Origin of the sequence: Adhaeribacter terrigena (genome assembly GCF_016623615.1) — a bacterium.
Taxonomy (GTDB): domain Bacteria; phylum Bacteroidota; class Bacteroidia; order Cytophagales; family Hymenobacteraceae; genus Adhaeribacter_A; species Adhaeribacter_A terrigena.
The window spans coordinates 115,344-214,256 of sequence record NZ_JAEHFX010000009.1; the positions used below are offsets into that span (position 1 = coordinate 115,344).

Sequence of the window (98,913 nt, forward strand, 5' to 3'; positions counted from 1 at the left end):
GAACGCACTTTAAGGGAAATAATGCCGTCATGGAAATCAAATCGGATAACCCTGATAAGCCGGCTTTGCTTGCTACCGACGTGCACATGAACTACGACCTGAAAAAAGGCTATGCCGAATTCAGCCCGGAAAGGGTAGGTTTTGCAAGCACCGAACTCCCGAATGCGCAGTATAAAACCTCGCTCAGCGGTGGTAAATGGGATTTCAAGCAGAAGATCGTAACCATGAAAGAGCCGGAAGGCAAAGAAGATATTACGAGTTCATTCTTCTATTCTACCAACCCCGACCAGGATACGCTGAAGTTTTACGCCAAAAGTGCTTTCTACGACCTGAATACCAATACCCTGAAAGCGGGCGGTGTGCCCTACATCCGGGCGAACGACGCGCATATTTATCCGGGCGATGGCAACGTGGAAATTACCGAAGGCGCAGACGTGAAAGTGTTGCAGAATTCCAAAATTGTAATGGATACGCTGAACCGCTACCACGAACTGGTACAGGGCGAAATCGATATTATGTCGCGGCGGGAATTCCAGGGGTATGCTACATTGGAATATAAGAATTCGCAGGGCAAAGCCTTCCCGATCAAGTTTGGCAGCTTTACCCGCGATTCAGTATTAGTGGAAAAAGGCCAGCCTTACGAGTATGTTACCAAAGCGGTAGGCGAGGTGGCGGAAGAAACCCGCATGGAGCTATTGCCGAAAATTCTGTATAAAGGCGCTGTAAACCTTACTTCGAATAAACAACTGCTCGATTTTGACGGGGAAATGAAACTAGCCTTTGGCGATGAAGCCGCTTCGGCCTGGTTCCCTTATAAGAATACGGTAAACCCGGATTCGATCCGGGTAACGATCAAGAACATGAAAACCGTGGACGATGTGCCGCTGGTAACCGGTTTGCACGTTTCTGGCAATTCCTCTAAAATTTACAACACGTTTGTGTCGGAGAAAACCGATGAAACCGACCTGAGCGTTTTTGAAGTGGATGGCTTGCTTTCGTACGATAAATATAGCCGCGAATTTAAGCTCGGTGATGAATCGCGGGCGTACGCCGATTCTTATGAAGGCAACGTGATGCTTTATAACGATTCGTCTAAAGTAGCGAAGTACGAAGGGAAGTTCAACCTGATAAAATCGGAAAAGGACTTTAAATTGCTTACTTCGGGTAGCGCCCGCGCCAACCTGGATAGTAACCGCGTAAATATGGATGCTTTCATGGCTTTCGATATTAATTTACCGGCGCAGGCCTGGGCGCAGATGGGCACCATGCTCGTAGATAATACCAGTGGTGCACCGGAGGCGGTTAGCAGCGGCAATTCAGCGTTGCTTTTCAAGTTAGGCGAATTCCTGGGTAATAAAGGCGTGGAAAGTTACATCAACAGAACATCTGCCGGTTACGTGTCTTTTCCGAAAATTTCGCCTAAACTGATCCATAGCCTGGTGCTTAACGAAGTGCAGCTGCGCTGGAGCCCGAAAACGAGCGCCTGGTACAGCGTAGGTCCGATAAGCGTGGCCAACATAGATAAGACCGATGTAAACGTGCAGATGCCGGGCCACATCGAAATAAAACGGAACGGCGAATACGACGTGGTGAATATTTACCTGGAAGCCAACCCGACTACCTGGTACTACTTCAGCTACACCGAAAATACCCTGACCGTAGCTTCATCGGACGGAAAATTTAACCAGATACTGGCGCCGAAACTGAAACCGGCCGGAACGGTGGCTTCTACCTTTACCCCGATAGCCGGCGAAACCATGGACCGGAACCAGTTTGTAATGAATTTCCGGAATACGTATTTGGGCGGTAAAGGCGAAAAACTGGTGGATGCGCCAGCTGTTCAGATAAACGAAGACCCGGCTACGGAACCTGCTGAAGGAGATGGTACGGAAGTGGCAGCCGGAACTAAAAAGAAAAAAGCGAAAAAGAAAAAGCCGAAGCTGGATGAATTTGGCGAGCCGATAGAAGAAGAACCGGTAGCCGACGTGCCGGCGGAAGAGCCGGCAGCAGCCGCTCCAACCGATACGCCAACCGAAGAAGCCCCGGCCGAAGAAACCGAAGCTCCGGCTAAGAAAAAGAAAAAAGAGAAAGTAAAAGCGCAGGAAGAAGTACCGGCAGATGTACCGGTAGAGGAAGCCCCGGCCGAGCCAGCAGAAGAAAAGCCGGCGAAGAAAAAGAAAGAAAAAGTGAAAAAAGAAGCTCCGGCTGAAGAAGCTCCGGTGGATGAACCAGCCATAGAGGAGGCACCGGCAGAAGAGGCTCCGGTAAAAAAGAAGAAAAAAAGTAAAAAAGGAGAAGACGAAGATCCTGATGCAGACATGGCCCCGTAACTACGGGGCTATGCCTTTTTTACGGCCAAAGGTAAAAGTAAAAGCCTATGATCTGGCGGTAATTATTTAGGAGTTTTTCTGCCCGAAACCCTAGCGTTTTTCTGGCCGGGGAAACAAGATTGTACTCCTGCCGGGCTTTTTTTTTATCTTTGACTTTACTAACTTACTGAATTGGTTTTTACGGGTACTTTTATCGGCAGGTAACATACCGTTTTTTTTGAAATTCTGAATACATTATGGATTTTCTCCTGATTGGGATATTTGCGGTGGTTGCCTATTTAATAGGAGCTGTGCCTACCGCTTTATGGGTGGGCAAGGCTTATTTTGGGATCGATATCCGGGAACATGGCAGTGGCAATTCCGGGGCTACCAATACCTTCCGGGTGCTGGGTAAAAAACCGGGTTCCGTGGTAATGCTTGTCGATATTTTTAAAGGCTGGACCGCAACTTCGCTCGTAGGCTTCCTGGTGATCTTCAACGCTATCCCGGCCGAAAATGTGGTGCCGTTTCAGTTAGCTTATGGTTTTCTGGCGGTTTTAGGGCACGTTTTTCCGGTGTATGCCGGTTTTAAAGGCGGGAAAGGTGTGGCTACGTTGCTGGGCATGGTACTGGCCATTCAAACCGAAGCGGCTTTGGTTTGCCTGGGCATTTTTATTGTAGTGCTGCTGATTTCAAAATACGTATCGCTGGGCTCTATGCTGGCGGCGCTGGCTTTTCCGTTGCTGCTGCTGTTGCCCTGGTTCCGGCCTGAGCATTCTACCTGGCTGTTGATCGGGTTTGGTTTTGTGGTAGCGGTGCTGGTTATTTTTACGCACCGCAAAAATATATCCCGCCTGATTCAGGGTACTGAGAGTAGGGCAAATATCCGGTTCTGGTAGCTGGGCTCTGCTAACTGAAAAGTCTTTTAGATTATATAAGATCAGCCTTTCTCTGGTGCAGGGGAAGGCTTTTTTTATAGGTTTCAGGGCAAAAAAAAAGCCACCCCAGGCGGAGTGGTTCTTTTTGCGTAGTTGTTCGTTTAAAACGATTCGATAACGATTTGATGCCGGAAATGTTTTAGAAGATTTTAACTTGCAGGGCAGAAACATGTTTCGGGCTTAAAAACAGTATGTGCATTTGCAAATTCTGGAATAACCTCGTACTTTTAGAGGCGATAAACAGCTTATTTATTAATAATTCATCTTACTTATGAAAAAAATTTTTACTCTGCTGCTTGCCATGGTTGCAGCCAGTGGTACAATTATGGCCCAGAACTCGGGAGGACCGGATGCTTACGGTTATACCTGGAAAAATAACGCCGCTGCAGGTGGTCCGGCTTATAACTGGATCAACATTGTTGGTAAGCCCGGCACTACGCAGATCACGGGTTTAGGCGACGATAACTCGGTAGGTATGCTCCCATTAGGTTTCTCCATGAAATATTACTGGGTAGATGTGAACAGCATCAAGATCGGATCCAACGGCTGGATCTCTTTCAGCAATATTGGTAATATTGCCCACGGTTTCCCAAATATCCCGCAATCAGGTTCAGGGGCTAACTTTGTTGCTCCATTCCTGGCTGACCTTACTTTAGAGGCTGCTGCCGGCGCGACAAATCCGGGCAGCGTTTATATGTATACCAATAACGTAGATACGGCTATTGTTTCTTACGTGAACGTGCCTTTCTGGCAATCTGCTGCCCCGGAATATATTGGTTCAAATACATTCCAGGTAATTTTTACCAAAGCCGACAACGGTATTAAATTCCAGTACAATACCATGAACCCGGTAATTCCAAACCTGACTCCTAACTTTAACGATGCAGTAGTAGGTATTGAAAATATCACCGAAACCATTGGTATCCAGATCATGGCCGATCAGATGCCGGCCAGCAATACTGCTATCAAGTTTGACCGTCCGGTTAACTCACCTTACCAGGTTACCGATGTGAAAGCGAACTGGGTGAATAACAGCCAGAATGGTGCTTTTACTGCCTTAAAAGGCAAACCGATGAACCTGACTGCCAACGTAGCGAACGTGGGTAACGTAAATATTTCCACTCCGATCGCTTCCCGCCTTACCATTACCAAGCCAGGAAACGGTACCTACAATCAGACGGTGAACCTGCCTAAATTACGCGTAGGAACAGATACTGCGCATGTTTTTACTACCCCTTTCACTCCTAATGTTGATGGTGCTTATACCATTCAGCATAATGTTACTTTAACCGGCGACGTGAATGCTGCCAATAATTTAAATCTTACCGAACTTGTAGTAGTAGATACCGTTGGCAGACAGGAAGTTTCTCTGAGCTACAACAATGCATCGCCGGAAGGTTTAACCAGCTTTGGTGCTGCGGTATATTATCCGATGCCGTTCTATCCTACTGAAGTTCGCTCTGTAGATTTCGACGTGACTGGCGTACAAGGTTCTACGACAGCTGATAACGGCTTCATTGTGCGTGTTTATGGCGAGAACGCTACCGGCGGTTTAGGCGCTCTTTTATTCGATACTACTCTGGCAGCTGCTGATGTATTATTGAACACAAACAACCTGATCGAAATTCCGCAGAAAGAATATTACATGATCACCAGCGGTGGTGTATATGTAATGGTAATTCCTGACGTACCAACCGGAGTTGATCAAAATGCATACCTGTTAGTAGACGAAGATGGTCCATTCTCTTACCGTACTTTTGAAGTGCAGAACGGTGCCCTTACTCCATACCGTACTGCCGACACGGAAGACTTCATGATCAATATCAACATTGGTACTAAAATCCTGTCGCCAATGGGTGTGTCTAAAGACCGTAACAGCAATGTTGGTTTAACCAATATTTATCCAAACCCTGCTTCAAACAGCGCAACGTTGTTTTACGATCTGAAACAGCCGGTTGCTGTAGAGCTTACAATTACCAACATTATTGGTTCAAAAATTAAAACCCTTGATCTGGGTAAGAAAACAGTTGGCTCACACGAGGCGAAACTGAACATCAGCGATCTAAAAGCTGGTGTTTATATCTGCACCCTGAAAGCGGGCGAAACTGTGGTAACCAAACGTCTGGTTGTAACCAAGTAATTCCATTCTGAAATGCTTTTTAAAAAGCCGCTCCGAAATTGTTTCGGGCGGCTTTTTTCTTTTAATTTTAAGCCGTTAAAAAAACTGACCTATGAACGATTTCCTGACTCAGAATAAAGACCGTTTCCTGAATGAGCTGCTGGATCTGCTCCGCATGCCCAGTGTAAGTGCCGATCCGAAATTTAAAGACGATGTAAATGCCACGGCCCAATTCCTGAAAAAAAAACTGGAAGCGGCCGGCGCCGATAACGTAGAGCTTTGCCAGACGGCCGGCTACCCGATCGTGTACGGCGAGAAAATAATAGACCCGAGTCTGCCAACGGTACTGGTTTACGGCCACTACGATGTGCAACCCGCCGACCCGTATGAACTCTGGGATTCGCCGCCGTTTGAACCGGTAATTAAAAACGATAAGATCTACGCGCGCGGCGCCTGCGACGATAAAGGGCAGATGTACATGCACGTAAAAGCCTTCGAGATGATGATGCGGGAAAATAAAGTGGCCTGCAACGTAAAATTCATGATAGAAGGCGAGGAAGAAGTAGGTTCTGAAAACCTGGGCACGTTCGTTAAGAACAACAAAGAAAAACTGAAAGCCGACGTAATTTTAATTTCTGATACCGGCATTATTGCCAACGATACGCCGTCTATCACGTCTGGTTTGCGCGGTTTAAGTTACCTGGAAGTGGAAGTTACCGGCCCGAACCGCGATCTGCATTCCGGTTTGTACGGCGGCGCAGTGGCAAACCCGATCAATATTCTTTGTAAGATGATTGCCAGCCTGCACGACGATAATAACCACATTACCATTCCCGGGTTTTACGACAACGTAGACGAACTTTCGGCTGAAGAACGCGCTGAAATGGCCAAAGCGCCTTTCGATCTGGAAAAATACAAGAAAGCCTTAGACCTCGGCGATATTCACGGCGAAACGGGTTATTCAACCCTGGAAAGAACTTCTATCCGTCCGACCTTGGATGTGAACGGGATCTGGGGCGGTTACACCGGCGAAGGCGCCAAAACGGTAATTGCTTCCAAGGCGTTTGCTAAAATTTCTATGCGTTTGGTGCCGCACCAGACTTCGGAAGAAATAACCGAGAAATTTCAGAAACATTTTGAAAGCATTGCCCCGAAAAGCGTGAAGGTACTGGTGAAACCGCACCACGGCGGCGAGCCGGTGGTTACGCCAACCAATTCGGTAGCGTACCAGGCGGCCAGCAAAGCCTACGAAACTACGTTCGGCAAGAAACCAATTCCGGTGCGCAGCGGCGGCAGTATTCCCATTGTAGCCATGTTTAAATCGGAGCTGGGCATTGATTCGGTAATGATGGGTTTTGGGCTTGATTCGGATGCGATCCATTCGCCGAACGAAAGCTACGGGCTGTTCAATTATTTTAAAGGCATTGAAACGATTCCGTATTTTTACCAATATTATGCGGAAATGAGTGCCGGGAAATAAAAATTTTTCCTTCAGGTTTTTAAAAAGTCCTGCTATAATGGCAGGACTTTTTTGTGTTAATAGCATATTGTTTTTTCGGTCATCCCGACGATAGGAGGAATCTCTTTCAGTTGGTAGTTTTGTTTGATATTGACTTTTTCAGCCTTAATGTATACTGTTTTCCCTGCCGTTGTTGGTGTGTTTACCAACAACTTGCATTTCTGCTATATACCATACCGTTTTTCATATTAAGCTTTCTACCTTTGATCAATTGGCTGAACTAGCTTCTAACTCACTCCTCTGTTCTTTTTGTCTTGATACAAAAAGAACCAAAAAAATCAAGTCAACAAAAACTCGCTGACCGCTCAAACAGTTTGTTGACAAAAAGCCACCGTGATACTTTTCCTTATTCGTAGCGAACCGCACAGTGCCTATATAGTAAGCTTCAGAGGCTAGGCAAACGGTCAAATCTTTCGCTAGTAGCGAAGATTTGACTTATTTTCATCGCTTTCGTTGATCGTGCTCCGCTACGCGTTCGAAGGGGAATTATATAATTTTATTGAATTCTGACAATTCTCTAATTCTATAAATTCAGACAAATCACAAAAATCAAAGAAATCATAGTTCAGACAAAAATCCTGGCAAATCCTTTAATCCTGCAAATCCTGATCTAAAACTGCTTAAATCTTTCAACATCGTTTAGCGTATGGCATAAAAACTATATTTGTTTGCTTTCCAAATAGTTATTCATGCGAATGAAAAAAGCTACTGTTTTAATTACCGGCGCTTCCGGCGGGATCGGGGAAGAATTTGCCCGTATCTTTGCCCGGAATGGTTTTGATCTGGTGTTGGTAGCACGGCAGGGAGATAAATTACAGGAACTGGCCCGGAAGTTTTCGGACCAATTTAAAACGGAAACCTTTGTTTTGCCCGTCGATCTGGTGCAGCGCGCTTCGCCGGAACATATTTTTGAAACCCTGAAAACTAAAAATATTCAGGTGGAGGTATTGGTAAATAATGCCGGTTTTGGCGAATACGGTCATTTTGAAGAAATTAGCTTGCAGCGGCAACTCGATATGATGCAACTGAATATGACGGCCGTGGTGCATTTAAGCAAACTTTTTCTGGAGCAGCTGTCACCAACTGCGGAGGGCAAAATACTGAATGTAGCCTCTACGGCAGCTTTTCAGCCGGGGCCTTTAATGGCCGTTTATTTTGCCACCAAAGCGTTTGTACTGTCCTTTTCCGAAGCCATTGCCAACGAACTGAAGGCGCGCCGCGTAACTGTAACGGCATTATGCCCAGGACCTACTGCAACTGATTTCGAAAAGCAGGCCAATTTAGGCGGCTCCGATCTTTTTGCGGGTAAAATTGCTACGCCGCAGGAAGTGGCAGAGGCTGGTTACGAAGGCCTGATGGCCGGAAAAACAGTAGTAATTCCCGGAATAAAAAATAAAGTATTAGCGCTGAGCAGCCGCTTTGCGCCCCGAGATCTGGTAACCAGAATAGTGCGCTTTATGCAGGAAAAAAGATGAAACCATACCTACAAACCGAAACCTCTAATATAACCCTGGAAGATATTAATTATCGCATTTCCAGCTTTATAAATACGTTTACTACCATTTTGTACGTGGCCCTGGCCATGGCAGTAGGCGGCGTGATCATGAAATTTCTGCAGATTAACGGCGGTAATTACGTATTCATATTTTCGATCATTGTCCTCACGCTTATTTTTCTGGTGCAGATCGGGCTGTCGTTCTTTTTTATTGTGAGCCACGTAAAACTGGCCCTGCTGGGAGCTTTTGGCAGTCTGGCGCTGGGCCTGGGCTTTCTGGCAATTTTGTTTCGTTACCAGGGCTGGATGGGTTGGCAGATCATGTATTTTATTGCGCTGCCAATTTTTCTGATCACCGCATTTTTGCTCGGGAAATACCGCTCCAGGCACGAAAAACTACATCATAACCAGTTAAGGTTCCTGAACCGGAATTTGCTTTATCCTTATATTCTGGCGTTTGTGCTGGGGGTTGCTTCGTTTGTGATCGATTTCCAGGACCGGAAACCCAGCCGCAACATTATCCTGGAAAATGCGCCTCCGGAAGCCCTCGATTCTGTAAGATAATAAAATTCAGTTACAGCTTTGATCCGATAAGACCAGCCGGGAAACATCGAAGCCTTTTGCCTGTATGCGGGCTACTATTTTTTGATAAAGGGCTTGGTCCATTTGTTTTTGCCGGCTCAGGATCCACAAATATTCGCGGTTGGGTGCGCCTACCACGGCGTAGCTGTAATCTTCGGCCAGGTCTATGATCCAGTAATCGCCTTTAAAAGGCCAGAAGAATTGCACTTTTAACTTCGCGTTGGTTTTTTTGTCTTTTATAGTTGCTTTGCCGGTAGCAGTGTCTAATTTTCCGGTCGCGCTATTTTTGCGGCAGCTGTTTTTAACTTCTACGTAGCCTTCGGGGTGCATTTTATATTCCGCTTTGGTGCAGTGGCAACCTTTTTGAAAGCGCTGCGGAAAAGCTGCAATTTCGTACCAGGTACCCATATATTTTTGCAGATCTACGTAAGCCACCGTTTCCAGCGGTTCGTTTTGGGGCCGGAAAGCCATAAATGCCAGTCCGCCGGCCAGCGCAGTCACGCCCAAAAGTATTTTCGTTGGGTTCTTCATAGTTTTCAGTGCTAAAAACATAGCGTTTTTTATATTAATCCGGGGACTTTACAATTGTTTTTCCATCTGGTAGTGCTGGATGCTGCCAAAAAGCAGGTGCGTTTTTTTTATTACTTTATAGCCGTGCTTTTTGTAGAAATTTACGGCCAGTTCGCGGGCTTGCAGGGTGAGGTATTTGCAGCCGGCAGCGCGGGCTTTTTCTTCCAGATAATGCATTAAATATTTGCCTAAACCCTGGCCCTGAAGATCTTCCCTTATAGCCATAAACCGTAATTGCCCTTCCGCGGCGCTTTCGAAATGCAAACGGCAAACGCCGGCAGCCTGGCTTTCGGCATCCAGCAGCATGGCGTGAATGGCGCTTTCATCATCGGGTGCGCGTTCGGTGCCCGGCGGTTGTTGCCAGGGCGCGCGTAAAACCTGCCAGCGCAAGTGGTAATATTGTTCAAACTCTGCTTCCGAAATCGGTTCTGTAACTCTCATGAAAAACGCAATGCTTTTATGACGAAAAACGAAATTGTTGACCTAAAATACTAACTTTACCGCTTCATATACGTGTAAGTTTTTTTGTTAGCCAAATACTTAAAAATATGCCTTCTTTCGACATTGTAAGCAAAGTAGATCCGCAAACCCTCGATAACGCCCTGAACACCGTAAACAAGGAAATTCAGAACCGCTACGATTTCCGCGACACCAAAGGCAGCATCGATTTCGATAAGAAAACGAACGTGATTTTGGTTACAACCGAAAATACCATGCGCCTGGGCCAGATCGAAGACATCATCATCAGTAAATTCGTGAAGCAGAATATTGACGCTACTGCCCTCGATTTTACCAGCGAAGACTATGCTTCCGGGCCGATGATCAAGAAAGAAATCAAGGTACGCGCCGGCCTCGATAAAGAGGTTTCCAAAAAGATCGTGAAGATCATTAAAGATCAGAAACTGAAAGTGCAGCCCGCCATCATGGACGATCAGATCCGGGTTACCGGCAAAAAGATCGACGACCTTCAGGAAGCCATTGCCGCGCTCCGCAAAGCCGATATCGGCCAGCCGCTGCAGTTCGTAAACATGAAGAGCTAGCGCTTAATTAAAAATTAGAAATTAAAAATTGGTAAGATTTCTTTCACTTCAAATCTGGATTATTCCGATGTAAACCGTTTTTCTGATTTTCCGTTTTCAATTTCTAATTCCTGATTTCTAATTTTTAATTAAAACAAACATGTTTGAAATTTTTGCCGAACCGGGCACCTGGATCAGCCTTTTCACGCTAACGCTGATGGAGATCGTGCTGGGTATTGATAATATTATTTTTATTTCCATTGTAGCCGGTAAACTGCCCCCCGAGCAGCAAGGCAAAGCCCGCACCATTGGTTTGATGTGCGCGTTGGTTTTCCGGGTAATTCTGCTTTTGTTCATCTCGCACATTGTGGCCATGAAAGATCCGCTCTTTACGCTCGACCTGCCTTTCGGCATTGAAGATTTCGGGGTAACGGGCCGCGACCTGATCTTATTTGCCGGCGGGTTGTTCCTGATCGCTAAAAGTACCACCGAAATTCACGGGAAACTGGAAGGCGTGGAAGACGATCATACTATTAAGAAAGTGGCTCACAGCCTTAGCAAGGTTATTTTCCAGATCATCCTGATCGATATTGTTTTCTCTTTCGATTCTATTTTAACTGCCGTTGGCCTAGTAGAACACGTTACCATCATGATTATTGCCGTAGTGCTTTCTATGGGCGTAATGCTGGCGTTCTCCAAAGCCATTTCCGATTTCGTGAACAACCGCCCAACCATCAAGATCCTGGCGCTCGCTTTCCTGATCATGATCGGGTTTATGCTTGTATTAGAAGCGCTGCACCAGCACGTTCCGAAAGGTTATATTTATTTCGCCATGGCCTTCTCTTTAGCGGTAGAACTCCTGAACCAGCGCATTCGCAAGAAAGCAGAACCGGTACAATTGCGCGATTCAATCGACTTAGATTAAACCGCCATTTTATAAAAGTAAAAACCCGGTTCAGGATCCTGAACCGGGTTTTTTTGTCCGTCAGCTAAAGCAGCTGGCAATGAAATTTAATAAAACGCTATCCTTTTCAGCTCAAAAAGTCGACTGTATCGCAGTTCGCTTTCCGCTCATAGCTTTATCTGGCGCAAGTGTTAAGTGCTAACGCCAGGCATGAGGTTTAATTAAAAACCCTATCGGTTCAGGCTTGAAAAGTCAACTCCTCAATCGTAAATCTAAGATCGTAAATCAATCCATTTTACTTACCAGATCCCAAACCACAATCCCCAGCGCTACCGAAATGTTGAGCGAATGTTTCGTGCCGAACTGCGGAATTTCCAAAACCGTATCGGCCAAGGCCAGCGCCTTTTCTTCCACGCCAAAAACCTCGTTACCAAACACCAGCGCATATTTCTGGTCTTTTTCCGGTTGAAATTCCTTTAACGAAAGGCTGTTAGAAACCTGCTCCACGGCCAGGATTTTAAACCCTTCGGCCTTCAATTTCTGCAATAATTCCGGCGTTTCCCGGGCATGATCCCAGTCCACCGATTCCGTTGCACCCAAAGCCGTTTTGTTTATTTCCTTGTTAGGCGGCGTGCCGGTGATCCCGCATAAATAGATCTTTTCCACTGCAAACGCATCGCCGGTTCTAAACGCTGAGCCCACGTTATTCAGGCTGCGCACGTTATCCAGCACCAGCACGATCGGCGTTTTAGGCTTTTGCTTAAACTCCTCCACCGAATCGCGATTCAGTTCTTCCATCGAAAGTTTGCGCCCAGGTTCTTCAGTCATATCGTTAATCGCTGCTTTTTAATTGTTAATTGTAAATGCGCATTCCCAAGACCTCCCAGGTCTCCGAGACCTGGGAGGTCTTTTCCTCTACAGGATTTTCTTCTTTTAGAAATTCCTTTTTCCGCCTTAAAATTACCTGAAATGCCCGTATCTTGCATCTCCATTTACAAAAACGCTATGCTTTTGATCATAAAAAGTCAAAAAAGTGTTTTCTATAAAAATAAGTTCAGGTACCAATAATGAATAACGTCCTGATACTTGTGTCTTAATACTTAAGTCTGAAGAAATGAAAGTTGCCGCCGCCGAAGCCACCGTTACCCCTTTAATGAAGCAGTACAACGCCATCAAGGAGCAACACCCGGGCGCGCTGCTGCTGTTCCGGGTCGGCGATTTCTACGAAACCTTCGGCGAAGACGCGGTAAAAGCCAGCAAGATCTTAGACATCGTGCTTACCAAACGCGGTGCCGGTTCGGCTTCGGAAACGGCTCTGGCCGGTTTTCCGCACCACAGTCTGGATAATTATCTGCCCAAACTCGTGCGCGCCGGCGAGCGTGTAGCCATCTGCGACCAATTAGAAGACCCGAAAGGCGTAAAAGGTATCGTAAAGCGCGGCATCACCGAACTCGTTACGCCCGGCGTTTCGTTTAACGATCAGGTTTTAGAGCGGAGAAGCAACAATTATCTGGCGGCTTTACACTTCGGAAAAAACGAGAACGGCATTTCTTTCCTCGATATTTCCACCGGCGAATTCATTACCGCGCAAGGCGATCTGAACTACATCGGTAAACTCATTTCCAGCTTTTCGCCCGCCGAAATTCTCTATTGTAAGCAAGCCAAAGCTGATTATATCGATAATTTCAGCAACGATTATTGCTCTTACGCTTTGGATGAATGGGTTTTCAGCTTCGATTACGCCTACGAAACCCTGACCCGCCACTTCGGCACCACCAGCTTAAAAGGTTTCGGCATTGAAACGCTAAAGGAAGGCATCATTGCGGCCGGCGCGGTTTTGCATTATTTAGCCGAAACCAAGCATTCCGAGATCCGCCACGTGGCCACCATTTCGCGCCTGGAAGAAGATAAATACGTCTGGCTCGACCGCTTTACGGTTCGGAATTTAGAACTCATTCAGCCGCAGCATACCGAAGGCGTGCCGTTCATCCAGGTTTTAGACCAGACCGTAACGCCGATGGGAGCGAGGCTATTGAAAAAATGGGTAGTACTGCCATTAAAAGAATCTGCCCAGATCAGAAGACGTTTAGATACCGTAGAAGCGCTCACGCAGAATCCGGACTTGTTGCAGGAGATCGTGCAGAACCTGAAACAGATCAACGACCTGGAGCGCCTCATTTCCAAAGTAGCCGTAAAGCGCATCAATCCACGGGAAATGCTGCAACTGGCCCGCGCGTTAGAAGCACTCTTGCCAATAAAACAAGCGCTGGTGGAAAGCAACATTCCGGCCTTAACCAAACTTGGCGGACAGTTAATTGAGTGCGAAGAGATCCGTGAGGAAATCAAAAATAAGCTGAAGCCCGAAGCGCCAATGCTCACGAACCAGGGCAACATGATCCAGAACGGCATTCACGCCGAGCTCGACGAACTGCGCGCCATAGCGTTTTCCGGCAAAGATTATCTGCTCCAGTTGCAGCAGCGCGAAGTGAAAAATACCGGCATTTCTTCGCTTAAAATTGCCTACAACAAGGTTTTTGGGTATTACCTGGAAGTTTCGAACGCGCACAAGGATAAAGTCCCGCAGGAATGGATCCGGAAACAGACCTTGGTGAACGCCGAGCGTTACATTACCGAAGAACTCAAAACCTACGAAGAAAAAATTCTGAACGCCGAAGACCGCATTTTTGCCATCGAATTTCAGCTCTACAATGAGATTGTTTTAACGGCCCAGGATTACGTGATGCAGATCCAGCAAAACGCCAAGGCCCTTGCCGTGATCGACTGTTTAAGCTCATTCGCGCAAACAGCATTAAGGCAGAATTACGTAAAGCCGGAAGTGAACGACAGCAAAGTGCTGAACATTAAAAAAGGCCGTCACCCGGTTATTGAAAAGCAGTTGCCGCCCGGCGAAAGCTACATTCCCAACGATATTTACCTCGACACCGAAGAGCAGCAGATCATCATCATTACCGGCCCGAACATGGCTGGTAAAAGTGCTTTGCTGCGCCAAACCGCGCTTATCGTACTGATGGCCCAGATCGGTTCATTCGTGCCCGCCGACGCCGCTGAAGTAGGCATCATCGATAAAATTTTCACCCGCGTAGGCGCTTCCGATAACCTGAGCAAAGGCGAAAGTACGTTCATGGTAGAAATGACCGAAACGGCAAGCATCCTGAATAATTTATCGGACCGGAGCCTGGTTCTGATGGACGAAATTGGCCGCGGCACAAGTACGTATGACGGCATTTCCATTGCCTGGGCCATTGTAGAACATTTGCACAACAACCCCAAAGCCAAAGGCAAAACGCTTTTTGCTACGCACTATCATGAACTCAACCAATTGGCCGAAGACCTGCCGCGCGTGAAGAATTTCAACGTAAGCGTGCGCGAAGCCGGCGGCAAAATTCTGTTCATGCGCAAGCTGGTAGAAGGCGGTAGCGCGCACAGTTTCGGGATTCACGTGGCGCAAATGGCCGGCATGCCAAACAGCGTGGTGTTGCGTGCCAACGAAATAATGCACCACCTGGAGCAGGAAAAAGTAGCGCATCCGGAAGAAAACGAAAAACTGCAAAGCGTACCCAAAGCCAGCATCCAGCTCAGTATGTTCGAACCCGCCGATCCGGCCCTGGAACGCATAAAATCGCAGTTAGAGCAAATAGACGTAAACGGTTTAACGCCGGTAGAAGCCCTGCTGAAACTAAACGAACTGCAATTGCTGTTGAAAAGTAAAAAGCAGCCGGTAAGTTAAAAAACGCTATCATTTTCGAGCTGAAAAGTCTGATCGGATGCAGGAGTAAGCGCCGGAAAGCGGCAGGATTTTGGTAATAAGCAGCTTGAAAACGCTATGCTTTTATCCGGAAAAAGTCTGCAGGTATAAGCTTATCCAGTTTAAAACGTAACCGATTAAAATTTCTATCCTGAATATCAGGGTTTAATGATTTAGGGGAAAGAAATTTTTGGGTAGGGCTTGACAAGTGTAATAAATTTGTATTACCTTTGTATCACAATTGGCCGGAAGGCTTGTTGAAACGCGAAAGTAGCTCAGTTGGTAGAGCGCGACCTTGCCAAGGTCGAGGTCGCGGGTTCGAACCCCGTCTTTCGCTCCAAAGAAACGTTCTTTTAAAATTTTAACTTACCAAAGTTAAACAAATGCGAAAGTAGCTCAGTTGGTAGAGCGCGACCTTGCCAAGGTCGAGGTCGCGGGTTCGAACCCCGTCTTTCGCTCCAGGAAATGAGGCGTTGCGCAAGTAACGTCTTTATTTTTTGATGTAGTCTGAGGGCTTCCACCTTCGACTATAGGCCGGGATGGTGAAACTGGTAGACACGCAAGACTTAAAATCTTGTGTACGCAAGTACGTGCGGGTTCAAGTCCCGCTCCTGGTACCAAACAAAAAGCCCCTTAAACAGCTCGTTTAAGGGGCTTTTTTATGTCTAAAAGGTTTTCAATAGTAATTAAGAAATCAATTGCTAAATCAGGTAAAGCGATAAGTTACCGATAAGTTACATAGAATATGGGTTTCTCAGTTCTGGCAGCATTCAGTTTCACCGGTTTGCACAAAAAGAAAAACAGGTGCTTCGGTTAAAGCCCGCTGCTTTTTTCGATCTGCTTTTTCAACTTTTTAGAATGGCGTTATGCTGTGGTAGCCGGCACTTTTTATTTTCCGGAAAAGCAATAGTTGCCTGCAGATCAGATTTCGCCAATTGACAGCCTATAGCATGAATATGCTGATTCTTTTAATTTTAATTGTGTTTTAAAGAAAGTGCAAAAAGCAGGTTCTGTTTCATTTAACGGGCTGTTTTTCACTGATAAATGGCAATGTTTTTGTCGGCAGCACTGGTAAAAACTGTAGAATTAATTTGTAAATTACGCCTGCATATTAGTTCTCCTTTCCGGAATAAATGGAGCAATCTTTCGAAAATCTACTTTCCTTAAAAACAATCCCCGAAGAAGCGGCTTCGCGGGAACACACCTTATTTTTTGACGAGATACATGATTGCGTAATTTCGGAATGGCGGGGTTTTGTTTCAAAACAGCTTTTAATTACCGGCGCTATTCAGGGCCTTCGGTTGCTTAAACAACATAACTGTGGCAACCTGCTCATCGATCAGCGGCAGGTGCATGGTACCTGGGCCGATCTCAGCGACTGGCAACAACATATCTGGCTGCCCAATGCCTTGCAGGTAGGTTTAAAGAAATATGCTTTGGTTGCTACTTTCGGCAGCTATTCGGCACTTACCATGGAAGGCTCTTTTGAACGCTTCGGCGATCAGCTGGAAATAATGCTTTTTTCTGATCTGTCAGAAGCTAAAAGCTGGCTCGCCGGTTTCTGATCTTTCCTTTCCTGACAACAGTTTTTATTCTTAAAAGCCTACCGTTTTTTTGAACTTCGGGTTAAAATTCCGGCAAAAGTAAGCTCTTGCTTAAGACTTAGCTTTCGCCAATGCAGCAATCAGCAGAATAACGGGTAACGGCGAAATGATCAGCTCAATCAGGTGACGGCAAAGTTTATAGGCCCATTCAGCATCAGCCAGCAGTTTGCCGGTTAAGATCAGGGTGGCGCAGGCCAGGAAAATAAAGAAATAAAATCCTGCCGCGATCAGCGATTTCCAGTTCCGGTTAAAATACACGTGCAAGAACAGGAAACTCAGCGTTATATAAAGCAGGCCGTAAGTGATCATGGTTGGCCAGCTGCGCATGGTTAACAGCGAAGAAACTTCGGCCTGCGACTGATTCAGAAAAGAAAACCAACCCAAGCTTGTGAAAACGTAATAGTAAAGCCTATCTAAATACAAATAGATATAATCGGTGAAAACCCCGGTAAAAAACAGGAGGGTAAACAAGCCGAAAAGTAAACCCTTGCGCAAAGCGTTGCCGGGAACGGCAAAGCTGCGGGCCTCAGGCTGAAACAGTAGCAGGATCCGGTTTCGCATATCGTTTTATCCAAAGCATCCAAAGTCCGAAGATAAATAGATAGACTATAAATGTGAAAGTGTATTTATGGTTAAATTCTAAAGTTTCACGATTATGAAAACTGTTTAGTGCTAGTGCTAATATTCGGAAAATATTTAAGATAGCGATTAAAAATATGCTTGGAATCATGTAAAGTAATTTTGCTTTCCAAGGGCCGGGATAAGCTATGATAAAGCCTGCAAAAAGGATAAAGAGTGTCATGCCATTACAACCGTTAGCTACAAGCACTACTGGATGATTGTTAATTAGAAGACTGTTTTCTATGTAGCTGGCTTTGTAATTTAATAAATTCAGTCCAGCGGAACATATTCGTACTTCTTGCATAGTTATCCACGTGTCTAAACTCGTGAATGGATTAAACCAATGATCATAATAAAGATCGTAGCAGATATACCAAACTGCATAAAGTGCCAGGGCTGTGCCCAGGAACCGGATAATTTGCCGCGAATTGTCCATAAATTAAGATTGCCGGTTTTACCGGAGTACTTTCGGAATACTGAACATATTTGATAGGTTGCTGTTTAAGCATGAAAAAGCAACCGGTTAAAATTGCTTTTTCATGCTTCCAGCTATTTCAGAATTTAACGGGCTTTGCGGCGGTCGCGGAGCTTTTTAAGGCCATATGCTACCCCGCCTGCTACAAGCAGACTAGCGCCACCGTCTATCGGAATTTCGGCCGGAGGCGGATCTTCCGGGGTTGGGCCGCCATCGTCTGGCGGACCCTGGGCATATACTTTTACCATGCCGGTGCATAAGCATATCCCCGTAATCAGGGTAATCTTTTTAAACAGTTTCAGCGAGTTTTTCATCTGTTTTACCTATCGTTTTTATTCAATTACAATTTTTCTGGTTACAGGTCCCGCGCCGGTTTCCAAGCGAAGCGTGTAAACACCGGCGGCCAGTTTGTTGAGCCTGATGGTTTCCTGAATGTGCGGTTTATTGTCTGCTTTCAGGTTTTGCTGCCACACCTGCTGCCCGATCGCGTTAAACAGTTTCGCTTCAGTAACAGACTCGTTAAAGGCCGGCATGCTGATGGTAAATATACCCTTATTCGGGTTAGGATAAACCAATACTTCGGTAGCCAGATCTATAGCTGTTATGCCGGTAGTGGTTGCCGGGCCGAAGCGCAGGAAGAAGCGGCCGGTAAGATCGGTTTGGGTGGTAGTGAACGAATAGCTGCCTTGCTGACGCAGGTTATGCAACGTGCCGGTGGTGCGGTCTTCCAGGAAAATATCTTGTTTTGCCTTGAAGTTGATAATCTGGTCGGCAGTAATGGTATAGCTGCCAGCCTGCGGCACCCGGCCACCCAACGGAATTAGCGTACCCGGAATACTTACTGGTAAACCGTTTATCGAAAGCATGTCGTTTCCGGCTACAGAGTAGAAACTGGCTACATTTCCGGAGTTCGGCAGTTTGAAAGCATCAAATTCGCTATCGAAGGTGGCTGTTGCGCCCTGCTGGAAATATACGTGCAGCTGATCGCCTTTTCCGGTATTATCCTGTACCGAAAGCGAAACGATCGGCCGTGTTTCAGGCTGCGACTGGCGGTATACGGCTGGGTTATCATACGTGGTTAAGCGGGCGCTGTTATTGAAGGTAAAGGTTGGCGCACCAGAATTTACCCGCACAAAGAATGCCTGCATGACTGCAATAAGTTCAGTACCCGGCGTTCCAACGCCATTTACATAGCTGGTATAGCTTCCGGAATACTGGCCGGTAGAACGGAAAACGTAGACCGCATTATCCAGGCCGGCCGGAACAGTAACCTGATCCCAGTCTATTGGTGCCGGATACGGGTTACCCAGCAAATGCCAGCCCGATTTAGCCGTACTGCCGCGCGTAAGCGGTCCTACCGATATATTGCCATTGTTCAGCGTGCCGCTTACATCTAACGTGGTTGGTAACATGTTTATGGTAAAGCCTATACCCGGTGTCATCGGATCGCCTAAAGAACTCGGAGATTCCCAGCCAAAAGTAAAGTCCGGATTCGTTGCCGTTAAGCGGGTTTCGTTGTAGCGGAAAACCGTTGGGAATGGTCTGGTAGTGCCCGGTGTAGGGTTTGTGTTGTAAGCCGGATTTACCACCATGTTTACCCCCGGATCATTGAGCTGGCCAATGGTTGCATTGGTAACCGGCGAGGATAAATGACGGTAGCCAGGGCCCTGATTTATACCCGGATTAATATAGCGTTGCACGGTGGTGGTGCCATTTACTACGCCACTGTTATTTACAACCATAGCATGGTTGCCGGTTTGGGAAAGCAGCGTAAAAGTCTGGCCGTTGGTGTTCAGGTTGGCGTTCAGGGTAAGCAATTCTTTTATGCTAACTGGTCCGCCCAAAGAAACTGCTCCGCCGCCCGTGGTCAGGTTCCGGAAAATGGTGGTAACACCTGGTTTGCCAACTGTTTGCCCGTTAGGGTTGCTGGTAGGGAAAGCCAGGGAGCCATCGCCGTTACTATTGAACGAGCCGTTGTTGGTGAAAATGCCGTTGACGGTTAAAACGCCTGAAGTTAAAGTAAGCGTTGCGCCGTTATCAATGGTCAGGTTTCGCGTATTGGCGGCCGCTGTAATTTCCGGCTGGAATAAGGTGAACGCCGGGATGGTTACGTCGGTTGTGCTGGTTGGGATGGTATTGTTGCACCAGTTCGAAGGCGTATGCCAGTCTGTGGAAGTGATGCCTAACCAGGTACCTGTAGCGCATGGCAGAACTGTGGTGGTAAAACTGGCCGGCCCAGCAGTAGAACTATTGCTTCCGGTACAATTCTTCGTTACATAGAACTGGTACGTTACGCCCGGCAGCAGATTGCTGGCATTATAAGGTGAAGACGTTAAACCGCTTACAACGGTACCATTTCCCGGGGTAAAACCCGAAGGGCCGTATTCGAGTGTGTAGGTACCGGTATCTCCGCTAAAGCTAGGCGTAAAATTCAAGCTGGCGGTTGTGTTGCCAATATTCGTAGCGTTCAGATTGGTTGGCGCATTGCAAACTAAAGGCTGGGTATTGGTAGTAGTGAAACTTGCCGGGCCAACGCGGTTGCTGGTAACGCCGCTGCCGCAGTTTTTGGTTACATAGAACTGGTAAGTTGTATTGGCAGTAAGGTTGCTTACCGAAGCCGGCGAAGTGCTCACGTTAACGATCGTTCCGGTGCCCGGAGTAAAGCCGGTTACCCCATATTCCACTATATAAGTACCGGTTCCGGCGCTTGGTGAAAAAGCGAGATCGGCGGTGGTATTCGTAATATTTGTGGCATTCAGGTTGGTTGGATCGTTACAGGTAACCGGTGCAGCGGTAGTACTGAAAGCGGCTGGTCCGGCGGTAGTGCTGTTGCCAATGCTTCCGCCGCAATTCTTTGTAACGTAGAATTGATAAGCAGTGCTCGGATTTAGTCCACTCACATTTCTTGGCGAAGTACTTACCCCAGAAATAACGGTACCTGTTCCGAGTGTAAAACCGGAAGGACCATATTCAATAGTATACGTTCCGGTTCCACCGGTAGTGCTAGGCGTAAAATTCAGGTCAGCCGAAGTAGAAGTAATATTGGAAGCTGTTAAATTGGTTGGAGCGTCGCAGGTTTGGGCAGCGGGTGAGGTGGTGAATTGGGCCCGCACGAAGCTGCTGGTGCCATTGGCGCCGCAATTCTTCTGCACCGTAAATTCATACGACGTGTTCGGGCTCAGGCCGCTTACGTTATACGGCGGTCCGGAAACCGTCGTGCCGCTTCCGTTTGCAAAGCCAGCCGGGCCATATTGTACGGTATAGGTTCCGGTTGCCCCGGTGGAGCTTCCGGTAAAGTTAAGCGTAGCGGAACTGGCGGTAATGTTGGTAGCCGTTAAGTTGGTAGGAGCATCGCAGGTTTGGGCAGCTGGTGAAGTGGCAAATGTTCCGCTCGGGCTGTTAACGCTGGTTACCCCGTTGCTGCAAAGCGTTCTTACTACAAATGTATAATTGGTGCCTGCCGTTAAACCGGTTAAGTTGGCCGGAGAACTGCTGGCAGTGGTAGTTGTGGTTCCGTTCGGGAAAGTTGAGCTGGGGCCGTATTCAATGGTGTAAGAGGTGCCGGCATCGCCGCCGCTGAAAGTAACTTGGGCCGTAGTCTGACCGGTGCCGGTGCCGCTAACGGAAGTAGGCGCTGCGCAGGTGGCTGCTGCCGTTGTTGTAAACTGACTACGCACAAAGGTGCTGGTGCCGCTGGCGCTGCAGTTTTTCTGTACCGTAAAATCATATGTGGTGCCTGGAGTCAGACCGCTTACGTTATATGGCGGCCCGGATACGGTGGTGCCGCTGCCGTTAGCAAACCCAACAGGGCCGTATTGCACCGTGTAGGTGCCGGTTGCCCCGGTAGTGCTGCCGGTAAAGTTCAGGGTAGCCGAAGTTGCAGTAATATTCGAGGCGGTCAGGTTAGTAGGAGCATCGCAGGTTTGCGGGGCCGCTGTAGTGGTAAAGGCCACCGGACCGGTGGTAGTACTGTTGCCAACCGTTCCGCCGCAATTTTTAGTAACGTAGAACTGGTAAGCAGTATTAGGACTCAATCCGCTTACGTTTCGAGGCGAAGTAGTTACCCCTGAAATAACGGTACCTGTTCCAGGCGTAAAACCGGAAGGACCGTATTCAATGGTGTACGTGCCGGCAGCGCCGGTAGTGCTGGCTGTAAAATTCAGATCGGCCGAAGTAGCAGTTATATTGGTTGCCGATAATCCAGTGGGAGCATTACAGGTTTGTGTCGCACCGCTAAACGTTAGCTGAATGTTGGGGCGGTAATTGGAAGTAAATGGTAAGTTATTAAAGTTTGTTCCGTCGGTACCTGGAGGGGCATCATCGCGTTGCCAGTAAGCAAAACGGGTAACGCCTAAGTTCGTAACCCGGAAGTCTTTGGCATTGGAATTTGATTCAAGTCTCGTTGGAGTGCCGCCACCACTAATGTTATTGGTGTTAGTTGCAACAATTACTTCCAGGTTAGAGGCATTGCTGTATACAAATGGCGTAGTGAGGTTAATGGTGATCCAGGTGCCGGGCACGAGTTGGCCTGATGTGATATTTCCGCTCCAAACCAAGGTAGCGCCACTAAGTTCGGTCGGGGCGAACTCGTTGCCGGTAAAAGTAGTTTTCGCGGTTTGTTTTAAATAGATCTCGGTGGGTACAGAAGCCGCCGGGCTGTTGGTGGCTTCTAAAAACCAGGCAATTGAAGAAATAGTACCCGAGGTGCCGATCTCAGTACCCAGGTAAATGCCAGCCGATCTTTCGTAGCTGAAAAAATTGCCAAATGGCTGGTGCGTTAGATTTGGATCATTAGGCTCATCATCGCCGGCTCCTACCGTTACAGTCTGCGCCTGCAACGAGAAAGCAAAAGCCAGATTCAGGAACAAAAAGCATAGCGTTTTTACAACCAGACCATTTTTGCAGAAGTGATTGCGTAGTAATTTTGCCATAAATGCATTTAAAACTTGTATTTGGGTTAATATTTAGAGTTGGCTTTTGGCCTTTCGAGTACTGCCTGTTAAATAACGGCCACCGTAAGTATAGTAAAATTTAAATATTTATAAACCTTTCAGACCTTTTTATACCTAAAATGCTACGCTTAGTTGCATAAAATCCAAAACCTTTTTTCAGAAACGTAAAATTTAGCCCTGTCAGCGGTTTTTTCCATAGAATATATACCTTTGAGAATTGACCTTAATTTTGCCGGAACCTATGAAAGGGCTGACTTCTATTTTGTTATTAATACTTTCTAACCTGTTTATGACCTTTGCCTGGTACGGGCATTTGCAGTTCAAAAAAATAAGCTGGCTGCAGGGCGTGGGCTTAATTGGCGTGATCCTGATCAGTTGGGGCCTGGCTTTTTTCGAATACATTTTCCAGGTGCCGGCCAACAAGATCGGTTTTCGCGAGAACGGCGGGCCTTTTTCGCTTTTCGAGCTTAAAATTATTCAGGAAGTGATCTCGCTTACGGTTTTTACGCTGGTAGTGGTTTATGTTTTCCGCACCGAGAAACTAGCCTGGAATCATCTGGTCGGTTTCCTGTTCATGACGCTGGCCGTGTTCTTCATCTTTAAAAAATGGTAGGGTTTCAGCAGAAAAAAGTATCTTTAGCGTTTAGATGACGGGAAAATCGCCTGGAAATTCACAGCGTTTCAACTTTGCAGAATCGTCTTAGAAGCACGCATCCGGCAATTGATCATCGAAAATACGAATCTCGAAAATACGAACATCGAATTAATGGAAACCGAAGAAATATCGTACGAAGAACGCATCCGCGAACACCAGCTTAAAATAAAACAGGTTTTTAGCGAAGTTGGCAAAGTGGTGGTAGGGCAGCAATACATGGTGAACCGTTTGCTCATCGGGCTTTTTACCGGCGGCCATATTCTGCTCGAAGGCGTGCCCGGTCTGGCCAAAACGCTCACCGTAAATACGCTTTCGCGGGTGCTCGATCTTAATTTCCAGCGCATCCAGTTCACGCCCGATCTGCTGCCTTCCGATTTGATCGGGACCATGATCTATAACCAGGCTTCTTCGGCATTCGAAGTAAAAAAAGGCCCCATCTTTTCCAACATTATCCTGGCCGATGAAATTAACCGTTCGCCCGCCAAAGTGCAAAGCGCCCTGCTGGAAGCCATGCAGGAAAAACAGGTTACCATCGGCGAAACCACCTACCGCTTAGACCTGCCTTTTCTGGTGCTGGCCACGCAAAACCCGGTAGAGCAGGAGGGAACCTATCCGCTGCCGGAAGCCCAGGTGGACCGCTTTATGATGAAAGTGTATATCGATTACCTGAAAAAATCGGATGAGCTGGAAGTGATGCGGCGCATGAGTAATATGGGTTACAAAAGCCAGGTGAATACGGTGCTGACCAAAGATGATATTTTTGCGATCCGCAACGAAATTAACCAGGTGCAGATCTCTGAAATGCTGGAGAAATACATCATCGAGCTGGTTTTTGCCAGCCGCCGGCCCGGAGAATACGACCTGAACGAATTTGCCAATTACATCCAGTTCGGGGTTTCGCCGCGCGCCAGCATCGCCCTGAATTTAGCCGCCAAAGCTGTAGCCTTTTTCGACGAACGCGATTACGTATTGCCCGAAGATATTAAGGAAGTGGCCGCCGACGTGATGAACCACCGCATTATCTTAAACTACGAAGCGGAAGCCGACGGCGTAAAAACCAAGGATTTTGTGGAAGCCATTTTGCGCAAAGTTCCGATCAGTTAGGTTGATATCTGGTAGCAGGTTTCTGAACTTTTTCTTTTGCCGTTGTTGGTGTTTTTAATTCTAAAACTTCCTGAATTTACTCTTGCTGAAACGCTATACCAAAAGCCTGCTAAACTCCGTTTCCGGAGCCATTCCTTTACCGCAGCTGATTCATGCAAGCGGCCAAAACCTGTTTCTGCCGGTGTATCATTTGGTTTGCAACCAAACGCCGCCGCACATCAGACATCTCTACCAGACCCGAAACGAAAAACTGTTCCGCCAGGACCTCGATTATCTCTTAAAACATTTCCAACCCCTGACTTTTGAAGCCTTAAACGCTACCGTTTTGGAAGGAAAAAGTCTTAAAAAGCCTGGTTTCTTTCTCACGTTTGACGATGGTTTGCGGGAAATTTACGAGGTAGTAGCGCCGATTTTAAAAGAAAAAGGCGTACCGGCGGCATTCTTTCTAAATTCTGCCTTTCACGATAACCAGGCGCTTTTTTACCGGTATCAGGCAAGCGTGTTAATTGAAAAACTAGAGCAAAAAACGGTATCCGATTCCCCTAAAAAACTCGTAGCAAAGCTGCTGCTGGAAAAACAATTATTAAAGGAAGGCGAGATGAAAAACAGTTTGCTGGCCATTAATTTCAATTCCAGAGAAGTATTGCCGGAGCTTGCTGCAATTTTAGAAGTCGATTTTTCGGAATATTTGCAAACGCAACAGCCTTACCTCTCCACTGCGCAAACTCAAGAACTTATTAGGCAGGGTTTTTACATCGGTGCGCATTCCCATTCCCACCCCGAATACCGCACTGTTCCGTTAGAGGAACAATTACAGCAAACTTTCAAAAGCGTAGATTTTATCACCGACAAATTCAACTTGCCTTACCGCTGGTTTGCATTCCCGTTTACCGACGAAGGCGTTTCCCGTAAGTTTTTTGAAGAAATTTATAAAGAAGATAAAGTACAGTTAAGTTTTGGTTCCGCCGGCTTAAAGCACGATAGTTTTGTGCAGCATTTGCAACGTTTCCCGATGGAAGGTACGCAGCAAAGCGCCGAAGAACTCATCAAAACCGAATACTTATATTATCTTGCCAAAGCGCCGTTCGGGAAAAACGACCTAACGCGATTCTGATATGGAATTACGCGAATTTACGCCCCAGACTTTACGCCCGTTTTTAGATTCGGAAGAGTACCAAGCTATGCCGGTGGTGCCTATTTCGCGGCACCGGGCGCTTTCTCACATCAACAATCCGCGCGTTTCCGGGAACGACTTAATTCTGGTGCTGGCGATGGTGGAAGGGAAAATGGCGGGCTACCTGGGCGTTTTCGCCGACTATATTTTCCTGAAAGACCAGAAAGAAAAAGCCGGCTGGCTCAGCTGCATGTGGGTAGACCCCGAAGTGCGTGGACAAGGCATTGCCAAAAAACTCCTGAACCGGGTACTGGAACGCTGGGACAACCGCATTTTAGTAACTGAATTCACGCCCGCCGCCAAAGGTTTATACGATCGTTCCGGCCAGTTCCAGGACCTGAAAATCAGCGAAGGCTTGCGCGGGTTTTTACGTTTCAATTTAGATGAACTCTTGCCGAAGAAATTTCCGGCTTTAGAGAAATTTAAACCGATCATCAGTTTGAAGAATTGGGCTTTGAATGTGCCGAACGAACTGCGCCTGAACTTCTGGAAACCGAGTGTCGAGACACAAAAATACCGCGTAGAAACGGTAGGGAAAATCGACGAAAAACTCGCAGCCTTCATTTCCGCCAGACAACAAAGCCAGCTCGAAAAACGCAGTGCTGAAGACCTGAACTGGCTTTTGCAAAACCCCTGGCTTTTACCTGTTTCCGAAGACGACGGAACGGGCAAAAAATACCATTTCTCGGCCTTCGATCAGCGCTTCGAATTCCGGCCGTTGCAGATCTTTAATCCGGAAAATAAACTGATGGCTTTCGTGATCTTGGCTATTCGCGGCAACGACCTAAAAGTACCTTATCTGTACGCCGAAGCCGGACATATAAAAGCCGTAGCCGAAATAATTGTGCAGCAAATGTTGAAAGAAGATCTGCGCACCATCACGGTTTTTCACCCGGAACTGGTAGCGTTTTTCAAACAAAATCCGAAGCCGTTTCTTTACCTGCACCCGCTTAAACGTCACTACATCATCTCGAAGAAATTTGCGAAATTATTAAATCAGCAACCCGAAGTTAAGATTCAGGATGGCGATGCGGATTGCGCGTTTACGTAAATCTTTAGAATAATTTTTTAGGTTTCCTGGCTTCATTCTGGTCCCCCGGCACAAGTGACACTTTCGCTTAACACTTGCGCCAGGATAGGGGCGAAAGTTCAGATCATTTTCTGCGCAACAGCTTTTTCAACTCCTGAAAGTCTTCCCGGCCCGGCAAAAGTTGCGCTAACGTAAATCCGGTTTCGCGGCGAAATTTCCAGTACAAAAATGCAAATGCCACCAGATAAGAAAACGTGGAAGCCAGCGCGGCCCCCACAAATCCGAATTTCGGAATAAGCAGCCAGCAGGCGGGAACGGTTAACAGCAAACCCGAAAAGGATGCCCAGTTATTAACGTTGTATTTCCCGCGACCCGCAAAATAATGGCTGAAAATGGTGCTCGTGCCAATGGCAATAATGCCTAAACCCAGCGACCAGATCACCGTGTTTACGCTGCCAAATTCCTGCCCGAAAATAAGCTGGAAAACCACCGGCGGGAGCAAGGCTAAAACCAGAACGGCCAAAGCAGTAACCATAAAACTCAGGCGCGCCAACTTAATGGTAAGTTGTTTGGCCGCTTCCGGGTCTTCGGTGTTTACGAGCTTGGCGTATTGCACCAAAGCCAGGCTTCGGCCCACCATCCAGATCGCTTCCGACAAAGAAACCCCCACCGAAAAAATGCCCACCGCTTTGGAATCGGTTAAGGTATTCAGGAAATAATAGCCCAACCGGTAATTCAGAAACGTGATAATGTTAGAAAGCTGCGCCGTACTGCCGAACCGGAGTAAATGCAACAGGTTTTGCTGAAATCCGGAAAAATCGGGTCGGTCCGGAAGCAATAAAACGGCCACCAGACTCAGCGCAAACGTGATGCCATACGCCCAGTACAAAGCCGTGAAGTAGAACGCTATGGTCTGGAGCTTAAAAACTAAAAAGCCCGCAGCTAAAACTCCAATCAAAAGCAAGGTTTGCAGGAAACTCAGGTAGTTGAACACTTTTACTTTTTCCTTGCCCACCAGCACCGTAGTATTCACAGTAAACAAGGCTAGCAACAGCGAAAGCCCGAATAAATGACCGGCGTATTCCGGCGGCACCTGGTCTAAAAAATACAGCAAACCCGTTACCAAACCGGAAACCAGAACCGACCACAAATAAGCCGGTAAAAGCAGCTGGTAAATGTTGGTTCGCGGCGTTAAATAAGCTAAACCAGTACCACCCAGAATGCCCGTAAACAAAATAACCAGCGTCAGGTTTGCCCCGAAAATCCCGATCTCGCCGCGGCCGGAAGCGCCTAAAATCTGCGCCGTAAGCATCACGATCAGGAAATTCAGGCCGGCAATACCCACCCGCGACGTAAATGTATGCAGGATCTTAGCGAGCATTGGGCAGTTTTTCAGTAGAAAATAATACCGTTTCGTAAAGTGCGGCGAACTGCTTTCCCACGGCCTCAAAACTGTAGTATTTCTCAGCAAACTCGCGGAGTTCCCCTTTCGGAAATGCTTCCGGATTTTGCAGCACGAACCGCAACGCAGTAAGTAGTTCGTCTTCGTTTCCGGGTTCAATTAAAATGCCGTGTTCCTTGCCAAAAACCTCCGGTACGCCGCCCACTTTACTCGCAATTACGGGCGTGCCGCTGGCCAGGGCTTCAATTAAAACCACCCCGAAGGTTTCGTAAAAACTAGGCAAAACAAACACATCGGCGCGGCGCATAAAGGCTGCAACTTCTGCTGCCTCTTTTTTGCCTTCAAAGAATACCGTTTTGTTCAGCAAACCAAGTTCCTGGGCTAAATTTTTCAACGCTTTTTCCGAAGGGCCGAAACCGATGATGCGCAGTTCCAGGTCCGGGAATTCCGGCAGAAGTTTATGAAAGGCTTTGATCAGGCCGCTTTGGTTTTTAGCCCGGTCGTTCAGAATGGCCACGTTCAGCAATTGCCTTTTCGGCTTCAAAACGGTAGCGTTTTCGGGGTAAAAAGTCGCGGTATTTACCACGTTCGGAATAACGGTGTAGTTTCGGTTCTGAAAACCAAGTCCCTGCATGGCGTGTTTCAGATCTTGCGAAACGGTGTGAACGGCGGCGGCTTTTTTTACGACCATTTTACTGAGCCATTTCCGCAGGAAACTTATTTTAGAAGCATTATGCGGCAGGTACAAGGTCCAGTGTTCAGTAATGATATAAGGCAAACCAGCTGCGAAACTTTTGAACCAGGCAAACAGGCCGGTTCGCAAAAGTACGTGCACGTGCAACAGGTCGGGGCGGCCGTAAAGCCTTTCAATGATGCGGTAACCCCGGAACAGGCAGCTAAAATACAGGATGAGCTTGAGTGGTTTGTCTATGAAATTAAGGCCGGTAATGCGCTGCTTATAATAGAAATAGAAAGTAGGAATGCCGTCGTCTTTCTTAAAATCGAATTCTGTCAGGTTAGGCCCGGAAAAATCGTCGTGATTTGCGAAAAGCACCACAACATCGGCAAATTTCGAAACCGCGTACGCGTGCTGCTGGATGAAATTGCCGTTCTGGTCCTGTTTCCGGTCCGGATACCATTTGGGCAGGAATAAAATTTTACGGCGCGGCGTTTGGGGCATTTCAGATTTTCAGCAACACTTTCGGAACGTTCAAAGATACGGTTTTCGCGTAGTTTTCCGGAACTGAAAAAAACGGTAGGGTTTTGGCCCCCAAAAGTCTGAACCGCAGATGAAACGGATTTTAAGATCTCACGGATTTATTTCTGCCATTATAAACCGGGCCAGTATAAAAATCTGCGAAATCCAGGAATCCGTAAAATCCGCGATTCAGATTACCTCAAAAAGTAAAAAGCCCCGCCTTGCAGCGGAGCTTTTACCAGATGCGCAGGAGACTAAGCTACGCGGCCGGAATCTGTACACTAAAGTTTTCACCCTGTTTTAATGTACAATGTTTTAAAGTTAGTAATCGGTATTTTGCGGATCGAAGTTCGCCCAGCCGGAGGTCCAGTCGGTAGTACCGAAAGCGCCTTTATATGCAACATTCTCGAAGAAAGCATCCATACCGGTAAACGAAGCGCCGCTCAGTAAAGAAGAACCGCTACCCGGACGGAAATCAGGATTTTGCTGATTAAAGGCGCTGCTCAGTTTCAGGTCGGCTGCTTCGGCCACTATGCTGTTACCTTTGCCGGTAGCGTTATACCAGGAGCTCACATCGAAGGTGCTACCAGCTTCTACCGTCAACGCTTTGCCTGACTGCGAACCTGCAATTACCGAATTCTCGATTTTCAACGTATTGGCCGTAGCGTTTGCCTGCGATTTAGAACCGTCTAACAATAAACCGGTTGGCCAACCCGCAATAACGGCGTTGTGTACCTGGATGTTGCTGTTCCGGCGAATGTGCATGCCACGCTTAAAGTTGCTGTTAAAGCCGGTTGCCGTAGAAGAAGCCATCGGGCCGAACAAGCTTACATTCGAGAAAATAGCCGAAGTTTTAGGCGTAGCATCCGAGCCCTGCGAGTCGCCATCCGATTCAAAACCGTTGGAACCCGATACGTCAGCCACCGCCGGGTTGCTAAGACCAACCACAAACTGCAGTTTGCCGGAGTAACCATTATCGGTATCGAACATATCATCCACGGTTTTGTAAGCGATCAAATGTTTCATATTTACCGTGCCGCCAAACATCTCGAAAGAGTCGTCTCCGTTATATGAAACCTGCACGTAATCTATGGTTGTACCAGCGCCCACGCCACCCAAAGTCAGACCGTTAATTTCGTTATCCGGCTGGAAAGCAATACCGCTGAACTCGATGCGCACGTAACGGATAATGCCGGAATTGTCATTGGCATTCGTTCCACCGTATTCCCGGTCTACGCCGCCTTCAATTTTCGCTTTTTCGCTCGGAAGGTTGGTTGGCGCGGCACCCAACACAATCAAACCACCCCAGTCACCGGCTGCACGGCTGCCTTTGGCTTGCGAAGAAGTGAACACGATCGGTTTCTGAGCCGTACCATCGGCCATAATTTTACCGCCTCTTTCTATTACCAGCGTACCTTTGGTGGTTTTATCGCCCAAAATAATAGTGCCCGGTTCAATGGTAAGCGTTAAGCCCGAAGGAATGTAAACAAACCCTTTCAGGAGATATTTTGTACCTGCTTTCAGGATCACGTTTTTGGTAGCGGTTCCTTGTAAAACTACCCGGCCATTTTCAGTGTTTCCGTTCAGGCCCGCTTCGTTCGGTGCTACCGCTGCACCATTCGGATCAACTACAACCGGTGGTTTCGGATTATCGTCGTTGTCGTTGCAGCTTACCGTAAAGCCCATTACACAGGCCAGTACCATTACATTCAGTAATTTTTTCATTGTTGTTTTTGGTTAAAATGGTTTTGAGTAGATGATTTTATTGTTTTAAGTTTTTTCGTGTTGTCCCCCTTTGGAGGGGGTAGGGGGAGGATTTTCACGTTTTGCGATTTTTTTTCAGGAATGTATTTATCAGATAATGTGGTCCTCCCCAACCCCCTCCGAAGGGGGACTTTGATCGGGAATGCATAAATCTCTTCCCGACATGGTTTTTAGAATTTATAACTCATGCCTAACGTGGTGTAAGGACCGCGTTTGTAGTTCAGAATAGATTTGTCGAAAGCGGTGATCTTGCTGTTCTGATCCCAGTCCTGCACCAGGTTGTATTGCTGGTTCAGCAGATCCTGCACACCGGCCGTAACCTGGAATCTTTCGCCGAAGCCTTTGGTAACCGTAAAGTCGATCTGGTGGCGTGGCATTTCGAATACCGTTGGGTTGGCGTAATTTCCTACAATGTAAATGCGCTTGCCCATCACGTTGTAAAGCAGGTTCGCCTGAAATTTCTGCTCGTCGTTCTGATAATAAAGGCCGGTATTCACAATGTAAGGCGATTGTCCCATCATCGGGCGGTCTTTCGCTTGGCCGTCGGCTTCTTCGCCTAAAGTAACCTGACTCTTGATCAGGGAAGCATTCAGTACCAGACTCAGGTTTTGCACAAATTTATTTTCGGAAAGGTCGAAGAACGACTTGCGAACTTCCGCTTCCAGGCCGTAGCTGATCGCGCTTTCGGCATTTTTAAAGGTGTAAGAGTTGGCCCCGCTGCTTACGATAAAGAAGTTCTCGATCGGGTTCTGGAAATGCTTGAAGAAGGTTCCCACCGAAAGCACTTCCGTAGGGCTGGCGTAGTATTCGTAGCGCACATCGGCGTTATAAATGGTAGGCGTTTCGAGTTCCGGGTTGCCGGTTACTTCAAAGTTGGTGTTGAAATCATAGTATGTAAACGGCGCCAGTTCCCGGAATTCCGGACGGTTCAAACTGATGCTGGTTCCGGCTCTTAATAGTTGATTTTCAGTTAAATTATAAGAAAGGTTCAGGCTTGGCAGCAAACGCGTGATCGGGTTATCTACTTCCACGGCGCCGCTGCTGGTGGCGGTGCTTAAGCGCTGGCGGTTGTATTCTAAACGCGCGCCACCGGCTAACAATAATCTTGCTCCTACCGGCACCGAAGCACTCAGGTAACCGGCAGCCAAATCGTTAGAAGCTGTGTAAGCATCGCTGGGGTTGGTACCTTCTTCCAGAATAAAACCGTTGTTTGGTTTAATGTTTTCCGGGGCAAAGATCTGGCTTAGCGGCAGGTCTAACACGCTCAGGTCCGGGTTGTTGTTGTCGGGGCGGAAGGCGTAGGAAAAGTAGCGGGAAGCAAAGTCGCGGTTCTTTTTCTCGGCGTAAAAACCGGTGCGCAGTTTTATGCGACGATCATCGGCTGCCAGGGTATCTTTCTGGCCTAAGCGGTGCTCGGCATCGCCGCTGACCATGTAGGTTTCTTCGTTTAGTTTCGAGAAAAAGCGGCTGGCATCTTTGGGTGTAGGGCCGTTTGGAACCACTACTTTAAAAGCATCGGTGGTGCCCATGGCGCGCTGGGTGCGCACGCGGCGGTAATCGGGTTCGTTGCGGTTGGTAGAGGCAAAACCAGTGGTCCAGGTAAGTGTGGTGTTTTCGTTGTTCAGATCGTGGGTGCCTTGCAGCTGACCGGAATAAATGCGGCGGCTCTCGTAGCGAAGCGCGTAATTTTCCTGGTCCTGCTGGTTACTGCGGTCGTAGCCTCTGCGCACGGTAGTTTGGTTGGCGCCCAGCTGGTTAAATAAATTCCGGAATTCGAGTTTATGGTTGTTGCTTAATCGCGCCGACCAGTTATGGATCACGCCCAGGCGTACGCTCTCCGTGCTTTGTAAGTCTTTAAAAGAGTATTCCTGCGGGTGGGTTTGGGTTGCTTCGTCGTAGTTTAAATATTTGTCGCGGTTGGCTTCCAGCATGGTGCGGCTGTTGCTGTACGAAACGGCGGTCAGGTTGCTGATCTTGGCCGAACCGATGTTGAAACGGCGCGTCATGCCCAACGAAGCCCGCAGGTCCGGAGCCGCTTTTCCTTGTTCAGGCACCCAGGTGTTTTCCAGGGCTTTGCCGGCATCGGCGCGCTGCGCGTTGGTCGCATCGGCTAACGATTCCGGAAACTGGCCCGGCAACGCTCTTTTTCCGTTATCGAAACCCAGGAAATCGGTTTTGCTGCCCTGGTAAGAGTTGAAGTTTTTGAAGGTAGTACCGGCGCGGTAAGAACCCGAAAGACTAAACGTATTGGTGTTTTCGTCGGCGAAATTCTTGGTGTAGACTTTAATTACCCCGCCTGCAAATTCACCCGGCAATTCCGGCGATCCGCCTTTAAAAACCATGATCCGGTCAATTACGCTGGTAGGCAGAATATCGAAAGAAAAGGCTTTGGCATCGGTTTCGGTACTCGGCGTGAGCGCATCGTTGAGCATTACCGTGTTGTAGCGTTCGTTCATGCCCCGGATCACGATAAAGCGGTTATCCATAATGGAAATGCCGGGGATCCGTTTCACCGTTTCCGCCGCATCGCGGTCTAAAGATTTGGCAATTTGCTCACCTGAAACCCCATTCGCCACGATCTCCGATTTTTTCATTTCGGTGATCAGGCTCATTTCGGTGTTGGTTTGCCGCGTGCCGACTATGGTTACCGCGTTCAGCATTTTGCTGTCTTCTTCTATTTTAATGTTGAGCGTGGTGGTTTTGCCGGTTTCAATTTTTATGTTTTCGAGGTTGGTTTGCTTATAAGACACGTAAGTAACCGCGATCTTATAAATGCCGGGTTCAACTTTTATGGAGAAATTACCATTATGATCGGTAGAAGCGCCTTTGCTAGAACCGGTTATGAAAACCACCGCGCCAATTACCGGCTCCTGGGTGTTTTTATCGGTAACCCGGCCGGTGAGGGTGCCGGTGCTTTGCGCAAAACCAGGAAAAGTGATAGTAGTGAAAGCGAGAAAGAGTAACAGGTAAAATTTCATAACGGGTATTGTTTAGTCTCGATACAAATGTACGGCGACCCAATTATGGCACTGTTACCCCATTATTATGAAACTGTTAAAGAAAAGCATAAATATTATTGAAATGTTAAATGCTCCTTAAATGCCTGAAAAGTACAACTTTTGGCGGTTTGGGTTGTTGAAGCGGGGAGTTTTTATGATGAAAAGCATAGCTTTTTTTTCTGGCCATCCCGACGACAGGAGGGATCTATTTAAGTGAATAAGAAAGTTTGTTATTGAGTTTTTATGCCTAAAAGTATACCGTTTTCATAGCTGGTTTCTGCTTTCAACCTCTAACTTTTAACTTTTGAAAGAGCTTTCTCCCTCCAGCCGGGTGGCTTCGTTTCTGCGTTCGCGGCTGCAACCCTTCCTGCCCTTGCGGGCTGCCTCCTGCGTCGGCACCGGAAGTCTTGGAGGCCGCTCTCACAGAAACTGGTATCATGCTCCTTCGAAGCTGGCTTTCTTTTAGTTTAGTTATCTGGATAACGTGATTTTCAAGGTACGCTGCGCTGGCGATAGACGTGAAATGATCAAGTGAGAGGGCACCCACAAGAAGTGCCCCTAGAAAGAAATCCTAATTCCTGATTCTGATAATTTTCAAAATTCAGTAAATCCTGATTCAGAAAAGAATCCTTAAATCCCCTAATCTGATAAATCCCAATTCAGACAAATAATCCTGCTCATCTCATAAATCCCTGAAATCGTGTTCAACTTTAACAGACGGTTTCAAAGCTCCCCTCCTTACCAAGGAGGGGTAGGGGGGCACGATCCGATAAAAGGAGCTGAATCAGTTGTTTAGACGAGTTCAATTCTGAGAATTCACTGATCTTGAAAATCCTGATCCATACAGTTAAATCTGAATCCTGACAAACCCATCATGTTAATTGAAAAGCAAAAGGAAGGACATTGGTTGTTGCCCAATTGGACTTAAAAACAACTGGCACTGATAATTGTCATGCCGGAATAAAACCGTTTTTACTGTTTTCGAAACTTTTCTGTTGTACCTTTGCAACAAAGTTGTAAACCGTGCTGCTGAAAGAGGTTATTTATTTGGTACAGAAAGATTTCATTCTGGAGTGGAGACAGAAATATGCCTTCAATGGAATGCTATTGTATGTAGGCAGCACTGTTTTCATCTGTTACCTCAGCTTCAGCCTGCGTTTCAGCGGCCTGCAGGTACCAGTCTGGAATGCGCTGTACTGGATCATTCTGCTCTTTACGGCCGTGAACGCCATCTCCAAAAGCTTTACCCAGGAAAACCGCGGACGCTTGCTTTACTTTTATAGTCTGGTAAGTCCGCAGGGGGTAATTCTGGCCAAAATTGCTTACAACGCAGCTTTAATGCTGGTTTTGGGTTTGCTTTGCTTCTTTTTCTACGCGGTAATTATTGGCAATCCGGTACAAGATATTCCCATGTTCCTCGTTTCGATTTTGCTGGGAGCTTTGGGTTTTGCCACTTCGCTTACGCTGGTTTCCGGCATTGCGGCGAAGGCGGCGAACAGCTCGGCCTTAATGGCAGTGCTGAGTTTTCCGGTAATTGCGCCCATGCTTTTAATGCTCATGAAACTTTCCAAAAACGCCATCGATGGCCTGGACCGTTCGACCAATTTAGATGAACTCGCCATTTTGGGAGCTATAAATGTAATTGTAATTGCTACATCTTATATCCTGTTCCCATTCCTGTGGCGGACCTGATTTTGAATGATTAGTGATTAATGAATAATGATTAATTATTCGCAGATAAGAATTTGAATAAAATAAAATGAAGGTCGAAGATTCGAAGATTCAAATCTCAAAAATACGAACATTCGAACATCGGAAAATCGAAAATACGAAAATGAAAAACTGGTGGAAATTTGTAACGGTGGCGCTGCTGCTTTATTCGGTTACCATGGGGTTCCTGGGCGAAGTTCCCCGCCTGGCGATCCTGAACGAAAGCATCCGTAACCTGTATTTTCACGTGCCGATGTGGTTTGGCATGCTGGCTATTCTGGCGGTTTCGGTGGTTTATTCTATTAAATACCTGAACAACCCAACGCTGCGCAACGATATTATTGCCAAAGAGGCCGCCAACGTAGGCATTCTGTACGGCATTTTAGGCTTGCTTACCGGCATGGTTTGGGCGCGTTTTACCTGGGGCGCCTGGTGGGTGAACGACCCGAAACTGAACGGTGCGGCCATCGGCATGCTCATTTATTTTGCCTACCTGGTGCTGCGTAGTTCCTTTGCCGAACAACAACAAAGAGCCCGCATCAGCGCTGTTTATAACATTTTTGCCTTCGTAACTTTGGTGCCTTTATTATTCATTCTGCCGCGCCTTACCGATTCTTTGCATCCCGGCAACGGCGGCAACCCTGGCTTTGGCGCTTACGACCTGGACAGCAACATGCGCCTGATCTTTTATCCGGCTGTTTTAGGCTGGATCGGGCTGGGTATCTGGATCTTAAACCTGCGCGTGCGCCTCGAAAATCTTAAATTCCGCTTTTATGAAAATGCTTAAAAAATACGCTGCCAGTTTATTAGCCTTTTTCTGGCTTCTGCTCAGCATTCCGGCTTTTGCCCAGAATCTGGCCGAAATTGAAATGGCCGATCAGCTTCGCGCCGACGGTAAAATTTACGTGGTAGTAGCCGTGTTAACTGTTATTTTAGCTGGCATCCTGGTTTTCCTGTTCATGCTGGATCGCAAACTTAGCCGGTTGGAAAAAGAATTGAAAGCTTAATAAGACATAAGACACTGGACATAAGATTTAAGATTAATAAAACGGTATGATAAACGTTCTAAAAAGTCCTTCATCTTTTCTCCTTTATCTTTTATCTCAGGAATAAATAAGAGTAAAAAAGTGCCGTAGCTGAATTAAATGCCTGTTTCGGGTGTTCTGAGCGAAAGCACGAATAAGTGTAAACCAATATGAAAAAGACGCACATAATCGGGATCATTATCATTGCCTTGGCCATTGGTATTATCATGACTACCGCCGGCGATGCCAGTACTTACGTTTCTTTTTCCGAAGCTATTGAATTAGCGGAAGATGGAAATAATAAAAAAGTGCACGTGGTAGGTCGCCTGAAAAAAGACGAACAGGGCCACATTCTGGGTATGCAATACGACCCGTTGAAAGACCCGAATTACTTCAGCTTCATTCTTTCCGATACCAATAAACTGGAACAGCGCGTGGTTTATTTTAACCCCAAACCGCAGGATTTTGAGCGTTCCGAACAGGTAGTAATTACCGGTAACATGAAAAACGACGTCTTCATTGCCGATAAAATCCTTCTGAAATGCCCTTCCAAATACACCGAAAACGAAATTAAAGCCGGCGAAGGAAAACCAAAAACGGCAAGCCTTTAAATAATTAATAATTGATAATTAATAATTAATAGTGTTTTTAAAGCCTGTTAATTCCTGATTTTCAATTTCTAATTATTAATTCTTAATTATTAATTAAAAAGTAATGATCAATACATTTATCGGCGATCTGGGGCATTTAAGCGTAATCCTGGCGTTTGTGGCCGCAATCGTATCGGCGCTGGCTTATTTTATGGCGTCTTACAAGCAGCCGCTCGGGCAGGATAAGCTCGATTGGAAACTGATGGGCCGCGGCGCTTTTATTGTGCACGTAATTGCGGTTTTAGGCATCATCGGCAGCTTATTCGAAATCATTTACAGCCACCGCTACGAATACCATTACGCCTGGAGCCACTCTTCCAACCATTTGCCAACCCACTACATGATCTCGTGTTTCTGGGAAGGCCAGGAGGGAAGTTTCCTGCTCTGGATCTTCTGGCACACCATTCTGGGCCTGATGCTGATAAAATTTAACCGCAAATGGGAAGCGCCAACCATGGCCGTTTTCGCGTTCGTGCAGTTGTTTTTAACGTCCATGATCCTGGGCGTGGTGATCGGCGACCTGAAAATTGGTTCATCGCCGTTTATTCTGCTCCGCGATTTCATGCCCGATGCGCCGGTTTTTAAACTCGATCCGAACTTTATTCCCAAAGATGGCAACGGCCTGAACCCTTTATTGCAGAACTACTGGATGGTAATTCACCCGCCAACCTTGTTCCTGGGTTTTGCGGCTGCTTTGGTACCGTTTGCGTTTGCCATTGCCGGCCTCTGGAAAGGCGAATACACCGCCTGGCTGAAACCGGCTTTCCCATGGACCTCCTTTGCGGCCATGATCATGGGCGTAGGTATTATTATGGGTGCTTACTGGGCTTACGAAACCCTGAACTTTGGTGGTTACTGGAACTGGGACCCGGTAGAAAATGCGGTGTACATTCCGTGGCTGACGTTGATCGCGGCGGTGCATACCATGGTTATTTACAAGCGCAGCAAATCAGCTTTACGTACCACGTATCTGTTGGTAATTGTGTCGTTTTTGCTGGTGCTTTATGCTACTTTCCTTACCCGTAGCGGTATTTTAGGCAATGCTTCGGTACACTCTTTCACTGACTTAGGCTTGTCCGGACAGCTGTTTACTTACATGGCGGCGTTCTTTATCCTGGCAATCGGGATGATGGTGTGGCGCTGGAAAAAGATTCCGGCTACGCAGAAAGAACTGACCACGTATAGCGCCGAACTTTGGGTTTTCATTGGCGCAGCCGTATTGTGCCTGGGTGCTTTCCAGGTTTTAGCTACTACTTCCATTCCGGTTTACAACTCGTTTATGGGTTTTATCGGCCTGAAAACCAACGCTGCTTTACCAGCCGATCAGATCGGGCATTATACCAAGTTCCAGCTTTGGGTGGGTGTGGCTATTGCAGCGCTTTCGGGTTATGCCCAGATCATGTGGTACCGCAAAAACGAAAAAGAGAATATTTCCAACGCCTTAGCCATTCCCCTCATTCTTACCTTCCTGTTCAGCGCTTTATTCCTGTTACTGGGTAAAATTGGCTGGATGCCGGCCGTAGACATTACCAAGGAATGGATGTACGTAATTCTGTTGCTGACTTCCTTGTTTGCCATTTTCTCGAACCTGAGCATGATGTTCACGCTCATGCAGAAAAAGATCGCGCTTTCCGGCGGCGCCATTGCGCACATTGGTATGGCCATGATCCTTTTCGGTATTCTGTACTCGGCGGGCTATTCCAAAGTGGTTTCCGAAAACATGTCGGGTTTGCTTTATTCCCGCGAATTTCCAGATGAAATGAACCGCGACAACGTGCTTTTATGGCGCAACCAGACTACCGAAATGAATGGCTATAAGGTTACTTATAAAGGCCAGTTCATGGAAGTAAAAGGTGTGCCGGAATATGTGAACAAGCAGATCCTTTTCCCGTTGGTAGATCCTTACAAAGCTTTGGCGCGGGCTGATATAAAGCAAAACGGGAAAACGTATTTTAAAACCGGCGATACGCTGGAAATAATTCCGGAGAATACGTATTACGAAGTTGAATATAAGAAGGACGGCGAAACGTTTACGCTCTGGCCGCGTGCACAGGTAAACGAAGAAATGGGCTTGCTGGCTTCTCCGGATATTAAAATGTTTGCCAACCGCGACCTTTACACCCACGTTTCCTCTATTCCGCAGCCCGACGAAGAAAAAGAATGGAGCGAAGTTAAAGAACACCTTATCGGGATTAAAGACACGATCTTTATTAACGATTACGTGGCCGTGCTTTACGGACTGGAAAAAACCACCGCGGTGCAGGGTATCGATCTGAATTTAGCCGAAGGCGACGTAGCCGTACAAGCTGATATGAAAGTTTTCGGGGAAAATAAGGAATACCACATTCACCCGGTTTTTGTGATCAAAGACAAACTGATGGGCCGTATTCCGGATGAAGTAGAAGACCTGGGCATCCGGATCACGTTCAACAACATCGACCCGGTAATGAACAAATTCAGCTTTGGCGTGGAAACTACCCAGAAAGACTACATCATTATGAAAGCCATGGAAAAACCGTTCATCAGCATTATGTGGATCGGCGTTTTCGTAATGACGGGCGGCTTTATCATGGCCATTGTTCGCCGCAATAAAGAAAGCAAAGCAGATTCTTCTGATGGTAACGACCGTCCGAAAGTAATGGCGAAGCAACGCAAGAAGATTGTCGCGTAAAATTCTGATCTGAAATTAAAAAAGCCGTACCGAAGAAATTCGGTACGGCTTTTTTGTTTGCAGTTATGCTCCTCAGTTTTTCACCAGCCGTTTTCTGGATATTACTCCATCCCGGGAAATCAGATCAGCAAAGTAAAGCCCTTTGGGCAGATCGGCTACCGAAATTTCAGTTGAGTTTTGAGCACTAAAATCATAGCGTTTTATCAGCTTCCCGCGCAGGTCGTAAAGGTTTAATTGCGTAACTGCATTTCCTGAAATTTGAAGTATATTCTTTACCGGATTTGGGTGAAATGTAAGTTCCGGATTTTTGGGATTTGGTTTTACTCCCAGGAATTCACTTACCACAAAGGTTGCAGTCATAATATCGGTGTAAACCTGAATGCACTGGTTTTGATCGGATGATAAGATCGCTTTATAGTGCAGGGTGTAGTTTCCGGGCGGTATAAAGCCTACCTGTAAAGTATCCCGAACGTGGCCCATCATCGAAGCCGGGCCTTCATAATAACAGGCACTGATAAAGAGGATGTCGTTTATAAAAGCAGATGTATAATTAATTCTGAACGAAGGCTGATAATGCGCAATGATATGCGTAATAACTTCCATATTATTTCCGCCTTGGCTGCTTTGCCTAACAAAAACGGTATCGATTTGCATTGCAAAACTGGTTGCCGGGCTCAGCAAACCGGATAAAAGCAACAAGAGTAAGGCCTTTTTCATACTGCAGTTTTCGTTTAAAAGGGAAATAAACTAAATAGAGGTCGCAGGAAAAAGCGGAAGGGTTGCCTGTTGTTTTGAAAAATTAAAATGCAGCTTTCAGATAGAATTGTCAGTATTTAATAATGCAATGCTTGCCCTGAAAACGCCAGGGTTTAAACCGGAAAACTGCGGTATGATGCCTGGTTACTTCTTTGTTCTGAATAATTGTTCGAATGCTTTATAAACACCCAGGTGCAAGGCGTCGCCGTGATCCTGTTCGGCCAGGAAGGTGTAGTGCAACGGGGCTTTGTGCTGCGGTTTTAGTTTTTCGTAAAGTTCTTTGGCCGTTCTTTCCATTACTTCCCCTTCTTTACCCACGGCAATATAAATGGCTTTCCGGGTGGCTTGCGGATGCGGCTTCACTTTTAGCAGCGATTCGTTGTCCCACCAAAGGCTGGGGCTTACAATAATGTATTGATCGAATAGGTCGGGCCTTTTAAATAATATCTCGGTGGCCAGCAAGCCGCCTAATGACTGGCCGATAATGGTTTTGCTATTGTTAGTAAGATACTGCCGGTTGACGAAAGGTTGTAATTCCTGTTCTAAAAACCGGATGAACTTTTCAGAGCTACCGGTGGTCGGGAAGTCGGCTTTGTCTTTTACCACGGTAGTAGGAAAGGTATAATCCCGTTTGCGGTTTACGTTGCTTATGCCCACCACAATGGTTGGCGGGAGCATCTGGATCCAGGGAAAAGAGCCGAATTGTACGAGCCCGGCCACGTGAATGAAATCTTCATCGCGGGAGCCATCCAGTAAATAGATAACCGGATATTTTTCAGGACCATTTGCAGCATAGCCTTCCGGTAAATACACGTTTATTTCCCGGTCTTCATTCAGGATCGGCGACCGGAACGTAAGGGTTTCCCCAATGGTAAATCCTGCCTTTTTACTGATCTCCGGCAAATGCTGCGCCCGGAGTATGAAATTTGTGAAAAACAGAAGGATCAGGATGATGGCATTTCTTTTCATCGGAAGTTTTTAAGATTGCCTGCAAATTACTGTGAATATTTAATATACTTTACCGGCCTGCACTTTTTGCCTCGCTTCCGATAGCATTTTTGCTTCCGCAATCACCTCGGCCGGATAGTTATTCAGTTCCAGGATCCGGATGGCGTTGGTGGTTTTCAGGTTGCCGGTTTTAAGTTTATAGTCGAAATGAATGCCGCCGTTTTCTACCGTTTCGCTGAAATGATAGAGGTTATAGCCTTCCTGCAGGTAATCGGTGAGTTCAAGATCGTGGGTGGCAATAAAAACAAGGTTGCTTTTTTGGTTCAGGTAACGGAGCACGGCTTTGCCGGCCGCAATGCGTTCGGTAGTATTGGTGCCTTTAAACAGTTCGTCGAGCATGAATAAATTCGGATGTGGCTGCCGGCTGGCGTTGAGCATCTGTTTAATAGAAGCAACCTCTTCAAAATAGTAGCTTTTCTCGCTTAAAAGATCGTCCGAGATCCGGATGGCCGAATGAACGTGCAGGCGCGGCAGGCAAAAGCTCCGGGCACAGCAAAAATTCAGCGTCTGGCCCAGAATTGTATTAATGCCTATGGTACGAATAAAAGTGGTTTTGCCCGACATGTTGGAACCGGTAAGCAAAGCCGAACGGTTTTCCAGGTGAATAGAATTGGCCACCGCGCCGGGAATTAAGGGGTGGTAAATTTCGGCGGCTTGCAAGTGTTTTTCCGGCCCATCAAAAAATTCCGGATAACAGGAATAGGGCAGGCTGCTGCGGAAAGCATCGATGGTTAAAACGGTATCGATTTCGCCTACAAAAGTAAAAAGCTCCTCTAATTGCGGGCGGTGCTTTTCCAGCTTCTTCAGCACGTGGAACAACAGGATCGGCTCGAAGAGGAAAAGCGCTTTTATTATTTCAAGCACGGCTTCCCCCAACTGACTGAAATCTCCCTCCATTTTAGACTCTAAAGCGAAAAAGCGCATGTGTTTACCAAGCTTATCTATGCACAAAACCGCATCCTGAAGTTTATCGGTTTTGTTGAATGCATTGGTTTTCAGAAGCTTTTTGGTAACCTGTTGTAAGGTCAGCAGTTGCGGAATGGAAGCGGTATATTGAAAAAGATTATTCTTATTCCAGTAATGAATAATGAAATTGCCGGCCAGCAAAACCAGCAGCAGCACAATGAATGGCGGATAAAAAACGGTAAGCAAAACCGAAAGAAAACTCAACGCCGAGAGCACCGGAACCAGCCAGAACCACTTAGGTTTCTGAAGGTGCTTTTCCTGAAACAAGGAGGCAATGTAATAGGCTTCGGGTTTGCGCAGGCGGTAAAGCTCGTTTAAAACCGTTTGTTTCAGCGCCGCATCCTGCTTAAAAATGTTTATCAGCGCTTCCGTTTTTTTGCTTCGGTTTTCGTTAGCCGGAATGGTGCGGAAAGCATTGTACAAATACTGCTGGCCTACTTTGGAAACCGTGCGGTCCAGCATCATAAACACTTCATCCAGGTCCAGGTCGTGGTAGGTTTTATCGGAAATAACCTGGGTGGCGTTTTCAGGAGTACTTTTTGAAAAGTAACGCGCTATTTTACCGAAGTTGAAAGAATCTGTTTTGGGCAGGTGGCAGTTTTTAAGGAAAAGAGCTTTTTCTTTCGATCCGAACATGGAGCTTGCAATAAAATTTCAGAAAAAAACGCCGGGTAACTGCGCCGGAAGAAAAATCGTGAGCTTAGCTGCGTTCAGGTAAAATAAAACAAAAAAAGGTGTAACAAAAAATGCTACACCTGAATTATCTTTAAAAAGCGGTTGGTTTAAACCAGTTTCACGCGTACGGCAGTAGGTCCTTTCTGGCCCATTTCCACCTCAAAGGTAACCTTATCGTGCTCTTTAATAGGAGAAGTTAAGGCGTTTACGTGCACAAAAATGCTTTCCTGGGTTTCGTGGTCTTTAATAAAGCCGTAGCCCTTGGAATCGTTAAAGAACGTAACCGTTCCTTTCCGGATCACATCTACCGGCTCCATATCTTCCTGCTTCGAAACGCTGATGCGGATATCTTCCTGCTTGATCTCTTTCTTTTTCTTCGTCGGATCTGGCGGCGTAGACACAATGTTGCCATCTTCGTCCAGGTACGCCATCATGTCGTCCAGGCTTTTGCCTTTATCGGAGTTGGCTTTGCGTTCTTCTTTCTTAGCCTCTTTATCCTGCTTTTTCTTAGCCCGCTTTTTCTCTTGCTCTTTTTTGTTAAATGTTTCCTGCGATCTGCCCATATAATATCGTGTTCATTATCCGGTTCCGGCTACGTGCCGATTTCTTGTCTTACGTTCTGTTCCGGGTAATGCTATATAAATTTAAGATTTTTTTACGACATTATTGCTACAATTATTTGCCTGAAGCTAAATAAAAATGGCGAACCGACGTTTTACCAGATTTAACCGGCCAAAACCCGGAGTTTACGCATCGCGCCAGCCCGGAAATTTATTTTTTAAGCAGCCGCTGACGGGAAAGCTCGCCTTGGCGGGAAGTGGTTTCCAGCAGGTAAATTCCTTGGGGAAGATGCTGAAGATCCAGCGTAACCGCCGTTTCTCCCTGGAAAAATTCTGTCCGGATAAGTTTGCCCGTAAGCTCGCGCAGGGTTATTTGTTTTAACGGACTGCTTTCAACCAGAATAAAATCATTTACCGGGTTGGGGTAAAAGGTTGGTGCTGCAATCTTTGAAACATTTTTAGTCCCTAAAGGCGAACTAACTACAAATGCTGTAATTTTTTTATCAGTAATTGTAGAATCGCAGACATTTTGATTAATTGATCTGTACGTTTTGAAATGTAAACCGCGTACTGTAGAAGGCAAAGAGCCAACCTGAAGCGTATCCCTAATATAGCTATATCCTAGAAGCCGACCAGAGAAGTAACATGCATGGAGGTAAAGCGTATCGTTGGTGAAACTTGATGAATAGCCAATGCGCGCTGATGGAGAAGATCTGAGCTCCACGAAAGCAATAACTTCCAGATCGTTGTTTACACCAGGATTGCTGTTTTGAATTCTTAAGGAAAGAATCTCCTGACCAAAACCGGCCTTCGGACTTAATATAACGAGCAATAAAAAAAACAGTAGCGCTTTTCTCATAAAATATAATATGCAGAATGATCGGAAAATCTTTTGGTAAATATCATCTAAAAAATTTGAAAAGCTATCTGTTGTTTAAAACATTGTTTAACTTAATCTGAAAAACTGCATCAAAAAATCCTTCTTTAAAAAACGCTATCTTTCCGCATGGAAAAACCGGCTTATAAAATTGCGCTGCTGGGTGCCGGAAACGTAGCCTGGCATTTAGCGCCGGCTTTGGAAAAAGCCGGTCACGAAATTGTTTACGTGTACAGCCGCACCTTAGCAAACGCCGAAGCTTTAGCCCAAAACCTGAAAGCGGCGCAGGCCACTGATCAGCCCGATTTCTCACAAACGTCCGCCGACCTGTATATCATGGCCGTAAAAGATTCGGCTTTGCCGGAATTGCTGCAAGCGGCCGTTTTTCCGGAAAATAGTTTAGTGGCGCATACTTCCGGCACTTTGCCTTTAATGGTTTTCGAACCTTATAAAAATATTCGCGGTGCGGTTTTTTATCCTTTGCAAACCTTCAGCAAAAATACGCCGGTAAGTTTCCGTAATATTCCTTTCTGCCTCGAAACCACCGATGAAAACGCTATGCTTTTGCTGCAAAAAACTGCCGGAAGCTTAAGTGAACAGGTTTACAAAGTGAATTCGGAAGAAAGGAAAATCCTGCATCTGGCGGCGGTTTTTGCCTGTAATTTCACCAACCATTTATTCGGAATTAGCGCGGAAATTCTGCAGCAAAATCACCTCCGTTTCGAAATGCTGCAGCCGCTGGTAGAACAAACCGTGCAGAAAGCTTTCAGCCAGAATCCGTTCTCGGTGCAAACCGGTCCCGCCATCCGCCATGACGAAAATACCATTCAAACGCAACTGCAATTCCTGCAAACCAACCCCACTTACCAGCAGATCTACGAACTGCTTACGCGCAGTATTCAGCAAAAGAGTTGATTTTCACGTGGAAACGGTAGGGTTTTGGCCCGGAAAACTGCCCGCCAAAACCCGTTTTGATTAGGGCCACTTGTTGCCTACCTTTGCACCTGCATTATAGCTTGTGAAATGAAAGCAGTAAATATTACGTTTAAATTTTCCGACGGCCAACCCGACCAGACGCTCACCGGCGTGCAAGGCGAATCGGTGCTGGATGTAGCCCTCGATAATAATATACAATTGCAACACAATTGCGGCGGCGTGTGCGGTTGCAGTACCTGCCACATTTACGTAGAAGCCGGCATGGACGATCTTCCGGAAATTTCCGATAAAGAAGAAGATTTTATTGACCGGGCCATCGATCCGCGCCTCAATTCCCGTCTGGCCTGCCAGTGCGTGATCCAGGGCAACGAAGACGTGGTAGTAACCATTCCGGATCAGGATTTCCTGGGACACTAAAATTTAAATTGCTGAATGGTTTAATGGTTAAATTGTTTATCAGTTTTCCCGGAATTTATCTGAACCAACCATTTAGCCATTAAACCATTAAACAATTCAACTAGATGGAAAATAAGAATTTCGAACCGCCCATTCACTGGAACGATTACGAAGATATAGCGCAGGGACTTTACGAAAAATTCGGCGATGATTTTACCGAATCGAAGATTTACCGCATCCGCTTTACCGATCTGCTGGAGTGGGTTTTAAGTTTGCCGAATTTTGCCGGAACCCGCGAACAAGCCAACGAAGGCCACCTGGAGCAGATTCAATCGGCCTGGGTGTACGAATGGCGCGATAACCAGTAAGTTGATTTTCTCCGGGAATTGAATTTCTGTAATGGAAAAAGCAAGGCCAAAACTTAAGATCCCGTTAACCACCTCCGATAAAGTGCTCGAAGCATTTTGCTGGTGTGGTTTGGCGGCTATCTGGGTTGCGGTTTTTTTTGCTTTCGCCCAATTACCCGATACCATTCCGCTCCATTTTAATGCATTAGGTAAAGCTGACTATCTGGGTACCAAAACCAATATCTGGTTAATTCCGGTTTTTACTTCGGTTTTGGTTGCCGGGCTTGGTTTGCTGGGCCGCTATCCGCATACTTTTAATTATTTAGAAGAAATTACGCCCCAAAATCCCGCCCGTAATTACAAAATGGGGGTAAGGCTTATGCGCTACCTGCGGCTTTTTATGATCGTGCTGGGCGCAGCCGTTTTAACGGTTACGGTTAGATCTGCGGGGCAAGACCAGCTTGTGAGCCAAAGCAATCCGGCCGTAATTACAATCTTAATATTGGTAATGCTTTTGCCGGTTGCAATTCTTATTTACCTGGCGCGCCGGAGCGAAAATAATTTAACCCGAAAATGAGTAAATATCTTCCCGATTTCAGCGCCATTACCACCTTTGTTTTCGATGTGGACGGCGTGCTGACCGATGGCACCATGCTGGCCTTTGCCGATGGCGAACAGGTACGCGCTTTTAATATTAAAGACGGCTACGCCATAAAACATGCCCTGAAACGCGGCTACAAAGTGGCTATTATTTCCGGCCGCAACGAAGTGGGTGTGCGCCGCCGGCTGGAATCTTTAGACGTGGAAGATATTTTTCTGGGAATAGATAACAAGCTCGACGTTTTCGAAAATTACCTCTATATGCAGGAAGTGGACCCGGATAATGTGATCTACATGGGCGACGATATGCCGGACCTGGAAGTAATGCAGCACTGCGGCATTGCCGTTTGCCCCGCCGATGCCGCCACCGATATTCTGGCTATTTCTGACTATGTAACAAATGCTGGGGGCGGAAAAGGGGCTGTCCGGGAAATAATTGAACTGGTTATGAAGCAGCACCAGGAATGGTAACCTGCTAAAACGAACAGGTTACCCGGAATATTTTACTGTTTACCTAAAATAATGCGTAATTAAAAGAGGGAATTGTTGCATTTTTAGAAAAAGTCTATAAATTTACAATCATAACAATTCATCATTCACTTTTTTTTATTCATCATTCATTTTTTTTTAAGTTTATTTTTTATGAAAACAGGAACAGTAAAATTCTTTAATGAGTCAAAAGGTTACGGCTTCATTACAGACGACAACACCAAAGAAGATTTCTTCGTGCATGTAACGGGCTTAAACGGTGCCCAGATTCAGCAAAACGATAAAGTTGAGTTCGAAACGCAGGAAGGTAAAAAAGGCATCAATGCAATTAACGTGAAGCGCGTTTAATTGCCCCAGAATATAATCATCATCACTACTGCAGGAAGCCGCTCTAAAGAGTGGCTTTTTGTATTTTAAACCCGCAGCTTTTTTGTAGGTTTGCTATCGGAATTGCGGTTAAAACTTCCATCGTTTGAAGTGAGATTACGAATTCCAAAATTCAATCATTCTAAAATTCAATAGTTCCAGATTGCGCAACCTGCTTTCGCTCATCCGCTTTCCCAACCTGCTCATTATGGTGCTGAGTCAGAGCCTGGTGCAGGCTTGTTTGCTGTTTCCGGATCTGCCGCTTCTGGAAGCGCTACATTTTAAATTCTGGCTTTTAACGCTCTCTACCGCTTTTATTGGTGCTGCCGGCTATGTTATTAATGATTATTATGATATTAAGATAGATACCATTAACAAGCCCGATAAGATTATTGTGGGCCGCGAACTTAGCCGCCGGAAAGCCATGTTCGGGCATCTGGCTTTGTCGGCGGTTGGGGTGGTTATCGGCTTTTTACTTTCTTTAAAAGTAGGCTTGGTAAATCTGGGCGCCGTTTTATTGCTCTGGGGGTATTCTGCCGATCTGAAAAAACGGCCGCTTTCCGGCAACATTACCATTGCTTTTCTGGCGGCCAGCATGGTTTTAGTGGTTGCAGTGCTGGCCCGGGAAGATAACCTGGGCGTGTGGGCGTATGCAGCCTTTGCCTTCGTAAGCACCCTGATCCGGGAAATAATTAAAGACCTGGAAGATATGAAAGGCGATGCCGTGCACGGCTGCCGCACCTTGCCCATTGTAGCCGGCATTCAGCAAACCAGGATTGTTTTATACGCGTTGCTGATCTTGTTTTACACCCTGGTTTTAGCTGCGAGTTTTTACCGGCAAAACGATACCTTTTTTGGCGTGTACCTGGGTTTGGCGGTGTTAGCCCCCGGCCTGATGATCGGAGTGCAACTGCGACGTTCGGACCGTAAACGCCATTTTGCCCGCCTTAGCCTGCTTTGCAAATTCATGATGCTGGCCGGTACTATTTCCATGCTTTTCTTCCGGTTTTAGAACAGATGCCCGGTTTTAATTTTGCATTTTTCAGACTGCAGTAATTGGGTTTTATGTGTTGTAAGTGTCTGGAAATAAGGTTTTTGTATGTGATAATTAAAGACCTTTGAAGTTTTTGGGTTTCACTGCAATTATTTCGCAACCCGCGTAAAAACCATTACCTTTCAGAAGGCTGCCGGGAAAGAGAGCCGGTGGGTAAATTTATTTTTCATTCCTGATCTTTCAACTGAAACGCTATGCTTTTTACCCTGAAAACTGCTTTGCTTGTATTGTTTTTGAGTTGTTGTTTCGGGCTGGAAAGCCGGGCTGCTGCCGAAGATTCAATTCAAACCATCAAGCCCAAAAGGAAACTTAGTTTAACTCCATTTCCGGCCTTGTTTTCTTCGCCTGAAACTGGGTTTGGTTTCGGGGCTTTGGTGGTTCCGGTTTATAATTTCGGAAACGATTCGCTTACCCGCAGCTCTACGGGGCAATTATTGGTTTATTACACCACTAAAAAACAAACTTCCGCGCAGCTTTCCTACACCATTTACACCAACCGCGAGCGCTTTGCCATTCTGGGCGAAACCAATTATTTCGATGCGCCTATTTTTTACTACGGCACCGGCAACCGCAATTCCGAAGCCGATAAAAGCCTGATCTCCTATAAGCTCCTGCTCACGCAAAACCGGGTGCTGAAACAATTAAAAAAGAACGTTTTCCTAGGTGGCCAGTTTCAGGTTATAAACGTAGGCAAAGCCGAATTCAATGCCGAAGAAGGCTTGCTCGATGAACGCCCGGCAGACGAGCTGAACGGCTACACCGCCGTTGGTTTAGGTCCTGCTTTTCTGTTCGACAGCCGCGATAATTCCATAAATGCATACCAGGGAAGTTATGTAGAGATCGGTAGCTTTCTGAACGGGAAAAGTCTGGGCAGTGCGTTTAATTTTACCCGGCATACGGTAGATGTGCGCAAATATTACCCGCTGTCTGCTAACCAGGTTTTTGCCGTGCAGGCCAAAGGGATTTTCGAGACCGGCGATGTACCTTATCGCGAACTGGCTTATTTTGGCGGCCACCGTAACCTGCGCGGTTTTTACGAAGGCCGTTACCGCGATAAGCAACTGCTCCAAACCCAGGCCGAATACCGCCTGCATTTCGCCAAGCGGCACGGCGCGGTTTTGTTTGCCGGTCTCGGCGAAGTAGGTGAGAAGCTGCAGGATTTTGAGCTGGAAAACAGCAAATTCGGCTACGGCATCGGTTACCGTTTTATGCTGAATACTACCGATAAAGTAAATATCCGGATCGATTATGCCATAAAAGGTAGTTACCAGGCGTTTGCAGGCGGCATGAGTGGTTTGTATTTTGCCATCGGCGAAACGTTCTGAATCGCGGATTCAACGGATTCAGTGATTCCATAGATCTTTTTGAAAATCATGTCCATTATTGGATCCTGAAAAATCTGTCAATCCTGAAATCTGGATTCAGACAAAAATCCTGTTTATCGTTTCAATCCTAAAAATCCTGTTCAGACTTTTTTGCTTTAAAACCATAGCGTTTTTTACAGAAAAAGTACCGGTTCCATACAAAACCGCTATATTTGTGCTTGTCTTTTCATCCTATGGCAGACACGCAAGTAAAAAACATTGTCATTTTCGCCTCCGGCTCCGGAAGCAATGCCCAGCGCATTTTAGAATACTTCGAAAATCATCCGAACATCCGCGTAGCAGCTCTTTTTTCCAACAATCCTGAAGCATACGCTTTAAAACGTGCTGAAAATTTTGGCGTGCCGGCGTTTACCTTCACCCGCGCGGAATTTAAAGACGGAACGGTGCTGGAAAAAGTAAAAAGCTTCGATCCGCAATTAATTGTGCTGGCCGGTTTTCTGTGGCTCATGCCCGAAGGTTTCGTAAAGGAATTTCATAACAAGATCATTAATATTCACCCGGCTTTGCTGCCAAAATATGGGGGCAAAGGCATGTACGGTCATCATGTGCACGCCGCGGTGGTGGCCGCGCAGGAAGCTGAATCAGGCATTACGATCCACTACGTAAATGAGCATTTCGACGAAGGCGAGGCCATTTTGCAGGAACGCTGTGCTGTAAAACCAGGAGATTCGGCAGAAGAAGTGGCGGCGCGGGTTCTGGAACTGGAACACAAGCATTTTGCACCCACTATTGAAAGACTTTTGAATGGTTAAATTGTTGAATGGCTGAATGGTTGAAAAACCTTCGGCCATTTTTGTTTTATAGAATTTGAATAGAGATCGCTGATCATGATTTTTAAATCCGGAACTTTTCTGTAGCCGGTCTATTGCCCGCGGGTTTGGAATTACAGATCTGGGGGATTGATAAATCCCCGGCAGATGGCTTTCGGATGAAAACCTCCGGAAGAGCAGATTAATTTTCTGATTTCCATATTCGCTCATTTACACAATTTATAAATAGCACATTAAATTAGCCCATTAATAAAATGAATCATCCTGTTAAAATTAAGTCCGCGCTGGTTTCGGTTTATTACAAAGACAAACTCGAGCCACTTATTCAGTTTCTGAAAGCGCAGGGCGTGCAATTCTATTCTACCGGCGGCACCCAAACGTTCCTGGAAGAACAAGGCGCCAGCGTAACGGCCGTAGAAGACCTGACCGATTATCCGGCTATTTTTGGTGGTCGCGTAAAAACCCTGCACCCGAAAGTGTTCGGCGGCATCTTGCACCGTCGCGATAATGATTCCGATAAAGGCGAAGTTTCTAAATACGAAATTCCAACGTTTGATCTGGTGATTGTAGACCTGTATCCGTTCGAGGAAACCGTAGCTTCCGACGCTGCTGAACAGGATATCATCGAAAAAATTGACATCGGCGGTATTTCCCTGATCCGCGCGGCAGCCAAGAATTTTAACGACGTGGTGATTCTTTCTTCCAAAGACCAGTATTCCGAATTGCTAGGAATTCTGGAAAAACAAAACGGCGAAACCAGCCTGGAAGACCGGAAAAAATTTGCGGCTCAGGCCTTCAATACTTCTTCGCACTACGATACCCACATTTTTAACTACCTGAACGGCGCGGCTGCCAACGAACCGGCCTTCAAACAAAGCATCAAGCAAGCTACCCCGTTGCGTTACGGCGAAAACCCGCACCAAAGCGCTACGTTCTTCGGCGATCTGGAAGCCCTTTTTGAGCAACTGAACGGCAAACAATTATCCTACAACAACCTCGTGGACGTAGATGCCGCCGTAGCTATTATGGCTGAATTTACCGATAAACCGGCTTTCGCGATCCTGAAACACACCAATGCCTGCGGCGTAGCGGTAGCTGATTCACCAAAACAAGCTTACCTGAATGCGCTTTCGTGCGACCCGGTTTCGGCTTTTGGGGGCGTGATCATCTCCAACAAAGCTATTGACTTAGAAACGGCGGAAGAACTGAACAAGCTTTTCTTCGAAGTGCTGATCGCGCCGGAATTTGCGGCTGATGCGCTGGAAGTTTTGAAAAGCAAAAAGAACAGAATTCTATTGAAACAGAATGAGGTTGAGCTTTCCAAGAAACAATTCAAAACCTTGCTGAACGGCGTAATTGAGCAGGATAAAGACCTGAAAACCGAAACCGAAGCCGATTTCAAACCGGTAACCGAACGCCAGGCAACGGATGCTGAGAAACGCGCCTTGGTTTTCGCCGCAAAAGTTTGTAAGCACACCAAATCGAACACCATTGTACTGGCGAAAGAAAATCAGCTGTTGGCCAGCGGCGTGGGTCAGACTTCCCGCGTAGATGCCCTGCGCCAGGCCATTGAAAAAGCCAAAAGCTTCGGCTTCGATCTGAACGGCGCGGTAATGGCTTCCGATGCCTTCTTCCCCTTTCCGGATTGCGTGGAAATTGCGGATCAGGCCGGAATCGTAGCGGTAGTGCAGCCGGGCGGTTCTATTAAAGACCAGGATTCTATCGATTACTGCAACGCTCACAACATGGCCATGGTCATGACCGGCGTTCGCCACTTCAAACATTAAGATAACAGGAATTGTTTTATTTAAACCTCACCGGTCTTGAAGATCGGTGAGGTTTTTTGTTTTAAAACGCTATGGTTTTGGCCGGAAAAAGTCGAAGGCCGTTCTTTACTTTTTTAGTTGCTAGGCATACCGTTTTATTAGTTGTATCTTTCAGGAAATGAATAAATTATAGTAATATTTCGTTCGCGGCATTAAATTTGTTGGCCCCGTTTCCGCTTTGGCTGAAGCTTCCGGTTGTTTCGGATGCCGTTAACAAAAGATGGTGTGAGTTGGGTTTAAATTAGCCCTGCGATATTTCCTTTAATTTGTTTAATTTCGCGTTCGGATAAGTGCGGAGAATCGGTTCTATGCCGGAGCAGCCACTTTTAAAAACCACATTAAATGGGATTATTTAGTTTTCTTACCAGCGATATAGCCATTGATTTGGGTACGGCCAATACCCTGATCATTCATAACGATAAAATTGTTGTCGACGAGCCATCGATCATTGCCGTAGACCGCACCACCAATAAAGTGCTCGCCATCGGCCGTCAGGCCATGCAGATGCACGAAAAAACGCACGATAACATTAAAACCATCCGTCCGCTGAAAGATGGGGTAATTGCCGATTTCCACGCCGCCGAACACATGATCCGCGGCATGATCAAGATGATTGATACCGGCAGCCGTTTGTTTCAGCCTTCGCACCGCATGGTGGTTTGCATTCCGAGCGGCATTACCGAAGTGGAAAAACGCGCGGTTCGTGACTCTGCCGAACACGCCGGCGCCAAAGAGGTCTGGATGATCCAGGAGCCGATGGCCGCCGCGATTGGTATCGGTATTGACGTGGAACAACCCATTGGTTCCATGATCGTGGATATCGGGGGCGGAACGACGGAAATTGCGGTAATTGCCTTATCGGGCATTGTTTGCGATCAGTCGATCCGCGTAGCCGGCGATGTGTTCAACAAAGATATTCTGGACCACATGCGCCGCCAGCACAATTTATTGATCGGCGAGCGTTCGGCCGAAAAAATTAAAATTGAAGTTGGTGCAGCTATTACCGACCTCGAAAATCCTCCGGCCGACTACGAGATCCGCGGGCGTGACTTAATGACCGGTATTCCGAAAGTGATAAAAGTTACCTACCAGGAAATCGCCATTGCTTTGGATAAATCGGTTTCTAAGATCGAAGAAGCCGTACTGAAAGCCCTGGAAATTGCCCCACCGGAACTTTCGGCTGATATTTACGACAACGGTATTCACCTGACAGGTGGCGGTGCCTTGCTGCGCGGTTTCGATAAGCGCCTTTCCGCCAAAACCAAACTGCCGATCCACATTGCGGAAGATCCGTTGCGCGCGGTGGTGCGTGGTACGGGTACGGCCATTAAGAATATCGAAGGTTTCAGAAGCGTACTGCTGAACTAAGCGGCTTTAAATGCGGAATTTAATCCAGTTTATATACCGGTTCCGGGCTTTTCTGGTATTTCTGATCCTTGAGGCTGCGAGTATTTATTTGTTGGTGCAGAATAATTCGTACCAGAACGCGGCTTTTTATAATTCAGCGAATACCTACGTAGGCAAAGTGCTGGAAATGCAAAGCAACGTAACCGATTATTTCCGCTTAATTACGGTAAACGAATCTTTGGTGAAGGAAAACGCGCATTTGAAAGAAGCGCTTTTCCGCGAACGCAAAATTGCCGGCGATACCCTGCTGACCCGCATCGATAGTGTGATGACGCTGCGCGATACGTTGAACCGTCCGTTACCGGTACCATTCACCTTTACCGGGGCGAAGGTGATCAACAATTCGGTAAGACGCACCAATAACTACTTTACGCTGAACATTGGCAGTTTGCAGGGCGTTCAGCCGGGCATGGGCGTGGTGGCACCGGAAGGCGTAGCCGGGCGCGTAAAAGCGGTTTCTGCCAATTATGCTACGGTAACTTCGCTGCTGCATTCGCAAACCTTAATTTCCGGCAAGCTTACCCGCGACGGTACGTTTGGCACCGTGAAATGGGAAAGCGGCGATGATGCGCATACAGCTACTTTAAATTATATTCCACTGCACGTGAAAGTATTTAAAGGCGATACGGTGGTTTCTTCGGGTTACAACGCGTTGTTTCCGGAGGGCATCATGATCGGGAAAGTGCTTTCGGTTAAAAAAGAAGCCGATAAAAGTTTCTTTACCATTAAAGTTAGGCTGGCGGTAGATTTTACCAAGCTAGGTTTTGTGTACGTGGTGAAGAATCTGGACCAGGCCGAACGCGACTCGCTGGAATTACCGCTGCTCAAGAAAGGAGAAGAAGATGAATAAGCTGGGGCTAAGCCATCTGGTGCAGTTTTTTATTTTTATTGCCCTTCAGGTGTTTCTGGTAAAGTACCTGGTGCTCTTCGATACGGGTTTCTGCTATATTTACATAGCGTTTTTGCTATTTCTGCCCATTCAGCTGCCGCCGGTCATTTTACTACTCATGGGTTTTACCACCGGCATAACCGTAGATACTTTTTACGATACGGCGGGAATTCATGCGGGGGCTTGTGTGTTATTAGCGTATGTGCGGCCTTTTGTGCTGCGCTTTTTAACCCCACGAGACGAATACGACGCCAACGACTCGGTAAATGTGAGACTGATGGGATGGGGGTGGTTTGTAACTTATACGCTCGTTCTGATCTTCCTGCACCATTTGCTGCTCTTTTTCTTAGAACTGGGCGGCCTGAAAGTGGTAGGGTTTACGCTCTTAAAAGTACTGGTTAGTACGTTGTATACGTTTACGGTGGTGGTGATTGTGCAATTGTTATTTTTCTCTGCGCGCCGCGTGGCCCGATGAAGTACTTAGAAGACCGGAAATACGTTATCCAGGCCATTTTTATTATTGTGGCCACTATTTATGCCCTGAAGCTTTTTTACATTCAGGTAATCGACAATAAGTATAAGCTTGCTGCCGAAAACAATGCTATTCAGAAAAATATCCAGTACCCATTCCGGGGGCTGATCTACGACCGCGATGGCCGGCTGCTGGTGCAAAACATGCCGGTTTACGACCTGATGATCGTACCGAAAGAGGCAAAGAATCCCGATACGTTACATTTCTGCAAGGTTTTCAATATCCCGGTCGATGAATTCCGGGAGAAAATAAAAGCGGCCAAGGCCTATTCCTGGGTTAAACCGTCGCCGTTTTTAACCCGCCTTTCTACCCAGGAGTTTGCAGCTATTCAGGAATATCTCACCGACTTTCCGGGGTTTTTCATTAATGCGCGTACCGTGCGGGGTTATACGCACCAGAGTCTGGCGCACGCATTGGGTTATATCGGGGAAATTAGTCCGGCCAAGCTGGAGAAGCCCGAATATGCGGGTTATTTGCCCGGCGATTACTTAGGCATCAGCGGTATAGAATCGGAGTATGAAAAATACCTGATGGGCAAGCGCGGCGTGAAGTATAAAATGGTGAACGTGCGCGGCATCGACAAAGGCCCATTCCGCGACGGCGAATACGATACGCTTTCGGTAGCAGGCGAAAACCTGGTGAGCACCATAGACCTGGAACTGCAGCAGTACGGTGAGAAGCTGATGAAAGGCAAAATTGGTTCGGTAGTAGCTATTGAACCGGCTACCGGCGAAATCCTGGCTTACGTATCGGCGCCCGGCTACGATCCAAGCTTGCTTACGGGTAAAGAATTTGGAAGAAACTACACCAAACTGCAACGCGATTCCTTAAAAACGCTTTTCAACCGGCCCATCATGGCTACCTATCCACCGGGCTCGATCTTTAAACTGGTGCAGGCCTTAATTGCCATGCAGGACGGGATCATTACGCCCAATACCGGTTTCCCGTGTAATCAGAACCTGATAAAATGTTCGCACGGGCACGAAGCGCCAACCAATTTAAGAATTGCCATTAAGCACTCCTGCAACCCTTATTTCTACCAGGTTTTCCGGAACGAAATTAACCAGGGCAAATCGCGTAATATTTTTGTGGACAGCCGCATTGGCCTGGACCACTGGCGGGAACAGGTTTTATCGTTTGGTTTTGGCGATAAGCTGGGCATCGATCTTCCGAATGAGAAAAAAGGCATTATAGCTTCTACTAAACTCTACAATAAATACTACGGCGAAAACCGCTGGAAATTCTCGAACTTCTATTCGGTGAGCATCGGGCAGGGTGAGCTGGGAACTACGCCTTTGCAAATGGCTAATTTAATGGCCATTATGGCAAACCGGGGTTTTTATTATACGCCGCATATCATTCGTTCGGTAGGGGAAAACGGCAAGCCGCTGGCTAAATACTCTAAGAAACATTATACTTCGGTAGATCAGAAACACTTTGAACCCGTGATAGATGGGATGGAAGATGTGGTGGCCCGGGGTACGGGTAGCTTTGCCAAACTGGCGCATGTGGGCATTACGGTGCTGGGAAAAACCGGAACTTCAGAAAACCCGCACGGCGACGACCACGCAGTTTTTGTGGCTTTCGCGCCGCGTGAGAACCCCAAAATTGCCATTGCAGTTTACATCGAGAACGCCGGTTTCGGGGCAATTTCTTCGGCGCCGCTGGCTGGTCTGATGATCGAAAAATACCTGACCGATACGATTTCGGCACCGCGCAAGCGTTGGGAAGAATGGGTACTGGCCGGAAAATTCAAACCTAAAAAGAAACGCTAATGGCTCTGATTCGATCGTCAAAACTCCGGCAGAGCCTTGACTGGCCAACGGTGTTCATTTATTTTTTAATGGTTGGCTTAGGCTGGCTTAACGTGTATGCGGCGGTTTACAGCCCCGATAACGTGATCAATATTTTTAGCTGGGATATTAACTCCGGAAAACAGCTGGCCTGGATCGGTACGTCGGTAATTCTCATTATTGTAGTGCTGGTAATAGATTACAAAGCTTACGATTCGCTGGCCTACATTATTTATGGGGCCATGATCCTGCTGTTGCTGGCTACGCTCATTCTGGCTAACCCGATCAAAGGTTCGCGGTCGTGGCTGGAGCTGGGGGCGGTTCGTTTGCAACCTGCCGAGTTTGCCAAGTTTGCCACGGCGCTGGCGGTTTCCAAGTTTCTGAGCAGCGTGAATTTACGGCAGCAAAACTGGCAGGATCATGCCAAACTGGTTGCTTTAACGTTGCTTCCGCCTTTCATTATTTTGCTGCAAAACGAAACGGGCTCGGCGCTGGTTTTCGGGGCTTTTCTGCTGGCTTATTTCCGCGAAGGCATGTCGCCGCTGATCCTGATCGTGGGCACGGTGGCGGTGGCTTTGTTTATTTCCACGCTGCTATTCCCGAAACTTTACCTGGTAATTGTAATTACGGTGGGCCTAGGTTTATGGCTTTGGGCGAATCAGCGGATATTGATGCGGAAATGGCCCTTGATTTTAATGATCTATGGTGCGTCCATTGGCATGATCTTCAGCGTAGATTTTTTTGTGAATAATGTGTTGCAGGAGCACCAGCAAAACCGGATCAAAGCGCTGATCAGTCCGGAAGCAGACCCGCGAGGATTCGGCTGGAACGTAACGCAAAGTAAAATTGCCATTGGTTCGGGCGGCTTTATGGGCAAAGGTTTCCTGGAAGGCACGCAAACTAAATTCGATTTTGTGCCGGAGCAAAGCACCGACTTTATTTTCTGTACCATCGGCGAGGAGCATGGCTGGGTAGGGAGCGTAATTGTGATCGGTTTGTTTGTGCTCTTGCTTACCCGGATCGTAAAAATTGCCGAGCGCCAGAAATCGGTTTTTGGTAGAACGTATGGCTATTGCGTGGCTTCCATTATCTTCTTCCACTTCCTGGTAAACATTGGTATGACCATTGGCCTGGCGCCGGTGGTGGGTATTCCGCTGCCGTTTTTCAGCTACGGCGGTTCTTCGTTATGGTCGTTTACTACCTTGCTGTTCATATTGCTGGCTTTAGACGCGAACCGGAAACAGGATCTGACCCGTTAATACTTTTTTGCCCGTTTTGCCTACCGTTTTTGAATATTACTACCTCGGCGACCGCCAAACCGACCCAGCTTTGCGAAAAGCGAAGTGTAGCGCTATACGCAGGCCGGATGGAAAATGCATTCGGGGAAAGAATGGGAGTATGCTGGTAATGTTTGCCGATGGCCGGAGAATGGTGGTGGTAGGGAGGTTGTTGCGGAAATTAAAGGAATAAGTTTTATTAGTTTTTAAGCTTCTCACTTTTCTTTGTCATCCCGACGTCAGGAGAGATCTTATCCGATTGGTAGAAAGCTTGCTATTGAGTTTTTATGCCTAAAAGGGTACCGTTTTTATAGCTTGCTTTAGTTCTTAATTAATTCCTTTCAACTTTCAATTAAGCTCTCTCCCTCAAGCCGGGTGGCTTCGTTTCTGCGTTCGCGGCTGCAACCCTTCCTGCCCTTGCGGGCTGCCTCGTTCCTCGGCACCGGAAGTCTTGGAGGCCGCTCTCACAGAAACTGGTGTCAGTTCCCTTCGTAGCTCGCTTTCTTTTTAGTTTAGTTTCCTTCAATACGTGATTTTCGGGAGACGCTGCGCTGGCGATAGGCGTGAAATCTTGTTTGTTAAATCCTGATCAAAAAAAATGGTTTCCTGCTTTAGAAAACCATTTGTCTTAAATCTGGCAGTTATCGCTTTTGTTTATTCCGCTGCTGATTCGATTTTTTGATGTAAGCCATGTGTTTTTTGCGATCTTTTTCGCGGCTTTGGCGGAGTTTGGCGGTTTGTTTACTTAGCTTGCGGGGCTTCATTTTCAGGGTAGTCGCATTTTTGGAGTTTCCGTCGCGGTCGCGATCGCGGTCGGAAACATGGGCAGAGGCGGTAATACCGGCGGCGTTAACTACAATAATTAACACGTAAATTATCCAGCGTTTCATTTTATAGCTCCTTTCGTTTAGTTAAAAGATAGATTATAAGCTGCTGATTATGAATGGTAAATGCAGCAGCCTTGTATCTTGTAATTTACGATGGCAACGGCGCATTAGCTTTGTACTTTAGCGATAAGACTTTGGTGCCTTAAAAAGATAGCGTTTGTATTATATACATTTCAGGGCAAAAGAAAACCCGGCTCTGGAACTGAGCCGGGTTTTTTAGCTTAAAAGCATAGCGTTTTGGAGTTTTTTTCCTAAGCGAATTTGCGTTCTATCAGGCGAAGCAGTTTGTTCAGGTGTTCTTCTTTTTTAACCCAATTGTGTTTGGCTGCCAGGTCTTCCAGTAAAAAACGCTTCGCCGATTCGGCGTCGGGTTTGGCATCCAGGATCTGGATGGCTTCGTAGTATTCCAGGTTTTCGCCGTTGAAGAGCTCGTTTATGAAGGAAAACCGCTGGTTAATGGAAATCGATTCCTTCAGGGTTTCTATTTTACGGGTGTCTTTTTCGGCTAAATTCGGCGCTTCGGGTTTCTTCAGCGTTTCGTTTAGGGTTGGCTTTTCGGTTTTGAATTTCTCGTAAAGCTTTACGTCTGGCTGGTCGGCGGGCGCAGGCGTGGCCGTGGTTACCGCAGGCATACTGGCAGCCGGCGCCGGTACAGGCTGCGCAACCGGTTGCGCGGTTTCTGTTGGTTCCGGTTTTGGAAAGGAGGCCGGGCCGGTTGGGCCGGATGCCGGAACTGCAGCTTTTTCAAAAACGGCATTGGTATCTGCCGCCGGAATATTATACATGGGGCCGGAAGCAGGTTCCGGAGCGGTATTAAACGTTGTTTTTTCCGGAGCCGGGCTGGCCGGGGTAAATACCGGAGCGGCGGCTTTTTCCAGGATATCCTGTTTCGAGATCGGAAGCAAAGGATTTAATTGTTCCAGCAAGGCTTCCACAGGAGCAAGGTCGCGGTAATGTGCCTGCGAGTAAAGCCGGAACTTCTGCAGTACGGCAGTTTTATCTAAGGTTTGCGGCGGCAGGCTTTGCAGAAATTCGCTGAAATGGGTTTTGTTCAGGTCCAGGTATTTGAGGTGTTCCTGTAATTTGGCCGGCGTAACTTCTTCCTGCACCTGCAAAAACTTTTCGTCGAAACTTGTGGCCGGTTGCAGCACCAAGGTAAAAGCATCCAGAATGGCTTTCTGCAAAAGCGGCTCGAAGTGCGGGCGACGGATGAGGATCTTACGCGAAAGCACGTTCATGAATTGCTTCAGGCCTGCTTTTACTTCTTCGTCTTCGAAATCGAAATACGGGCTTTTCAGGTTAGCCATTTCGCGGTTCCAGCTAATGAGCAGCTCTTTTATCACGAAAAGGTTAATTTGCTTAACCGGCGAAAACGTGATGAGTTGCTGGCCGTTGATGGTTTCGTGGTTGGCGAAATACCGGTCGCAAAGAAGTTTTGCGAGGTTGCGGCTGTACTGTTCCAGGCTTAATGTATTATATTTGTCTTCCATTACGATAGCTTCTGCGGGTAAAGATAAAAAAATATGGCAAATTTCACGGTGCAAAACCTGGCTAACCTGCGGGTAAACGTAAGCCCGGGCCAAACGGTTTTGCGCGCCATTCAGGCTACCGGTACTGACTGGATGCATGCCTGCGGCGCCAAAGGCCGCTGCACCACCTGCCGCATGCAGGTTTTGAGTGGTATGCAGAACCTGAGCCCCGAAACGGCCGCCGAACTGAAATACCGCGAAGCCGGCCGCCTGCAACCAAACGAACGCCTGACCTGCCAGTGTACCGTGCTGCAGGGCGAAGTTACCGTAAAGGTACCAAAACCGGTACAATTGCCGCACCAGCGGTATGAATGATTTGAAGATTTGGAAATTTGAAGATTTGAATATGAAAGGAAAAACCGGCCGGAAAGTCACGCTTCAAATTCTCATAGATTCCTTTTTAGAGCAGGTTATTGCGTTCCTGCTTTCAAAAGCCTTCACTGGCATCTTCAAATCCTCAAATTTCCAAATCTTCAAATTTAAACCATGTTCATAGAACCCCGCGTGGGCAATTCCACGCACATTCACCGCCGCGGCTGGATAGAAGTGATCTGCGGGTCCATGTTTTCGGGGAAGACCGAAGAGTTGATCCGGAGGCTGAACCGCGCCAAAATTGCGAAGCAGCAGGTCGAGATCTTTAAACCGGCGATCGATACGCGTTACCATGTGGAAGATGTGGTTTCACATAATGCCAATGCCATTCGTTCTACGCCGGTGAGTTTTGCGCACGACATGTTGCTTTTGGGCAGCAGTTGCGACGTGGTTGGCATAGACGAAGCCCAGTTTTTTGATGAAGCGCTGGTGGATGTGTGCGTGCAACTGGCTAATAACGGCATACGGGTAATAGTGGCCGGCCTGGATATGGATTATTTAGGCAAACCTTTCGGGCCGATGCCGGCTTTAATGGGCGTGGCCGAATACGTTACCAAAGTACACGCCGTTTGCATGCAGTGCGGCGATATTGCTTCTTATTCGTTCCGGAACGCGGCTTCGGCGCAGAAAATACTTTTAGGCGAAACTGACAGCTACGAAGCCCGCTGCCGCCATTGTTTCCTGGAAGGCATGAAGGGGAAATTGTGAGTTTTTGCGGGTAAAATGCTACCGTTTTGAGATTAAATTTCTGAACTTTAAAAAGCCGCTCCAAAATTTTTTCGGAGCGGCTTTTTAGTTTTTATGAGATTTAAAAGAAATGTTATTTGGTAACCATAATTTTCTCCTTTTTAGAGAAATCTGGGGTAGTTACATTTACCATATACATGCCAGCGCTTAAATCTTGTATATCTAAAGTAGACATATTGCTAATCGTGGCGTTACGAACGAGGCGGCCTTGTAGATCAGTAATTTCAACCTGAGCTTCGTTGTAATTGGCTGGAAGTTTTATTTTTAATTCCCCAGCTATAACTGGGTTTGGATAAATAACCGTTTCTTTATCATCAGAACTTGTTTGTGCCAGACGACTACCAGATGGCGGCGGACAGCCATTTGTGGTCGTTATTATCATTTTAGTTTGATAAAAGAAATTGTAGAAACGGGCACCTCCCCATTCTTTTGTAATTACTTTGAGTATAAGTTCATAAGATTTAAAAGGGGTAGTTGGAAATGTATAAGTGACAGTTGGTGCCGTTCCTGTTAATACAATTGCCCCGGTTGAAGCGTCTTTTAACTCCCAATTATATTCAATATCCCAACTATTTATTGAAGTAATAACCGGTGCTGAGTAAGTAATGGTGCGTTGAACCGTACCACCTGAACAACCACCATTTGCTACAAGGGGTGCTGTTTTTCCATGAATTGTTCCGCCAAATTTATAATCCCAGTAGTCTACCTGGCGTGGAAGGCGGTGAACAGGATAATTAAAAGGGCTAGTAGTTAGTGCTTGAGCTTTATATTTTTGAAGATCACCCCAGCTTCCAGTTTGAGTTGAAGATTCAGGCAAATAGCTTACAAATTGAAAGTTTGGGTTTGCTACATCTGCATAAACCATAGCCAACGTTTTGTTGTAATCTATTTCAAGCTGTGATTGTGCACAGTTTCTAGAAGAACCGCTAAATCTTCCTCCTATTGGAGTTACAGCTCCTGTTCCACTTATTTTGAATAGGCCATCGTTATTGCTGCTTCCTGAACCGGCCGTTACGTATAATCGCGTATTTACGCCTGCTGCCGGATTATAATTTGGGTTAAATTCAATGCCATTTACTTTTTGAGCGCTTATGACGCTTGAAATGGGAATGGAATTATGTACCCTATTAGTAAGGTCAATAGTATAAACAGTTGCCGTTGGGGTACCGCCAGAATAGGTGTTATCATCGGCCCAAGCTAATAAATTGCCATCCGGAGAAATTTCTAATTCACTGGTAGCGAAATTAGATCCATTTACTACTACACCACCTTGGATTGCAAGTGGAGCACAGATACGGGTAGGGTAATAAAATTGTCCGCCGGCAGTGCTTGCATTATGAAGATTATTATCATGAGCATAGAGGTGGTCTAAGGTAAATTTGTAAATACCAATATTTTCCACTGCAACGTAGAGCTTTTGCCTTTCGCCTCCGGCCGGAATTTTTTCTATCGCAATTGCGCCTTTAGGTCCCCAACCAGCTGCCATACTAAATCTGATATCTCCATTCTGATCTTTAGGATAATAAGGACCATTAATTTTTTTTGTAGATGTATCGATAATAAAATAAACCAGCATGCCATTTGCACCATTTGAAGCAGCTGTTCTTATGTAAGTAAAAAGAAAAAACTCGTTTGTGGTTCGTTCGCGGGGAATGACTGTAAATTCAGGCTCATCTCCTGGGAAAATTAGGTCAGTGCCATTTAGTCCATCAAAAAGGTTTCTTTGTGAGGAATTTCTTGTAAATGAATATGTGTCCCACCCATTGGGGTAAGTGTTTGCAGACCAGACTTTTATTTCGGAAGATTTAGGATTAGCAGTGGTTTCTCTGCCAATAAGAAAGGCAGGAATTTCTTGATCGCTATATCTAAAATTTGAGGGCAGGTAAAGGTCGTAAGCTTGTCGGTTATAATAGCTCCCGTATATCCGGTCGAAATTTAAGCGTTTCCCATCGGTCTTTATATATTCATCGCTGATTCGGTTTATGTAATAAGGTTCTTCCCGTTCCTGGGCTGATAAATAATAGTTGAAGGCAACATGTGTAAAATTACTATTTGTTGGATCAGGTACAGTTGGAGGCTGTGCCATAATCCATTGCGGGTTTTGGGCATAAACGTTTGCAGCATGAAAAATCATACAAATAAAAATGGCAAGCAGGCTTTTTAGCCTCACCGTCTGTGTTTTACAGGTCATAGTTTTTATAGCGTTAGTTTAAACAAAGCTACTTATTGACCTGTGTTTTAAAAGGAAACTTTACGTGTAAAAGAAACTATAACAAAAAAAAACATCAGGTTATATTATTCTTATTTTCAAGTTGCCGGTTGTGGCTATTCGATGTTCTTGCAAACAAAACTGCTGAAAATCATATAGCATTTGTAACATTTAAGTTTGCGTGATATTGAAATAAATTTTATAGCAGGCAACGGTTTAAGCGTTTAATCCGACTAAATTTAAGGTGGTTTAATGCTTTTAATTATGATGCCAATTTTATGCTATTTATTAAAATGCTTGCCTAAAACCGGCAAGCATTTCCTGAACTCCCTGCTGTTATTAACCTGCCTGCCTCTTTTTGCCCAAGAAAAGCAAGGGGCTAACTGGTTGTTTGGGGGTGGCCAAGGTAGTTCTGGAGTCCCAGGAGTTCATCTTGATTTTAGTGCTTCTAAGTTACAACCCCAGCCTTTTATAAATAACCATCCTGGTACAGTAGGGGTTGCCACCATAAGCGATAAAAATGGCGAATTGCTTTTTTTCAGCAGTATTGGAAATGTAGCAACCCGACAAAAAGTAAACAATAAATATCAGCAAATGCCCAATGGTGATATTTTTAAAGCAGGAATTTCATATATGGGTACTTATGCAGAATTAATCATGCAAAACCCGCAGGACAGGCAGCGCTATTATATATTTCTTAATACCTTTTTCGATGAATTACAGGTGGCGGAAATAGACATGCGGCTGAACAACAGCTTTGGCGATGTAGTGCCGAATTCCTTAAAGTTACTGAGCGCGCAGGTTGGCAGAGGCATGGCTGCTATGTTGCACCAAAACAAACGCGATTACTGGCTATTATCAATGAATTTTAGCGGGGACAGTTTGCTGGCATTCCCGGTCAATGCTAACGGCATCGGGGCACCAGTAGTTTCGGCAATCAATAAAAAACTTTGGGCGGGCGGCAGGCTTAAAAGCTCCCCCAACAGCGAATTGCTGGTAGTATCGGGCAAGCAAAGCGTAGAAATATTTGGCTTTAACCGACAAACGGGCAACGTATCGGCGCTTCACAGCTTAATTATACCTGATTCAGCTAAACAACAAGCTTTTTCCTTTTCCTTTTCCCCGAATAGCTCTAAATTATATGTCGGAACGATGAGTAAGGTTAGTTCAAATGCTTCATACGCGCTTTTGCAATATGACTTGGCAGCCGGAAATAGTCCGCAAATCCAACAATCAGTAACCACTATTTATCATCCTTCATTCATTGGCTTTGGTCAAATACAAATATGGGACATGCAACTTGCCATGGATGGTAAAATCTACGCGGTAAGAGAGGACTCCACCAATACGCCACCACCCTATTATCTGAGCCAGATCAGCTACCCGGATCAAAAAGGGATAGCTTGCGGTTTTAAGCTGAATACCATTCCTAGCACTGGTATTGTAACGAGCCTTCCGGCCTTAAACCAAACGCTTTTCCGCAACGCGGGAATCTTGCAGGCTCAGGCCAACCGTGATACCATTTGCTACGGCGATTCGGTGCAGCTTTCGGCTTACGGTGCCGGTGCAGAACGCTTCCGTTGGGATATTGCCGATGGCCTGACTTCGCCTAACGATACGCTGGCGAACCCGGTGGTTTGGCCTACTAAAACTACTACCTACCGAGTTATAGCTTCCTCTCCCTTCCGCGCCGATACGGCTTTTATAAAAGTGGTAGTGCGGGCGAATGCTGAAATGAAGATAAGCGGCCCAATGCAGGTTTATAGGTTTGCTGAAGAGCAGGAGTACCGGGTTTCCGGGCAAACTACCGGCAATTCCTTGCGCTGGCAAGTTTCCGGTGGGGAGATCATTTCCGGGCAAGGCACCAACCGCATCCGGGTAAACTGGGGCGAAACTGCTGCTGCTACTGTAACGGTATTGGAAACCAATGATGAAACCTGTGATTATGCAGCAACTTTAAAAGTAGCAGTTTCCGGTTCGCCACCGCCACTTTTCTATAACATCATCACGCCCAATGTAGACCATAAAAACGATGCTTTTGTGATCGGAAACCTGAAAAACTATGCCGAAAACGAACTGGTAATTTATAACCGCTGGGGCGTGGAAGTTTTCCGGAGCCGCAATTATAAAAACGACTGGCAGGCAGATAATTTAAGCAGCGGCACTTATTTTTACCGTTTTCAATCCGGCTTGCAAAGCTGGAAAGGCTGGCTCGAAGTGGCTAAATAGGGGAATTGTTTCATGGTTGAATTGCTAAATGGTTTTGAGTTTTTCAGGCTAAAACCATAGCGTTTTCCAGCAGCCAAACCTGGGAGGTTTAAGAAACCTCCCAGGTTTTTGTTTCCTTACGGATCTTCATGAATTTTCTAAATCGAAAACGCTACCGTTTTACCCTCAAAAAACTAATTGCCACGCCTTTTAAGGCTTATAGCACCAGCCCACCGGCTGTGCCATCGAAATTACCTGCTCCTGCAACCTGCATAAACAACATCCCGACTTTTTTGCGTAATTTCGATACCGTTTTAGGGCGTTTTCAGATTTGTGGCGGCGGCAGGCACTAAATGGTTTGCCAGGCCGTTAACAAAACGAAAACCCGGATTTTTAATATGAAGCACTTCGTACGTTTTTTATTCTTAGGTCTCTTCCTGCAGTTTGCTGCTTTCCCGGTGCGGGCGCAGTCGTCCGGCACGGGTATTGGCGATTGGCGCGTGTATGTGCCGAACCATAACGGCAAAATGGTGGTAGCAGCCGGCCCTAAAATTTACTGCGCTACCGAAAAAGGCCTTTTCTATTTCGATAAGGAATTCAACAGCCTCGAAACGCTGACTAAAGTAAACGGCCTGCACGACATGGGCATCAGTACCATGAATTTCGACAGCGTAACCAACACCCTGGTAATTGCTTACGAAAACACCAACCTCGACCTGATCCGCGGCGAAGAGATCATCAACATCAACGACATTCTGCGCAAATCGCTGCCCGGCGAAAAGCTTATTTATAATATTTACTTTAAAGATAAGCTGGCTTATTTATCATGCGCGTTCGGTTTGGTGGTACTCGATCTACAGAAACTTGAAATTAAAGACAGTTATATTCTGCGCAATACCGCCGGGGTTTCGCTGAAAATTTATGCCAGCACCATCCTGAATAACCAGCTTTTTATAGCCACTTCCGGCGGCATAATGCGGGCCGATAATTACCGCACTGTAAACCTGAACGACCGGAAAAACTGGAAAACTTACGGCACCGCCGATAGCCTGCCGGCCACAAGCCCGGATAATATACGCACGCTGGCCACCTTTAAAAATGCGGTTTACGCGGGCGTTAATAGTTATGGGGTTTATAAGTTAGAGAACGGAACCTGGAAAAAGACCAAGGCCGATACCTGGTTAGGTTCCATGATCAAACAATTGGTGCCCCGGCGCAGTGTATTGCTGGTCTGCACCGATTATAACGTTCGTTTTTTAAGTGAAAACAACGAAATTGTGGGCTACCTGGCCGATGGACTAATGAGTAAACCGCAGGCCGTTGCGCAGGATCGCAGCGGCGAATTCTGGGTAGCCGATATCAATAATGGGCTGGTGCGCACCGTCAACCAGTCGTATTCTAATCTTTTCCCTTCCGGCCCGGCCGATATCAGTACGTTCAAGATCCTGGCCGATGCCAGATCGGTTGTGGTGCTGGCGGGCGGTTACCGCGGGCCGGGGCAGCTTAGTTCCGGCCTGGGTTTTTACGAATTTAAGAACGGTACCTGGGAAAATTATAATTTCAACCGCTTTAAAGATCCCGCCAAGTATCCGGATATTCTGGATTTGAGTGCCGTGGTGCGCAACCCGGTAAACGGGAAATTATACATGGGCAGTTTTGGTTACGGTGTGCTGGAATGGAATGGGCCGGGCGATTTTAAAGTGCTGGGTGCAGATGTATTAAGCAGTTCCATAGCGGTTGGCAGCCCGGATTATGCCAAATACCTGCGCGTTTCAGGCCTTGCTGCCGATCCGGAAGGCAATATCTGGGTAACCAACCCATCCGATTTTTCGGGTTTGCCCGGTTTGCACATGCTGCGCCCCGACGGCACTTGGCGCACGTTCAGTTTGCAGAATACTTCCGAAGGCACGAGTTTTGGGACTTCCAATACCTTTGAAAAGATCGTGATAGACGACAGCGGGTATAAATGGATCAATATCCGGCCACGAAATGGCAACGGCCTGGTGATTTACGATGACGTGAACGACCGCTTCCGGTTCCTGAATAAAAGTACGACCGGCGGGAACCTGCCGGGTAACGAGGTACATAGCATGGCCAAAGACATGGACGGCGATATCTGGGTGGGAACGGAAAATGGCATCGGGGTTTTTTACGATCCGGAACTGGCTTTTTCTTCTTCCAAGAATATCTCGGCTTCGGTGCCGGTTTTTGGCAACCGGGCTTTGCTGGAAGAGCAGGTTGTGACGGTAATTACTGTAGACGGTGCAAACCGCAAATGGGTAGGAACCGAAAACGGCGTATGGCTTTTCAACGAAGACGCCGACAAGGTTATTCTGAATTTCACTACTGCCAACAGCCCGCTACCTTCCAATAAAATAACCGATATTGCCGTAAACCACGCCACCGGCGACGTTTATATCGGCACAGAAGCGGGACTGGCTTCTTACCGCGCAGGCGCTACCATTACTTCCGAAACTCCGGATTGCGCCAACGTTTTCCCCAATCCGGTGCGGCCCGGTTTTGCCGGCCAAATTGCAATTTCGGGTATTGCTAATAACGCCACTGTAAAAATTACCGATGTAACCGGCAACCTGGTTTTCGAAACCAAAGCCCTGGGTGGAACGGCTATCTGGAACGGCCGCGACATTAACGGCCAGCACGTAAGATCGGGCGTTTACCTGGTTTTAAGCAGTAACCCCGAAGGCGGTGAAACCTGCGTGAGCAAAGTAGCCGTACTGGAATAGATGTTAGTAAAGACCCGCGGCATTGTCCTGAATTTTATCCGTTACCGGGAAACGTCTATTATCGTGCGCATTTATACCGAGCAGTTGGGTTTGCAGACCTACATCGTAAACAGCGTGCGCAAGAAAGGCCCCGGAACCCGCATCGCGCTTTTTCAGCCGCTAATGCTGCTCGAAATGGTGGTTTACCAGTCGGGGAGTGGCGGCATTACCCGCATTTCTGAATACAAATGCGCGCATCCGTTCCATACGCTGCATTACGATATCCGCAAAAGCAGCGTGGCGCTGTTCCTTTCCGAAATTATTTCGGCTTCAGTGAAGGAAGAAGAGGAAAATTTACCCTTGTTCAAATTCCTGTACCAATCCATTGTAGCCCTCGATAACCTGGAAACCGGGTTTGAGAATTTTCACCTGGCGTTTTTAATGCAATTGGCGCACTATTTAGGCTTTGGAGCACATAACGCGGCCGAAATCACGAACCAGGTTGCTTTTGCTCCGCCTTCCGGACATGGGTCGCAGCCTTCAGTTATGCATTTCCAGATGTTTGAAGGGATGCTGGATGAGTTAATGGAGCGTCCGCAGGAAGCGTTGGTGCCCAATGGCAAAGTGCGGAAAGAGTTGCTGAATATCCTCATCCGGTTTTACCAGTTGCATGTAGACCGCTTAGGCGAAATAAAATCGCTGCATGTGCTTTCGGATGTGCTTTCAGATTAAAAACGGTATGCTTTAAACGCAAAAAAGTCGGGCTGCAAGTTGCAGGCCGACTTTTTTAATGCTTTTATATAGCGTTTTCTATTGCTTCACTTCCACCACTTTCATCCGGAAAATAAGGTCGGTATTGGGCGGAATGCGGTAGCCGTTATTTCCGGAATGCGGGTCGGGCACGCCGTGCGCGCCGTAAGCCAGGCGCGCCGGGATCATAACTTCTACTTCCTGGCCGGCGCGCATTAAAAGCAGCATTTCGTCCCAGCCGGCAATTACTTCGCCGGTTCCGGCTTTAAATTTTATGGGTTTCTGGCCTTCGGAAGTATCAAAAACCTTTCCGTTGGCAAACCGGCCGGTATAATGCACCAATACCCTTGCCCCCTGGCTTACCTGTGGGCCATTGCCCTTTTGTAAAACTGTGTAACGTAAGCCCGATGCTGTTTGCACCGTATCGGGGTTTGCATAGGCGAGAGTGGCGCTGAAAAACAAGCAGATTAACCAGGTGAAGTATTTCATAGAAGTTTTTTCTGAAAGTTAATTTACGATCTGCAGCACATTTATATCGAAGACCAGTACCGCATTGGGCGGAATAGAACCACTGCTGCCGCGGGGGCCATAAGCCTGGCCGGAAGGAATATAAAAGCGCATGGTTTCGCCTTCGGTCATCAATTGCAGGCCTTTGGTCCAGCCGGTTATTACGCCGGTTTTACCAACGGTTAGGGTAAACGGGGAATTTTTATCGTAAGAGCTGTCGAATTTGCTGCCATTCAGGAAACGGCCGATATAGTGCACTTTTACAGTATTGCCGTGCTTTACCTGGGCACCGGTTCCGGGTTGCAGGGTGGCGTAGTAAATGCCCGATTCGGTGCGTTTGGCCTGGCGCATGGTGCTGTCTCTGGCCATCCATTCCTTGATCAGAACTTCGTCATCGGCAGCCTGCTTTACCGGGTCGTGCACATTCAGGACTTCTTTCTGGCAAGCCGCAACCGAACAGATAAAGGCCAGCAAAAAAAGAGGTCTGAAAAGGAAAGCTTTCAGGGTGAAAATTGGGGTTTTAAATAATACAGACATAAACCGTTGGTAAGCTAAAATTTGGGGCAGCCCGGGCTGCAAATGCATAAAAAATAAAAACAGCAACTCCCGATTGGAAAGTTGCTGTCTTAAATTTACAAAACGTTAGGGAATTTCCCTAAAAAACTACTTGATATCTACCAGTTCTACCTCGAAACGCAGGGAAGCATCGGCTGGAATATCGGCGCCGGCGCCTTGCTGGCCGTAAGCCAGGGTAGAAGGAATAAGCAAAGTAGCTTTCGCACCTTTGTTCAACAGAGCAATGCCTTCGTCCCAACCGCGGATCACCATGCCCTGGCCGATCTGGAATTCGAAAGGAACACCGGCTTTGGCCGAAGAATCGAACTCTTTGCCATCGAAGGTTGTGCCACGGTAGTTTACGGCTACGATCTGACCCGGTTTAGGAGTAGGACCGGTGCCTTTCTTCGTGATGATATAGTACAGGCCGGATGGCGTTTTCTGAGCCGTCAGGTTCTGCTCTTTCAGGTATTTCTGAATGTTCTCGTCGTCTACCGCAATCTGCTTTTCGGCGTGCGCCTGCATTTCCTTCATCTTTTCTTCCTGCATTTTCTGCTGATCGGCCATGGCCTGCTCTTTGCTCTGCAGTTTTTCGGCTACAATGTGGAAGGTAAGCTTGCTGCCTTTTTTAATGAATGGCGGCAACGGCTGCTGGTAAGATTTTGCGAATAACGTATCGGCGCTGATCTTGAAAACGGCGCTGTCGCCCGGCTTCAGCATTAGTAAAGCACCTTCCAGGCTGCCTTTGTAAGGCGCCGCATTCATCAGGGCCATAGCTGGTTGCTTAGCAGTATAAGTGCTGAACAGTACGGAGTCTTTGTCGTTCTTCACTACCTGTTGCATGGTCATTACCTGGCCAATAAGGCTGGTATCGGAGGCTGCATTCTCTTTTGGTTCGTATTTACCGTCTTTGCCTTTCGAGAAGATCATATATTCCAGGCTTCCTTCACCTTGCGTGAATTCGCCTTTTTTACCTTTATCCTGGCAAGATTGCATCAGGAACATACCGGCTAATACCGGCACTAAAAATTTAGCTTTGTTTAGCATGACTGGGTTATGGTTTAAAATCTTTTATGCGGAATAATTTTATGCAGAATGAATAAGTTGCTCTTTGTATTGCGGCAACAGTAATTCGAGTTTGGTTACGGTAGCTTCCAGAGTATCGTAAGAAATGCCACCAGCCGCGTTGTGGTGGCCGCCGCCGTTAAAATGCGCCCGCGAAAATTCGTTTACCGAAAAATCGCCTACGCTGCGGAAGGAGATCTTTACGGCCGGGCCGCGGTCTATGAGTAATGCCGCAAACACAATGCCTTCAATGGAAAGCGCAAAATTTACCAGCCCTTCGGTATCGCCGGTGCGGGAATCGTATTCCTTCAGTTCTTCCTGGGTAATGGCAATGTAGGCGGTATTGTATTCGGGGTGCACCACCAGCTTGTCTTTCAGGGCATAGCCTAAAAAACGCAGGCGGGTTAAGGTGTGGTTGTCGTAAATTAAGCGGTGCACTCTGGCGGTATTCACCCCGGCAGCGATCAGTTCGGCAATGATCAAATGCACGTTGCGCGACGTGCTGGGATGGCGGAACGAACCGGTATCGGTCATGATGCCGGCGTACAAACATTCTCCCATGGCCGCATCGATCAGGGCTTCGTCGCCCATAGCCCGGATCACTTCAAAAATGAGTTCGGCAGTAGCAGCGGCGCTGGTTTTGGAAATGGTTATATCGGCAAAGTCTTCCGGGAACATGTGGTGGTCGATCATTACCTTTTTGCCTGGCGCTTTTAATACCATGTCGCCCATTTCGTTAATGCGGCTGATGGCGGAAAAATCCAGGCAGAAAATTACTTCGGCCTCGTTCACCAGCTGACGCACCTTTGCATCGGAATGCTGGTCGTAAACCACCACTTCGTCGTGGCCGGCCATCCAGTTCAGGAAAGCCGGGTAATCGGAGGGGGTAACCACAATAACCTGGTGGCCTTTCTTTTTGAGATAGCCCGCCAGCCCCAGGCTCGAACCCAGCGCATCGGCGTCGGGTTTGTGGTGGGTGGTAATAAGTATTTTTTTAGGCGTGGCCAGCAATTCGCGGAGCGCCGTTATTTCCTGCATTTCCTTCATAAAGCCGTAAGGCCAAAAAAAATAATCCGCAAAATTCCATATAAATTAAATGGAAAACAAATTAATAGACATAAGTATCGGGAAGTAAGACAAAAGACTTTTCCGGTCTTAAAGCATCGCGTTTTTATTTCGATGGCTGAATGTTCGGGATTCAGTTGTTCGACTTTTTAGGCCTGAAAGCATAGCCTTTTTTTAGACGAATGATGCAAGGCACAGCGCTCGCGGCTTTTTAGCCCGAAAACCATTCCGTTTTGGAGTTGCAGATTTCTCAGAAGAGAATTGGTTACCGATAAACAGATTTCCGGATTTCTGTATTACTTTTGCAGGCTGATTTAAAGTGGCAGGTTAACGAGCCTGCGCGTTTTCGGATCCTGGCAACTTTTAATTCCTAATTTTTAATTTCTAATTGATATAAAGAAGATGGCAACAAACAGAACGTTTACCATGATCAAGCCAGATGCGGTACAGGACAACCACATTGGCGCAATTACCCAAATGATGGAAGAAGGCGGTTTCCGCGTGGTAGCCATGAAAAAAACGCTTTTAACCAAAGAGCGCGCCGGTGATTTCTATGCTGTGCACAAAGAGCGTCCGTTCTACAACGACCTGGTTTCTTACATGAGCAAAGGCCCGATCGTAGCTATGATCCTGGAAAAAGACAACGCGGTAGAAGATTTTCGTAAACTGATCGGCGCTACCAACCCGGCTCAGGCTGAAGAAGGCACCATCCGGAAGCGTTTCGCGAAATCGATCGAGTCGAACGCCGTTCACGGTTCCGATTCTGATGAGAATGCGAAAATTGAAGGCGATTTCTTCTTCAAAGCTGACGAGCAGTTTTAATTAGTATCTGATAGCAAGTAGCAGGTATCTTGACTTTTTTGGTCTGAAACCCTAGCATTTTTAAGATCAAACCTCCCGGGTTTATAAACCTGGGAGGTTTTTTTGTGTCTGAGGTTTTTCAATTCCAGCGTTCGTAAACTAAAGCAGGCGGCAATGAAAGTCTGAACACGATTTTAAGGATTTTTGGGATGGGCAGGATTTTCGTCAGAATCAGGATTTACAGAAACGAAGTTCGGCGTAGCCAATTTTAGAATTATCAGAATTGACCCCACCCAACCTCCCCTAAAAACAGGGGAGGGCTCTTATTCTGCTATCCCGGTAATTAATCACTCCCAACCCCTGCTTATCAAGTAGAGGAGCTTTGAAACCGTCAGCTGAAGCAGCCGGCAATGAAGTTTGTCTGAACACGATTTTCAGGATTTTGGGGATGGACAGGATTTTAACACCCTTTCATCCACTCTGATTTCACGATATCGCCAGCGCAGCGTTTCCTGAAAATCACGTATTGAAGAAAACTAAACTAAAACAAAGCAAGCTACGGAGGTGCATGATACCAGTTTCTGTGAGAGCGGCCTCCAAGACTTCCGGTGCCTTCAGGCAGCCCGCAAGGGCAGGAAGGGTTGCAGCCGCGAACACAGAAACGAAGCCACCCGGCTTGAGGGAGAAAGCTAACTATGAAAGTAAAAAGTTATGGGTTAAAACTGAAGCCCATCTGAAAAGGAGAAGCAAAAGTCTTTCCCTGTTTTAGCTATTTAGGCGGGTAAAACGCTATCCATTCTACCACAAAAAGTCAATTGCAAACTTTAAATAGATATCTCCTGTCGTCGAGATGACAAAAAGCGGCATGCTTTTAACCATAAAAACTCAGTAGCAAACTTAACCACTATCTCCATGAGATTTGACTCCGCTGAACCTTCGGTATCTCATATCGTCGAAATGACGAAGAAAAAACGCTATGCTTTCGACCATAAAAAGTCTTAAGTCTTGTGTCTTATATCTTGTGTCTTCTAAAAAACTGCTATCTTTCAAGCTGCAATTAAACCCAGTAAAACCAATGGCCGAAGAACAGGGGCATTTCAAGCGCGAACTCAAACTTTTTGATGCAGTAATGATGGTAGCCGGCACGATGATCGGTTCCGGGATCTTTATTGTGAGCACCGATATTGCCCGCAACGTAGGCAGCTCCGGTTATCTGCTTTTGGTATGGGTGCTCACCGGTTTTATGACCATAGTTGGCGCATTGGCGTACGGCGAGCTGGCCGGCATGATGCCCAAGGCCGGCGGCCAATACGTGTACCTGCGCGAAGCCTACAATCACCTCGTTTCTTTCCTGTATGGCTGGACGCTTTTTCTGGTAATCCAGACCGGAACCATTGCCGCTGTTGGCGTAGCGTTTGCGCGTTTCACCGGCGTATTAATTCCCTGGTTTTCCGAAACAAACGTGCTGCTGGAAATCGGTAATTTTAAATTCACCTCGGTACAACTTTTAGCCATTTCCTGCATTGCGTTTCTTACTTTCCTTAATTCCAGGGGCGTGAAAAACGGCAAGATGATTCAGAACATTTTCGGCAGCACCAAAATTCTCGCTTTGTTCGGATTAATTGCCATCGGATTGCTTTTCGGCATAAATGAAGAGGTGGTGCAGCAGAATTTCTCCAATATGTGGAATGCCAAAGCTACCGTAGTTGATAACGGCGTAGTTACGTCAATTTCTTCGCTGGCGGGTTGGGGCCTGATTGCGGCTATCGGCATGGCCATGGTAGGTTCGTTGTTTTCTTCCGATGCCTGGAATAACATCAGTTTTTCCGGCGACGAAGTGGTGAACCCGGAGAAAAATATTACCCGCAGCATGGTGATCGGCACGATGCTGGTAACCGGCATTTATCTGTTGGTGAACCTTGTTTATCTGCTCGTTTTACCATTGAAAGGAAGTCCGGAAGGCACCGATGTGTTAAGCAAAGGCATTCAGTTTGCCAATAACGACCGCGTAGCCACCGCCGTAGCCTATGCGGTTGGCGGCGGGAAAGCTACCATTGTAATTGCATTATTAATTATGGTTTCCACGTTCGGCTGTATTAACGGCTGCATTTTATCAGGTGCCCGGGTGTATTACGCCATTGCCAAAGATGGTCTGTTTTTCCGGCCGATGGCGAAGCTGAACCCGAAAGGTGTACCGGCGAATGCGTTGTGGTTACAGGGTTTATGGGCGGCTTTGCTGTGCCTTTCCGGCACCTACGGCAACCTGCTCGATTATGTAATTTTTGCGGTGCTGCTTTTCTACATTCTTACCATTGCCGGCGTGTACATTTTGCGGAAAAAGAGACCTGATGCGCCGCGCCCGTACAAAGCTGTCGGTTACCCGGTTTTGCCAGCCATGTACATTTTCCTGGCCGGAAGCATTTGCCTTATTTTACTTATTTATAAACCAAATTATTCTTGGCCGGGTCTTATAATTGTGGCCCTGGGAATTCCGGTCTATTATTTATTCCGGAACACAATTCGCGGGAGCAAAGTATAAGGGTTTTTATCTGTAGTATAGGGCTTAAACCCTACGCTACAAGTTATTTTAACCTAAAACTTTTAGTTAATTGAATAAACTACGGTTCAGGATCAGGCAGTATTTCGGTTTTTCGCAGCGCGAAACGTCGGGTTTTCTGGTGCTGCTGGCGTTAATGGCGGTTTTTCTGATCCTGCCACTTTTCCTCAGACCAAAGCCCGAAACTTACGACCCCACCCACGACCAGCAGGTTTTAGACAGTTTAGCCGCCGTTTTAGATGCCCGCGAAGTAGTTCGTCGCAGCACTTTTTACGCCAAAAAACCTACCGTTTCTTTAAAGCCTTTTAACCCGAACCAGCTTACTGAACAACAATGGATCGACTTCGGTATGAAGCCCTGGCTGGCTAAACGCATTCTGAATTACCGGCAAAAAGTAGGCGACTTTAAAAGCAAAGCCGACGTTCAGAAAATCTACGGCCTGCCCGATTCTGTTTACCAAAAATTCGCGCCGTATATCTTACTCCCGGAAACCGCCGAAAACGCTAGGGATTTTGCCGCAAAAACTGCCGGAACCTACGAAAACCGCAAGTTCGAAAGTGCGAAGAAACCATTCCGATTGCAAGCTTTCGATATTAATTTAGCCGATACCACCGAACTTAAACGCATCCGCGGCATCGGCTCCAAACTTTCCGTTAGAATTCTGAAATACCGCGACCGGCTGGGTGGCTTTACTTCGGAAGAACAAATTCAGGAAGTCTTCGGCCTGCAACCCGAAACCGTGGACAGCCTGCGCAAATACACCTACGTAGAAAACGATTACAGCCCCAAAAAAATAAACCTGAACACGGTAACGTTTGAAGAGCTGAAATCGCACCCGTACCTTAAATTCAACCAGAGCCGCGCCATAATTGCTTACCGCGACCAGCACGGGCCTTACCAGAAAATAGAAGACCTTAGAAAGATCAAGCTCATGGACGAAGCCACGTTTGCAAAACTGCGGCCGTACCTTGCGCTTTAAATGTTTTTACGGAACTTCGCTGCCGCATGAAGGAAATTTTAAAGTCGTATCAGCGCAGGCTCATCAACCTTTCGGGCAACAACCGGGCTTTGGTTTTGCGCCGCTTAACTGCCGGCCTGCACCTGGATCTGCACAGCTTCGATTTTATAAATTCCCAGCCCACTTTTGAATTGCTCCGCGAAATTATTGCCGGGAAAAAGCTGGTTTCTATGGCTCCTTTCGCCGATCCGCGCCGGGCAGAGGTTGCCGTTTTAAGCCAGAAACTGAAGGCGATCTTGCGCCGCGTGGCCCTGCTGAAAGAAGAACGCGGCACCGAAGAATTGTATGTGGGTTGGCCTTTGGTAACCGGAAAACTGAACGATGGAACTACCTTGCGCTGTCCGCTTTTATTTTTTCCGGTTTCGCTGGAATTGAACGCCCGGCAACAATGGGTTTTAAACCAGGCGAAAGATTCAGCGCCCATTTTTAACCAGAATTTCCTGCTGGCCTATGCGCATTACAACCAGCTCCCCGCCGACGAAAACCTGTTGAATTTCGACTTTTCTGATTTCCCGAAGGACGCGCTCGAATTCCGGACCAAATTGTATGAATTGCTCAAAACCAGCAGCCTGCAACTTAACTTCAACCAGCAACTTTTCGAGGACAAGATCATCCCGTTCCGCAGCTTTACCAAAGCCGAAACGGAACAGCAATTCAGGCCCGGAGAACTGAAATTATATCCCGAAGCGGTGCTCGGTATTTTTCCGCAGGCCGGCTCGTATTTAATGGCCGATTACGACGAACTGCTGCAAAACCCGGAACTGAATTCCTTCGAAGCGCTATTTAAAACCGAAACAGAAACAAAGAATCCGGCCGGAAATCTGGAGCAGAATACCTTTGCCGTTTTTGACCTGGATGCGTCGCAGGAACTGGTTTTGCAGGAAGTAAAACGCGGCAGATCGGTAGTGGTACAAGGCCCACCGGGAACCGGAAAATCGCAGCTGATCTGCAACCTCGTTACCGATTTTGTGGCGCGTGGCAAAACGGTTTGGGTAGTGTGCCAGAAACGCGCCGCACTGGATGTGGTCTACAACCGTTTAGCTGCCAAAGGTTTCGGGAATTTTGCGTCCGTAGTACACGATTTTGAAGCGGACCGTCGGAAAGTTTTTAGCCAGTTGAAACTCCAGATTGAAGAAGTAGAAACCTATAAAAAACAAAATAATCAGCTGTCAATTGTTTTCGCCGAACGGAAATTCCTGGAAACCAGCCGTCGGATAAACCAGATTCTGCAACAACTTTCCGATTTTAAAACTGCGCTGTTCGATGCCTCCGTTTGCGGCTGGCCGGCCAAGGAATTATACCTGCGTAGTTCGCTGAAAGATGCCACGGTTGAGCTGCCGGAATTCCGGGTTTTCACCGCCGGAACGCTACCGTTTTTCCTGCCAAAAATCGAAGCTTATTTAACGGCCGCCGAACAGTTTGATGCGCCGGGTTTTATACTTGCTGACCGGAAAAGTTTTGCGAACTACAACTGGCCCGAACAAAAAAAACTGAAGCAATTTGCATTAGAAATTCCATTAGCTTTTGCAAGGTTCCACGCCGGCATTCCGGAAGAAGTGCAAAGGAAACATTCCACTTTTGAAGCCTGGAGATTGCTGCAAACCGAAGCCACGAACTTAAAAGCGTTGGTTAATTTACTGAAGAATAAAGAGGCAGTTTTGGCGCCGTTTTCTGTCCTGCTTTCGCAAACTTCAGCTCAAAATGAACAAAATTTAAAAACGCTGAAACAACTAGAGAAAAACTTTGCGGATGAACCGGTTTTTCTTAGCGAGAGCAACTTGCAAAATGCAGTAAATGAGCTGGAAACCTACCGGCAAAGTCGGGCAAATATCTGGCAGAAAACCAGGTGGCAATTGCGCTCGAAAGCTAACTTTATACAGGTTTTAACTTCCTTTAACCTGCCGTATTCCGAAACCGGAATCTCAACTTTACACCACCGGCTGGCAATACTGCAGGAAAGGCAGGAATTGCAAAAAACCTTAGAGCAGCTTCTTGGGAAAAAAAATCCCGAGCTTTCTAACGAACCAGAAGCCAGAAACCGGCAATTCGAAACGCTGAAAAATGCGGTTCAGGCCGCGCAGCTGTCAAAAAAACTACTTCGCAAAAAACTGCTTTCAGAAGATGCCGAAACGGTAGGGTTTCAGTCGCAGAAACTGCTGCAGGCCTTAGAAAATCTTGAAACTGCTGCGGAACATTGGAGCGAATATTTAACCGTAAACCAGCTTGAAAAACTGGCCACAGATCCGGATTTTGAACAGGAATTTATTGTCAGTTTAGAAAAGCATTTTGAGGCGATTGCCGCTCATGATCTGCGTTTTGAAGGATTTTCTGAACCTGAAAAAACGGTAGCAAAAACGCTGCAAAAACTGCCCGGAACGGTGGCAGAAAAACGAACTGCTTTTCAGAATTCGGTTTTGCTGAACTGGCTTTTGGAGCTGGAAAATAAATATCCGGTACTGAAAATTGCCGGCCCGGAAATTGAAAAACTGGAAACCGAATTGCAGGAATTGATCTTGCAGAAACAGCAGCTCAGCCACGAAATTGTGCTTACGCGGCTGCGCGAAAGAACGTACTGGAATCTGGAAAAAAACCGGCTCGGCAACGTGGTTTCGTACCGCAAACTTTACGCCCAGGTCAGCAAAAAACGTAACCTGTTTTCGCTGCGCAAATTACATGCAAATTTTTCGGACGAAATTCGGGATCTGGTACCTTGCTGGCTCGCTTCCCCGGAAACCATTTCGGCCGTTTTTCCGCTTTCGCAGCAACCCGATCTGGTTATATTCGATGAAGCTTCGCAGGCATTTGCCGAAACCGGTTTGCCGGCCATTTTCCGGGCGAAACAGGTGGTAATTGCCGGCGACGAAAACCAGTTAGCACCCACCGATCTTTACCGCGCGCGCTGGCAGGACGAAGACCCGGAAACCGAAGAATTATTCGTGGAATCGCTTTTGCAGCTGGGTAGTTTGCATTTGCCGCAGCATTGGCTCACGCAGCATTACCGCAGCCGTTTTCCGGAACTGATCCAGTTCTCGAACCAGCATTTTTACCGCAATAAACTGCAGCTTATTCCGGAGCGGAATGATCTGGAAAATGCTGCGCCGGCTATCCGGTTTATAAAAGTAAATGGCCTTTGGGAAAATCAAACCAACCAACCGGAAGCCGAACAGGTAGTGAATTTGCTGTTCCAGTTATTGGCCGAAGGACAGGCAGACATTGGTATCATCACTTTTAATTTCGCGCAGCAAAGTTTCATTCAGGACCTGGTAGAAGGCGAGGCGGCAATACGTAAAATTGCGGTGCCCGAAACGGTGCTTATCAAGAATATCGAGAACATGCAGGGTGATGAAAAGCAGGTCGTTATTTTCTCGGTTGGTTACGCGGCCGATGTGAACGGAAAAGTGGTTTCTCAGTTTGGCAGCCTAAGCCAGGCAAAAGGGGAAAACCGCCTGAACGTGGCTATTACGCGGGCCATTTCCAAAATTTACGTGGTTTCTAGTTTGTTTGCCGATGAACTGAAAACGGATCATGCAAAGTACGAAGGACCTAAAATGTTGCGGGAGTTTCTGCGGTTTGCCCAAGCTGTTTCGGAAGGCAAATTTATCTGGCAGCCTGAAAATACTGAAACGGAAGGGCAGGAGTTTTTCCTGAAAGATAGATTGCTGAACGAAGCGAAAACGGTAGGGAAATTAAACAAAAAACTGCCTTTCGCCGATCTGGTTTTAAGCCGGGAAAACCAAACCTATTGCCAGCTTTTTCGCACCGACGATGATCTGTATTTCAGCCAGCTTTCGGCGCGGCAAACGCATTTCGATGTACCTTTCCGGCTGCAAACCCGTAAGTGGCCTTACCGCACGTTTTACAGCCGCCAGTTCTGGCAAGATCCGGAAACCGTGCTACACAAAATTGAAGAAACTTCATGTTGAAATACAAACTTTTTACCCTTTACATTTTTCTGCAAACTACGCTGTGCGGCTGCCAGCAAGATAAAAACCGCGCCGATTTCCAAACCGTTGACCAGGCTTACCAGATTACCCAAATAGCTAAAATGAATAAAGCCGAAGTGGCCGAAAGTTCCGGATTTGCCTGGGCAGAAGATGAAGGCACGCTCTGGACCCACGGCGACGGCGGTGGTACCAATGTGCTTTATAAAGTAAATCTGCGCGGCGAATTGCTCGAAACCAGAACCATTCCGAATACGACCAACGATGATTGGGAAGACCTGACCAAAGATAAAGCCGGCAATATCTACATCGGCGATTTCGGGAACAACAACAATAAACGCCGCAACCTGCGCATTTTTAAAGTCGATCTGCAGGATTCCTCTAAAGTAGATACGATCCAGTTCCGTTACGAAGACCAGCAGGAATTTCCGCCTGAAAAAAAGGACCGTAATTTCGATTGCGAAGCTTTTTTCTGGCACAACGGCAAGCTTTATCTATTTACCAAAGACCGGGGGCGGGAAGAACTGGTAAAAGTATACGAGCTGCCTGATGACCCCGGGAATTATGTGGCTAAAAAAGTAGACCAGTTGCAGATCAATACCATGATCACGGCCGCCGCAATTAACCCCTCCGGGAAACAGTTTGCGCTGCTGGGCTACGGAAAGATCTACCTGTTTGAACTCTCTGGCAATAAGCTTTTCGACGGTAAAAAATACTGCATTCCGGTCGGTAAATCGGGACAGGCTGAAGCCCTGGTTTTTGAGAATGATCAGGACCTGATCTTCAGCAACGAGAACGGGAAAATTTTCAGGGTAAAAAAGAAATAGATGCCTTCAGGCAAAAGGAGTTTCGGAGGCTGGAAGCATAGCGTTTTTTTTAAGCGAAGCGGGTTTTCTGGCGCCGACTTTTAACGGTTTGGCCTGCAATTTCTGACCGGTGGAGGGAATTTTGCTCAACCAAATTTCCCGGTTTCAGTTTAAACAAATAATCAGTAAATCACGCATTCACTCATCACGCAATAGCAGCTATGCAGGAAACTATCTTAATAACCGGCGCTACCGGCACGGTTGGCAACCAGGTTGTAAACAAGCTTTCTAATTTGAATGTAAAAGTACGGGCCGGGGTGCATTCCATTATTAAAGGCGAAAACCTGAAATACCCGAACGTGGAGCTCTGTGAGATCGAATTTCGCAAACCGGAATCCTTAAAAGCTGCTTTTACCGGCGTAGACCGCGTTTTCATGATTACCCCGATGACCGATGACCAGGTGGAAATAGGCAAACTGCTGATAGATGCCGCCAAAGCTGCGGGCGTAAAACACGTGGTTAAACTCTCCGCGGCCGGCGCCGAAGCCGAGAACGGTATTCAACTGGGTCGCTGGCACCGCGAAGTAGAAAGATACCTCGAAGAATCAGGCTTGAATTATACCATTTTACGGCCTGCATCCTTCATGCAGAACTTCGTAAATTTTTACGGCGACAGTATCCGGAAAGCGAATAAAATATACCTGCCGCTGGGCCATGGAAAAGTAAGTTTTATTGATGCCCGCGATATTGCCAATGTAGCTGGTCGCGTACTGACTTCTGATAATTTTCGCAACGAGGCACTTTATATTACCGGTCCGGAAGCGCTCACAGGAGAGGAAATTGCCCAGTCTATTTCTGAAGCTACCGGCCGCCAGATCGAGTTTGTAGATGTGCCTGAAGATGCTGCCCGGCAGGAAATGCAGCAAATGAACATGCCCGAATGGATGGTAAATGCCCTGATGGAATTGCACCAGGTTTGTAAAGCTGGCCAGGCAGCTACCGTAACCGATACTACCGAAAAAGTAACCGGACATAAAGGGTATACTTTCCGGGATTTTTGCCAACACTACGCCGATTGCCTTTAGCAGTGATCAGGAATAAACGGTAGCCTTTTCGACATAAAAAGTCACAACCTGAACTTATAACTTCAGCAACAAGCCAAAGATCGCTGCGTTGCTGAAGTTTTTTATTTGGTTGAAACTGGCTTAAGTGTTTTCTGAGTTTCGGTTAGAAACCGTTTGCTTTTAAGAGTGTTTTCACCTGCGTTAGCGCATATGTAGTTCAGCGAGTAGTTAATGAAAACCTCAGAACGGCTTTTAAGCCGGGGTACCGCATTTAACCAGAAATTTAATATCATAAAAAAAGCCCCGGCAATTTGCCGGGGCTTTTTTTATAAGCTAGTCAGAAAAATTAATATTCGTCGCTCATGTTGCGGTTACCGCGGGAAGAACGATAATCTTCGTCCTGATCGTAGCCGCCATGCGATGAGCTGCCATGAGAACCGCCTCTGCCATAATTGCCCCGGCCGGAATTTTCGTCGGAACGATACGAAGCGCTGCCGCCGTATCCGCCCTGGGAGCCTCTTCTGGAGCCCATTTCTTCGTTGTAAGAACCGCCGCGGTTGCCCTGGCCATAAGAGCCATAACCCCCCTGGTTGCTCATGCCACGGCCGTAACCGCCCTGGCCGCCCTGCGAGCCGTAACCGCCTTGCGAACGGTTGCCGTAAGAATCATTCTCGTTGCGATAGTTGCTATAGCCCCCCTGCGAGCCCTGATTGCCTTGTGAGCCGTAGCCAGAATTTCCGCTCTGGTTGCCCCAGCTTCCCCGCTGCGAGGTACCAGAATTGTCCTGGTCGTAGCCGCCATAACCGCGATCCATGCCACCCTGGTTGCCATACTGGCCGCCATGGTTGCCTTGTCTGCCTTGCGAGCTATATCCACCTTGAGATGTATGTCCGTAACCGCCACGCGAACCGAAGTTGTCCTGATCGTGACCGCCCCAGTTACCTTGCTGGTGCATTCCGCCACCGCGCATCTGGTTTTCACGGCCCTGGCCCTGGTTGTAGTTGCTCATATTGCCATAGTTAGAAGAACCGTAGCCGCTTTGCGAACCATAACCACCGCTTTGGGTGCCGTGGCTTCCGCCCTGCGAGCCGTAGCCGTATTGGCTTCCGCCGCCCTGCGAACCACCGCTCATGCCGCGGCTGTAATTGCCCTGACCACCGGAAGATCCGCCCCAGTTACCCTGGTTACGGTTCTGGTCCTGGTTACCCCAGTTGCCCTGGTCGCCTTGCGAACCGTAGCCCCCTTGCGTAGAGCCGCCATAGCTCATCTGGTTGCCGTAGCTGCCAAACTCATTGCCGTAGCCGCCATAATTTCCCTGGCCCTGGTTTTGAGAAGAACCCCGGCCTCCGCTCTGGCTTTGTGAGCCATAGCCGCCGCGGGACGAGAAAGAATCATCATTGTCGTCGTCTTCCATGCCGGAATTATAGCTGCCCATGTTGCCCTGGCCTTGCGAACCCCAGTTCTGGTTATAGCTACCATAACCGCCTTGGTTGGAGCTGCCGTAACCGCCCTGGCTTTGTGAGCTCATGCCACTGTTATCGGATGAAGAAGATGAACGGGATGATCTGGATCCTGATTTGGAAGAACCACTGGAAGAACCTGCTGTAGCCGATTTTCCGGTAGATTTTCCGGTGGTCTGGCTGCTGGTTTTTGCAGATGGTGAAGAAGAAGATGTGGAACCAGATTTAGTCTTGGAGCCTGTTGAAGCAGTACGGCTGCTGCTACCTGTTGAGGTAGTTTTTGAACCGGTTTTATTGCCGCTGGCAGAGCTGCTGCCGGAAACGCCGGTGTTGCTGCTTTGCGTACCACCCGACATCATAGAAGAAGAGGAACTGCCCATGCCTGACATACCTGACATGCCTGACTGGTTTGCACCAGACGTCGATTTTGAATCTGAGCTAGCGTCTGAACTGGAAGACTGACCTGGATTTTTTTGATTTTCTGCCATACTGATTTTTCTCCTTTTTAAATGAATTTAAGTGTAGATGAATAAATTTTACAGTAAAGCCGGTAGTGCAGAATTGCAGCGCCGGATGCTGCCAGAATTTTATGCCGGGAAGTGAATCTTTCCGCCTGAATTTGCGCAGCGAATTAGCTATACGCTTAATCCTCAGTCAGGTTCATGCTTCAAAGTAAATTGTTGAATAAAAATATATTAAATTGGTATATTTTCTTTCTGCCGCTGCCGCTGACTTACTTTTGCAGGAGCGTTAAAGTAAAGATGTGATCTGCTTCGCCGAAAAGCGTATTGCCGGTAAAAAACGCTATGGTTTAAAACCGAAAAACTTCCGGTTCAGATGAATGGTAAAGACCTGGTAGTAAAAAGCGGTTTTAATTTTCAGAAGTTTTTGTAACAACGCTATACTAATTTGAAATTAATTCCGTACCTTTGATACATTAATAATAATTATTTTTTTATGAAAACTGGTAAAGTAAAATTCTTTAATGAGTCAAAAGGTTTCGGTTTCATCGTTTCTGATGAGAACAACCAGGATATCTTCGTTCACCAGAGCGGTCTTATCCACGAGATTCGCGAGAACGATCGCGTTTCTTTCGAAGTAACTGAAGGTAAAAAAGGTTTGAATGCGGTTAACGTTGAGCGTATCTAATTACGCCCTCGTTTGAGGATATATCCCTAAAGTGAAAGATTCAGCCGGCTCCCCAAGAGCCGGCTGTTTTTTTATGCCCGTTTTCTGCGTTTTAATACCTGCGCTACTTCTTCCGGCTTCTTCCCTTCGGTGCCCAGGTCTATCATTTCTTCCGCTTCCTGCACTTCCTCGTATTCCGGTTCCGGCACGTCATGTTCATCGGCTTCCAGCGGTTCGTAATTTAAACGTACCAGGATCGGGAAGTGGTCGGAACCAAAAAAGGGCAGGCGCTTCATTCTTATAAGCCGGAAAGCCGGATCGTAGAAAATATGGTCTAAAGAATACCGGAAAAAGGGCACGAACGCATTATAAGTATTATAAAAACCCCGGCCGATCCGCGGATCTAATAAACCGCTTATCCGCCGGAAAAGCCGGGTGGTGTAGCTCCAGGCCACATCGTTCAGATCGCCGGCCACAATGCTGGCATATGTTGTTTCCCTGGCTTTTTTGGCCACGATCAAAAGTTCGGCTTCGCGCTTATCGGTGTGTTTGTCGAAGTTAGGCGGCTGCGGGTGCACGGTAAAAAGATCGAATTTCTTGCCCGTTGGCAGTTCTATAACGCAGTAAAACGAGGGAATTTCGTCTTCTATTAGATAGCGGATCTCGTACTCTGTGATCTTGAATTTAGAATACAGGATCATGCCGTAAGTGTTTTCCAGCGGCTTTTTTATGGAATACGCATATAACTGGTTTAACCGCGAAATGGCATCGGTCCAGCGTTGGTTCGGTTCGTTTATAAGCAGAATATCCGGGTCGTTTTCGTGCACGATCTTCAGAAATTTATCGTAGCGAGTATTGCTCATCCGCACGTTGGAGATCATAAAGCTGAAAGAATTTTTCGGGGCTTTTATTTTACTGCGCAGCGCCTGCACCGGTGCCAGCCAGGTGTAGCGGTACACATGCAACATTTCGTTTAAAAAAGCCAGGGCCAGCAAAACCCCAAAAAGAATTTCGGCACGGTGCCTGATCTCGAAAAAAATGAGGTATAAAGCCAATACTACCGCCGAAACGAAGGCCACCTGCATGCGCGGAAAATCGAGTACCCGGATCCACCAGTAGTGCGTTTTAATAAGCGGCAGCAACGAAAGCAGGATCATGAACGAGCCTACCACTTCTAAAGCAATTTTCATTTTTTTTTCGTCCGGAATATAGTGTTTATGGAATACCACAGAAACCGGTTTGAGGTTGCTGTTTATTTCCACGAAAACGGTATTGTTTTAACCGGAAAAAGTGGCTGGAAAAAAGAAAACCGGCCTGCTGCTGCAAACCGGTTTTTAAGAGGAAACGATAGCGTTTTTATTCCTGCGTTTCTACCCGCACGCCTACAGCCATAATGCCCGGCAACGGATCGCGGCGCATGTATTGCTGTAATTTTATGGTATAAGTGCCGGGCTGCGCAAAGGTCTGGTCTTTAAGCGCCAGCACCTGGTGGTCAAAAATATCGCCGGCGCCATCGCCAAGCGGCTTGCCCGATTTTTTATCCATCAGGTATAACTCATGCAGGTTGGTAGAAAGCATGTTACCGTCGGGGCCGAGCAGCGTGTGCTTCATATACAGGTTATAATATTCGTAAGAAACCGCGTTCCGCACGTTAAAGTAGATCGCGTATTTTTTAGAAGTATCTTTCACTTCGAACTTAAATTCCTGGATCGCAGCAATGGGCCAGGAATTGTTTTCGAGGTCCTGGTTCAGTTCAAAGATCCGGTTCTGATCGCAACTGCTCAGAAAAAAAGAGAGCATTACAAACGCCGGAAGCAGGTATTTTTTCATAGGTTATTCGGTAGGTTTTGGCGGCCGTGGTTTGTTGAAATTACGGTTCCGGTTGCGGTTGCGGTTCTGGTTGGCGCGGTCCGGGCGGTTTTCGCCGGCAGCAGCGCCTTCTGGTCTTTCAGTTGCTGGTTCGCGTTTTTGTTCCGGACGTTCGCTTCTTTCAGGTCTTTCCGTGCGTTCTGGCCGTGGGCCTCTTTCCGGGCGTGGTCCGCGGCTTTCCCGGTTCGGCCGGCGGTTTTCCGGACGTTCGCTTCTTTCAGGTCTTTCGCTGCGTTCCGGTCTGGCTTCGCCGGAAGCTTGTTTCGGCGGTTTTTCCGGCCTTTCGGCGCGTGGCATTTTAGGGCGATCGAGTTGCTTTTGCTGCGCCGCCTGTTGCACGCCTTCTACTAAACTTTGTAAACCGGCCGGTTTCTTTTTCTTCTTCTTTTTAGTCTTCGACTTGAATTTATCGTCCAGGCGTTCCAGGTTTCCTTCCAGTTGCGCAGCCAGTAACTCTTTGTGCGTAGGCTCTTTGATAACCTCTACCAGGTTTTCCGGGTGCTGGCCATCGCTGTTCAGTTTCTGAATTTCCTTTACGCGGCCCACCGGCACCGGGTGCCAGTTATTATCGCCCCGGAAACCAAACCACATGATCTTTTTAAAGATGTCGGTTTTCTGCAGGAAAGCTTCGCCTTTCTGGGTTTGCAGCGGGCGGTTCACCGTCGGAATATCTTTGAGCGCGTCCATATACGTTTCCAGTTCGTAGTTCAGGCAGCATTTTAAGCGCCCGCACTGGCCGGAAAGTTTGCTCGGGTTCAGCGATAAATTCTGGTAACGCGCCGCCGTGGTAGAAACGCTTTTGAAATCGGTAAGCCAGGTAGAGCAGCAAAGTTCGCGGCCGCAGGAACCAATACCGCCCAAACGGCCGGCTTCGTGGCGCAAACTGATCTGGCGCATTTCCACCCGGATCTTAAACTCATCGGCCAGTTTCTTGATCAGGTCCCGGAAATCGACGCGGTCTTCGGCGGAATAATAAAAAGTAGCCTTGGTTTTATCCGCCTGGTATTCCACGTCCGAAAGCTTCATTTTCAGGCTGAGTTCCTGAATGATCTGCCGGGCGCGGTACATGGTGCCGTTTTCCTGGAGCTTTACCGCTTCCAGTTTTTCGAGGTCTTTTTCGGTGGCAATGCGGTAAATGCTTTTTATTTCTTCGTTGTTGTCAACTTTCTTTTTAAGCATTTGCAGGCGCACGAGTTCGCCTTTCAGCGAAACGTAGCCCACGTGCTGGCCATTCGGAACTTCTACCACCACCGGCTCGCCGGTTATAAGCGGTAAATTGTTCGAATTCCGGTAAAAATCTTTGCGCCCGCCTTTAAAACGAACTTCTACTATATCAAATTCTTCAAACGACGTGGGCATTTCCATGTCGCTGAGCCAATCAAAAACATTGAGCCGGTTGCAACCGCCGGTACTACAGCCGCCGTTGCTTTTACAGCCGCCCACTTTCGTGCCACAGCCGCCCCCGCTCGAACAAGATCCACATCCCACTTTAAAATTCTCCTTTTATATCGTTTAGGGTTGTATACATTTTTAGCAATTAACAAATATAATCAAATATACGGCCGGTCAGCATTTTTTCTTGCACGAACCAGGCCGGGCAACCAGCATTTGTTGCCCGGAAACGCTACCGTTTTTAATTATAAAAGTCTGGGTTTTTATTCCATCTCAGGTTCCCTCTGCGCACCTAAGGAAGGTAAGGCCGGAAACCTGAAATACAGGTTTAGAAATTTTTCCCGGTGGCATAACAAAAAAGAGGAAGAATAAGCTTCCTCTTTAACAGAAAAAAATTGGACTCGTTCCGAAAACAAAATGCTGAAACGGTAGGGTCTACGTTCGGAAAAGTGCCGATGCGTTTATTTTTTCTTCACCGGTTTTTTCTTTTCGGTCAGATTATCGAACGATTTTTCGAGTTCTTTGCGTTTCAGGTCTCGGGTAATTTCGATAAGTTTTTCGTCCAGAATGCACTCGATGGCGTTTTGCAAAACCGGGAAATACCGCAGGCATTCTTCTTCGCTGAGTTCGTGCACATCTTTGTTCAGAATACTGAACATGTCGCGTTTTTCTACCAGGTAAGGTGGCAAATGATTTTTGAGCAGCGCAATGCGTTTCTGCAGTGGCGAAGCCAGGTATTCGAGCTCGTTCCACTTTTCGTCGGCAAAAATTTCTTTGTGTGCATCTTCCAGCAAATGGTCGAAAATGCGTTTGAGGTAAATAAACGAGCCCAGGCCAACATTCAGAGCCGCCAGACCTACGGCGCGGTTAAATTCGGCATACCGATCGGTGCCTAATATCCGCTTGTATTTTTTAAGCGAATGGTGCGCAATATCCATTAAAGAGGGGTACTGGCCGATCTTGATCAGGATATTGTCTTTGATGTAGAAATTGAACAGCATGAGGTGGTTTTCGTTGCGTGAGCATTTCAGCTTTACCGTAAAAACCTTTTTGTGCGAAAAATATTTGGGCAAGGTAAAAACCCGCTCCATCAGTTTGCTTGCATTAGACGTGTATGCCACGCCCGGTACGTAATCGGTCAGGTTATCGAAACCGGTGAACGTACTTTCTTTGTTGCATCCCACGCAGAACATATCGAGTTGGCCGCTGAAGCGCAGAATATCTACCAGTTTGTATTCCAATGCCGAATTCAGTTCCAGTTTGTCGTAAAGCGGCATTTTGAGGAAAAGATCCTCTATTCTTAACGTTTTATTGTCCATAGCCAATACCGGAAGTTTGGTACAGAGTGCCGGTTAAGCTTATACGGAAAAACGGTAGGGTTAGGAGGTGAAAAAATAGGGAAGGAGTGGGTTCTAAATGTTTTGGTTGTTTTTGTCAATCAGAGCATCAGCGAAGAGCTTCTTCAGCGGCTAGTGGTTTTTCAGTTATAAAGCTTACCGTTTTGTTTTCGTTATCCCGGCGCCAGGAGAAACCGAAGGTTCGGTGGAGCCAAATGAATAGGAAATGAACAAGTCTTACAATTCTACCCATCTCAAAAATCCTGAAAATCCTGATTCAGACAGTTTCATTACCGATGCGCTTCTGCTTCACCTAGTTGCTTGGGTCGCCGGTCCTATTTTGCGCACGTTCGTCTGTTTTCCGTTCTCAAAGGTTTTTACCATCGTAGGCTTGCCGTCTTCATCAAAATATTCCCAATCGCCGAAGTAGTACCAGTGAATTTCTGCCGCCGAAACATCGAGCTGGCTTTTGCCCTGCGAACTTACCTTGCCGTTTTCGTGAAAGAACTGGTTATAGCTGATATTGTGGCGGTATTTTTCTTTGCGCGCTATTTTGCCACCCAGGTAATATTTCCATTTTCCATGCTCGATGCCGTTTTTATAACGCCCGCCATATTTATAAACCTGCGTGCCCAGCGTATCGGCAAATTCCCAGCGCCCGTGCCTTTTTCCTGCTTTGTTGAACTGGTTCGTTTTGCAGGAAGAGAAAATGATAGCGAAAACAAATAGAAATAGGCGGAAGCTAATAAGTTTCATAGAAAACCGGTTTCAAATGGAATGACACCTGCTTTCTAAAATAAGCGAGAAAAAATCACATTAACAAAGCTTTGATTAAGATTTGTGCTTCAGAAATAGCTTACAACCTACTCAAACTCATAAAGATCCAGTCCGCTTTCCGAAAGCAAATAAACCAGGTCTTCGCCTACCAAAGCCTGCTTGTAATTTTGCACCGGCGGCACATCATAAACGCGCTCGGCAAAAGAATACAGGTTGAAAAAACGCAGCTTGCCGCCCGCTAAATAATACAATTCATCGCCCCGGAAACCAATGTAGGAAAGCTCCGGAAAAGGCAGCGTTTTCTTGTAATTGCCCAGGTTATCGAACACATAAATGCCGGTGGTCTTATCTACCACATACACCATATTCTGGTATTCGCGCATGTAACGGATATCGGCTTTTTTGCGGTCGAAAGTTAAATTAAGCGGCGTGGTGCTCACAATTTCGGAAGTGCGCGGATCGTATTTCAGCAGCGAAAATTCGCTTTCGTTGAAAAGCCAGACGCGTTCGTCGGCAGCGGTAGTAGCAACTTTTATCAGGCCATCGGTAATGTCGCGCAGGCGAATGGTGGCAATGTTGTTCAGGAAACGGTCCAGGAGAATGATCTTCTGCTGGTCGTCGTAGAAAAGCATCACTTTCATGGCGTTCCAGGCTTCAATGGTGCCAATGTTGCCGGTGCGTGGCGGGGAATAGGTATTGATCAATTGGCCGGCTCCGTTGAACTGGTGCACGTTATTTTTGCGGTCGGTGAGGTAAATATTATTCAGCCGGTCAATAGACATAGCTGCGGGCTGCGAAACATCCAGGTGCTGGCGCAAGGCAATGGATTGGGCATGGCTTTCCGGTGCATGAAAAAACGCTATGGAAAAAACGCAAAAAAGTAAAACCAGGGCGGCTTTACTTTTTTCCTCCGCTTTCGAAATGCTTAAGTTCCAGGTGCTTTCCATCATAAACGGCGTAAGAGCAATAATTGACCCATTCTCCCAGGTTTAAATAGCGGCTGTTTTCGCCAATTTTAATATCCAAAGGCAAATGCCTATGCCCGAAAACGTAATAATCGTGGTGTTCGCGGGCTTCGGTTTCTTTGCAGTAAATTACAAGCCACTCCTTATCTTCCCCGTGAAAAACCTCGTCTTCCTGGGTATTGCTGATGCGGCTGCGGCGGCTCCAGTAATTGGCCACGCCAATACCCAGATTCGGGTGAACACGCGCAAAAAGCCATTGCGAAACCGGGCTGCTGAAAACTTTCTTCAGTACTTTATACGTGTGGTCTTTCGGTCCTAAACCATCGCCGTGGCCAATATGGAATTTCTGATCGCCAAGCATAACCGAAACCGGTTTGCGCAGCACCGGAATATTGAGTTCCCGGGTAAAATAATCGAACATCCACATGTCGTGGTTGCCGGTAAAGAAATAAACCGGAATGCCTGCGTCCGTAATTTCGGCTAATTTGCCCTGGATCCGGATAAAGCCTTTCGGGATGGCATGGCGGTATTCAAACCAGAAATCGAAAATATCGCCTAACAGGAAAATGGCCTGCGCTTGGTCTTTAATTTCATCCAACCAACGCACGATCTTTTTTTCGCGGGCTAAACTGCTGGCCGCATCGGGCACACCCAAATGAAAATCGGAAGCAAAAAAGATCTTTTTGCCGGGCTCCAGTTTAATCTTCGATAAGGTCATCGATCAAAAATAATACGAGCTGTTTGGGGCCGTGTGCGCCCAGAACCAACGTTTTTTCAATATCGGCCGTGCGGCTCGGGCCGCTTACCAGACTCAGCATGGAAGGCAGTTTGGGGGCATATTTTTCCCGAACGCTTAACAAAGCTTCTTTAATATCGGGCACCAGTTGGCTGGTATAAGCTACCACCAGGTGCTTTTCCGGATAAATGCTCAGCCGTCTGCCACCGGCATTAGCCGAACTTATCAAAATGCTGCCGGTGCGGGCCAGCAAGGCTTCGCAGGTAGTTAAGCCAACTTCAGCGTGTTTCAGAAAGTCTTTTTCATCGCCGTTGAAGTTTATTCCGGCGCCGAAAAGTTGTTTTTTCAGGTGCGATTCCCAGACAAAAAGATGCTGGATATTATTTTCCTGTTTAAACTCGAAAAGCTGGTCGTAGAAATTTTCTTCCGATTCGCAGTAAATAAACTTGCCGCCGGTATGCAGGAAATTCTGCGCAAACACGATCGAAAGGTCTTCATCGGCCAGCGGCGGGTAAACCGTAGAATTGAAATCGGGGGTAGGAGGCACAAAAGGCGCTGACTTAGCCAGCGCCTCCCGTACTTTCCGTAATACAATATCCTTAGACCGTGCTTCGTACATTGTTTACTTTTTGAGTATTAAATGATAGCGTTTTTATTTATCGAACGAATACGTCTGCCCCGGTCTGATATTGGTGTCAGATCCCGGTTCATTAGCTGGATTATACCGGGAACCGGCTTCCGTATCAGGCGCTTTCGGGCCATTGCTCAGGTTGCCATCGGAAGGACCTTCGGTGGTATCTTCGTGTTCATTCTTATTCGAAAGCGGATGCGCTGTTTCCTGCTGTACTTCGCTCGCGGTTTTGCTGCGGTCGGTGCCGGCCGTGTGGGCCTGGTAAGCAGTTAACTTGGCAAACGGACGTGGGCCAACCAAACGCTCCAGATCGCTCTGGAACAGGATCTCTTTTTTCAGGAGTTCCTGGGCAACCAACTCCAGTTCATTCAGTTTCGAGCGGAGTAAAGCTTTCGTGTGTTCGTAAGCATTGCTGATAATGAGGCGAACTTCTTCGTCTATGGTCTGGGCAGTTGCTTCAGAATACGGTTTGTTGAAAGTCATGTCGCTTTGCTTCGAATCGTAGAAAGAAACGTTGCCGATCTTATCGTTCATACCATACATGGTTACAATGCTGTACGCCATTTTGGTAATGCGTTCCAGATCGCTCAGCGCACCGGTAGAAATTTTTCCGAAGATAATTTCTTCCGCGGCGCGGCCTCCAAGAGCCATGCACATTTCATCGATCAGCTGCTCGGTAGTGTACAGGAACTGCTCTTTTGGTAAATACTGGGCATAACCTAACGCAGCAATACCACGCGGCACAATGCTCACTTTTACTAACGGATCACAGTGCTCCAGGAACCAGCCGGTTATGGCGTGGCCGGCTTCGTGGTATGCTACAATGCCTTTTTCTTCCGGCGAAATGATCTTGTTCTTCTTCTCCAAACCACCGATCACACGGTCAATGGCATCGTTGAAGTCCTGCATTTCCACCGCTTTTTTGTTCCGGCGGGCCGCAATTAAAGCAGCTTCGTTACAAACGTTGGCAATTTCGGCACCGGCAAAACCAGGAGTCTGGGCTGCCAGTTTTTTCGCATCTACATCAGTAGATAACGTAAGCGGCTTTAAGTGTACATTAAAAATTTCAGTACGGCCGTTAATATCCGGTTTATCGATGGAAATCTGGCGGTCGAAACGGCCCGGACGCAGTAACGCAGAGTCAAGCGTATCCGGGCGGTTGGTGGCAGCCAGGATAATTACGCCGGAATCGGTAGAGAAACCGTCCATTTCCACGAGCAGAGAGTTCAGGGTATTTTCGCGTTCGTCGTTACCACCTGGCACTTGTCCGCGGCTACGGCTGCGGCCAATGGCATCGATCTCATCAATAAAGATGATACACGGCGCTTTGGCTTTGGCTTGTTTGAAAAGGTCGCGTACGCGGGCTGCACCCACGCCAACGAACATTTCTACGAAGTCGGAACCGGAAAGCGAGAAGAACGGTACATCGGCTTCGCCGGCAACGGCTTTGGCCAGTAAGGTTTTACCCGTGCCCGGAGGACCTACCAGTAATGCACCTTTCGGGATCTTACCGCCCAGAATGGTGAATTTGGTTGGGTTCTTCAGGAATTCTACAATTTCCTGGATCTCTTCTTTCGCTTCTTCTAAACCGGCTACGTCTTTGAACGTGATCTTTACCTTGTTTTCAGCATCGAAAAGAGCCGCTTTAGATTTGCCAATGTTGAAGATCTGGCCGCCCGGTCCGCCGCTGGAAACGCGGCGCATCATGAACCAGAAACCAACCATAAGCAGAATCAAAAAGCCCCAGCTGGTCAGGAAATCACCGAAACCGGTCCGTTTTTCCATGTTCAGGCTCAGCCACTCTTCGCGCGGTATTTTTTCTTTTTCCTGGAATTTCTCCAGGTCTTCCTTGAAAATTTCCGGCGAAATAATGGTGAAATGGTACTGCGCGCCCTGCTCTAAAGCAAAAGCCCCGCGGTTGGCCAGGTCATTCTTATATTTTTCGTTCTTCAACGCTTCATTTTTCAGCGTAACTTCCACCACTTTGTCGTTCACGATGTTGATGCGCTGCACGTCGCGGCTTTTAACCATGTCTTCGAACCGGCGCTGATCGATCTCAACGGTGGTGTTGCTGCGGTTAAAATACAGGATGCTGAAAATAAGCAGGGTTAACGCCGCTAAAACCCATATTTGCATGGTAGGTTTGGGAGGCGTGGTGGGAAGGTTGATCTTTTTCTTTTTGTTATTCGGGGTTTTATCTGCCATTGGAATTGTATCAGTTCTAAAAACTAAATGGGAACAGGTATGATTGCGTTTGTTTAGCTAATAACGCACAAAGCCGCCGATTATTAGTCTGCGATCTGCTTGATCTGCGCATCGCCCCAAAGCTCTTCCAGCGCATAGAACTGGCGTTTGTCTTTCAGGAAAATGTGGGCTACCACGCTTACGTAATCGAGCAGGATCCATTCTTTATTCAGGCGGCCTTCACTTTGCCACGGATCTTCCTGGGCAATTTTGTAAACCTCTTCTTCTATAGAACGGGCAATGGCATCGAGCTGGCTATCGGAGTTGGCCGAACAGATCACGAAGTAATCGGAAACGGCGTTTTTTAAGGATTTCAGATTAAGTACTACAATGTCAGTACCTTTTTTTTCCTGCATGCCTTTTACAATAAGGTCTGCCAAGATGTCCGATTCATCCTTAAGTTTGGATTGTGTCATTTCTGGTTGTTAAATTTGTTCTGTAAAATTAGCAAATTCTTTGGACAATATTTCGCCTCAAACGCGCTTTACGGGCAGGCAATTCGTTTTTTTGCCCGTATGTGCTTCTACCAATACGGTAGCGCAACAATTTTTAATCAAAAATGAAGCCACGGAGGGTTGTGTCATTCTTACGGAGAACCAGACGGCCGGCCGCGGGCAGCGCGGAAATAACTGGGAAGCAGGCACCGGACTGAACCTGACGCTTTCGGTAATCTATAAACCCGTATTTTTAGCCGCTTCCGATCAGTTCTTTTTGAATATGGCCGTTTCGCTGGGAGTTGCTGATTTGCTGAAACGGTTTTTACCCGCCGGGGTTCTGCTCAAATGGCCCAACGACCTTTATTTTCTGGAAAAAAAACTGGGCGGCATTCTCATCGAAAACAGCATCAGCGGTTCCACTTTGCAAAATTCCGTGATCGGCATTGGCCTGAACGTAAACCAGGTTGTTTTTGATAATCCTAACGCGGTTTCGATGAAGCAGATTACCGGGCAAAATTATGCGCTGAAAAATTTAACCGAAGTTTTACTTGAATGCCTGGAAAAACGGTATCTGGAATTGCAGCAAAAGTCGCGGCTCCAAATGCAGCAGGAATACTGGAACCAGCTTTTAGGTTTCGGCGAATTCCGGTTGTTTGAAGCAGCAGGAAAAATTATTCAGGGGAAAATTGTAGGCACCGACGAATACGGCCGCTTACAGCTGGAAACCGAAAAAGGCCTGCAAACCTTCGATCTCAAAGAAATCAAATTCCTGTTTTCCTGAAGCTTGAAAAACGCTATGGTTTTAGGGGTAAAAACTCTGCGGACATTTATTCTTTCGTTCGCAAAGTCATATTTACTTTTACCTGCACCGTTTCGGCAATGGTCTCGAAAAGCAGGCGCGGAATTCTAATGTTGTGGTTGGAGATCTTTACCGGAAACAGGGCCTCCAGTGTCAGCCGGTTTTTATCGGAAACAATTACCCCATGAATGGTTCTTTCCTGCGAAACGCCATGAATGGTCAGTTTTCCGACGGCCGTTACGGGGTAGGTTCCGGGAATGGAAAAATTAGTACTGTCCAGTAGTTTGCCGGTAAACGTGGCCCGCGGATATTTTTCGCTTTCCAGGTAACTTTCGTTGAAATGCTCCTGCATCAGGGCGCGTTCAAATTTAAAGCTTTCTATGGGAATGCTGAACGCAAAGGTGCGGTCTTCTAATCTTAACGCCCCGCCTAACTTTACCGAATGCGCTTCGATGTTCTGAATAAAGGCTTCGGAAAGAAAATAAACGTGGCCGTTATTGGCAGTATACGTTTGCGCCGCAACCGGAATGGCTGTTGCCAAAAATAAAACGGTATAGAAAATGCGCCAAAAAGTATGCATAGCAGGTAGCGGCCGAGGTTTTGAGTTGGTAGATGCTGCAATTATAAAAGAATATAAAAGTATAACCTAAACCGTTCTGCTAAGGATTTTATTAATCCGGTATAAAAAAAAGCTGCAACCCGATTTTAGAGGTTGCAGCTTTTTTACTCGGAAGTTTGTACTATAAAGATCATTTTCTAAAAGCGTTACTGCAATTACTGCACGACGATCTTCTGGTGGGTGATGGCTGAGCCGTTCTGCAGGGAGATCAAATAGATGCCCGGCTTTAAGTTATGCTGTTTCAGGTTCAGTTTCAGGGTCTGGGCGCCATTCAGGCTGCGGTCCAGGATCAGGCGGCCGTTCAGGTCCCGTACCTGCACCGTAGCGGTTTCGTTGCCGGCCAGGGCGCGTTCCAGTTTCAGGCTTACTTCACCGCCCGTTACCGGGTTCGGAAACACGGTCAGTTTCATTTCCGGGGCGCCTTTGCTTTCAATCACTACGATCTTGCTGTAAGCCGAAGTGCCGTCGTGGTCCACTTGTTTCAGGCGGTAGTAGTTCTTGCCCGCAGCAGGCTGGGTGTGGGTGAAGGCATATTTATGGGCCATGGCCGA

85 protein-coding genes and 3 tRNA genes (1 of these 88 cut by a window edge) are annotated in these 98,913 nt (G+C 47.0%); 52 read left to right on the top strand and 36 right to left on the bottom strand.

Annotated features, from left to right (window positions below; genetic code table 11):
* The 6 genes from I5M27_RS15865 to I5M27_RS15890 all read left to right on the top strand — a co-directional run.
* Positions 1-2,330, top strand: partial view of a hypothetical protein gene (locus I5M27_RS15865; RefSeq protein ID WP_200507313.1) — the 3' end only. 3,193 nt of this gene lie to the left of the window's left edge; the window shows 2,330 of its 5,523 coding nt (coding positions 3,194-5,523); its start codon lies off the left edge, out of view; the stop codon is at positions 2,328-2,330.
* 236 nt (positions 2,331-2,566) lie between these two features.
* Positions 2,567-3,208 carry a glycerol-3-phosphate 1-O-acyltransferase PlsY gene (plsY, locus tag I5M27_RS15870; RefSeq protein WP_200507314.1) on the top strand — a complete coding sequence of 214 codons (642 nt, stop codon included), beginning with the start codon at positions 2,567-2,569 and terminating at the stop codon, positions 3,206-3,208.
* A 310-nt stretch (positions 3,209-3,518) separates the two neighbouring features.
* On the top strand, positions 3,519-5,387 hold the full coding sequence (locus I5M27_RS15875; protein WP_200507315.1) for a T9SS type A sorting domain-containing protein: 1,869 nt from the start codon (positions 3,519-3,521) through the stop codon (positions 5,385-5,387).
* A 91-nt stretch (positions 5,388-5,478) separates the two neighbouring features.
* Positions 5,479-6,846 carry a dipeptidase gene (locus I5M27_RS15880; RefSeq protein ID WP_200507316.1) on the top strand — a complete coding sequence of 456 codons (1,368 nt, stop codon included), beginning with the start codon at positions 5,479-5,481 and terminating at the stop codon, positions 6,844-6,846.
* 734 nt (positions 6,847-7,580) lie between these two features.
* Positions 7,581-8,360, top strand: coding sequence for an SDR family NAD(P)-dependent oxidoreductase (locus tag I5M27_RS15885; RefSeq protein ID WP_200507317.1), 780 nt, complete (start codon positions 7,581-7,583; stop codon positions 8,358-8,360).
* Entirely contained in the window at positions 8,357-8,944 is a 588-nt protein-coding gene (locus I5M27_RS15890; protein ID WP_200507318.1) for a hypothetical protein, read from the top strand. The genes I5M27_RS15885 and I5M27_RS15890 overlap by 4 nt, the downstream gene beginning before the upstream one ends.
* A 6-nt stretch (positions 8,945-8,950) precedes the next feature.
* Here the strand turns inward: I5M27_RS15890 and I5M27_RS15895 are convergent, their stop codons facing one another.
* Complete coding sequence (locus I5M27_RS15895; protein ID WP_200507319.1) at positions 8,951-9,493, bottom strand: lipocalin family protein; 543 nt, start codon at positions 9,491-9,493, stop codon at positions 8,951-8,953.
* 48 nt (positions 9,494-9,541) lie between these two features.
* A complete protein-coding gene (locus I5M27_RS15900; protein ID WP_200507320.1) occupies positions 9,542-9,973 on the bottom strand; it encodes a GNAT family N-acetyltransferase in 432 nt (143 codons plus the stop codon).
* A gap of 107 nt (positions 9,974-10,080) precedes the next feature.
* On the opposite strand from I5M27_RS15900, the gene I5M27_RS15905 reads away from it, so the two are divergent.
* Positions 10,081-10,572 carry a YajQ family cyclic di-GMP-binding protein gene (locus tag I5M27_RS15905; protein ID WP_200507321.1) on the top strand — a complete coding sequence of 164 codons (492 nt, stop codon included), beginning with the start codon at positions 10,081-10,083 and terminating at the stop codon, positions 10,570-10,572.
* Between the two features lie 139 nt (positions 10,573-10,711).
* The gene (locus tag I5M27_RS15910) at positions 10,712-11,476 is read left to right on the top strand and encodes a TerC family protein (protein WP_200507322.1); all 765 of its coding nucleotides are present in this window, start codon (positions 10,712-10,714) and stop codon (positions 11,474-11,476) included.
* 264 nt (positions 11,477-11,740) lie between these two features.
* Here I5M27_RS15910 and I5M27_RS15915 read toward each other — a convergent pair whose 3' ends face one another.
* Complete coding sequence (locus I5M27_RS15915) at positions 11,741-12,283, bottom strand: RNA methyltransferase (RefSeq protein ID WP_234462557.1); 543 nt, start codon at positions 12,281-12,283, stop codon at positions 11,741-11,743.
* Between the two features lie 286 nt (positions 12,284-12,569).
* Between I5M27_RS15915 and mutS the strand changes: the two genes are divergently transcribed.
* The 5 genes from mutS (at position 12,570) to I5M27_RS15940 (ending at position 16,786) form a co-directional block, all read left to right on the top strand.
* Positions 12,570-15,203 (top strand): DNA mismatch repair protein MutS, encoded by a 2,634-nt coding sequence (gene mutS / locus I5M27_RS15920; RefSeq protein WP_234462558.1) that lies wholly within the window; start codon positions 12,570-12,572, stop codon positions 15,201-15,203.
* A 282-nt stretch (positions 15,204-15,485) separates the two neighbouring features.
* A tRNA-Gly gene (locus tag I5M27_RS15925) sits at positions 15,486-15,561 on the top strand.
* A gap of 45 nt (positions 15,562-15,606) precedes the next feature.
* A tRNA-Gly gene (locus I5M27_RS15930) sits at positions 15,607-15,682 on the top strand.
* A gap of 72 nt (positions 15,683-15,754) precedes the next feature.
* Positions 15,755-15,841 (top strand) — tRNA-Leu (locus tag I5M27_RS15935).
* A gap of 513 nt (positions 15,842-16,354) precedes the next feature.
* Entirely contained in the window at positions 16,355-16,786 is a 432-nt protein-coding gene (locus I5M27_RS15940; RefSeq protein WP_200507323.1) for a hypothetical protein, read from the top strand.
* Between the two features lie 90 nt (positions 16,787-16,876).
* Here I5M27_RS15940 and I5M27_RS15945 read toward each other — a convergent pair whose 3' ends face one another.
* From I5M27_RS15945 to I5M27_RS15960, 4 genes are all read right to left on the bottom strand, one after another.
* Positions 16,877-17,386, bottom strand: coding sequence for an XrtX-associated membrane protein (locus tag I5M27_RS15945; protein ID WP_200507324.1), 510 nt, complete (start codon positions 17,384-17,386; stop codon positions 16,877-16,879).
* Positions 17,352-17,882 carry an exosortase X gene (gene xrtX / locus I5M27_RS15950; RefSeq protein ID WP_200507325.1) on the bottom strand — a complete coding sequence of 177 codons (531 nt, stop codon included), beginning with the start codon at positions 17,880-17,882 and terminating at the stop codon, positions 17,352-17,354. The genes I5M27_RS15945 and xrtX overlap by 35 nt, the downstream gene beginning before the upstream one ends.
* 125 nt (positions 17,883-18,007) lie before the next feature.
* Positions 18,008-18,235: a PID-CTERM protein-sorting domain-containing protein gene (locus I5M27_RS15955; protein ID WP_200507401.1), complete on the bottom strand. Its 228-nt coding sequence runs from the start codon at positions 18,233-18,235 to the stop codon at positions 18,008-18,010.
* A gap of 18 nt (positions 18,236-18,253) precedes the next feature.
* Positions 18,254-22,852, bottom strand: a complete 4,599-nt coding sequence (locus tag I5M27_RS15960) for a fibronectin type III domain-containing protein (RefSeq protein WP_200507326.1) — start codon at positions 22,850-22,852, stop codon at positions 18,254-18,256.
* Between the two features lie 262 nt (positions 22,853-23,114).
* Between I5M27_RS15960 and I5M27_RS15965 the strand changes: the two genes are divergently transcribed.
* From I5M27_RS15965 to I5M27_RS15980, 4 genes are all read left to right on the top strand, one after another.
* Positions 23,115-23,486, top strand: coding sequence for a DMT family protein (locus tag I5M27_RS15965; RefSeq protein ID WP_200507327.1), 372 nt, complete (start codon positions 23,115-23,117; stop codon positions 23,484-23,486).
* Between the two features lie 153 nt (positions 23,487-23,639).
* Complete coding sequence (locus tag I5M27_RS15970; RefSeq protein WP_200507397.1) at positions 23,640-24,632, top strand: AAA family ATPase; 993 nt, start codon at positions 23,640-23,642, stop codon at positions 24,630-24,632.
* 82 nt (positions 24,633-24,714) lie between these two features.
* Entirely contained in the window at positions 24,715-25,746 is a 1,032-nt protein-coding gene (locus I5M27_RS15975; protein WP_200507328.1) for a polysaccharide deacetylase family protein, read from the top strand.
* 1 nt (position 25,747) lies between these two features.
* Positions 25,748-26,857: a GNAT family N-acetyltransferase gene (locus tag I5M27_RS15980; RefSeq protein WP_200507329.1), complete on the top strand. Its 1,110-nt coding sequence runs from the start codon at positions 25,748-25,750 to the stop codon at positions 26,855-26,857.
* A gap of 103 nt (positions 26,858-26,960) precedes the next feature.
* Here I5M27_RS15980 and I5M27_RS15985 read toward each other — a convergent pair whose 3' ends face one another.
* From I5M27_RS15985 to I5M27_RS16000, 4 genes are all read right to left on the bottom strand, one after another.
* On the bottom strand, positions 26,961-28,217 hold the full coding sequence (locus tag I5M27_RS15985) for a lipopolysaccharide biosynthesis protein (protein ID WP_200507330.1): 1,257 nt from the start codon (positions 28,215-28,217) through the stop codon (positions 26,961-26,963).
* Positions 28,207-29,418 carry a glycosyltransferase gene (locus tag I5M27_RS15990; protein WP_200507331.1) on the bottom strand — a complete coding sequence of 404 codons (1,212 nt, stop codon included), beginning with the start codon at positions 29,416-29,418 and terminating at the stop codon, positions 28,207-28,209. The genes I5M27_RS15985 and I5M27_RS15990 overlap by 11 nt, the downstream gene beginning before the upstream one ends.
* Before the next feature lie 339 nt (positions 29,419-29,757).
* On the bottom strand, positions 29,758-31,161 hold the full coding sequence (locus I5M27_RS15995) for a T9SS C-terminal target domain-containing protein (RefSeq protein WP_200507332.1): 1,404 nt from the start codon (positions 31,159-31,161) through the stop codon (positions 29,758-29,760).
* Between the two features lie 209 nt (positions 31,162-31,370).
* Complete coding sequence (locus I5M27_RS16000) at positions 31,371-34,178, bottom strand: TonB-dependent receptor (protein ID WP_200507333.1); 2,808 nt, start codon at positions 34,176-34,178, stop codon at positions 31,371-31,373.
* A 1,044-nt stretch (positions 34,179-35,222) separates the two neighbouring features.
* On the opposite strand from I5M27_RS16000, the gene I5M27_RS16005 reads away from it, so the two are divergent.
* From I5M27_RS16005 to ccsA (I5M27_RS16025), 5 genes are all read left to right on the top strand, one after another.
* A complete protein-coding gene (locus tag I5M27_RS16005; RefSeq protein ID WP_200507334.1) occupies positions 35,223-35,891 on the top strand; it encodes a heme exporter protein CcmB in 669 nt (222 codons plus the stop codon).
* A 142-nt stretch (positions 35,892-36,033) separates the two neighbouring features.
* Positions 36,034-36,696 (top strand): cytochrome c biogenesis protein CcsA, encoded by a 663-nt coding sequence (gene ccsA, locus I5M27_RS16010; protein ID WP_200507335.1) that lies wholly within the window; start codon positions 36,034-36,036, stop codon positions 36,694-36,696.
* Positions 36,683-36,916, top strand: coding sequence for a CcmD family protein (locus I5M27_RS16015; RefSeq protein WP_200507336.1), 234 nt, complete (start codon positions 36,683-36,685; stop codon positions 36,914-36,916). Before ccsA (I5M27_RS16010) ends, I5M27_RS16015 begins: the two co-directional genes overlap by 14 nt.
* A gap of 188 nt (positions 36,917-37,104) precedes the next feature.
* Positions 37,105-37,545 carry a cytochrome c maturation protein CcmE domain-containing protein gene (locus I5M27_RS16020; protein ID WP_200507337.1) on the top strand — a complete coding sequence of 147 codons (441 nt, stop codon included), beginning with the start codon at positions 37,105-37,107 and terminating at the stop codon, positions 37,543-37,545.
* A 103-nt stretch (positions 37,546-37,648) separates the two neighbouring features.
* On the top strand, positions 37,649-40,255 hold the full coding sequence (gene ccsA, locus I5M27_RS16025) for a cytochrome c biogenesis protein CcsA (protein WP_200507338.1): 2,607 nt from the start codon (positions 37,649-37,651) through the stop codon (positions 40,253-40,255).
* Positions 40,256-40,327: 72 nt separating this feature from the next.
* Here the strand turns inward: ccsA (I5M27_RS16025) and I5M27_RS16030 are convergent, their stop codons facing one another.
* The 5 genes from I5M27_RS16030 to I5M27_RS16050 all read right to left on the bottom strand — a co-directional run bounded on the left by I5M27_RS16030 (position 40,328) and on the right by I5M27_RS16050 (position 45,079).
* Positions 40,328-40,972 carry a T9SS type A sorting domain-containing protein gene (locus I5M27_RS16030; protein WP_200507339.1) on the bottom strand — a complete coding sequence of 215 codons (645 nt, stop codon included), beginning with the start codon at positions 40,970-40,972 and terminating at the stop codon, positions 40,328-40,330.
* 183 nt (positions 40,973-41,155) lie between these two features.
* Positions 41,156-41,980 carry an alpha/beta hydrolase gene (locus I5M27_RS16035; protein WP_200507340.1) on the bottom strand — a complete coding sequence of 275 codons (825 nt, stop codon included), beginning with the start codon at positions 41,978-41,980 and terminating at the stop codon, positions 41,156-41,158.
* Positions 41,981-42,019: 39 nt separating this feature from the next.
* Positions 42,020-43,621 (bottom strand): MutS-related protein, encoded by a 1,602-nt coding sequence (locus I5M27_RS16040; RefSeq protein WP_200507341.1) that lies wholly within the window; start codon positions 43,619-43,621, stop codon positions 42,020-42,022.
* A 146-nt stretch (positions 43,622-43,767) separates the two neighbouring features.
* Positions 43,768-44,223 carry a cold-shock protein gene (locus I5M27_RS16045; protein ID WP_200507342.1) on the bottom strand — a complete coding sequence of 152 codons (456 nt, stop codon included), beginning with the start codon at positions 44,221-44,223 and terminating at the stop codon, positions 43,768-43,770.
* Between the two features lie 208 nt (positions 44,224-44,431).
* Entirely contained in the window at positions 44,432-45,079 is a 648-nt protein-coding gene (locus I5M27_RS16050; RefSeq protein ID WP_200507343.1) for a T9SS type A sorting domain-containing protein, read from the bottom strand.
* A 147-nt stretch (positions 45,080-45,226) separates the two neighbouring features.
* On the opposite strand from I5M27_RS16050, the gene I5M27_RS16055 reads away from it, so the two are divergent.
* From I5M27_RS16055 to rodA, 15 genes are all read left to right on the top strand, one after another.
* Positions 45,227-46,012, top strand: coding sequence for a Rossmann-like and DUF2520 domain-containing protein (locus I5M27_RS16055; RefSeq protein WP_200507344.1), 786 nt, complete (start codon positions 45,227-45,229; stop codon positions 46,010-46,012).
* 108 nt (positions 46,013-46,120) lie between these two features.
* On the top strand, positions 46,121-46,450 hold the full coding sequence (locus I5M27_RS16060; RefSeq protein WP_200507345.1) for a 2Fe-2S iron-sulfur cluster-binding protein: 330 nt from the start codon (positions 46,121-46,123) through the stop codon (positions 46,448-46,450).
* Between the two features lie 104 nt (positions 46,451-46,554).
* Complete coding sequence (gene iscX, locus I5M27_RS16065; RefSeq protein WP_200507346.1) at positions 46,555-46,797, top strand: Fe-S cluster assembly protein IscX; 243 nt, start codon at positions 46,555-46,557, stop codon at positions 46,795-46,797.
* 31 nt (positions 46,798-46,828) lie between these two features.
* Positions 46,829-47,353, top strand: a complete 525-nt coding sequence (locus tag I5M27_RS16070) for a DUF1648 domain-containing protein (RefSeq protein WP_200507347.1) — start codon at positions 46,829-46,831, stop codon at positions 47,351-47,353.
* Entirely contained in the window at positions 47,350-47,847 is a 498-nt protein-coding gene (locus I5M27_RS16075) for a KdsC family phosphatase (RefSeq protein ID WP_200507348.1), read from the top strand. The genes I5M27_RS16070 and I5M27_RS16075 overlap by 4 nt, the downstream gene beginning before the upstream one ends.
* A 171-nt stretch (positions 47,848-48,018) precedes the next feature.
* Positions 48,019-48,213 (top strand): cold-shock protein, encoded by a 195-nt coding sequence (locus I5M27_RS16080; RefSeq protein WP_200507349.1) that lies wholly within the window; start codon positions 48,019-48,021, stop codon positions 48,211-48,213.
* A gap of 181 nt (positions 48,214-48,394) precedes the next feature.
* Positions 48,395-49,243 (top strand): geranylgeranylglycerol-phosphate geranylgeranyltransferase, encoded by an 849-nt coding sequence (locus I5M27_RS16085; protein ID WP_200507350.1) that lies wholly within the window; start codon positions 48,395-48,397, stop codon positions 49,241-49,243.
* 236 nt (positions 49,244-49,479) lie between these two features.
* Positions 49,480-50,610, top strand: a complete 1,131-nt coding sequence (locus I5M27_RS16090; protein ID WP_200507351.1) for a BamA/TamA family outer membrane protein — start codon at positions 49,480-49,482, stop codon at positions 50,608-50,610.
* 233 nt (positions 50,611-50,843) lie between these two features.
* Positions 50,844-51,422: a phosphoribosylglycinamide formyltransferase gene (gene purN / locus I5M27_RS16095; protein WP_200507352.1), complete on the top strand. Its 579-nt coding sequence runs from the start codon at positions 50,844-50,846 to the stop codon at positions 51,420-51,422.
* Positions 51,423-51,694: 272 nt separating this feature from the next.
* Positions 51,695-53,227, top strand: a complete 1,533-nt coding sequence (gene purH / locus I5M27_RS16100) for a bifunctional phosphoribosylaminoimidazolecarboxamide formyltransferase/IMP cyclohydrolase (protein WP_200507353.1) — start codon at positions 51,695-51,697, stop codon at positions 53,225-53,227.
* A gap of 381 nt (positions 53,228-53,608) precedes the next feature.
* Positions 53,609-54,634, top strand: a complete 1,026-nt coding sequence (locus I5M27_RS16105; RefSeq protein WP_200507354.1) for a rod shape-determining protein — start codon at positions 53,609-53,611, stop codon at positions 54,632-54,634.
* 10 nt (positions 54,635-54,644) lie between these two features.
* Positions 54,645-55,523 (top strand): rod shape-determining protein MreC, encoded by an 879-nt coding sequence (mreC, locus tag I5M27_RS16110; protein WP_200507355.1) that lies wholly within the window; start codon positions 54,645-54,647, stop codon positions 55,521-55,523.
* Positions 55,516-56,037 carry a hypothetical protein gene (locus I5M27_RS16115; RefSeq protein WP_200507356.1) on the top strand — a complete coding sequence of 174 codons (522 nt, stop codon included), beginning with the start codon at positions 55,516-55,518 and terminating at the stop codon, positions 56,035-56,037. Before mreC ends, I5M27_RS16115 begins: the two co-directional genes overlap by 8 nt.
* Positions 56,034-57,869: a penicillin-binding protein 2 gene (gene mrdA / locus I5M27_RS16120; RefSeq protein ID WP_200507357.1), complete on the top strand. Its 1,836-nt coding sequence runs from the start codon at positions 56,034-56,036 to the stop codon at positions 57,867-57,869. The genes I5M27_RS16115 and mrdA overlap by 4 nt, the downstream gene beginning before the upstream one ends.
* A 5-nt stretch (positions 57,870-57,874) precedes the next feature.
* Positions 57,875-59,146 carry a rod shape-determining protein RodA gene (gene rodA, locus I5M27_RS16125; RefSeq protein WP_394369093.1) on the top strand — a complete coding sequence of 424 codons (1,272 nt, stop codon included), beginning with the start codon at positions 57,875-57,877 and terminating at the stop codon, positions 59,144-59,146.
* A 659-nt stretch (positions 59,147-59,805) separates the two neighbouring features.
* Here rodA and I5M27_RS16130 read toward each other — a convergent pair.
* Positions 59,806-60,054 (bottom strand): hypothetical protein, encoded by a 249-nt coding sequence (locus tag I5M27_RS16130; RefSeq protein WP_200507359.1) that lies wholly within the window; start codon positions 60,052-60,054, stop codon positions 59,806-59,808.
* Between the two features lie 248 nt (positions 60,055-60,302).
* Complete coding sequence (locus I5M27_RS16135; protein ID WP_200507360.1) at positions 60,303-61,541, bottom strand: hypothetical protein; 1,239 nt, start codon at positions 61,539-61,541, stop codon at positions 60,303-60,305.
* A gap of 33 nt (positions 61,542-61,574) precedes the next feature.
* Between I5M27_RS16135 and I5M27_RS16140 the strand changes: the two genes are divergently transcribed.
* Together I5M27_RS16140 and I5M27_RS16145 are read left to right on the top strand one after the other, a co-directional pair.
* Positions 61,575-61,895 (top strand): 2Fe-2S iron-sulfur cluster-binding protein, encoded by a 321-nt coding sequence (locus I5M27_RS16140; protein ID WP_200507361.1) that lies wholly within the window; start codon positions 61,575-61,577, stop codon positions 61,893-61,895.
* Between the two features lie 171 nt (positions 61,896-62,066).
* Positions 62,067-62,660 (top strand): thymidine kinase, encoded by a 594-nt coding sequence (locus I5M27_RS16145; protein ID WP_200507362.1) that lies wholly within the window; start codon positions 62,067-62,069, stop codon positions 62,658-62,660.
* A gap of 112 nt (positions 62,661-62,772) precedes the next feature.
* On the opposite strand, the gene I5M27_RS16150 is transcribed toward I5M27_RS16145, so the two are convergent.
* Positions 62,773-64,890 carry a T9SS type A sorting domain-containing protein gene (locus tag I5M27_RS16150; RefSeq protein ID WP_200507363.1) on the bottom strand — a complete coding sequence of 706 codons (2,118 nt, stop codon included), beginning with the start codon at positions 64,888-64,890 and terminating at the stop codon, positions 62,773-62,775.
* Positions 64,891-65,565: 675 nt separating this feature from the next.
* Between I5M27_RS16150 and I5M27_RS16155 the strand changes: the two genes are divergently transcribed.
* From I5M27_RS16155 to recO, 4 genes are all read left to right on the top strand, one after another.
* The gene (locus I5M27_RS16155) at positions 65,566-67,137 is read left to right on the top strand and encodes a T9SS type B sorting domain-containing protein (protein WP_200507364.1); all 1,572 of its coding nucleotides are present in this window, start codon (positions 65,566-65,568) and stop codon (positions 67,135-67,137) included.
* 128 nt (positions 67,138-67,265) lie between these two features.
* On the top strand, positions 67,266-67,469 hold the full coding sequence (locus I5M27_RS16160; protein ID WP_200507365.1) for a hypothetical protein: 204 nt from the start codon (positions 67,266-67,268) through the stop codon (positions 67,467-67,469).
* Between the two features lie 45 nt (positions 67,470-67,514).
* Complete coding sequence (gene porZ, locus I5M27_RS16165; RefSeq protein ID WP_200507366.1) at positions 67,515-69,860, top strand: type IX secretion system anionic LPS delivery protein PorZ; 2,346 nt, start codon at positions 67,515-67,517, stop codon at positions 69,858-69,860.
* On the top strand, positions 69,861-70,571 hold the full coding sequence (gene recO, locus I5M27_RS16170) for a DNA repair protein RecO (protein WP_200507367.1): 711 nt from the start codon (positions 69,861-69,863) through the stop codon (positions 70,569-70,571).
* 78 nt (positions 70,572-70,649) lie between these two features.
* Here recO and I5M27_RS16175 read toward each other — a convergent pair whose 3' ends face one another.
* From I5M27_RS16175 to I5M27_RS16190, 4 genes are all read right to left on the bottom strand, one after another.
* Positions 70,650-71,078 carry an FKBP-type peptidyl-prolyl cis-trans isomerase gene (locus tag I5M27_RS16175; RefSeq protein WP_200507368.1) on the bottom strand — a complete coding sequence of 143 codons (429 nt, stop codon included), beginning with the start codon at positions 71,076-71,078 and terminating at the stop codon, positions 70,650-70,652.
* Positions 71,079-71,096: 18 nt separating this feature from the next.
* Positions 71,097-71,633: an FKBP-type peptidyl-prolyl cis-trans isomerase gene (locus tag I5M27_RS16180; protein ID WP_200507369.1), complete on the bottom strand. Its 537-nt coding sequence runs from the start codon at positions 71,631-71,633 to the stop codon at positions 71,097-71,099.
* A gap of 126 nt (positions 71,634-71,759) precedes the next feature.
* Positions 71,760-72,698 (bottom strand): FKBP-type peptidyl-prolyl cis-trans isomerase, encoded by a 939-nt coding sequence (locus I5M27_RS16185; protein ID WP_200507370.1) that lies wholly within the window; start codon positions 72,696-72,698, stop codon positions 71,760-71,762.
* 39 nt (positions 72,699-72,737) lie between these two features.
* Complete coding sequence (locus tag I5M27_RS16190) at positions 72,738-73,754, bottom strand: DHH family phosphoesterase (RefSeq protein ID WP_200507398.1); 1,017 nt, start codon at positions 73,752-73,754, stop codon at positions 72,738-72,740.
* Positions 73,755-74,183: 429 nt separating this feature from the next.
* Here I5M27_RS16190 and I5M27_RS16195 point away from each other — a divergent pair, with 429 nt between their 5' ends.
* The 6 genes from I5M27_RS16195 (at position 74,184) to I5M27_RS16220 (ending at position 83,989) form a co-directional block, all read left to right on the top strand.
* Complete coding sequence (locus I5M27_RS16195; RefSeq protein ID WP_200507371.1) at positions 74,184-74,603, top strand: nucleoside-diphosphate kinase; 420 nt, start codon at positions 74,184-74,186, stop codon at positions 74,601-74,603.
* Positions 74,604-75,657: 1,054 nt separating this feature from the next.
* Positions 75,658-77,121, top strand: coding sequence for an APC family permease (locus tag I5M27_RS16200; RefSeq protein WP_200507372.1), 1,464 nt, complete (start codon positions 75,658-75,660; stop codon positions 77,119-77,121).
* Between the two features lie 70 nt (positions 77,122-77,191).
* Positions 77,192-78,118: a ComEA family DNA-binding protein gene (locus I5M27_RS16205; protein ID WP_200507373.1), complete on the top strand. Its 927-nt coding sequence runs from the start codon at positions 77,192-77,194 to the stop codon at positions 78,116-78,118.
* A gap of 26 nt (positions 78,119-78,144) precedes the next feature.
* On the top strand, positions 78,145-82,080 hold the full coding sequence (locus I5M27_RS16210) for an AAA domain-containing protein (RefSeq protein WP_200507374.1): 3,936 nt from the start codon (positions 78,145-78,147) through the stop codon (positions 82,078-82,080).
* Positions 82,074-82,925, top strand: a complete 852-nt coding sequence (locus I5M27_RS16215) for an SdiA-regulated domain-containing protein (RefSeq protein WP_200507375.1) — start codon at positions 82,074-82,076, stop codon at positions 82,923-82,925. The genes I5M27_RS16210 and I5M27_RS16215 overlap by 7 nt, the downstream gene beginning before the upstream one ends.
* Before the next feature lie 200 nt (positions 82,926-83,125).
* Positions 83,126-83,989 carry an SDR family oxidoreductase gene (locus I5M27_RS16220; protein ID WP_200507376.1) on the top strand — a complete coding sequence of 288 codons (864 nt, stop codon included), beginning with the start codon at positions 83,126-83,128 and terminating at the stop codon, positions 83,987-83,989.
* Between the two features lie 325 nt (positions 83,990-84,314).
* On the opposite strand, the gene I5M27_RS16225 is transcribed toward I5M27_RS16220, so the two are convergent.
* Positions 84,315-85,496 carry a hypothetical protein gene (locus tag I5M27_RS16225; RefSeq protein WP_200507377.1) on the bottom strand — a complete coding sequence of 394 codons (1,182 nt, stop codon included), beginning with the start codon at positions 85,494-85,496 and terminating at the stop codon, positions 84,315-84,317.
* On the opposite strand from I5M27_RS16225, the gene I5M27_RS16230 reads away from it, so the two are divergent.
* Positions 85,495-85,890 carry a hypothetical protein gene (locus I5M27_RS16230; protein WP_200507378.1) on the top strand — a complete coding sequence of 132 codons (396 nt, stop codon included), beginning with the start codon at positions 85,495-85,497 and terminating at the stop codon, positions 85,888-85,890. The genes I5M27_RS16225 and I5M27_RS16230 overlap by 2 nt on opposite strands.
* 495 nt (positions 85,891-86,385) lie before the next feature.
* Positions 86,386-86,577, top strand: a complete 192-nt coding sequence (locus tag I5M27_RS16235) for a cold-shock protein (RefSeq protein ID WP_200507379.1) — start codon at positions 86,386-86,388, stop codon at positions 86,575-86,577.
* Positions 86,578-86,648: 71 nt separating this feature from the next.
* On the opposite strand, the gene I5M27_RS16240 is transcribed toward I5M27_RS16235, so the two are convergent.
* From I5M27_RS16240 to rsfS, 10 genes are all read right to left on the bottom strand, one after another.
* Complete coding sequence (locus I5M27_RS16240) at positions 86,649-87,746, bottom strand: endonuclease/exonuclease/phosphatase family protein (protein WP_200507380.1); 1,098 nt, start codon at positions 87,744-87,746, stop codon at positions 86,649-86,651.
* 166 nt (positions 87,747-87,912) lie between these two features.
* Positions 87,913-88,386 carry a gliding motility lipoprotein GldH gene (locus I5M27_RS16245; RefSeq protein WP_200507381.1) on the bottom strand — a complete coding sequence of 158 codons (474 nt, stop codon included), beginning with the start codon at positions 88,384-88,386 and terminating at the stop codon, positions 87,913-87,915.
* Between the two features lie 3 nt (positions 88,387-88,389).
* The gene (gene ricT / locus I5M27_RS16250) at positions 88,390-89,784 is read right to left on the bottom strand and encodes a regulatory iron-sulfur-containing complex subunit RicT (RefSeq protein WP_200507399.1); all 1,395 of its coding nucleotides are present in this window, start codon (positions 89,782-89,784) and stop codon (positions 88,390-88,392) included.
* A gap of 494 nt (positions 89,785-90,278) precedes the next feature.
* Entirely contained in the window at positions 90,279-91,136 is an 858-nt protein-coding gene (locus I5M27_RS16255; RefSeq protein ID WP_200507382.1) for a hypothetical protein, read from the bottom strand.
* A 327-nt stretch (positions 91,137-91,463) separates the two neighbouring features.
* Positions 91,464-91,910, bottom strand: a complete 447-nt coding sequence (locus tag I5M27_RS16260; RefSeq protein WP_200507383.1) for a toxin-antitoxin system YwqK family antitoxin — start codon at positions 91,908-91,910, stop codon at positions 91,464-91,466.
* A 107-nt stretch (positions 91,911-92,017) separates the two neighbouring features.
* Positions 92,018-92,878 carry a hypothetical protein gene (locus tag I5M27_RS16265; RefSeq protein WP_200507384.1) on the bottom strand — a complete coding sequence of 287 codons (861 nt, stop codon included), beginning with the start codon at positions 92,876-92,878 and terminating at the stop codon, positions 92,018-92,020.
* Complete coding sequence (locus I5M27_RS16270; protein WP_200507385.1) at positions 92,829-93,614, bottom strand: UDP-2,3-diacylglucosamine diphosphatase; 786 nt, start codon at positions 93,612-93,614, stop codon at positions 92,829-92,831. The genes I5M27_RS16265 and I5M27_RS16270 overlap by 50 nt, the downstream gene beginning before the upstream one ends.
* Positions 93,595-94,251: a LutC/YkgG family protein gene (locus I5M27_RS16275; protein ID WP_200507386.1), complete on the bottom strand. Its 657-nt coding sequence runs from the start codon at positions 94,249-94,251 to the stop codon at positions 93,595-93,597. The genes I5M27_RS16270 and I5M27_RS16275 overlap by 20 nt, the downstream gene beginning before the upstream one ends.
* A 33-nt stretch (positions 94,252-94,284) precedes the next feature.
* Positions 94,285-96,468, bottom strand: a complete 2,184-nt coding sequence (ftsH, locus tag I5M27_RS16280; RefSeq protein ID WP_200507387.1) for an ATP-dependent zinc metalloprotease FtsH — start codon at positions 96,466-96,468, stop codon at positions 94,285-94,287.
* An 83-nt stretch (positions 96,469-96,551) separates the two neighbouring features.
* Positions 96,552-96,923: a ribosome silencing factor gene (gene rsfS, locus I5M27_RS16285; protein WP_200507388.1), complete on the bottom strand. Its 372-nt coding sequence runs from the start codon at positions 96,921-96,923 to the stop codon at positions 96,552-96,554.
* Between the two features lie 40 nt (positions 96,924-96,963).
* Here rsfS and I5M27_RS16290 point away from each other — a divergent pair, with 40 nt between their 5' ends.
* The gene (locus I5M27_RS16290) at positions 96,964-97,725 is read left to right on the top strand and encodes a biotin--[acetyl-CoA-carboxylase] ligase (RefSeq protein ID WP_234462559.1); all 762 of its coding nucleotides are present in this window, start codon (positions 96,964-96,966) and stop codon (positions 97,723-97,725) included.
* A 46-nt stretch (positions 97,726-97,771) separates the two neighbouring features.
* Here I5M27_RS16290 and I5M27_RS16295 read toward each other — a convergent pair whose 3' ends face one another.
* Together I5M27_RS16295 and I5M27_RS16300 are read right to left on the bottom strand one after the other, a co-directional pair.
* Positions 97,772-98,323 carry a YceI family protein gene (locus I5M27_RS16295; RefSeq protein ID WP_200507389.1) on the bottom strand — a complete coding sequence of 184 codons (552 nt, stop codon included), beginning with the start codon at positions 98,321-98,323 and terminating at the stop codon, positions 97,772-97,774.
* Positions 98,324-98,517: 194 nt separating this feature from the next.
* On the bottom strand, positions 98,518-98,913 hold a 396-nt coding region (locus I5M27_RS16300), incomplete at its 5' end, for a T9SS type A sorting domain-containing protein (RefSeq protein ID WP_200507390.1).

Excerpts from the sequence above, each read along its gene's own strand:
- plsY (WP_200507314.1), top strand. The coding sequence starts at position 2,567 with ATGGATTTTCTCCTGATTGGGATATTTGCGGTGGTTGCCTATTTAATA.
- I5M27_RS15875 (WP_200507315.1), top strand. The coding sequence starts at position 3,519 with ATGAAAAAAATTTTTACTCTGCTGCTTGCCATGGTTGCAGCCAGTGGT.
- I5M27_RS15880 (WP_200507316.1), top strand. The coding sequence starts at position 5,479 with ATGAACGATTTCCTGACTCAGAATAAAGACCGTTTCCTGAATGAGCTG.
- I5M27_RS15885 (WP_200507317.1), top strand. The coding sequence starts at position 7,581 with ATGAAAAAAGCTACTGTTTTAATTACCGGCGCTTCCGGCGGGATCGGG.
- I5M27_RS15890 (WP_200507318.1), top strand. The coding sequence starts at position 8,357 with ATGAAACCATACCTACAAACCGAAACCTCTAATATAACCCTGGAAGAT.
- I5M27_RS15895 (WP_200507319.1), bottom strand. The coding sequence starts at position 9,493 with ATGAAGAACCCAACGAAAATACTTTTGGGCGTGACTGCGCTGGCCGGC.
- I5M27_RS15900 (WP_200507320.1), bottom strand. The coding sequence starts at position 9,973 with ATGAGAGTTACAGAACCGATTTCGGAAGCAGAGTTTGAACAATATTAC.
- I5M27_RS15905 (WP_200507321.1), top strand. The coding sequence starts at position 10,081 with ATGCCTTCTTTCGACATTGTAAGCAAAGTAGATCCGCAAACCCTCGAT.
- I5M27_RS15910 (WP_200507322.1), top strand. The coding sequence starts at position 10,712 with ATGTTTGAAATTTTTGCCGAACCGGGCACCTGGATCAGCCTTTTCACG.
- I5M27_RS15915 (WP_234462557.1), bottom strand. The coding sequence starts at position 12,283 with ATGACTGAAGAACCTGGGCGCAAACTTTCGATGGAAGAACTGAATCGC.
- mutS (WP_234462558.1), top strand. The coding sequence starts at position 12,570 with ATGAAAGTTGCCGCCGCCGAAGCCACCGTTACCCCTTTAATGAAGCAG.
- I5M27_RS15940 (WP_200507323.1), top strand. The coding sequence starts at position 16,355 with ATGGAGCAATCTTTCGAAAATCTACTTTCCTTAAAAACAATCCCCGAA.
- I5M27_RS15945 (WP_200507324.1), bottom strand. The coding sequence starts at position 17,386 with ATGCGAAACCGGATCCTGCTACTGTTTCAGCCTGAGGCCCGCAGCTTT.
- xrtX (WP_200507325.1), bottom strand. The coding sequence starts at position 17,882 with ATGGACAATTCGCGGCAAATTATCCGGTTCCTGGGCACAGCCCTGGCA.
- I5M27_RS15955 (WP_200507401.1), bottom strand. The coding sequence starts at position 18,235 with ATGAAAAACTCGCTGAAACTGTTTAAAAAGATTACCCTGATTACGGGG.
- I5M27_RS15960 (WP_200507326.1), bottom strand. The coding sequence starts at position 22,852 with ATGGCAAAATTACTACGCAATCACTTCTGCAAAAATGGTCTGGTTGTA.
- I5M27_RS15965 (WP_200507327.1), top strand. The coding sequence starts at position 23,115 with ATGAAAGGGCTGACTTCTATTTTGTTATTAATACTTTCTAACCTGTTT.
- I5M27_RS15970 (WP_200507397.1), top strand. The coding sequence starts at position 23,640 with ATGGAAACCGAAGAAATATCGTACGAAGAACGCATCCGCGAACACCAG.
- I5M27_RS15980 (WP_200507329.1), top strand. The coding sequence starts at position 25,748 with ATGGAATTACGCGAATTTACGCCCCAGACTTTACGCCCGTTTTTAGAT.
- I5M27_RS15985 (WP_200507330.1), bottom strand. The coding sequence starts at position 28,217 with ATGCTCGCTAAGATCCTGCATACATTTACGTCGCGGGTGGGTATTGCC.
- I5M27_RS15990 (WP_200507331.1), bottom strand. The coding sequence starts at position 29,418 with ATGCCCCAAACGCCGCGCCGTAAAATTTTATTCCTGCCCAAATGGTAT.
- I5M27_RS15995 (WP_200507332.1), bottom strand. The coding sequence starts at position 31,161 with ATGAAAAAATTACTGAATGTAATGGTACTGGCCTGTGTAATGGGCTTT.
- I5M27_RS16000 (WP_200507333.1), bottom strand. The coding sequence starts at position 34,178 with ATGAAATTTTACCTGTTACTCTTTCTCGCTTTCACTACTATCACTTTT.
- ccsA (WP_200507335.1), top strand. The coding sequence starts at position 36,034 with ATGAAAAACTGGTGGAAATTTGTAACGGTGGCGCTGCTGCTTTATTCG.
- I5M27_RS16015 (WP_200507336.1), top strand. The coding sequence starts at position 36,683 with ATGAAAATGCTTAAAAAATACGCTGCCAGTTTATTAGCCTTTTTCTGG.
- I5M27_RS16020 (WP_200507337.1), top strand. The coding sequence starts at position 37,105 with ATGAAAAAGACGCACATAATCGGGATCATTATCATTGCCTTGGCCATT.
- ccsA (WP_200507338.1), top strand. The coding sequence starts at position 37,649 with ATGATCAATACATTTATCGGCGATCTGGGGCATTTAAGCGTAATCCTG.
- I5M27_RS16030 (WP_200507339.1), bottom strand. The coding sequence starts at position 40,972 with ATGAAAAAGGCCTTACTCTTGTTGCTTTTATCCGGTTTGCTGAGCCCG.
- I5M27_RS16035 (WP_200507340.1), bottom strand. The coding sequence starts at position 41,980 with ATGAAAAGAAATGCCATCATCCTGATCCTTCTGTTTTTCACAAATTTC.
- I5M27_RS16040 (WP_200507341.1), bottom strand. The coding sequence starts at position 43,621 with ATGTTCGGATCGAAAGAAAAAGCTCTTTTCCTTAAAAACTGCCACCTG.
- I5M27_RS16045 (WP_200507342.1), bottom strand. The coding sequence starts at position 44,223 with ATGGGCAGATCGCAGGAAACATTTAACAAAAAAGAGCAAGAGAAAAAG.
- I5M27_RS16050 (WP_200507343.1), bottom strand. The coding sequence starts at position 45,079 with ATGAGAAAAGCGCTACTGTTTTTTTTATTGCTCGTTATATTAAGTCCG.
- I5M27_RS16055 (WP_200507344.1), top strand. The coding sequence starts at position 45,227 with ATGGAAAAACCGGCTTATAAAATTGCGCTGCTGGGTGCCGGAAACGTA.
- I5M27_RS16060 (WP_200507345.1), top strand. The coding sequence starts at position 46,121 with ATGAAAGCAGTAAATATTACGTTTAAATTTTCCGACGGCCAACCCGAC.
- iscX (WP_200507346.1), top strand. The coding sequence starts at position 46,555 with ATGGAAAATAAGAATTTCGAACCGCCCATTCACTGGAACGATTACGAA.
- I5M27_RS16070 (WP_200507347.1), top strand. The coding sequence starts at position 46,829 with ATGGAAAAAGCAAGGCCAAAACTTAAGATCCCGTTAACCACCTCCGAT.
- I5M27_RS16075 (WP_200507348.1), top strand. The coding sequence starts at position 47,350 with ATGAGTAAATATCTTCCCGATTTCAGCGCCATTACCACCTTTGTTTTC.
- I5M27_RS16080 (WP_200507349.1), top strand. The coding sequence starts at position 48,019 with ATGAAAACAGGAACAGTAAAATTCTTTAATGAGTCAAAAGGTTACGGC.
- I5M27_RS16090 (WP_200507351.1), top strand. The coding sequence starts at position 49,480 with ATGCTTTTTACCCTGAAAACTGCTTTGCTTGTATTGTTTTTGAGTTGT.
- purN (WP_200507352.1), top strand. The coding sequence starts at position 50,844 with ATGGCAGACACGCAAGTAAAAAACATTGTCATTTTCGCCTCCGGCTCC.
- purH (WP_200507353.1), top strand. The coding sequence starts at position 51,695 with ATGAATCATCCTGTTAAAATTAAGTCCGCGCTGGTTTCGGTTTATTAC.
- I5M27_RS16105 (WP_200507354.1), top strand. The coding sequence starts at position 53,609 with ATGGGATTATTTAGTTTTCTTACCAGCGATATAGCCATTGATTTGGGT.
- mreC (WP_200507355.1), top strand. The coding sequence starts at position 54,645 with ATGCGGAATTTAATCCAGTTTATATACCGGTTCCGGGCTTTTCTGGTA.
- I5M27_RS16115 (WP_200507356.1), top strand. The coding sequence starts at position 55,516 with ATGAATAAGCTGGGGCTAAGCCATCTGGTGCAGTTTTTTATTTTTATT.
- mrdA (WP_200507357.1), top strand. The coding sequence starts at position 56,034 with ATGAAGTACTTAGAAGACCGGAAATACGTTATCCAGGCCATTTTTATT.
- I5M27_RS16130 (WP_200507359.1), bottom strand. The coding sequence starts at position 60,054 with ATGAAACGCTGGATAATTTACGTGTTAATTATTGTAGTTAACGCCGCC.
- I5M27_RS16135 (WP_200507360.1), bottom strand. The coding sequence starts at position 61,541 with ATGGAAGACAAATATAATACATTAAGCCTGGAACAGTACAGCCGCAAC.
- I5M27_RS16140 (WP_200507361.1), top strand. The coding sequence starts at position 61,575 with ATGGCAAATTTCACGGTGCAAAACCTGGCTAACCTGCGGGTAAACGTA.
- I5M27_RS16145 (WP_200507362.1), top strand. The coding sequence starts at position 62,067 with ATGTTCATAGAACCCCGCGTGGGCAATTCCACGCACATTCACCGCCGC.
- I5M27_RS16150 (WP_200507363.1), bottom strand. The coding sequence starts at position 64,890 with ATGACCTGTAAAACACAGACGGTGAGGCTAAAAAGCCTGCTTGCCATT.
- I5M27_RS16155 (WP_200507364.1), top strand. The coding sequence starts at position 65,566 with ATGCAAAACCCGCAGGACAGGCAGCGCTATTATATATTTCTTAATACC.
- I5M27_RS16160 (WP_200507365.1), top strand. The coding sequence starts at position 67,266 with ATGAATTTTCTAAATCGAAAACGCTACCGTTTTACCCTCAAAAAACTA.
- porZ (WP_200507366.1), top strand. The coding sequence starts at position 67,515 with ATGAAGCACTTCGTACGTTTTTTATTCTTAGGTCTCTTCCTGCAGTTT.
- recO (WP_200507367.1), top strand. The coding sequence starts at position 69,861 with ATGTTAGTAAAGACCCGCGGCATTGTCCTGAATTTTATCCGTTACCGG.
- I5M27_RS16175 (WP_200507368.1), bottom strand. The coding sequence starts at position 71,078 with ATGAAATACTTCACCTGGTTAATCTGCTTGTTTTTCAGCGCCACTCTC.
- I5M27_RS16180 (WP_200507369.1), bottom strand. The coding sequence starts at position 71,633 with ATGTCTGTATTATTTAAAACCCCAATTTTCACCCTGAAAGCTTTCCTT.
- I5M27_RS16185 (WP_200507370.1), bottom strand. The coding sequence starts at position 72,698 with ATGCTAAACAAAGCTAAATTTTTAGTGCCGGTATTAGCCGGTATGTTC.
- I5M27_RS16190 (WP_200507398.1), bottom strand. The coding sequence starts at position 73,754 with ATGCAGGAAATAACGGCGCTCCGCGAATTGCTGGCCACGCCTAAAAAA.
- I5M27_RS16195 (WP_200507371.1), top strand. The coding sequence starts at position 74,184 with ATGGCAACAAACAGAACGTTTACCATGATCAAGCCAGATGCGGTACAG.
- I5M27_RS16200 (WP_200507372.1), top strand. The coding sequence starts at position 75,658 with ATGGCCGAAGAACAGGGGCATTTCAAGCGCGAACTCAAACTTTTTGAT.
- I5M27_RS16210 (WP_200507374.1), top strand. The coding sequence starts at position 78,145 with ATGAAGGAAATTTTAAAGTCGTATCAGCGCAGGCTCATCAACCTTTCG.
- I5M27_RS16215 (WP_200507375.1), top strand. The coding sequence starts at position 82,074 with ATGTTGAAATACAAACTTTTTACCCTTTACATTTTTCTGCAAACTACG.
- I5M27_RS16220 (WP_200507376.1), top strand. The coding sequence starts at position 83,126 with ATGCAGGAAACTATCTTAATAACCGGCGCTACCGGCACGGTTGGCAAC.
- I5M27_RS16230 (WP_200507378.1), top strand. The coding sequence starts at position 85,495 with ATGCCACTGTTATCGGATGAAGAAGATGAACGGGATGATCTGGATCCT.
- I5M27_RS16225 (WP_200507377.1), bottom strand. The coding sequence starts at position 85,496 with ATGAGCTCACAAAGCCAGGGCGGTTACGGCAGCTCCAACCAAGGCGGT.
- I5M27_RS16235 (WP_200507379.1), top strand. The coding sequence starts at position 86,386 with ATGAAAACTGGTAAAGTAAAATTCTTTAATGAGTCAAAAGGTTTCGGT.
- I5M27_RS16240 (WP_200507380.1), bottom strand. The coding sequence starts at position 87,746 with ATGAAAATTGCTTTAGAAGTGGTAGGCTCGTTCATGATCCTGCTTTCG.
- I5M27_RS16245 (WP_200507381.1), bottom strand. The coding sequence starts at position 88,386 with ATGAAAAAATACCTGCTTCCGGCGTTTGTAATGCTCTCTTTTTTTCTG.
- ricT (WP_200507399.1), bottom strand. The coding sequence starts at position 89,784 with ATGCCCACGTCGTTTGAAGAATTTGATATAGTAGAAGTTCGTTTTAAA.
- I5M27_RS16255 (WP_200507382.1), bottom strand. The coding sequence starts at position 91,136 with ATGGACAATAAAACGTTAAGAATAGAGGATCTTTTCCTCAAAATGCCG.
- I5M27_RS16260 (WP_200507383.1), bottom strand. The coding sequence starts at position 91,910 with ATGAAACTTATTAGCTTCCGCCTATTTCTATTTGTTTTCGCTATCATT.
- I5M27_RS16265 (WP_200507384.1), bottom strand. The coding sequence starts at position 92,878 with ATGGAAAGCACCTGGAACTTAAGCATTTCGAAAGCGGAGGAAAAAAGT.
- I5M27_RS16270 (WP_200507385.1), bottom strand. The coding sequence starts at position 93,614 with ATGACCTTATCGAAGATTAAACTGGAGCCCGGCAAAAAGATCTTTTTT.
- I5M27_RS16275 (WP_200507386.1), bottom strand. The coding sequence starts at position 94,251 with ATGTACGAAGCACGGTCTAAGGATATTGTATTACGGAAAGTACGGGAG.
- ftsH (WP_200507387.1), bottom strand. The coding sequence starts at position 96,468 with ATGGCAGATAAAACCCCGAATAACAAAAAGAAAAAGATCAACCTTCCC.
- rsfS (WP_200507388.1), bottom strand. The coding sequence starts at position 96,923 with ATGACACAATCCAAACTTAAGGATGAATCGGACATCTTGGCAGACCTT.
- I5M27_RS16295 (WP_200507389.1), bottom strand. The coding sequence starts at position 98,323 with ATGCATACTTTTTGGCGCATTTTCTATACCGTTTTATTTTTGGCAACA.